Raw genomic sequence first — 112,008 nt, 5'->3', positions numbered from 1 at the left:
GGCCGCCGGTGTGAGCGGGCTGATCAAGGCGGTCCTGGCGGTGCGCGAAGGCGTGATCCCGCCGACGATCAACTGCCGTGAGCCGAACCCGGAGATCGGCTGGGAGTCCACACCGTTCTTCGTCAACACCCAGGCCTGTGGCTGGCCGGGCGAAGACGGGCCGCGCCGCGCCGGTGTCAGCGCGTTCGGCATCGGCGGCACCAACGCCCACGTCATCGTGGAGCAGCCGGCGGTACGGCAGGCGCCGCGGAAGCAACGACCCGGACCGTCCTTGATCGTACTGTCCGCCCGAGATCCGCAAGCGGCGCGCGCCTCTGCGGCCGCGCTCTCCCAGCATCTGGACACGTCGGTCGCCGCTGATGTCCCGGACATCGCGCACACACTGCAGGTCGGCCGGGCCACCACACCTTGGCGTACCGCGGTGGCCGGCAGCGATCCCCGCGCCCTGCGCGATCAGCTGCGGTCGGCCCTGCCGCGCCAGGCGGCCCGCGCTGTCACCATCGGATTCATGTTCCCGGGGCAGGGCGCCCAGCGCCCCGGCATGGCGGCAGGCCTCTACGAAGCACTGCCGCGGTTCCGGGCGGTGGTCGACGAATGCAGCGAACAGCTCACCGGGCAACTCGGCGTCGATCTAAGCACGTTGCTGCTCGACGCAAGCGAAGAACCCGGGTCCGAAGCCGCCCTGCGGAGCACCCGGCTGGCCCAGCCGGCTCTGTTCGTCACCGAATACGCGCTCGCGCGCCAGCTCACCGGCTGGGGGATCAAGCCGAGAGTGCTCATCGGCCACAGCATCGGTGAGTACACCGCCGCCTGCCTGGCTGGGGCACTCACCCTCCCGGACGCCCTCAACCTTGTCGCGGTACGCGGACGGCTCATGGACGGCGCCCCGCCCGGGAGCATGCTCGCCGTGCACACGGCCGGGGAGAAGATCGAGCCGCTGCTACCCGAAGGCGTCTGCATCGCGGCCCACAACGGCCCCGAGTCGGTCGTCGTGTCGGGAGACCGCGAGGCGGTGGCCGAGTTCGCCGAAACCGCGCTCGACCGCGGCATCTCCGCCCGGCCGTTGCGCGTGTCGCACGGATTTCACAGCGTGCTGATGGACTCGGTACTGGACGAGTTCCACGAGCACGCGTCCGCCGTACGGTATCGCCGCCCCCGCATGCGCGTGATGTCCAACCTCACGGGAGAGCCGGTCGGGGAGTACTCGGCGGAGTACTGGACCAGACATCTGCGGGAGCCGGTGCGTTTCTCCGCCGGGCTGACCCGGGTGCTGGCCATGACGCGACCGGTGCTGGTGGAAGTCGGCCCCGGACGCGCCCTGACCAGTCTCGCCATGTCACACGAGCAGGACGGAGACCTGGTGTGCCGGCCGGCGATGCCCGGCGCCCGGACCGGCACCGATCCGCACACGGAACTGCTGGCCGCCGTCGGTGCGTTGTGGACCGCGGGCGCCGACATCGACTGGACGTCCTTCAGTGGCGGCCAGGGCCGCCGAGTGCCCTTGCCCTCCTACCCGTTCCAGCGCCGTCGCCATTGGCTCGCCCCACCCACGCCGACGGTGGCCGCTCGCCCGCCTGCGTCGAACGCCCCGGCCGAGCAGGCCGAGCAGGCCGAGCAGGCCGAGCAGGCCGAGCAGGCCGAGCAGGCCGAGCAGGCCGAGCAGGCCGAGCAGGCCGAGCAGGCCGAGCAGGCGGCGCAGCCGCCGTACCGACCGGCGCCGGCCGAGGAACCGGCCACGGTCGAGTCACGGCTCCAGGCCATCTGGCAGCGGCTGCTCGGTGACCAACCGATCGCAGGTGACGCCGACTTCTTCGCCCTGGGCGGCGACTCCCTGCTCGCTGTGCGTCTCATAGCCCTGATCCGGCGCGAATTCGACGTGACGCTCAACCTCGACGCAGTACTCGAACACTCGGCCCTCGCCGCACAGGCGAGGCTCGTCCGAGCGGGCTCGGCCGAAAGCTCCAGCCCTTCCATGGCGACGCCGGAGAGGACACGAACGCCCCATGAGTTCTGAACAGCCGCTGGCAAAGATCGTGGCGTTACACGACAGCACGGTACGACCCGTAGTGATCGTCGACTTCAACGAGTTCACACCGAAGACCACACTGGCCGACGTGGCGGACCCCCTGACCGCGGAGCGCGGCCTTTACCGCATCGACGCGGTCACCGCTCCGCTCACCGACACCGAGGACATCGTCGAACTCGCCCGTGCGTGCGCACAGGAGCTGAACCGCCTCGGGGTACGTCCCGAGACGGTGATCGGCTACTGCAGCGCGGCGACGCTGAGTCTGCACCTGGCGGACCAACTCACCGGCCAGGGCTCCCCCGGACCGCGCGTCGTCTTGCTGGAGCCGACCTGGCTGACACCGGACCTGATCCGGGCCGACGCCGCGGCGATCCGCGCGACCCTCGGCGCGACCGCCCGCGAGGACTACGAAGGCGAGCTGTCCCTCCCGGAGATCATGGACTGGCTGCGCCAGGCCCTGATCACACGACTCCGCGCCGACGGGCTTCCTGAGGAAGACCTCGACATGTGCGTCGTCATGCTCAGCGACCGCTATCGCGCCTGGTTCGGATTTCTCCTGCACACCCTCGACACCCCTGTCCCGTCCGCGCTACGGCCCGACGCGGTGGTGGTCGGGAACGACGGGCTCCGATTCGCCCACCCGGACTGGCCGCGCGCCGGGGTCCGGGTGGAGGAGATGCCACTGCCGACGGGATCGCTGCTGGGTGATCCGCAGACCGCCAGGCTGCTCGGTCAGCTCATCGATCCGCCGTCAGCCGCCGCCGGGCCGCGGGAACACGGTGAACCGGCATGGGACGACGGCGCGCGCATGCCGGATCTGCTGTGGCGCGCGTTCGACCTCGCGGGAAGCGCACCGGCGGTCGCGGACGAGGCGGAGTCCATCTCGTACCGGGAACTCGCCCGGCGTGCAGGCGCTTTGGCCCAGCGGCTGCGGGACGAAGGTGTCACGTCCGATGTGACCGTTGCCGTGTGCGCCGAGCGCTCGGTCGGCCTGGCGGTCGCGATCGTGGCGGTCCTGCTCGCCGACGGCGCGTTTCTGCCTCTGGACCCGACCTGGCCGGCCGGCCGGATCGAGCATGTGCTCGGCGAGGCCGAACCGCCGGTGATCCTTGCCGACGAGCAGTACCGACCGAAACTGCCGACCCGTCGCGGTACCACGGTCCTCGGCCTGGACGGCGCTCCTGGGTCGTCGGCCGGCCAGGCAGGCGGCCGGGCTCCGGCGCAGCCAGGTACGGACAGCGATCTGGATCTCGCCTACGTGATCTACACCTCGGGATCCACCGGCCGGCCCAAGGGTGTCGGCGTTCCGCACCGCGGTCTGGTCAACCGGCTGCGCTGGATGCAGGAACGGTTCCCGATCGGCCCCGGCGACGCGGTCCTGCAGAAAACCCCGTACACCTTCGACGTGTCCGTCTGGGAGTTCGTGTGGCCGCTGACGGTGGGCGCACGGCTGGTCATGGCCAGGCCCGGCGGCCAGCGGGACCCGGAGTACCTGGCGGAGACGATCCGCAGGGAAGGCATCACGGTCGTCCATTTCGTACCGTCGATGCTTGAGGCGTTCCTGACCGAGACCGAGGCGGCTCCGTGCTCCGCACTGCGGCATGTCATCGCCAGTGGCGAGGCGCTCAGCCGCGGGTTGGCCAACCGTTTCGCCGCGTCGTACGACGCGCGGTTGCACAATCTCTACGGCCCCACCGAGGCATCGATCGATGTGACGTGGTGGACCTGCCGAACACCCGAACCCGGGCCGGGAGTTCCGATCGGCCGGCCGATCAGGGGGGTACGTGTGTCGGTACGCGACGACACCGGCCGCCCCGTCAGCGCGGGGGAAGTGGGCGAACTGTACGTCGGCGGAGTGTGTCTCGCCCGCGGGTACGTCGGTCAGCCGGAGTTGACCGCGGCGAGCTTCGTCGACGACCCCGACGCATCGGGCGAGCGCCTGTACCGTACCGGCGATCTGGTCAGCTGGTCGGACGAAGGATTCCTGGTGTTCCACGGCCGCCGGGACCACCAGATCAAACTTCGCGGGCTGAGGATCGAGCCGGGCGAGATTGAAGCGGTGGCCGCTGAACATCCTTCGGTCGGCGCGGCCGTCGCGATGGTGCGGGACGATGTGGCCGGCAGTGCGAAACTCGTGCTCTACGTCACCCCCGCACTGGACCCGGACGAAACCGCGGCGCTACGCGGCCACTTGGCCGCCATGCTGCCGGAGCTGCTGGTCCCCGCTGTGATCGTGTCACTGCCCACGTTCCCCGTCACCGCCAACGGCAAGTGTGACCGGGTGGCCCTGCCCGCCCCGGCGAACACCGGCATCGGTCGCGGTAGCACCCGCCGCCGGCCCGCTGCCGGATGAGTGACGACGATCCCAACCCGGCAGAGGCACCGCTGATGGACTTGACATCACATCTGGAAGGTATTGCCGACGACTGCCTCAACACCCCGCACCGAATACGGCACATGGGGCCGAGGTTCATCTCGACGAGCGCACGAAATGAGCAGGACGCCGTCATGTTCGATGCCGCGTGCCTGTTTCTTGACGTCAACGGGTCGTCCGATATTTTGAATGCCCTGGGCAGACAGGACGGAGCCAGATTCTTCCGGGCTCTCGCGCTGGGCGCTGCGGCGGTCACAACGGCCAATGAGGGACACGTCCGCGGGGTACAAGGAGATGCCGTACTGGCATTCTTCACCGGCCCGCACAGCGCGCTCAGGGCCGTTGACACAGCCGTACAAGTCAACCGTTACGCCTCGAACAACTTGCATCCGCGATTTCAAGCGCACTTAGGGCGCAATCAGGCTGCGACGCGAAGGAGACTGGGTTTCAGTGTCGGCTTCGGCATAGACATAGGGTCGGTCTTCGCCGTTCCTGTGGATGCCGGCGGCGTAAGAGACAGGATTTGGGCGGGGCGCTGCGTGAATACAGCAGCCAAGCTTTCCAAAGTTCCGCGGGACCAACGTCCCTTGGCGGTGACGAAGGAGGTTTTGACCTCCATCGAGGAGGAGTCGAAGGATCATCCCGGTCGGCTCCCTTCCGATTACTGGTCTCGTGCGGTAACCGTTCGCACGGGTGGAGCGCTACGAACGGTGCAGTTCGGTGGGCAACCTCTCGGCGAAGAGGAAAAGCTGCCTTTGTGAACTAGCAACTTTCACCCCTTCGGCACGGATCGGAGACGATCAGCGCCGAAGGGGTGAAACTCATGCGGTCGCCTCGTCCACGAACTGGGTGAGCGCGTCACACAACGCCGCACCGAACCGGTCGACAAGTCCGTCGGGGTAGCGGCCCGCTACCGTATTCACACCCATGCGGAGTTGGTCACCGTCGCGCTCAACCTGAATACTGGGCCCGGGGAAAGTTGTGAAAGGTGCGCTTTCCTCCAGCAGCCGGGCCCGCGCGGCCCCCAGATGGGCGCCGACCGTCGAGCCGCCCGTGTGGTGGACGTAGATGTGTGGCTTGTGCGGTGATCGACCGCCTACCGTGCCCTGATATCGCCGCACCAGCACGTTGAACGGCACCGGATTGCGATACGCGAACATGAGCTGCTCCTGCGTACGACGGACCAGTTCGAGTGCCGACACCCGCAGGCCGCCGTCCGGGTCACCGAGGCGGACGATCACGCTGTCCGAGAGCCAGCCGACCAGGTGTTCCTCGTCGACGCTCGTCCGGCCGGACTGGGAGGAGCACACCACGGCGTCCTGTCTGCCGTCGAGCGCGTGCAGCGCGTGGAAAACCAGGCCTATCACCGCGGTGTGCTGCGTGACTCCGGCGGCCAGGCAGGCGGCCTCGAACGCGGCAGCCGCAGGAGCGGGCGGGGTGAACTCGCTGAACGCGGCCGGTTGCGGCGGACGGAACTCCTCCGCGGGATCGACCGGCGCGAGATCGTCCTGTGGTGCGCTGGGGAACCCGGCCAACGCCTTGTCCCACGCCTCCAGCATGCGCGCCTCGCCGGCCCGCCACTGCGCGTCACGCGCGCCGAGTACCTGTTGCGGGGTGACGGGCAGAGACGGCAACTGCGGCCGGCGGTTCTGCAGCGCCGCCTCGTAGAACTCGGTGAGGTCACGCCACAGCAGCCCCATGGAGGTCGCGTCGCTCACCAGGTGGTCGACGGTCATGGTGAACAGGCTGCGGTCCTCGCTCAGCAGCGTGATATGCGCGGACAGCAGAGGTGAGCCGCTGAAGTCGAAGGGGGTGGCCGCCGTCTCGTGAGCCAGGGTGAGCGCGTCGGACCAGGCGTCGTCGAAGGGACGGTGGCGCAGGTCGCGGACGCCCAGGAACGCTTCGGTCTCGCTCTGTACCGGGAGCTCGGTGAGGCTGAGTTCGGCCTGGTCCGTGAGGAACGCGGTCCGCAGCCCGGCGTGCCGGGAGACGAGGCTCCGGACCGCCGATTCGAGCGCCGGGACGTCAACCGGGCCGACGAGCTCCACCGCGAGCTGGATCGCGAACGGCGGCGCGGCCTCGCCGGCCCGCAGCCGCTCGCGCACCATCGCCAGGCGGTTCTGCTGAGCGTGGGAGAGCCCTGGCACGGCCGCCGGAACGCTGTCCGCTTGCTGCCCCAGGTGTGCGGCGATCACCGCGAACTGCCGCGCGAATGTGCGGTGCTCCAGGACGTCGACAAGGCCGATCTGCGTGAAGCCCGCCTTTCGGATCCGGGCGGCCAGAACCGTCGCTTGCAGCGAGCTGCCCCCGAGCGCGAAGAAGTCCGTATCGTCCTGTGGCTCGGACCCGAGTAATTCCGCCCACTGCGCCGCGAGCCAGCTTTTGAGCTCGCCCGGCGCGACTGTCGGTTCCATGGAAATCCCCGTTGTCATGCTGTTTGGTTCCCTTCGGCAGGTGATGCGCGGCCGGCGTCGTGCGCGAGCGTAGGACAGTTCGACGGGGCCGGCAACATCGAACTCGCTTGTATGCGGGCTACTTCGGAACGTCGGCGGTCTGCGCGAGATGTCCTTCGATCAGCGCGACGTCGGCCAGGTCTTTGGCCCGGCCGAGGCTCCGCTTCCAGATGAGCGTAAGTGACAGTGACAGGAAATGTACGCCGTCGATCATTTCGCTCTCGTCGATCAGGCGGTCGGTGTCGACGTCGACCCCGAACTGGCGGATCGGATGCCAACAGTCGAATATCTCGACCGGTGCGCCCGTAAGCCCGACCCGCAGCCCGTTACCGGATGCCGCCGGTCCCGGCCGGCCGAGTTCGACGGCCCTCGCCCAGGCCGTTCCTCGGGCCACCAGGTCGAGGTCGGATATCTCCGGCTTCAGATGGTGCACTAACAGCGGTGCACTACCGGCGACGACATAGTCGCGTGGCGGGAGATCGAGGGTTGCGAGCAGGGTTCTGAGGCGGGATTCAGAGATGGCCATACGCCTATCATGCGCACTGAAAGGGCGTCGGTGTGACGCATTTGGCGGTCAGAGCCGATCCGGAGTGGTGGGAAGTGTGGAGGGGGTGGTCCTTGCGGGTTACTGTTCAGGCGGAATCTTGTCCCGGGCGTAATTAAGCGGAACCTGGCGGGTTTCCCCGGCTCAGTGCGTGGTGCCCGGCTCGCCCTGCCACGAGTGCCACAGCGCCGCGTACTCGCCCTCCGTCGCCACCAGTTCGTCGTGGGTGCCCAGTTCCGTCAGGTGGCCGGCTGCCATTACCGCCACGCGGTCCGCGTCGCGGGCTGTGTGGAGGCGGTGGGCTATGGCTATGACCGTGCGGCCCTTCAGGACCGCTGCCAGGGCGCGTTCCGTGTGGCGGGCTGTTGTGGGGTCGAGGAGGGCCGTCGCCTCGTCCAGGATCAGGGTGTGCGGGTCGGCCAGTACGACTCTGGCCAGGGCCAGTTGCTGCGACTGCGCGCCGTTGACCAGGTGTTTGCCCGCGCCCAGTTCCGTGTCCAGGCCGTCCACCAGCCGCTGGACCCAGTCCGCTCCCACCACCGCCAGCGCCGACCACAGGTCTTCGTCCGTGGCGGTCGGGGCCGCGATCAGCAGGTTGTCGCGGACCGTGTCGTGGAAGACATGGTGCTCCTGCGTCACGAGCACCACCTGGCGGCGCAGCTCGTCCGGGTCCAGGTCCGCGACGGGTACGCCACCCACCGTCACCGTGCCCCGGCCCGGCCGGTCGATGCCGACGAGCAGCCGGCCCAGGGTGGACTTCCCGGCTCCCGACGGGCCGACGACGGCGAGCCGTTCGCCGGGGCGGACCGTCAGGTCGACGCCGTGCAGCACGTCGCGGCCGCCGTCGTACGCGTAGTGGACGCCGGTCACCTCGATGCGGTCGTCCGCGGGGACCGGGCCCGTGGACGGCCGTACGCGCGGGGCCAGTCCGAGGCCTTCGACGCGTGCGAACGCGGCTCCGCTGCTCTGCAGTTGCTCCATCTGCTGCAGGATCACGTCCAGCGGCTGCGAGAGCTGCCGCAGGTACAGGGCGCAGGAGACGACCGTGCCCAGGCTGACCGCGTCGTGGTCGAGCAGCGCGCCGCCGACCAGCAGGACGGCGACCACGGGGATGACGTACGAGATGTCGATCGAGGGGAAGAGCACACTGCGCAGCCGCAGCGTCCGCAGCCGGGTCCGCAGCCACGTCCCGTTGGCCTCGCGGCCGGCCGTGATCCGGCGGTCCTGGAGGCTCAGTGCCTCGACCGTACGGGCGCCCGTGGCCGTGGTGGTGATGACCTCCGCCAAACCCGAGTCGGCCTCGCCCTGGACGAGGTAGGCGGTGCGGGCGCGGCGCAGGTACCAGCGGGCGGCGATCACGATGCCGAACAGGCCCAGCAGGCCGCACAGCCCGAGCAGCGGATCGAGGACGAGTACGGCGACGATGACGAACACCGCCTGGATCGCGGCGATCACGATCTCGGGGCCCGCGTCGCGCAGGGTGCTGCCCACCGCCACGACGTCGGTGGTGCCCCGCGATGTCAGATCGCCGGTGCCCGCCCGCTCCACCACGGCGACCGGCAGGTCGAGTGCCCGGTCGACGAACTGTTCGCGGACACGGGCCAAGGTCCGTTCGCCGAAGCGGTGGCCGACGTACCCGGCGTAACGGGTGAGGATCAGCTGGGCGAGCGCGCAGGCCACGATGGCGTACGCGTACCGGTCGACGGTGCCGACGGCGCCGTGGCCCGCGCTCACCACGTTGACGATGCGCCCGAGCAGCCACGGCGCGACGAGACCGACGGCCGCCGCAGCCGCGTTGAGGACGAGCATCAGGCTGAAGGCGGCACGCTCCTGCCCGATCAACCGCATCGCGGCGCGCCGGACGTGGCGCTGTGCCGCGACGGGCAGCGCGGTTGCGTCGCGGTCGCCGGTCATCGGCCCACCGCCTCCTCGTCCTCCTCCGCACCCCGCGACACCAACTCCCGGTATCCCGCCGTCGATGACAGCAGCTCCTGGTGCGTGCCCACGGCCGCCACCCGCCCGTCGGCCAGATAGCAGACGGCGTCCGCGTGGTCCAGGAGCAGCGGCGAGGTGCTGGTGACCACCGTCGTACGCCCGGCGCGCGTCGCGTGCAGGCGCGCGGCGAGGGCGGCTTCGGTGTGCGCGTCGACCGCCGAGGTCGGTTCGACGGCGAGCAGCACCTCGGGTTCGGCGAGCAACGCCCGTACCAGCCGCACGCGTTGGCGCTGGCCGCCGGAGAGGTTGCGGCCCTGGGCGTCGATCGCGGAGTCAAGTCCCCCGGGCAGCCCTTGGACAATGTCGTCGGCGACCGCCGTACGTACGGCCTCGGCGATGGCTTCGTCTCTCCGTTCCGACCGGCCCTCGACGACGGCGCGCAGGGTGCCCGAGAACAGATCGGCTTCGTTGTCGGCGACCAGGATCCGTTCCCGTACGTCCGTCAGGGCGACGGCGTCGAGCCGTACGCCACCCCAGGTGGCTGCCGAGCGGGCGAACCGGCCCACCCGGTCGACCACGGCGGCCGTCTCCTCGGGCCGGGCCGAGACGAGCGCGGTCATCATCCCGGGTTCGATCTCCACACCGGATTCGGGGTCGCGCAGTGTGGACGGTTCAGCGGGCGCCGCCACCCGCGCCGTCCCGGTGTCGTCCGCCGCCTCGGGGCGCAGGTTCAGGAAGTGGGTGACACGGCGGGCCGCGACCAGCCCGCGGCTGACGTCGTAACCGCCCTCGATGAAGAAGGAGACCGGCACGACGAGGACAGCCACGTAACCGTAGACCGCGACCAGATCGCCGGCGCTGATCGTCCCCTGCGCCGCCATCCGGGCGCTCAGCCACGTCACGGCGGCGAGGAACAGCGCGGGCAGGCCGACACCGAGGGCCTGGATCCAGCTCGTCACCGCCCCCACCCGGTAGCCCTCGGTGCTCAGCCGCCGCGAACCGCGCCGGTAGCGCGTCGCGTACGCGTCCTTGCCGCCGAGACCGCCGAGGACCCGCAGCCCGCCCACCATGTCGGCGACCCGGGCGGCCAGCTCGCTCTGCTGTGCGCGGTACGAGGTCTCCACCGCCCGCAGCCGGCCCAGCAGCGGTCCGATCAGCAGCACCAGTACGGGCACGCCCAGCACCACGACCACGGCGAGCAGCGGCGAGATGGTCAACAGCAGTACGGCCACGACGGCATACGAGAGCACGGCGCCGACTCCCGGCCCTGTCACGGTCAGGGTGCCGGCCATCATCGCGACATCGCCGAACCCGATGGTGACCATCTCCCCCGCCGTGACACGGCGCGGGAGGGTGGCACCGAGCCGCGTCGCGTGCTCGACCACGGTCTGCACCGTGCGCAGTGCGGCGTCCGTCCGGATCCTGGTCATGGTGCGGTGGCGCATGATCGCGAGCCAGGCGTTGAGGACGCCGACGCCGAGCAGCGCGGCCGTCCAGCCGAGCAGCGCGTCGCGCCGGCCGGGGCGCAGCCCGTCGTCGATGGCGTGGGAGAGCAGGAACGGCGGCAGGGTGAGGGCGATCATCCAGAGGCTGCCGAGTGTGGCCCCGGCGGCGATACGGCGGGGCTGGCTCGCGGCCAGCCACCAGAGATAACGCGCGGCACCGCGCCGGTCGGGCTCTCCCGGGTTCATGTAGGCGCCACTCATGGGTAACACACTAGTCAAATGCCCATGTGGACCGGGCTGCGGGTCAGCCCGAGGCGCCCGTGAAGTGTTCGCTCACGAGCGACTGCACGACCGGCAGGTCACGCGCCATCAGCGCGTCGAGGAGCGCCAGGTGCTCGGCCGCGTCGGCGACGAGATCCGCCCGGCGCGTCGCCGGTGCGCTCACCAGCGGCCACTGCGAGCGGCGGTGCAAGTCGTCGGCGATCATGACCAGCTGCTGATTGCCGGAGAGGGAGAGCAGTGCCCGGTGGAAGGCCCTGTCCCGGTCGGCGTACACGCCGCGGTCGCCGCATGCCGCCGCCGCACTCGTCTCGTCGGCCAGGGGCCGCAGCGCCGTCCAGCGCTCGGTGGGGACGGTACGAGCCAGCCGTAGCATCACCGGCACCTCCAACAGCGCCCGCACCTCGGCGAGTTGGGCCAGTTCACCGGCGCTGCGCTCGGCGATCCTGAACCCGCGGTTGGGTACGACCTCGACGGCGCCCTCGACGGCGAGCTGCTGCATGGCCTCACGCACGGGCGTGGCGGAGACACCGAACCGGTCACCCAGCGCGGGCGCGGAGTACACACCGCCGGGCGCCAGCTCGCCACTGACGAGCGCGGCACGCAGGGCGGCGAGTATCTGGCCGCGCACGGAGTGGCGGCGCACCGGCAGCGCGGCGGCCGGCTCACTGTGCGTGTGTTCGCCGCGCGCCTGCTCCGGCAGCCGGACCGACCGGACCGATTCGTACGAGGCCGATGCCGATGCCGACGCGCCGGTGGCCTCGGTGTCACGCGTACCGCTCTGCTCCACGCGGGTCCGCCTCCGGCCTGTCAGGTCCCCGCCCGGGTCAAGGGCGGCCGATGCTCCTCTGCACGATAGGCGGCCCCGGCCGCAGTTCAAACATCGATCACATCGGGTAAGGTAAGCCTTGCCTGTCAACGAACGCGATTCGGTGGTCCCCGCATGAGCCTGTCCACCCTGCTGCCCAGCTTGTCCACCTCGCCCGTCAGCGCCGCCTACACGCGGCTGACCGAGGTGTTCCCAGGGATGCGGGTGGACGAGATCGCCGAACGTGAACCGCTGCCGACCGGCGCCGGCTGGCTGGGCGCCGCCGACCTCGCGGCCGGCGGTCCCGTCCTGGACGAGTTCCTGGCGTGGGACGCGGCCCAGGTGGTGCGGGACTACGGCCAGGAGGCCCGGCCCGACGTGGTCGCCACCTTCGGTCTGCACCGCTACGCGTGGCCCGCCTGCCTGCTGATCACCGTGCCGTGGTTCCTCCAGCGGCGGGTGCCACGGCTGCCGGTCGGGGCCGTCGCCTTCCACCGGACGCAGGGCCGGATGGCGGTCAGGACCGGGGAATTCGCCTGCCTGCCCGACGACCCGGCCGCGGGGCTGCCCGGCGCCCGTGTCGTACCGGACGAGGAGGCGCTGCGCGCCGAGGTACGGGCCGCGGTCGCCGAGCATCTCGGTCCGCTTCTCGATGTCTTCGCACCCCGGATGCGCCGTGGCCCGAGGGCGCTGTGGGGCATGGCGACCGACGAGATCGTCGAAGGGCTCTGGTACGTCGGCTCGCTCGTGGACGACGAGCCGCGCGCGATGGCCGAGCTCGAACTGCTGCTGCCGGGCGGCGTACGGCCGTACGTGGGCACCCCCGGTTTCCGGGAGCTGACCGGCGGGTCGGGCGAACCACTGCCGACGCGCGACCGGGCGAGCTGCTGCCTCTACTACACACTGCGGCCGGACGACACGTGTGTCACCTGCCCGCGTACGTGTGACGCGGACCGGGTGGCGAAGCTCGCCGCCGCCGAAGCCGTCACCGAAGCCGTCACCGAGGCCGCCGCGCAGGCCTCCGCGCAGGTCTGACACACCCCGGCACACAGCCCCGCACACCCCTGACACACCCCTCGACACACCGCTCCGGAAGGCCTCGTACGGCGGAAGTTCAGCGGTGGGTCTGACGGATCGTCACCCCGCGTTCAACGCCACTCGCAAGGGTGATATTAATCAAACATGACAGCCGCATGCCGCACGGCAGTTCTAGCCGAACGCGCCTATTTGCGTAACTCGACGCCCCGTTGGCGTTCTCTTGTCCCGAAACCCTCTGTGGGACACCCTTCTTCCGCCAATATGGCGCCCGAAACGTCCTACTGCGATGCAAGGAACACCGCATGCGTCTGACCGACATATCGCTCGACTGGCTGCTTCCCGGCGGCGTGCTGCTCGTCGGAATCCTGGCGGCGGTGGCAGTGCTCGCGCGCGGCAAGCGCGCGAGTGTCAAGGCTGCGGCCGGCTCCGAGGACTCCTGGGAACGCCAGGAAGAACGCCGCAGACGGAAGGAAGCGATCTACGGCACGGCCTCCTACGCACTGCTCTTCTGCTGTGCAGCGGTGGCCGCCGCGCTCTCCTTCCACGGCCTGGTCGGCTTCGGCCAGGAAAACCTCAACCTCACCGACGGATGGGAGTACTTGGTTCCGTTCGGCCTCGACGGCGCGGCGATGTTCTGCTCCGTGCTCGCCGTGCGCGAGGCCAGCCACGGTGACGCCGCTCTCGGCTCGCGGCTGCTCGTGTGGCTGTTCGCCGGCGCTGCCGCCTGGTTCAACTGGGTGCACGCGCCTCGGGGGTTCGGCCACGCCGGCGCGCCCCAGTTCTTCGCGGGGATGTCTCTCTCGTCAGCGGTGCTGTTCGACCGTGCGCTGAAGCAGACCCGCAGGGCCGCGCTGCGCGAACAGGGCCTGGTGCCGCGCCCGTTGCCGCAGATCCGGATCGTACGGTGGCTGCGTGCGCCCCGCGAGACCTTCGGCGCCTGGTCGCTGATGCTGCTCGAAGGCGTCCGTACGCTGGACGAGGCGGTCGAAGAAGTCCGCGAGGACAAGCGTCAGCAGGAGCAGACCAGGCACCGCAGGCGCGAACAGGGGAAGCTGGACCGGGCGCAGATAAGGGCGCTCAACCGGCAGCACCGCTCCTGGCCGCGTGGTCGCGGTGGCCGTCAGGTCCCCGCACTGACCGCATCAGGTTCGGCTCCCGCAGCCGTCGGCTCATCGGAGCCTGCGCTATCGGAGCCCGAACCCCTCCCCCAGCGGGAACCGGATCCGCAGCGCTCGTGGCCGTCCCTTCAGGCGGTCAAAGGCGCTGAGACTCCACGTACCGTGGACCTCACGGCGGAGGACGACACCCAGGCACTGCCGAGGCTCGACTCCCTTGAGCGCAAGCTCAAGGACCTTGAGCAGCAGTTCGGCTGATCCTGGGTCAGACAGATCGGATCGGAGCGGGTCGGTACGGCGGAGACGCCGCACCGGCCCGCTCTGTCGTCGGCCGGCGCGTCAAGGGCGTGGCACGTTGCGCAGGTTGGAGCGGGCCATCTGCACCATGCGGCCGACTCCCCCGTCCAGCACGATCTTGCTGGCGGAGAGCGCGAAGCCGGTGACCATGTCCGCGCTGATCTTCGGCGGGATGGACAGCGCGTTCGGGTCGGTCACCACGTCGACCAGCGCGGGACCCTTGTGCTTGAAGGCGTCCTTGAGCGCGCCCTCCAGCTGCTTCGGCTTCTCGACCCGCACCCCGTACGCCCCCGCCGCGCGCGCGATGGCGGCGAAGTCCGGGTTGTGGTTGGTGGTCCCGTAGGCGGGCAGCCCCGCGACCATCATCTCCAACTCGACCATCCCCAGCGCCGAGTTGTTGAACAGGACGACCTTCACCGGCAGGTCGTGCTGGACCAGCGTCAGGAAGTCGCCCATCAGCATGGAGAATCCGCCGTCGCCCGACATCGAGACGACCTGCCGGTCCCGGTCGATGAACTGCGCGCCGATCGCCTGCGGCAGCGCGTTGGCCATCGAGCCGTGGCTGAACGAACCGATGACCCGGCGCCGTCCGTTCGGGGTGAGGTAACGCGCCGCCCACACGTTGCACATGCCGGTGTCGACGGTGAACACGGCGTCGTCGTCGGCGAGATCGTCCAGGACGGCCGCGACGTACTCCGGGTGGATCGGTGTGTGCTTCTCGACCCTGCGGGTGTACGCCTTGACCACACCCTCCAGCGCCTCGGCGTGCTTCTTCAGCATCTTGTCGAGGAACCGGCGGTCGGTCTTGGCCCGCACCCGGGGGGTGAGCCCCAGCAGCGTCTCGCGCACATCGCCCCACACCGCGAGATCCAGCTTGGAGCGGCGGCCCAGGTGCTCCGGCCTGATGTCCACCTGGGCGATCTTGACATCGTCCGGGAGGAAGGCGTTGTACGGGAAGTCCGTACCGAGCAGGATCAGCAGATCGCACTCGTGCGTCGCCTCGTACGCCGCGCCGTAACCCAGCAGACCGCTCATGCCGACGTCGAACGGGTTGTCGTACTGGATCCACTCCTTGCCGCGCAGCGCGTGCCCGACCGGGGACTTGATCCGTTCGGCGAACTCCATCACCTCGGCGTGCGCGCCCGCAGTGCCGCTGCCGCAGAACAGGGTGACCCGGTCGGCCTCGTCGATCATCCGCGCCAGCTTCTCGATCTCGGCGTCGCCCGGCCGTACGGAGGGACGCGAGGTGACCAGCGCCTGCTCCGAGGCGCGTTCGGGCGCGGGCGCCGAAGCGATGTCGCCGGGCAGCGTCACCACACTCACACCGCTCTGGCCGACAGCGTGCTGGATCGCCGTCTGGAGCACCCGTGGCATCTGCTTCGGGTTGGAGATCATCTCGCTGTAGTGGGAGCACTCCCGGAACAGCTGGTCCGGATGGGTCTCCTGGAAGTAGCTCAGCCCGATCTCGCTGGACGGGATGTGCGAGGCGAGGGCGAGGACCGGGGCCATCGAGCGGTGCGCGTCGTACAGGCCGTTGATGAGATGCAGGTTGCCGGGCCCGCAGGAGCCGGCGCAGGCGGCGAGCTTGCCGCTGATCTGCGCCTCGGCGCCGGCCGCGAAGGCCGCGGTCTCCTCGTGCCGCACCTGCACCCAGTCGAGGCCCGGGGTGCGGCGGATGGCGTCGACGACAGGGTTGAGGCTGTCGCCGACGACGCCGTACAGCCGTTGGACACCCGCTTTGACGAGGATGTCGACGAACTGCTCCGCCACGTTCTGCTTGGCCATGGGAGGCGCACCCTTCCGGTGTGAAGTCCGGTTCCGGTGTCCATCAACCCATGTCCCGCGCGGTTACGCCTCCCAGACGGCGACGGCCGTGCGGTCGTCGGCGTAGCCCTTCACCCGCAGCTGGGTGTCGGCCAGGAACTCCACGAGACCGGGCGGCTCGGCCCCGGCCCAGCGCTCGGCCAGGGCACCGGCCAGCTCCGGGCCGCCGCGCAGCGGCTCGGACAGACCCGGGCCGCACAGCAGGAGCGTGTCGCCCGGCCGGGCGACGGACGCACGGAACCGGAACGGCTCGGCCGGGGCCGGGGCCGGCTCGTCGACACGCGGCGCGGGGGCCGTCGTGATCCCGAGGTCCATGGTCAGCCGGTCCCCGTCGGGGGTCTCGGCTGGCTGCGCCCCGAAACCGACGACGGCCTCGCCCGTCACCGCTCCCGGGTCCGGGGCCGGCGGCTCCAGGTCCTGCCAGACACCGTCCCTGAGCCGGAAGAGACCGCCGGGGCCCACGCCGAAGAAGACGCGGGTCCTGCACTCGGGATCGGCGGAGAGGAGCAGGCAGCGCAGCCCCGCGGTGTACTCCTGCGGTTCGACGCCCAGTTCGGCGGCGCGTGAGCGGAGCTTGCCGAAGCTGCGGTCGGTGAGCCGGTGCAGACCGGACTTGAGATCGCCCCTGCGGCCGCTCCGTATGTCGTCGGAGAGCCGGCTGTGGCTGCGCCCGACGGCGCCGCCGATCCAGTGACACGCGTCGGCCGCCGCGCGATGCGCCCCTTCGGTCGCGCGGGCGCCGCTGGCGACGGCCACCAGCACCAGCGCACCGGCGCCGCTCCCGAAGCGCGCCGTCAGCAGCGCGTCCCTGCGCGGCTCGCCGCGGTAGCGCGCGGAGTCGCCGCGCACGGAAGCGGCGCGCAGGGTGTACGTGCCGTACCGGGCGCCGTCGAGGACGGTGTCGGCGACGAGCGCGCCGAGGTCGTCGTAGTCGGCGGGGGCGAGGGCGGTGGGCTCGGGGTCGTACGTGGGCGGCCGGTCGCCGACGTGCGCGACGCCGGGCCGTACGAGACCTCTGTCGCCGATGGCGGTGTTCTCCACGGGGCTCTCCGCCAGTCTCTCCGGTTGCGTGGACGGCTTCTGGGGCTGCTTCGCGGGCTGCTGCTCGGGCTGCCTCTCGGCGTACTCGTCCGCGTACTCGGCTCGCGGCGGGACCGGCGGCGGAGGAGGCGTGGCCGGAGGCGTAAGCGGAGGCTTAAGCGGAACCGCCGGCGGGGTGGCGGCGCGGGCCGGCAGTGGCCGCGCGTCGGACGGGTCGTACGCGACGGGCGGCTCCCACGGCGCCCGCTGCCGGGGAGGCGCGGACGCGGGTGGCCGCGCCGGCGCGGGTGCCGGGGTCGGTACGCGAGCGGGTGCCGGTACGGGAGTGGCTGCGGGCGGCGCCGGGGGTGACGGCGGCGGGACGGCCGGCTTCGCCGCGGGCGCCGCGGGCGGTGAGACCGGCGGCGCGGGGGTCGGCGGTGGCGGCGGTTCCCACCAGGCGCGCGGACGCCGGGGCCGCGGCCCCGACGGGGCGGCCGGGCCGGTCTCGGTCGGTGGTCCTGCGGCCGACGGGCGGCGGACATCCGGCTGACGGCCGACATCCGGCTGGTGGCGGACGTCCGGCTGTCGACGGGCGGCCGGCGGCCGGGCAGGACGCGGCGGCTTTTCGGTGCGCGGCGGATCGACGGCACGCGGCGGGTCCACGGCCTCCGGCGGCGGTGCGCCGGCCGGTTCAGGCGCCGCGTCGGGAACCGCTGCCGGGCCCCCGGTCGCGTCCGACAGGGCGGGCGGGTCCGCCGCTGCCACGGTGTCCGCCGCCGAATCGAAGCGGTCGTCGAGTGTGTCGTCCGTCGTTGCCGTAGGGCCGGTGTCCGGAGTGGTCTCGTCGTACAACCGGTTCCACCAGTCGTCGGTGGTCGACCTCTCCCCCTGTTGACTCATGCCCCTATTGTCGACCGCCGGAGGGACCAGAAAACGGAGCATCCGGAAAAATAACGGAGGCGGCCGTCCCGGCCGCCGCGCACGCCCCTGGAGTCCGCCGGGCGGCCCTACCCCCCACAGGAAGGACGCCCGGCAGACGTTCACAGGACAAGCAGGGCGCATCACGCGCCCGAGCACATCCACGGTCAAGCGTACCCAGGGCGTACCCAAAAGGCATATGACCGAGGTCTGTTGCTGCTGTGATGCCCCACCTTGGCAGAGTGGCGACCGGTACGGGGATGATATGCGCGGCGGGTTTACGCCGTGGCTGGTATCCGCCAGCGCGCGCCGGTGGCGGAGGGAGAGGTGCGAGGGGTGCTGGGAGCAATAGGTCTCGACGAGAGACAAGAGTCCACTTACCGCGCGCTCGTGGCGATCGGCGCCGCCGATGTCGCCGATCTCGCGCACCGGCTCGCGCTCCCCGAACCGGAAACGGAACGGGCGCTGCGCAAGCTGGAACGGCACGGGCTCGCGGCGCAGTCGTCGTCCCGTACCGGCCGCTGGGTCGCCGCGCCGCCGGGCGTCGCGCTGGGCGCGCTGCTGACCCAGCAGCGGCACGAGCTGGAGCGGGCCGAGCTGGCGGCGGCGCTGCTCGCCGAGGAGTACCGCGCCGAGGCCACCGAACCGGCCGTGCACGACCTGGTCGAGATGGTGACCGGGGCGGCTGCCGTCTCGCACCGCTTCCTCCAGTTGCAGCTGGGGGCGGGCCAGGAGGTCTGCGCCCTGGTCACCGGGCGTCCGGTCGCGGTGACGGGCGGGGACAACGAGGCCGAGGCGCAGGCCACGGACAGGGGCGTCACCTACCGGGTGGTCATCGAACGCGACGTACTGTCGGAGCCCGCCGGCATCGGGGAGCTGGTCGCGGCGCTCGGCAGGGACGAACAGGTCAGGGTGGCCGAGCGGCTGCCCACGAAGCTGGTGATAGCCGACCGGGCGCTGGCGATGGTGCCGCTGACCGGCCCGAGCGCCGAGCCCGCTGCGCTGGTCATCCATGCCAGCGGGCTGCTGGAGTCGCTGCTCAGCCTGTTCGAGGCGGTGTGGCGGGAGTCCCGCCCGCTGCGGCTGGACGGCCGGGGCGCTGCGGCGGAGGGCGAGCTGCCCGGCCCGGACGGCACCGATCTGGAGATCCTGTCGCTGCTGCTCGCCGGGATGACCGACGCCAGTGTCGCCAAACAGCTCGATCTCGGCCTGCGCACGGTGCAGCGGCGGGTGAAGGGGCTGATGGAGCTGAGCGGGGTGACGACCCGGCTGCAGCTGGGCTGGCACGCGTACGAGCGCGGCTGGGTGGCTCGCGAACTGCGGAAATGAGCTGATTCCGGCAGGCTGGGCTGATGGACGTGTGGCAGCTGGTGCTGGTCGGACTGGTCATGCTGCTCGGTCTGATCGGTGTCCTCGTCCCCGGCGTGCCCGGCCAGGCGATCGTCTGGGCGGCCGTGCTGTGGTGGGCGTTCTCGGACAAGACGGCGCTCGCCTGGGCCGTACTGGTGGGGGCCACGGTGCTGCTGCTGGTCAATCTGGCGCTGAGACCCGTCCTGCCGTCGCGGCGGACCGGCAGGACGGGTGCGCCACGGCGGGTGCTGGTGATGGGCGGGGCGATCGGCATCGTCGGGTTCTTCGTGGTGCCGGTGGTGGGCGCGGTGATCGGCTTCGTCGGGGGTGTCTACGGCGCCGAACGGGTACGGCTCGGCAGCCGCAGGAACGCCTGGGGGTCGACCCGGACGGTCATGCGCAGCGCGGGCTACTCGCTGCTGGTGGAGCTGTTCTCGTGCCTGCTGGTGGTCGGCGCCTGGCTGGGCGTACAGATCTGGGGCTGAACCGCAGCCGACCGGGGTTGACGAGTACACGACCGCGCTGATCTGACGGTCCGTCCGCCGGAGGCTGCCCGGGATCGACGCGTCGGCGTGGCGGGCGTGTGACGCTGGGCGGCATGACCGCATTCAGCGAGGCCGAGAGCGCCTATCTCAAGTCCCAGCGGCTGGGACGGCTGGCCACCGTCGACCCCAAGGGTCAGCCGCAGGCCAATCCGGTCGGCTTCTTCCCGCAGGAGGACGGCACGATCCTGGTCGGGGGATATTCGCTCGGCACCACGAAGAAATGGCGCAACCTCCAGTCGAACCCCCGGGTCGCGCTCGTCGTCGACGACATCGTGAGTCTGCGTCCGTGGACGGTGCGCGGGGTCGACATCCGGGGCGAGGCGGAGCTGTTGACGGGGCCGCACGATCTCGGCCCGCACTTCAGCGAGGAGTTGATCCGGATCCACCCGCGCAAGATCCACAGCTGGGGTCTTGACTGACGGCCGCCAGGAACTGACGGCCGCCGGGAACTGACGGCGGTCAAGGGCTGACGGCCGTCAGAGAACCGGCGCCTCGCGCAGATGGCGGGCCGCGTAGGAGCGCCAGGGGCGCCACGCCTCGGTCTCCTCCTCCGCGGCCGGCTCGCCGGCCGACGGCGGCCAGATGTCCGGGTCACCGAGCGCCCGCATCCGGATCAGTGCGGCGGTACGCGGCGTGATTCCCCCGACCGACAGCAGCGCCTTCTCCGCCTCGTCGCGGTCGGCACCGGGATCGAGGCGTACGGCGCCGTCGGCGAGCGCGGCGGCGAGCGGTCCCGCCGCCGGGTGGTCGCGCAGGGCCAGCGGCGCGGGGAACAGCCGGGTCAGCCCGCCGCACGGCTCGGGGATGTCCTCCCCGTACGTCTCGACCAGGCGCACCGCCGCCTCCTGACCGAGCAGGGCGCGCAGCGCGTACTCCTCGGGCTCCGCCGCGCCCGGCGAGCGCAGCCCCGGGCGGGCGGCGACGAGCGGCGCGAGCCTGGGGTCGGCGCCGAGTCGTTCGTCGACGGCGTACGGGTCGGCGTCGAGGTCGAGGAGCCGGCGCAGCCGCTGTACGGCGGTGGTGAGGTCGCGCAGATCGCCGAGCTGGATCCGGGCCTCCAGCCATCCGCTGCGGCCGGCCGGAGCCTGCCCGAGCCCCTGCGCATGCGTCTGCGTCTGCGTCTGCCCCAGCGCCTGCACGGGCCCCGGAACGTGGCCGCGCGCCAGGCCCCTGCCCGGTGCCGTGGCACCGCCGCCGAAGGTCCGCTCGTCCACGGAGACGACGCCGGGACCGTGCGGCAGTCGCAGGGTGCGCCGGTAGGTGCGGCGGCCCGGGGTGCCGGTGATCTCCTCGATGCCGGGGATCGCCTCACGGGCGAACAGGTCGAAGACGTCGCGTGCGCCGTACGGGCCCCGGAACGCCAGCCGGAGCGGCACCCCGGCGAGTGCGGGCGCGCGGGAGGTGCCGAGCCGGGTGCCGCTCTCGGTGCGCAGTTCGCTGGGGGTGCGGGCGTAGATCTGCCGGACCGTGTCGTTGAACTGCCGGACGCTGGCGAAACCCGCGCCGAACGCGATGTCGGTGATGGGCAGTGCGGTGGTCTGGAGCAACACCCTTGCGGTGTGCGCGCGTTGGGCGCGGGCGAGCGCGACGGGACCGGCGCCGAGTTCGGCGTTGAGCTGGCGTTGCACCTGACGGGTGCTGTAGCCGAGCCGCCCCGCGAGACCCGGTACGCCTTCGCGGTCCACGACGCCGTCGCCGATCATGCGCATGGCACGGCCGACGACGTCGGCGCGTACGTTCCACTCGGCGGACCCGGGCACGGCGTCCGGCCTGCACCGGCGGCAGGCGCGGAAGCCGTGCCCCTGGGCCGCGGCGGCGGTGCGGAAGAACCGTACGTTCTTCCGCTTCGGCGTCACGGCGGGGCAGCTGGGGCGGCAGTAGATGCCCGTCGTCTCGACGGCGAAGAAGAACACTCCGTCGAATCGGGCATCGCGGCTGGTCACCGCTTCGTACCGGGTCTCCTCGTCCGTCATGGCTCCAGTGTGCGGCAGCCGGGGCCACCGCACTCGCGGGATTCGGACACCACGGTCAGTCCCGGCCGGTCACCGGGTCCGGCCGCCGGACACGGTCACCGGATCCGGCCGCCGCGCTTGGCCTCCATGGCGGCCTTGCCCTCTGCTCCCCTCATCTTCCAGACGCGCCGGAGTTCGGCGCGGGCCCGGGCGTCCGTCTTGGCGACGATGTACTGGTTCTCCCGGATGAGTTTGCGGTAGCTCTCCAGCCGCCGGTCCTGCAGAGTGCCGTCCTCGACGGCGGCGAGTACGGCGCAGCCCGGTTCGGCGGCATGGCCGCAGTCGTGGAAGCGGCACTGCTCGGCCAGTTCCTCGATCTCGGCGAAGACCTGTCCGACGCCGGTCTCGGCGTCCCACAGCCCGACGCCACGCAGGCCAGGGGTGTCGATGAGCACCCCGCCGCCGGGCAGGACGAGCAGGTTGCGGGTCGTGGTGGTGTGCCGGCCCTTGCCGTCGACGTCGCGGATGGCCTCCACCCCCATCACGTCCTCGCCGACGAGCGCGTTGGCGAGGGTCGACTTCCCCGCGCCCGACACACCCAGCAGCACAGCGGTGCCACCGGCGAGCACGGCGGAGAGTACGTCGACGCCCTCGCCCGTCTCGGAGCTGACGACCAGCACCTGCACACCGGGCGCCGTGGTCTCGACGTCCTGGACGGTATGGGCGAGCACGGCGGGGTCGTCGACCAGGTCGGCCTTGGTGAGGACGAGCAGCGGCGTCGCACCGCTCTCCCAGGCCAGCGCGAGGAAGCGTTCGACCCGGCCGAGGTCGAGTTCGACCGCGAGGGAGACGGCTACGACCGTGTGGTCGATGTTGGCGGCGAGGATCTGCCCCTCGGAACGCTTCGACGAGGTCGAGCGTACGAAGGCGGTGCGGCGAGGCAGCAAGGTCCTCACAAACCGCGGGTCGTCACCTTCGGGGTCGACGGCGACCCAGTCCCCGGTGCACACGACCTTCATCGGATCACGGGGTACGACGAACTCGGTGTCGGCGCGTACGAGCCCTTCGGCGGTGACGACATCACACAGCCCGCGGTCGACCCGTACGACACGACCGGGCAGCAGACCCCGCTCCGCGTAGGGAACGAACTCGGTCTCCCAGTCCGCGTCCCAGCCGTACACGGCGAGAGGATGCGCAAAAGGAAGATGAGATGGAGAGAAAGACAAGGGGGAACCCTTCACAAGGATGGCCCCGGCACCGCGCTCACAGGCGCGGAAAGAAAGAGGTCAGCCGGAGACCACAGGGGTGGACTTGATGAACTTCCGGATGCGGGCAGCGCCCATCTCAACGACAGCCATCGGTCACACCTCCTCGATCACGCTCGACCAACACCGGCGGCCACAGGCCGCCTCAGAACGAGGTAACCGTAGCCGCACGCCTCGGCGGAACGCCAACTGTTTTCCGCCGAGGAGCCCGCGCGGCACAAATGATCACGCACAGCAGGCCGCAGCTCTCCAAGTCGTGAACTGCGAGCTCTCACCTGAAGTGCTGCGCTACGGGCAGAGCAATATCTATGACCGCCAGATGAGGGTTTAACACGCCTTGTGAGGAACGTTTCTACCGCAACGAGCAGAGTGGGATTGTTTGACGCACACCGACTACTGCCGCATGCTACTGTCATTCTCACTTGGAGTCTTGATTCTCGAAACTCCAAGCGCCTTCGTCGGTATTTTCAGCCACTGGAAGCATCTTTGCATTTCCGGTCATTTTTCGGGCGGGGCATCATCGCGGCGACCTGGATATCCGTGCATTGCAGGTCCCGGCGTACCGCCCCAAGGGAGATACGACATGGCGTCCGGCACCGTGACATGGTTCAACGCAGCCAAGGGTTTCGGCTTCATCGAGCAGGACGGCGGGGGCGCTGACGTATTCGCCCACTTCTCAAACATCACCGCTCAGGGCTTCAACCAGCTGCTCGAAGGCCAGAAGGTCACCTTCGACATCGCGCCGAGCCGGAAGGGCCCGACAGCCGAGAACATTGTTCCCGTCTGACGCCGACGCGCACTCCGTGACTGGGGCCCGTACCCCCTCGGTGCGGTGCACGGCCCGATCCGCGACATTTCCCGCAAAGTCTTTTACTGGGGACCAAATACCGCTCGCAGGTCCCTATGCACCCGTCAGCATCCTAAATTTCACATTTGCATGACGTCACCTATTCCTTGGTGGCCAGATTCACTAACGCATTCCATTCGGTCCGTTCTTGCGATTCCCCGAGCCGTTCGTCTTCCGGGCGTCCTCGCCCTCACCGACTGAACCGCCGCACCGCGGCATACCCCCTCCTTCCGTCCTTCTTCTGTGAGGCATCATGCGCTTCGTCATTGCCCGCTTCCCGTTCGACCTCACCAGGAGCGGCGTCCTGGAATCCATGAAGGGCATCAAGCCCGAGCACGTCACGGGGAAGTCCGTGATCATCGGCCGCCGCACCTACCCCGTGAAGCAGGTCGGGCAGGTCGTCACCGGCCAGGACCGCCGTGACTTCAGCGCCCAGGAAGTCCTCCGGGCCATGGCCCAACTCGGCTTCACCTGCCCCACTCCGTCCCAGGCTGCCACCCCCACGCGGCTCCTCAGCCCGTTCCAACAGGCTTCCGCGACGCTCGGGGTCCCTGCGACCGCCTGACCGACGGGGCGACGCGAATCGCCACCGGAACGGCGGTCAGGGTCCGGCCGAAAGCTCCGGTTTTAGCTTTCCGAGCCGTTGGCCGCCGGGTTTGCCGATTGGGCGGTGCGGTGGTGTTCGGCGTTGATGCGTTTCGCTTCTTCGAGTTGGTCTTCGAGGATGACGATGCGGCACGCGGCCTCGATCGGGGTGCCCTGGTCGACGAGTTCCCGTGCGCGGGCGGCGATGCGCAGCTGGTAGCGGGAGTAGCGGCGGTGTCCGCCCTCGGAGCGCAGGGGTGTGATGAGGCGGGCTTCGCCGATGGCGCGGAGGAAGCCCTGGGTGGTGTTGAGCATCTCGGCGGCCCGGCCCATGGTGTAGGCGGGGTAGTCGTCGTCGTCGAGACGGCCGAACGAGTCGTCTGCTGTCATCTCGCCTCTCTGTGGAACACGCTGGAGGGGCCTTGGTGCCATATGGCACCAAGGCCCCGAAGGAACTGCTACACCATCTGCCGGCCCCAGTACTGCGCCGGCCTTCTGTGTCCGCACGCCCACCCGGGAGAGGACGGGACTTGCGGGGATCGCGGTTGCTTGACCGGAGACCACCTCACTATCGATGTCCTGCGGTACCCGGACTCAACACTCCGTCCGGGCGATCCTGATGGCGCCTGGCTCCTCCGTTCTTCCCTCTGGACCAACTCACTTCGTACTGCTGGTACTGCGCACTACTCGTACTGCTGGTGACCTTGGACAAGCGTCACTCTTCGGCAGCCAGCCCCGTCGCCACTCCTGCGTCTGCTCCGGCTTGGAACCCCACTGCCGAACCTCCCGATGCGCGCGCCCGCAGCCGACGCCTTCACCAGGGTGCTGCTCACTCACCTTCACTGCTGGGTACTGCGCACTTCACCTACCGGTACCGCCATCGCGATACCACCACGGCGGCCCCTGATCACCGCGGGCCACCCGGTCCGGCCGTCAGTCCCGTCGCCGTCCTGCACCAGCCCTGGCTTCGAAACTCCACCACCGCACCGTCCTGCACACTGCAACTACCTGTCCTACTCCCGCCAGTTCGTATCTGCCGGGCCCTGCTGATCTCGGCTACGAGAGAAACCATAACCACACCACCCACCAATGTCTACTCCAGCCGACATAGATTTTTCGTCGTCCGAGGCGGAGGTAACCTGCCTCGATCTCCGTGGGACCGGGTCTGCCTGCTGAAGATCCAGGTCCGTTCGAATGTGGTCACCGCTGTCGTTCGGGGGCAGACGGCTGCCGGCGGAACCGGCGAGATCTCGTCCGGTGCGCCTTACTCCGGGGGTTGTCATGAACTACGGCCATGCCGGCGTGCAACGCCTCGCGGTCCCGGTAAGCACCCGCCGGCGCATGCCGTGAGCGTTCTGCTGCTGGCGAGCGAGGATGTGGCATGGTTCCGCGACGACCTCGCCGGTGCCCGGGGAGCTGCCTCCCGGCTGGCCGGCCGGATCGGACTGAGTGAGCAGCGGGCCGGCGAGATCGCCCTGGCGGTGTCGGAGGCCGCCTCCAACCTGGTCAAGCACGCGGTCGCCGGGGCGATCGTGCTGCGGGTGGTGCGGACCGAGCAGCACGCCGGGATCGAATTCCTGGCGGTGGACCGCGGACCGGGCATGGCGGATGTGGCCAGTGCGATGCGCGACGGCCGGTCGGCCGCCGGCACGCTGGGCATCGGACTGGGCATGGTGGCCCGGCTCGCGGACACCTTCGACCTGCACTCTGTCGCCGGGCAGGGAACGGTGATGCTGGCACGGTTCTGGCCACGACCCGGCCTCCGCCGCCACCCGGACAGCAGCGGCGAACCGGCGCAGTCCGTGGTGGAAGGAGTGACCCGGCCCATCAGCGGAGCGACCGAGTGCGGGGACGGCTGGGCTGCGCACTGGGACGCGGCCGGGTCATCGACGCCGGGGAATCCCTCGCATGATGTGGCGGCAGACCCCCCTGTCCGTGGCCCGCGCGGAACCCTGCGGGTGCTCGACAGCCCCACGGCCGGTCCCCCTTCTGGTGCGCCGAGCGCGGGGCGGGCGCTACTGGTGATGCTCTGTGACGGGCTCGGCCACGGCCCCCTGGCAGAGCTGGCCACCCGGGTCGCGATCCGCGCCTTCCGCATCAGCAGGGGGCACTCGCCCGATGAGGTCATGCGGGAGATCCACCAGGCGCTCGCCGGCACACGGGGTGCCGCGGTGGCCGTGGCACGCATCGAGCCGGATCAACGACGGGTGCTCTACTGCGGGGTGGGCAACACCGCCGGCGCGATCGTGACCACCACGTCCAAGATCAGCCTGCCGTCACTGCCGGGCATCGCCGGACACCACGTACGCACGCTGCGCACCGTCACCCACCCGCTACCGGCTGGCAGCGTGCTGGTCATGCACTCCGACGGCCTGACCGAGCGATGGAACCCCGAATCCCTTCCCGGAGTCCTCCAGCACTCCGCAGCTGTGATCGCAGGTCAACTCCTGCGCAGCGCCGGTAAATACCACGACGACGCCTCGGTCGTCGCGGCCAAGGGACTGTGGTGAGCAGGCGAAACTACCGGTACTTGCCGTATGACCGGCAATGGAGCCGCAACCGCCACTGTTCCGGCTCTCTCAGCCAAGGGCCACCTGGGCGATGACTTGTTTGCCGTTCGCCGTGAGGAAGACGCGGTAGCCGCCGCACAGGGCAGTGACGATCTCCAGCCCATGCCCGCCGACGCCCGAGGCGTCCGGCAGAGCCATGACGGCCTCGTTCACGGGCACCCCGCCGTGCCGCCCCTTCGGTTCCCAGATGGCACCGGCTGTCCGAAGAGAACCAGGCTTGGGCATAATCGCCGCATGTCGAAGAACGATGGCGCTCACGCGGCGCTACCAGTACTCGCGCCTCGCGGTGATTTCGATGCCCAGAACACCGGCCCGCTGACCGCGGAAATCCGGGAGACGGTGTCCCGGTCGCCGGGAGTTGTCCTGGATCTCAGCGACGTCACCTTCGGGGACTCCAGTTTCCTGAACCTGCTGCTGAGCGCACACCAGGAGACAGATCTGCGAATCGCGCAGGTACCCGCCGGTATCGAGCGGCTGCTGTCACTGACCGGCACCGAGAGTGTTCTGCGGATCTACGGCACGGTGGAGGAGGCCCAGGCCACTGTCCGCACCTGAGCGGCCCGGGTGCCGCCCAGATGCCCGGATTTCACCTCAGCTGGTCGTGGGCGGGGCGATGGGCGATCGGTGAAGGGAGAAGACCGTGTGGGTGCCGGTCATCTCCATGATCCTCACGAGTGCCTGCGGCAGGGGCGGTTGGAAGCTGACTCCGGGATCCGGTTGGGCGTTGAGGAACAACACCAGCACATCGACGGTCAGATGCGTCACCGCCGCCACGTCCACCACCAAGGGCTTCGCGAAGCGCCGGGCCTGGGCGATCACTCCTGAAATGTATTGCTCTACGGGGTGGCCGAGGACCCCTTGCAGCTCCAGTACGAGGTACGTCGGCGTGGCCCAGTGGCGGGCCCCGGCTTCGCCGAACCGTTCCACTTCAGGGTTCCGGAGAGGGTGGGAAGCGCCGGCCGAAGTGGGGGATGAATTCATGGGGGCCTTCCGTCGGGGAAGGTCGGATGGCCTGCCCCTCCATGCCCCTACCCCGTCCCATGGCCCTCAGCGCATCCGGGAACCGCGGATCACCGATCCGACGGCTCGGCCCGCGGGACGCGCACGGCGAGCAGAACGACGTCGTCACCCGGCTCCCCGGGACATACCTCGTCAGCGAGGTGTTCCAAAAGTGCCGGCAGCGGGATGTCCGAGTCGGCTGCTGCCAGCAGATGGGCGGCGCGATCGACAGCGGTGTTGAAGTCCTGGCCCGGGCGTTCGATGAGGCCGTCGGTGTAGAGCAGCAGCGTGGAGCCCGGTTCCAGGACGGTCTGCAGATCGTGCCGGGGGAAGGGGCCGAGGCGGTGGTGCAGCAGGATCCCGTGTTCGTCGAGCCGGCACACCGTGCCGTTCGCGAGAAGCACCAAGGGCGGCGGATGGCCGGCGTTGACCCACGTCAAAGCCCACGCGTCGCCGACGCGACGCAGATGGCCGTGCACCAGGGTGCCGGAGACTTCCACGGGCAGGGTGCGGCAGGCATCTTCCAGAGCGGACATAGCAGCGGCCGGCCCCTGGTCCCGCGTGGTGGCTGCCGCTTGGCGCAGCATGCTGCGGGTCTGCCCCATCAAGGTCGCGGCCTGTACGTCGTGGCCGGTGATGTCCCCGACGGTGACCGCCAGGTCGTCCACGAGTGAGGCGTCATTTCCCGGTCTGGGCAGGGAGAAGGCGTCGTACCAGTCACCACCGACCATGTCGGTGCTGGAGGCGGGGCGGTACAGCGCCGCCAGCTCAAGACCGGGCACGTCGGGCAACGTGGTGAGCATGGCCTGCTGGAGCTGGTGTGCGACGTCGATCCGCTCGTCGAGGAACAGTGCACGCTCCACCGCCTGCGCGGTATATCCCGCGACTGTGGTGAGCACGGAGGCTTCGGTCATGTCGATCTCGTGCGGGGTGCTCCAGCCCAGGACAAGCACCCCGAGCGGCCCCCGGGCTCCCAACAGCGGCAGACAGACCGCCGACCCCAGCCCGAGCGAGTCGAAGACACCCACAGCGGCGGGCCCGTGGACGGCCTGAAGGTGAGCACGGTCGGGGACGGTGACCATGCGCCGCTCCCGAAGAGCCCGTGCCGTGGGGAAGTCGGCATCCGCCAGCACGTACTCGTGCAGGACTTCCATGGAGGGCGCAGCCGACCGGTCCAGCAGACGGTGCAGTCCGCCATGGTTCTCGGCCAGCAGCAGGCTCACGTAGGACGGTTTGAGGTCACCACTGACCAGATCCCCCACCCGTAGGCGAACCTCCTCCAAGCCTGCGGTGTCCGTCAGATCCTCCGCCGCACGCAGCAGCAGCTCGGCGCTCGTCAGGGCCCGGCCGGCCACGGCGGCGAGTTCATCGGCACGACGCCGCAACACGGCGCCCTGTGCCGAAGCGATGCGCAGCCGCAGTTCCGCCGAACAAGCCGCTGCCAGATCCCGCAGATCCTGGACCTCACGCGACGTCCAGGCCCGTGGCACCGTGTCCACGGCACACAGCGCACCCAGAACATTGCCGTCGTCGTCGGTCAACGGCACACCTGCGTAGGCGACCACCCCGAGTTGGGGAATCGCCGTACTCGCGCACGTCGAACGCTCCTCACGGGCATCCTCCACAACGAAAGACCCCTGAGAGGACAGAACGTGACGGCAGAGGGAGTGGGACAGAGGAGTCTGCCGCCGGGTGGCCCACGGCTCGGGCAGGCCCACCATGCCGGGAAATACCTGCCGGTCCTCCTCCACCAACGACACCAGCGCCACCGGCACGCCCACCATCCGCGCGACCAACCGCGCGAACCGCTCCATGTCCGCGTCCGCCGCAGCTGAGAGTCCCGTCTCCCGTACCGCGAGCAGCCGCTCCACCCGGGACAGGGCAGCTGTGCCACTCTCGTCTTCCGTAGCCACGCGCCCCTCCTCACAGAACCCTCATGTCCTGACCGGGCCCTCCGGACAGGACGTCGTCCAAGGTCCCTTACCCCGAGAAGTCCCGATGCTGCCGACCGGTTGTCCCGCGGGGTAACAGTGCTTCGGGCAATTCCTCGGTCAGGGCCGCTTCGCGGGTTTTCTCAGGGCGCGGGGGAAGACGGCTGGTTATGGATATTCGCAGGAGGAACAACGTGACGGTCAGTGGCCCACCTGAGGGGACGGTGGTGGTGCTGGCGCACGGGTTCGGCTGCGATCAGAACATGTGGCGGCTGGCAGTGCCGGCCCTGGAAAAGCGGTACCGGGTGGTGCTGTTCGACTATGTCGGCTCCGGCGGTTCGGATCTGTCGGCCTGGGACCAGGAGCGGTACTCCTCGCTCCGGGGTTACGCCCAAGATGCCGTGGAGGTCTGCGAGGAGCTGGACCTGCGGGGAGCGGTGTTCGTCGGCCATTCGGTCAGCGCCATGGTCGGGGTGCTGGCCGCGCAGGCGGCGCCGGAGAGGCTCGGGGCGCTGGTGATGGTGGCTCCCTCGCCCCGCTACATCGATGACGACGGCTACCGGGGCGGTTTCAGCGTGCAGGACATCGATGAGCTGCTGGAGTCCTTGGAGTCGAACTATCTCGGCTGGTCCGGCGCGATGGCTCCGGTGATCATGAGCAATCCGGACCGGCCGGAGTTGGGGCAAGAACTGACGAACAGCTTTTGCGCCACCGATCCCGACATCGCCCGCGTTTTCGCCCGCACCACATTCTTGTCCGACACCCGCGAGGAGCTGAAGAGCGTGAGCGTGCCGACCCTGGTACTGGAGTGCTCCGAGGACATGATCGCGCCCCGCGAGGTCGGCGCGTATGTGCACGCCGCGATCCCCTCCTCCCGCTTGGTCACCCTTGACGCCACCGGGCACTGCCCGCAGTTGAGCGCGCCGGAGGCCACCGCCGAGGCGATCCTTGAGTTTCTGGCGGCCTTGCGTTGATGCGCCGCACCGGCGAGGAGCCGGGGGAGGGACCGGAGCCGACAGATGTCCAGGACGCCGCGGGCACGGGTGCTGCGTTCTCCGCACTGTTGGAGGACAGCGCCGAAGATCTCTACGAGTCGGCTCCCTGCGGCTACCTGTCGACGCTGATGGACGGCACCGTCGCGAAGATCAACGCGACGCTGCTGGAGTGGCTCGGGGTGGAGCGCGAGGCAGTGGTGGGCCGAGCCCGCTTCGCTGATCTCCTTTCCGTCGGCGGGAAGATGTACCACGAAACACACTTCGCGCCGCTGCTGCGTATGCAGGGCGAACTGAGCGGTGTCGCCCTGGAGATGAAGGCTGCGGACGGGCGCCGACTGCCGGTGCTGGTCTCCTCCAGGGTCAAGCGCAGCAGCCAGGGTGAGCCGCTGCTGATCCGCACCACCGTCTTCGACGCCTCCGACCGCCGCGCCTACGAGCAGGAACTCCTGCGCCGTCGTCGGGAAGCCGAGCAGGCACGCGCCGACGCCGAGCGCGCCCACGCGGAGGCGGAATCGGCCCGCCGACAGGCCGAGGCCGACCGGGAACGCCTGACCGACGCGCTCGCCGTGCTTCAGCAGTCCCTCGTGCCCTCCGCACTGCCTGCCGTGCCGGGCCTTGAGGCAGCCGCCTACTACCACACCGCCTCCCCCGACCGGCTGGGCGGTGACTTCTACGACTTGTTCCCGCTGAGCAAGGGCCGGTGGGCCTTCTTCCTCGGAGACGTGTGCGGCAAAGGCCCCCAAGCGGCCTCCCTGACCTCATTGACCCGCTACACCCTGCGCGCCGCGGCCCTCCACGATCCCGAGCCGGCAGCAGCCCTGACGACGCTGAACTCCGTCCTGCACGAGCGGTACGCCACCAGCGGCGACCCCCGCTACTGCACCGTCATCTTCGGCGTTATGGAGCCCTGCGGCGACCACGGCCACACGACTGTGCGCCTTGCGTCCGGCGGACACCCCCCGGCACTGGTGGTGCGGGCCGAGGGCCGCACCGAGTATCTGCCCACCCCCGGGGGGCTCCTCGTCGGCGTCCTGGCCGCCGCCCGGTTCAGCACCACGCAGACCACGCTAGGCCCGGGCGACACCCTCCTGCTGTACACGGACGGCCTCACCGAGGCCCGCACCGGCCCCACCCGCGAACACCTCTTCGGCGACGAAGCCCTGCAACGCTTCGCCACCGAGCACGCCCCCGCCACGCCCCAAGAGATGATTACCGCACTGACCGGGCTGCTGGAGAGCTTCGGCGGCGGCCTGGACGACGACACCGCCCTCCTCGCCCTCGGCGTCCCCGCCACCCATCCGAACGCCCACCCGGCAACGAAGCAACAAGCATGAGCCCGCTGAACATCACCCACCGCACCACCACCACCGGACCGGTTCTGCACGTGGCCGGCGAACTCGACTACGCCCAGGCCACCGCCCTGCGCGAGCACGTCGAACGCCTCGTCCTGGGCCCCGGCCAGAACCTGGTCATCGACCTGTCCGACCTGGAATTCTGCGACTCCACCGGCATCACCGCCCTCCTGGCCGCACGGCAGCACGCCCAAGCCGCCGGCGCCGACGCGGTCTTGTCCGCTGTTCCCGCCGACACCCTGCGCATCCTCGCCATCGCCGGCCTGGACCACGTCTTCACCATCCGCCCCAGCAGAGACAGCATGTGAGATTCACGCCACCTTGCCGTGCCGGGAGAACGGGGGCGCCAAGAATTGCCGGTTTCAGGCATCACGAGTCACCTGTGCCTGCTCCTGTGGGCGGGAGACTTCTGACGTGCAGCCCGGCTCGCGCGGGCCTTCTCGTCTTGCGTTTTCCTGTCCGCCGCCTTCCTGGCCATGGCCTTTTTGGCGGGCGGGTTCTTCGGTCCCGGTGCCCGGTCGGTGGGCTTCTCAGCTCGCCTGACCGGACGGCGCCGGGAGGAACGAGGAGGCTCCACTTCGTCATCCTCTTCCTCGGCCTGTTCCTCTACCTCGTCCAGTTCACCGTCCTGTTCTTCATCCTCATCGGTTTCGCTCTCCGGGAGCGAGCCGGTGCGCTGTTGAAGGGCGCCGGTCAGGGAGGAGATGCCTCGGCTGGTCGTTGCCGAGAGGGCGGCGCGGCCGGCGTCGAGGAGTTCGCCCCGCATCTGTTCGACGAGCTGCCCCACCAAGGGGTTGGCCGTGAGTTTGCCGACTCCCTGGCCGACCGCAGCCGTGGGATCCACGCCTCGGGCCGCAGCGACGGACAGAAGAGCCAGGACCAGCTTCCCCTTCTTCGTCCGGCCCGCCATGTAACCGACCGCGAGGGCCGCAGTGAGAGACGATTTGTTGCTGGTATCCATAACGATGCCTTGTCAGAGAGTGCACTCGGTGCCCCTGACGCCCTCTGTGTGACCGAGAGGAGTGGCGTCAGCGGAAGACGACGTTTCCCCACGTTCCAGATTCCTCCGCCCGGCGCAGACGCGCATCTTCGGAGAAGCGGAGCCAAGACTGGGGTCGGGTTGCGGGGGTAGGTGCACAGGTGTTCGCAGCACCTGCACTGACCGAGCAGGTATCGCACGAAGCGGACGGGATCCGTGGAGCAGATAGAAGTGGCAACACCTGGTGGTACAGCGACGGGGCCTTCGGGCGAGGCCAACATCGCCCTGGACGGCGAGCCGGGGATGATCGCGACGGCACGCCGTTTCACCGCTGACTTCTTGGCCCGGTTCCGCGACGGCCCCGGGCCGCCGCTGTCCTCCCGGTTGAGCGGTGTGGCCGAGCTGGTGGTCAGCGAGCTGGTGACGAACTCGTGCAAATATGCGCCTGGTCCCTGCCTCCTGGAGCTGAAGCTTGACGATTCGGTCCTGGAGGTCACGGTGTGGGACTCCGATTCCACGCTGCCTCTCGCATATGCGGCTGAACCTGGCCGGATCGGCCAGCACGGTATGGAGATCGTCCTTGCCCTGTGCGAGGGCTACGACGTGCAGCGCGAACCCGTCGGAAAACGCATCAGAGTCCGCATCAGCGTGAACGACAGCCAGCGGGACGACTCCGCGGAGTGCCGTTGACCTGACCGGGAAGTACTCATCATTGCCGACGCGACTCGCCGGGCACTCATTTACGGAGCGGCGGCAGCGGACCCGTCACACCGGCAGGACTTCGGCCGTGCCGTGGCGGTCCGTCCAGGTCGAGCGGTGGGCGCGGGCCGCCCCCAGGGCCCGGCGGCGGGCCTCGGCCGGGACCGGGAGGGCGCACAGGGCGTCGGCCGTGTGCAGCATGCGCGTGGCGAAGTGGTGGCCGAGCGGGGTGAGGTGTCCCGAGGCCAGGATCGTGGTGGTCGCTTCGCGGGTGGCGGTGCGCCAGCGGGCGAAGTGGGCGTGTGCGGCGGCCCGTTGTGCGGTGTGCGGATCGGCTTCGCGGCGGCGGTTCCAGAACTGGGCGACGCCCAGGTGCGCGTACGCGCCGTGGAACAGGCCGAGCAGCGGGCGCGGGTCGGGGCGCCAGGGGGCGTAGTACAGCTCGGGGGCGGCCGTGTCGAAGAGGTCGAAGAGGTGCAGCAGAGCGGCGAACTTGTTGTGCTGCATCTCGTGGGTCAGGGTCACGGCGAAGCCGGTGCCGCTGTTCGGCAGGGACATCGCGACGCAGCCGAAGGTCTCCGCGCTGCTGCCGCTGACGCTGCCGGGACCTACGCGCGTCAACGGCACCAGAACCCGGGGTCCTGCGGTCAGTTCCGCGTACGGGACGGGGTGGTCGGTTCGGAGCAGCCGGTACGCGTCGTGCGCGGTCGACCGCCAGCGGCGCAGGTCGTCGGCGCCGATGGCGCCCGGCTGCGGTACGGCGCCGGGGAAGCACGTGGGGTCGAGGGCGCCGAGGACCAGCGGGGCGCCGGTGTCGGCCCCGGTCAGGATCCGCCCGCCGTGCCAGCGGCCCCGCACCGTGTACGGGTCGGGCGGCACGGTCAGCGGCAGCGAGCCGGCTGCGCCGACGCTGACCTGTCCGTCGGCGGTCACCCGCAGTTCGGCGCTGTCGCCGGCCCTGACGCCGGGGAGGTGCGCGCGGCCGAGCGACGGCAGGGCGACCCAGGGGTCGGTCGCCGTCCACCGCACGCTGCCGGGCAGCGCGGCGCGGGCCGTGGCAGCGGCGGCTATCGCGGTCAGCCAGTGCACGGGAGGAGCCGGGGGCGTGGCGGCCAGGGGCGGGTTCGGGCCCTGCTCCCCCGCCCGCTGTACCCGGGCGAGCAGCCCGGCCAGCGCCGGGCCCGCCGAGGGGTGGGCGATGACCGCTGCCGTCGCTTCGGGGGCCGCCCGCTGGGCTGCGGCCAGCAACTCCCAGGCTTCCTGAGCCTGTTGGCCGGTCGCGCCGCTGATCTCGCGCGCCGCAGCGGTGATCGCGTGCACGCAGGCGAGCCGTCTGCTGTACTCGGCGCGGGCGAGCAGCAGCAACGCCTCGGCCCCGCCGCCGCCTTCGGCGACGGCGTCGAACAGCGGGCCCGGCATCCGATGCGGCGCCGGCGTCATGCCACCGCCCCCACGTCGGCGGCGAGCCGGCCGCGTACCCGGGTGATCAGGGCGGTGAGATCGGCGCAGTACACACTGCGGTTGGCGAACCCGGTGTCCCTGCGGTAGCGGTTGGCGTAGTGCCCGCCGCCGCACACCTGGTGCAGCGGGCAGGCCAGGCAGTCGGCGCACAGCGCGTCGGCGCCCCACTGGCGGGCCGCGACGCCGGGGTGGCGGAGCAGCGTGTCGAACGAGTGCCGCCGCAGGTCGAGTCCGGTGGCCGCGGCGCCCGCGTAGGCGGTGCGCAGGGTGTCGTCCTGGGCGAGGGCCCCGTCGGTCTCCACGACGGCGTAGCGCACCGGGCGCAGGCCGAGGGCTTCCGTCGCCGGCGTGGCGCCGAGGAGCAGCGCCATGAGGTCGTCGAGCAGCCGGATCCGGGTCTCGCTGACCGGGGCGCCGTACCACCGCTCGAAGACGGCCCACAGCCAGTCGGCGTACGGGGTACGCCCGTCGCCGGGGGTGAGGCCGGGCGGTGGGGTGTGCCAATTGCCCAGCGGCAGCAGGAAGTCGAGGGACGGCGGGCGGTGGGCGAGCAGGTCCTGGTAGACGCGTACGGGGTCGTTGCGCAGGTCGACGGTGCACAGCAGCCCGGCGAAGAGGTGCCGGTACGGCCCTTCGGAGAGCAGCCGCAGCGCTTCACGTACGCGGGTGTGGCTGCCGCGCCCGTCGGCGCCCTTGCGGTGGCGGTCCTGGGCGGCCCTGCCGCCGTCGACGCTCACCCCGACGCGGATGCCGTGTTCGGCGCACAGGTCGAGGCGGCGCTCGGTGAGCCGTACGCCGTTGGTCTGCAGGGACAGGTTCAGCCGTATGCCGTCGCCGACGGCGGCGCGCAGCACCCGGGCGGTGCGGGCGAGTGTGGTGTCGCCGGCGAGGAGCGGTTCGCCGCCGTGCAGGACGACACCGGCTTCGCGCAGGCCGTGCGCCGTGAGGTGTTCGGCGATCCTCGTGCCGGCGAGGTCGACGGTCCCGTCCGTCATGGTGCGCGGCTGGGTGCGCCAACTCTGGTCGTGGGAGCGGTACATGTAGCAGTAGTCACAGGCGAGGTCACAGCGGCTGTGGATCTTGAGGACGAAGGAGTGCAGCGGGGACGGCACCCAGCCCGCCGCTTCCCTGGCCGTCACGTCGGCGGCCGTCGGCCAGGGCAGCTCGGCCTGCCGCAGTGGCGGTCGACTCATCGGCTTCCCCCCGAAGTCGTGCGCCTGCCGTCCGTGGCCGACCAGGAGCGGGGACCGGCGGGGCGGAGCACACCATGTTCGTCCCATGTTCGTTCGGGCGCCGAACAGCGTCAACATCACGATTGAGCCAAAGGGGTTCCGAACAGGGCGAGTTGCCGGTCAGGAACGCGTTGTCCGGCCCTGCTCGCCGGGCGGGGGTGGCGGTACGCTGGAAGGGACACGCTTTCCCTGACGCGTACTCGCTGGGCGGGCCATGGCGGAGCGGCCCCGAGACACCACGGAGCGCATATGACAGCCGCAGCCAAGGGCGTCATCCCCGGCGCTGACGCCGAGTCGGCCGTACTGGACATCTCGGATCTGCCGCTCGCCGACATCGCCGCCCTGCCGGACTCGGTCCTCGGGGACGTGCTGCGCCGGGTGCGCGAGAGCTGCGCGGCGGGCGACCCGTTCGTCACGGGTCACTCCGAGAGTCTGTGAGATGCCTGTCGGCGCTTCTATACTGACATCTCTCATTGTTCCGTTATATCCATTAAGTCCACCTTCCTTGCTCCGCCGCACGGAACGGAGAGGCCATGCCCGACGCCGACCCCTTCGCACCCTCTGGTCCCTTCACCGTTTTCTTCACCACCTCGGAGAACCTCGGGCTCAGCACCACCATGCGCAACGCGGCGGACATCCTCGCCGAGGGCAACCGCAGTGTGCTGATCGTGGACGGCCGGCCGGGTGAAGCGGCGGGGCCGCCGGTACCCGAACCCACGCCGGGGACGGTGGCGTACGCGGTCCGTCCGGACGCGGACTCACTGACCGGTCTCGGCTCGGACCCGGTGGCCGCCGGTTACGACCATGTGTTCGTCGAGGCGCCGGTGCCCGACGCCCCCGGAGCCGCGGTGCCCGGCCTGCTGGCGCGGTTCGCCGACTCCGTCGTCATCTGTTTCGCGATGACCGCGTGGTCCATCGACGGCGCGGCCGCGCTCGCCGAGGACCTGTCCGCGGTGCGCGCCACCCGGCCGCTGCGGCTGCTCACCCTGGGGCTCAAGAGCGACGTCGGGTCCCGTGACCGGCTGCGGGTGGCGCGCGAACGGGTCCGGCGCAAGTTCGGGCCGCTCTCCCAGGCACGCGGCCAGGGCGAGATTCCGTTTCTCGAAATCCCGTACAACCCGCTCTACATGGACAGCAGACGGCTCGCCGTCGAGAACGAGGACGCGGGTACGGTCACCGGCCTGCGCCCGTACTACGCGCAGCTCGCCGACTGGCTGCGCGAGCGCAGGCCGCTGCCGCTCAGCGATGTCACCGTCGTGCACTCGGGACGCCATGTGCCCTGGGCCGCCTGGCTGGCGGACCGGCTGGGTGACCGGGGCATCGAGACGGAGCTGCGCAGGAGCGACATGTACGCGGGGGAACGCCCCACCCCCGGCACGGCGCTGCTGTTCCTCTCGCTGCCCGACGCCGACGACACACTGCTGGCCCAGGTCGCCGCGCTGTCCCACGCGGACGTGCGGATCGTCCTCGTCGACGAGCCGTTCTCGGACGCGGACACCGCGCACCACGAGCGGATCGATCTGCGCGGCACGACGGAGGACGAGGCCCTGCGGATCCTCTACGCGAGCCTGCGGCTCGGCCCCGTGGTGCCGCGTGACGGTACGTCAGGGGCGCGCTTCCCCCGGCTGCCCGGGGTGACCAACGTCGCCGAGCGCAACGGCGACTTCGTGGACCGTGACACGGCGCTGGCGCAGCTGGCGAGCGAGCTGCGGACGGCGGGCGAGGAGCACGCGGCGCTGGTGCTGCACGCCCCGAGCGGCTGGGGCAAGAGCGAGACCGCGCGGGAGCTGTGCCACCGCTACGGCGCCGGGTACGACGTGGTGTGGTGGGTGCGCTCCTGGGAGCGGCTGCGGGTACGGCGCGGGCTCGCCCGGCTCGCGGGCCTGCTCGGCATCGTCGCGGCCGACGGCGGGGTGGCCGAGCTGCTCGGCCGGCTGTCGGATCCCGCTTTCCCGCTGGACGGCGACAGCGACCGGGACGGGAGCTGGCTGATCGTCTACGACGGCGTGGCGGACTTCGCCGAGGTGCGCGATCTGCTCCCCGTCCCGCACGAGCGCGGGCATGTGCTGATCACCGGCCGTACGGCGCCGCCGCAGGACGGCGGAAGTCTGCGGCTGACGGGCTCGGCGCTGCCCCGGATGACGTCGGCCGAATGCCGGGCCCTGCTGCGGGAGCGGCTGCCGGAACTCGCCGCGGAGCAGGCCGAACAGGTCGGCAACGTGGTGGACTTCGTCCCGCTGGCGCTGTGGCTGGCCGCCCACTGTCTGGCCGAGCGCGCCGAGACCCACCGGCGTGACGACCACATGGGGCAGGAGGCGTCGACCCGGGCCGCGGTCGCCGATGTCGTCGAGGCGTTCCGCACGGCGAAGACCGACATCCTCGACACGGCGGAGGCGGCGCCGCCCGTCGAGGTCATGGTGCGAGTGGCGCGGCGGGTGGCGCAGAGCACGCCGGGGGCCGCCGCCTGGCGCGCGGAGAGCTCGGCGCGCATGCCGCTCGACTGGCTGCTGAACGCCGCCTCGCTGCTCACCGGGCGCGGCATGGGGCTCGAACTGCTGCGCTCCCGGCGGATTCTGTCCGAGCTGGCCCGCGACGACTCGGCGGGACCCGAGAACGGCAGCACGGTGCAGCCCCATCCGGACGACGTGCAGCTGCCCGACGAGCACATGGTGAGTGTCGCGTTGTGGTCGCTGGCCCAAGTGGGCCTGATCGACGTCGACTTCGACCGGAAGGAGCAGCCGCTGGCGCAGCACCACGCGCTGCGCGACCTGATCCGCGACGGAATGGCGCCGCAGGAGCGGCTGCATGTCGAGTCGGTCCTGCGCGGCGTCATCGCCGAGTACGTACCGCGCGCCGAGGAGGCCCTGCCGGCCGACTGGGCGCGCGAGGTGTACTCGCTGCGGCTGTGGGAGGACTCCCGGCCCCGGGTGCGCCGGTCGCTGCTGCGCCATCTCAACGCGCTGAGCCAGCGCGGGGAGAGCGCCGACCTGGACCGGCTGCTGGACATCGCCGACAAGGCACGCGCCGCCTGGGCGCCGGAGGGTGACGAGGAGACGCCGGAGTATCTGCGGCTGCTCAACCTCACCGCGCGCGCCCACCGGCTGGTCGGGGACTACGAGCAGTCGCGGCGCCAGTCCGAGCAGGCGCTGCGCGGCCACCGCAGGCTGCTGGGGCTCGTACACCCCCGTACGCTCCTGTCGGCCGACTCGCACGCGGCGACCTTGCGCGCGCTCGGCCGGTTCGACGACGCGCTGATGCAGATCCGGCCCGCCGTCGAGGGGCTGACCCTGCTGCTGGGGTGGAAGCACGAGGCGACCGTGCAGGTGGAGCACAACCTCGCGCTGACGGAGGCGCTGACCGGCCGCATCGACCAGGGGCTCGACCGGATCCTCGACCGGTTCCGTTACCGGCAGTCCATGGGCGGCAAGGACGACGCGGCCTCCTGGCGCTCGGCCGACCTGCTCGCCTACCTGTACCGGATGACGGGCAGGGACGGCGAGTCGCGGGATCTGCTGCGCCAGGAGCTGCGCCGCCACGGCGACGTGTGGGACCTGGCACGGCTCAGGACCGAGGTCGGACTCGCCGTCAGCGAGCGCCGTCTCGCGGATGGTTACCCCGCGACGAAGGACCCGAGGTACGGCTTCGAGGGGGCCCACGAGCGGGACCGGCGGGCACTGGACCTGTATGTGAGCCGCTTCGGCGCCGACCGGTTCGACACGCTGCGCTGCCGGTTCAGTTACGCGGCCGACCTGCACGCGCTCGGCAAGTTCGAGGACGCCGAGCTGCAGGCACGCCGGTGCGGTGTGGCGCTGGCCGACCGGTTCGGCCCCGGTCATCCGTACACCGCAGCCTGCCAGGTCCGACAGGGCGTGTATCTGCGCTCCCTCGGCCGGTCCGACCAGGCGGAGGAGACGGGCCGGTCGGCCCTGAACGTGCTGACGCACAAACTGGGCCATGCCCACCTCTGGGTGGCCGGGGCGGAGAACTCGCTCGCGGTCACCCTCGCGGCAGCGGGCAAGACGGACGAAGCGGTCGTCCAGGCGTACAATGCCCTCACCCGGCTGCAGCGTCTGGGGATCGGGCACCGGCCGGACGCACGGCGGGTGAAGGCCCATCACGACTGGCTGACGGGTTCAACGAGGGCCCGCACCGAGCCGCCGTCGGGATTTGACGTCGACTACGAACTACCGGGCCTGTAAAGGCGTTTGAGCTTTGCCAACCGGAAAGGGCGAGGAGACGTGGCAGTACCGGCGGAGCACGTGTCCCAGACTTTGCGAGAGCATCACTGGTCCAGCCAACTCCACGGCACAGTAACGGAGTTGGCACAGGAAACCGCCGCTGCCACGCCCGCCGTCCGGTCACTCTCGCACTACAGCGCGGGCACCCTCGACTTCGTGGTGTGCCGCGCCCGGCGGGCGCCGCTCAGCAGCACACTCCTGGAGAACGGTGACGACCTCCAGGACGAGTCGCTGGCCGGCAGCCGGCTGTTGCTGTGCACCCAGGATCTCGGCTCGCTCCTGCGCCCCCTGGGCACGGGCGAGTTGATGCGCACGGTCGTCGCCAACGCGGGCGGCGGTCTGTGGGGCGGCCGCGTCAAGCCCGGGGAGTACGTGGCGGCCGTGGCCGACGCGCCGGACGACGTACCGGCGATGGACGAGGCCATGAACGAGCTGGTCACCCGGATCCGCACGCAGGTGCACAAGCTGCCCAGCGAGATGCTGGGCGGGCCCGAGTCGGCGCCGGTCCAGGACACGCCCCTGAGTGCCCAGTTGCGGGTCGACTACGGTACGGCGGCCGAGCCGGACGGCCCGTACGAGCAGCGGCTGCGCGCGTTGTGGGGCAGCCATCTCAGCACCTCGGACCTGCAGTACGCCGCGTACTACCGGGATCGGACGCTGGTCTGCGTCGGCGATGTCTTCGACGCGCCCGACCTCGGCCCGCGCTTCATGGACGTCAGTGTGCGCACCCGGCGCACCGCCTACCGCGATCTCGCGTTCAGCCTGGGCAGCCATCTGGCCCGGCTGGCCGACGCGCTGTGCCTGGTCGCGATCCCCGGCGCCGATCAGCCGGTGGTGGAGCGTCTGGTGCTTGACGTGCAGGAGGGCGCCGTGTTCGTGACCTGGCCGTCGCCCGACGAGTTCGTCGTCGGGGTGACCCTCGACCAGACGCAGGTCCGCCCGGCGGAGGACCGGCTGACCCGGCTCGCCGCGGCCCTGCACAGGGTCACGCTGCCGCGGCAGCGCTGAGCGTCTCCCACACCTCCTCGGCCAGCACCTCGACGGAGCGGGCAGCGGTCAGCGGATGCGGCGGGCCCGGATTGCCGAGCAGATGGACGGGCAGCACCTCGACGGCGTTCTCGTACTCCCGGCAGATCCGGCGCAGTTCGTCCCACCGGTCGCCGGCGGGCGCGCCGGACCCCGGCGTCCGGTGCCAGTCCGCGACGGAGCTGCGGAAGGTCTCCGTGAGGGTCCGGGTCAGGGTGGCGCAGCCGAGCTTGCTCAGCTCCGGCTGGGTGACGGTGCGCCGCGCAGCCCGCTCCCCCGCCGCCAGTTCGCGGGTGACGGCGTCGAGGACCGAGAGCGTCTCCTGGAAGCGGCGGGCGACCGGGCCCGGCAGGCTGTCGGCCGGCGCCTCGGGTTCAGCGGGGTGCCCGGTCGCCGCCGCGGGTTCCGGCGTGCCGGTGTCCCGGGCGAGGGAGGTCATGGCCTGGCGTAATTCGGCCAGTTGGACGTTCTGCTGGGCGAGTTCGCGGCGCATCCGCTCGCCCAGCTGTTCCAGTTCCGTCGCGCGCCCGCCGTCGGCCAGCCGTCCAGCGAGCCGTTCGAGGGCGTCGTTCACCTTCCGGTCGAAGTCGGGCTGCCGGTAGACCAGCGGCGGTGATCCGACCAGCCGGCTCAGCCGGTCCTGCATGTGCTGCGGGACATGGCCGTTGACGACGATCAGCGCCTCGAAGCGGGCGGGCAGCACGGCGTTCCGCAGGCCCTGCACATAGGCGGCGACCCGCTCCGCGTCCTCGGCGCCGAGTACGGAGCGGGTGACGATGACGGCGAGCAGGGCCTTCGGCGCGGGGGCGAGCCAGTAGACCACCTCCTCGGCGGGGTCCGAGGCGTCGGGCGGCTGCGGGGACGACATCCGGGCGGGCACCGGATCGCGGGAGGCGATGCGCCACTGCCCGAGGCTCAGCGCGTCGTGCACGACGGCGGCGACCTGGTCACGGGAGACCTTCTCGTGCAGGGCGCGGACGGCTCTGAGGACGGCGGCGGGGGTCACTTCGCGTACCGCGCCGTGGGTGTCCTCGCTGAACAGCCAGGCCTGGCTGCAGGTCTTGAGGATCTCGCGCGGCAGCCCCTCGGTCTGCTCGTGCAGCGTCCGCAGGGTGTCGGCGCCGAAGAGTTCGGCGAACGGGGCCGACGCCTCGTCCTCGCCGCGGCGGCCCGCCTCGACGTAGGCGGCGACGAGCTCCCCGGTGAGTTCCCTGGTGAATCCCTCCGGCCACACCTGGAGCAACCGCTCGTGCAGACTGGGCCGCAGTTCCTGGAGCCCGGCCGCCGAGATGCAGAAGATCAGCAGGCCGCCGCGGCTGACGTAGATGTTGACCAGCCGTTCGAAGGCATCGACGAAGACGCGCCTGCTGTCCTGCGGCCAGTCGAGCACCTTCTCCAGCGCGTCCACGAGCAGTACGTAGGGACTGCCGACCCTGCCGTGCATGAAGCCCTGCACCGCCAGCGCGTCGAAGACCTGGTCGATGCCGGCGGCGGTGTCCGGCCGGCCGCTCCCCGACGGCGGCACGATGGCCTCCGTGATGCCCCGCTCGCGCAGTGCCTCGGCGGGCTCCTCGCCGTTGAGCCAGGCCCACACCAGCCGGGTGAACAGGGGGTCCTGGAGCAGGGCCAGCGCGGTGGCGAACCGGCGGTGCTCGGTGATCTCGCCCAGCTTGCCGCGCAGATCGGCGTGAATCACCTCCGGGTCGTAGCGCAGCGCCGAGACCACCTTGCCCGGGTCGAGGCTGCGGTCGCGCAGTCCGGCCGCGATCTCGTCGAGGCTGCCGAGCCGGGGGTCGCCGCCCTGCTCGCCGACGCGGTTGGCCGTCACGTACGCGTAGTAGTCCCTGACCAGCTCCTCGAAGGCGCGCCGCCCCTGCGGGGTGTCGCCGGGCCCGCGCAGCCGGTCGCGGTACATCCGGCCCATGTCCTGGGCGGGCTCGTCGACGATCCACATGGCGGGGCCGTCCGGACGCCTGCTGAGCGAGGTGTAGATCTGCCGCAGCACATGGCTCTTGCCGAGGCCGAAGCTGCCCACGACGGCGATGGCCCGGCCGCGCCTGCCGCCGGTCGGATTCTCCACCAGGTAGTCGTCCACCAGCCGGTTCAGCTGGTCGGACGTGGGCGTCGCGATGCTCGCGTTGCCCGAGTCGGCCGCCGTCACCGGCGCGTCACCGAGGTCGGCCGAGGGACCGAGCCGTACGACCGGTATCAGCGGGAAGGGGTTGCGGTGCCAGCTGTAGCCACTGCCGGTGGTCATGGAGGCACTCCTTATGATCCGGTGGACGTCTGGGGGCTGTGCCGGGTCAGGGACCTGAGGTCGGGCGCGCCGGGCTGCCAGTGCCTGCTCAGCTCGTCGGCGGTGATCGGCGTACCGGCCGCTCCGTGCCGCCGCCGTTCGGCGGCCGCGTAGAAGACCTGCCGCAGTTCCCGCACGTCGGCGGGCTGCTGGGCGTCATGAGCCGCTATCAGTCCGGCCCTGACGGCGGGCGGCAGGTCCTGGGGGCGGCTGTGGTGCGGGCCCGCGCTGAACTTCACGGTGTCCTCCGACGTCAGTTGGCCGAGCGCGAGATGGGTGACCGCGCCGTCCGGCAGTTCGCCGATGACCGCCTCCGCCGCCTCGTTCGTCTCCTGGCTCACTTCGACGAAAAGTACGATCCGGGTCCGCGCGTGGTTCAGACAGGTCTTCAGGAAGTTGGTGCGCACCCCCGCGTCCTTCCAGTCGATGTGCGGAATGACCGCGAACAGCAGCGCGTCCTGCTGGGTGAGGAGGACGCTGATCGCGCCGAACGCCTTCGCCGGCGGCTCCTCGGCTATCGCCGGGTCGATCTTGACGTCCTCGAAGTGGCGGCACAGTGTGGCGTGGATCTGGTCGCGGATGTTGCCGTTGACGACCGGCATCGCCGCGAAGTCGCCGTTCTCGTCGATGCTGATCCCCGACCCGGTGTTGCGGTATCCGCCGGTCATCGCGACGATGCGGCGCAGTGCCGGCGGACTGCCGGCGCCGGAGAGCCGCGCGATGTACTCGCCCGCCTCGTATATGCACCGGTGGATGAGGGTGGTCTTGCCCATCCCGCGCGGCCCGCTCACGACCACCAGCCGCCCCGCGCCGACGCCGGGGGTCACCAGCTCGCCGAGCCGGTCGAGGGTCTGCTGTCCGAAGCGGGCCACCTGCTCGCGCGCGTGGTCGACGTCGACCCACTGGGCCGTGTGGCCCGGTTCGTCCCACGGGACCAGCGGGTGGTCGTCGGTGGGCGGGGTTTCCAGGCCCGGCAGGCTGTGTCTGCGACCCGGCACCCGCACCCCGTACGGGTTGTCCTCGACCGGTGTCATACGCCGCTCCCGGTCGGACGGTCCCGCAGGGCGCGCCACCACCAGTACACGAAGGTCCGGCTGAGGTCCGACGCCTGCGGGAGCTGACGGTCCATCAACTGCCGTACCCGGTCCGCTTCGTGTTTTCTGCCGTCGGAGCCGAGCGGCACCCCTTCGCCGTTCTCCGGCAGGCGCTGGGACAGCGGCAGCCCGTCGGCCAGCCGCCGGGCCGCCCTGCCCCTGGCCCCGGTCCCCTCCACCTCGGCGAAGGCACCGGTCAGCGCCTCGCGGGCGGCCAGCAGCTCGGCGTGGTCGGCTTTCGGGTCGCGCTCGTACGCGGCGAGGTAGAGCCGCGCCGCCGACCGGAACGTCTGCCGGGAGGTCTCCAACCGCTTCTTGAACGACCGCCGTTCGCCGAGGCTCCGGTCCCAGAACTGCACGAGCAGGGTCAGCAGGGCGCCGAGCACCACCAGCGGCAGCTGCGCCCACTGCGTCAGGAGGCTCGCCAGCCAGCCGCCCTCGCCCTCGGGCGCGGAGCCCGGCGACTCGGAGCCGGCCGCCATGAGCGCGTCGCAGGCTCGGCCGAAGTCGTCGTCGCGCCGCTCGGCCCACGCCGTGAGCGTCATCGGGGCGGCCGGCCCGCCGGTGGGCTCGACGGCGCCGTCGGCCGTCGCACCGGGCTTCAGCAGGCCCAGCCGTACCGCGGCCGAAGCGAGCCCCGCACGGTGGGAGTCGTCCAGGCAGTAGACCAGCCGCACATCGCGCTCCTTGCCGCCGTCGTCGGCGGCGGCAGTGGCGGCGGCCGGCGCGGTGACCGCCGTCAACAGGAGTCCCACGATCATGGCCCGGCGCAGCGGCGCCGCCCGCCGGCTGCGCCTTTCCCGCTGTCTCATGCGCGCCCTCCCCGTCCGGCCGCTCCGGTGTGCCGGTCCTTCCCGTCTCGCGTGGCTGTCCTGTCCCGCCGTACCGGCCGTGCTCAGGTCAGGGAGTCCGGCCAGCCGGCCGGCTGGGGTTCGGCGGGTGCGGGGGGCCGTTCGTCGCCGGTCCTGCGGCGGCGGGCGCGCGGGCCGGACCCCCACAGCCGGGGCGGGTGCGCGAGCAGCAGCCGCGAGCCGCCGTAGAGCAGGTTGACGGTGACCACGGCGGGGCCGACGACGGCGACCGTGCCGGGGAAGTCACGTTCCAGGGTGAGCGCGATGAGGACGGCCGTGATGCCGTTCTGCTGGGCGAGACCGAGCGCGATCCGGTCCCGCCGGTCGAGACCGCGTACGAACAGCGGCATGACGAGCAGCGCCACCACCGCCTGGGCGGCGAAGGCGGACACCCCGAGCAGTAGTCCCGGCCACAGCCGGACGCCCTGCGCCAGGAAGAGCCCGAGGGCGAGGAAAGCGGCGAGGAAGGCGCCCGTGACGGCCCGGCCGAGGATCTTGTCGAACGCCGCCGTGCGGACGACGAGCCCGGCGACGGCCACGGCCAGCATCAGCATGTTCCCCGCGGCGACCAGCAGCATCGCCACCACCAGCAGCCCGGCGAGCAGGAGTCCGGCGCCCCGGCCCCGGGGCGCGGCGGCCAGGGCCGGGGCGGCTTTCCGCCCGGCCCACCACAGCAGCAGGACGACCGCGAGCAGGGCCGCGTTCAGCGCGAGCCCGGTCGCGTAGCCGCGCGTACCGCCGCCGGTCACGGCGGGCACGCCCGTACGGCCCGACGCCGTGTAGGCGTAGCCCGCCGCGTACAGCGTCAGCAGGACGGTCATCGGGTCGTCGAACGACGCCCAGGCGGTCAGCAGCGAACGGGCCCGGTCGGACATCTGGCCGCTGCGGCCGAGGGCGGCGACGGAGAGCGGGTCGATCTGGGCCACCGCGATCCCGAGGACCAGGTACTCGGGCCGGCCGAGGGCCAGCACCATGACGCCGGCGATGAGCGCCGCCTTGAGGACGACGCCGAGGGTCACGGCCGCCAGCACACCGGCCAGGTCGGCGCGGAGCGCCTTGATGTCGATGCCGTAGGTGCTGCCGTAGAGCCCGACGGCGAGCAGGAAACCGGCGCAGAACACGTACCCGGTCGTGCCGACCAGCGCCGTGGGGTCCAGTAGGAGACCGAGGGCGACGCCCAGGACCAGCGCGGCCGCCCCGCCGAGCACGACGGGCGGCACGGGACCCGGCAGCGAGAAGGACCGGGCACGTTCGGATGTCGCCAATGCCCCTCCCCCTCCCCCGGCGTGCGCGCACGCGCGCGACTGAATCGTATGGGGACGGAGCACCGGCGGAAAGCAGAACTCCCGCCGTTCACCCGGAGGTTGGCGCTTTATGGCCCGTATCGACCTGATTGTGTCCGAGGGTGAGCGCGGGGCATCGCCGCCGGAGCGGGTCCCTCTGTCACGATGCCCGGCACCGGGGGCCGCCGAACCTTCAGGCGGCGACCGCGAGTCGCACGGTGATGCGCTTGCCGACGAGTTCGCGCCGTACGTCGAACCCGTCGCACAGCGAGAGGATGATCTCCATTCCGTGCTGGCCCACCCGGCCGGGGTCGGCGGCGCGGGCGAGCGGCAGCGTGGAGTTGCTGTCCCAGACGGTGATCTCGACCATGTCGTCGGCGAGTTCGAGGTCCAGCAGGCAGGGGCCGACGGCGTACTTGCGCGCGTTGGTCACCAGCTCGCTCACCACGAGCTGCGCGGTGCCGATGAGCCGGCCGGAGAGGGCTTCGCCGTAGCCGGTGCGGACCTGGGCGAGGAAATCCGCGGTGAAATGACGCGCCTCGGCGATCATCCCCGGTTCGCCGTCGAACGCGATGCCACCCTTCGGCGACTGGTTCGCGGCTGCCGCCCCGCGTGTGCTGTTCAATGCAGTCCGCTCCATGGCTGCTCCCCCCAGAGACCCGCGCGGTCGGCGTGGGTAGTTTTTGCGACCACCGGCCGGATACCCCGTTACGGCCGGGCTAGGCACCGGCCCCCGGATCAGTTGAGGGCGCCCGCGCCGAGGAGGCCGAAGAGCAGCAGCCCGATCACGATGCGGTAGATCACGAAGGCGTTGAAGGAGTGCTTGGCCACGAACTTCAGCAGCCAGGCGATCGACGCGTAGGCGACGACGAACGACACGAGGGTGCCCACGACCAGCGGCCCGGCTCCGGTGCCGGTGCCGAGCGCGTCCTTCAGCTCGTAGATACCGGCGCCGGTGAGGGCAGGGATGCCGAGGAAGAAGGAGAGCCGGGTGGCCGCCACCCGGTCGAGGTCGAGGATGAGCGCGGTGGACATGGTCGCGCCGGACCGCGAGAAGCCGGGGAAGAGCAGGGCGAGGATCTGCGAACTGCCCACCAGCATCGCGTCCTTGAAGGTCGTGTCGGCTTCACCGCGCCGGTGCCTGCCCATCTGGTCGGCGGCCCACATCACCCCGCTGCCGACGATCAGCGAGGCCGCCACCACCCAAAGCGACGCCAGCGGCCCCTCGATCAGCGGTTTGGCCGCCAGGCCGACGATGACGATCGGGATCGTCGCGTAGATGACCCACCAGGCGAACTTGTAGTCGTGGTTCTGCCGCTCGTCCTGGTGCGCGAGGCCCCGGAACCAGGCGCCGACGATCCGCACGATGTCCTTGAAGAAGTAGACGAGCACGGCCGCGATGGCGCCCACCTGGATGACGGCGGAGAAGCCGACGACCGAGTCGTCGTCGACCGGGATGCCCATCAGCCCTTCGGTGATCTTCAGATGGCCCGTGGACGAGACCGGCAGGAACTCCGTCACCCCCTCGACGGCTCCGAGAATCACGGCCTGGCCGATACTGATCACGCTCATCGGGTCTCTTTCCGGACAGCAGATGGTCTACCGCACTGTAGACGATCGCCGCGACCGGATCATGCCGGGGTGAGCCGGTCCAGCAGAGCCAGCGCTTCCCGTACGGTGCCGCGCTCGGCCCGGGTCCAGCGCTCCTGGATCTCTCCGGCCAGCCAGTCGGCACGCGCCTGCGCCTGCCCCTGGACGAGTGCGCCGCCCGCCTCGCTCAGGCTGATCAGCTGCCTGCGGTCGTCGCCCGGGTCGGGGTCGCGCCGGAGCAGCCCGTGCCGGTCGAGCGCGGCCAGCGTGGCGGCCATGGACTGCGGGCGGACCCGCTCGACCGCCGCGAGATCACCTGCGGACGCGGCGCCGCCCGCCAGCCTGCCGAGCACGGAGGTCTGCGCGGGGGTGAGATCGTGGGCACCGGTGACCTCCTGGAGCCGGCCGCGCAGCCGGCTGAGGACCACCCGCAGTTCGTGTGCGGTGAGCGAGGACCGCTCGGTGATGTCCTCGGGCGTCTCGTCCATGCGGTCACCCTAAGCTGACGGATCGGGCCGAAGGGTCCAAGCCGAACGAGGGAGCGGATGTGCGGCGCATCGAGGTGGCGCAGCGGCGCGCGAGACTGGCGGTCCGGCACCGGCTGGCCGGTGCGGCGCGTGCGGACGATCCGGTGGAGGTGGCCCGCGATCTGGTGGCCCTGCACAGCACCGACCCGTCGTCGGTCCATGTCGCGGCCTGGGTACGGATGAACGACGGCGCCGCCGGTGCCGTGGAGCGCGCGCTGTACGAGGACCGTTCGCTGATCCGGCTGCTGGGGATGCGCCGTACCGTCTTCGTCACCTCGCTCGACGTGGCCCCGGTGCTGCAGGCCGCCTGCTCCCGTACGGTCGCCGCGCGCGAGCGGCGCAAGCTGCTGGGTTATCTGGCCGAATCGGGCGTGGCCGACGACGAGGCCGGGGTGCTGAGCTGGCTCGCCGGTGCGGAGGACGCCGCGCTGCGGGCGCTCACCGCGCGCGGCGAGGCGACCGCGGCCGAACTGGCCGGTGACGATCCCCGGTTGAGCACGCAGATCGTGCTGTCGCGCGGCAAGAGCTACGAGGGCCGGCAGAACGTCGCGAGCAGGCTGTTGCTGCTGCTCGCCGCCGAAGGACGGGTGGTACGCGGCCGGCCGCGCGGCTCCTGGACCTCGCACCAGTACCGCTGGGCGCCGCTGACCGACTGGTTCCCCGGCGGGCTCGCCGAGTGGGACGCCGAGGACGCCGAGGCGGCACTGGCCGAGCGCTGGCTACGGGCCTTCGGCCCCGCGACCGCCGAGGATCTGAGCTGGTGGGCGGGGTGGACGAAGACACAGACCCGGCGGGCGCTGACCCGGCTCGCACCGGTGGAGGTGGAGCTGGGCGACGGCGGCGGTACGGGGCTGCTGCTCGCCGACGACCTGGCGGACACCCCGGAGCCCGAGCCGTGGGCCGCGCTGCTGCCCGCGCTGGACTCGACCCCGATGGGGTGGCACGAGCGCGGCTGGTTCCTCGGCGCGCACGGGCCCCGGCTGTTCGACCGGGCGGGCAACATCGGGCCCTCGGTGTGGTGGAACGGCCGGATCGTCGGCGGCTGGGCGCAGGACGGCGCGGGCACGATCGTCTGCCGCTTCCTTGAGGACGTCGGGGCGGACGCCGAGGCCGCCGTGCGGGCGGAGGCGGACCGGCTGGCGCCGCTGCTGGCCGGCGTACGGCTCAGCCCGCGCACCCGTGGCCGTACCTGGCTGGAGGACGAACTGGCCGCCGGATAGAGCCGGGGGGCAGGGGGCGCTCAGGCGGGGCTCAGGCGGGGATGGCCGCTTCGACCAGCGTCGCCGCCATGGCGCGCGCGTCGGCGGCGACACCCACCGGGTCGTGGTCCAGCCGGGCGGCGACGGTCGCGCCGTCGGAGACGAGCGTCAGGTTGCGGGCGAGCCGGTCGGGGTCGGCGGCGCCCGCCTCACGGGCCAGCTCGGTGAGGAGCCGGCGGCGGTCCTGCCGGAAGGAGTCGGTGGCCTCCACGACCGGGCTGCCGGGGGTGGCCTCAGCGCTCGCGTTCGCGAAGTGGCAGCCGTTGAAGGCGGGGGCGACGAACGTCTCGGCCAGCAGGTCGAACACGCCGACCAGCCGCTCGCGCGGGGTGTCGTAGTCGGCGGCGAGCCGGGTCGTCATCCGCTGCGCCCAGCGCGCGTGGCGCCGTTCGAGATAGGCGCGGATCAGTTCGTCCTTGCTGCCGAAGGTGTTGTAGAGGCTCGCCTTGGCCACGCCCGCCTGGGCGATGACCCGGTCGATACCGACCGTGCGGACACCTTCTCCGTAGAACAGCTCCTCCGCCGCATCGAGCAGCCGCTCGCGCGCCGTCGTTCGATCCGCAGACTTCGTCGCCATGCGCCAACGGTACTAGACAGGTCTGTATGGTGGCAATCGCCGGGCGCGCCGCCGGGCAGCGGGCCGACGGCCGAAAGGGAGAATCGCGGAGTGACCGAATCCTCAGCGGGCGCCGACCACTCGGGTACGACAGCGGGCGGCGCCGACGCGCACACGCCGTTCCGTTCCTTCCTTCGTACGGAGACGGGCAGCGCGGCCGTACTGCTCGCGGCCGTCGTCGCCGCCCTCGTCTGGGCCAACATCAGCCTCGCGTCGTACGAGACCGTGTGGCGGACGGATCTGGCGCTGCGCCTCGGCTCGTACGGCGTCACGCTGGAGCTGCGCGAGTGGGTCAACAGCGGTCTGATGGCGGTGTTCTTCTTCGTCGTCGGCCTGGAGGCGCGCCGCGAGTTCGACATGGGCGAGCTGCGTGAGCGGCGCCGGGTCGCGCTCCCCTTCGTGGCGGGGATCTGCGGGATGCTGCTGCCGGTCGGGATCTTCCTCGCCTTCAACGCCGGGCACGGCACGACGCACGGCTGGGGCGCGGCGATGTCCACGGACACCGCGTTCGCGCTGGGCATGCTGGCCCTCCTCGGCAAGCGACTGCCGGCCGCCGTACGGATGTTCGTGCTGTCGGTCGCCGTCGTGGACGACTTCGTGGCGCTCGTCGTCATCGGGGTCGCCTACAGCGACCACATCGTCCTGCCGGGGCTGCTGGTGTCCGTCGGCGCGCTGGCCGTCGTCCTGGTGATCACCCTCGCGGGGCTGCGGCGCGGCGGGGCGTACGCGCTGCTCGCGGTGGTCGCCTGGGTGGCCATGCTGGAGTCGGGGGTCGACCCGATCGTGGTCGGTCTGGCGATGGGGCTGCTCACCTACGCGTATCCGGCGGCCCGCAGCGATCTGGAGCGGGCCAGCGGTCTCTTCCGGCTGTTCCGCGAGCAGCCGACCCCGGAGCTGGAGCGCTCGGCGCGGCTGGGGCTCGCCTCGGCGATCTCGCCGAACGAACGGCTCCAGCGGATGTACCACCCGTGGAGCAGCTATGTGATCGTGCCGCTGTTCGCGCTCGCCAACGCGGGCATCCGGATCACCGGGAGCGAGCTGGCGAACGCGTTCACCTCCCCGATCACGCTGGGCATCCTGTGCGGCTTCGTCGTCGGCAAGCCGGTCGCCATCTTCGGGGCGTCCTGGCTGGCCACCCGGGTCAGCGGCGGCCGGCTGCGGCCGCCGGTCGGCTGGGGCGCGACGCTGGCGGGCGGCGCGAGCGCCGGTGTCGGATTCACCGTCTCGCTGCTGATCGCGACGCTGGCCTTCAGGGGCGACCAGCTGGAGGAGGCGAAGATCGGCACGCTCAGCGGGCTGATCGGCGCGTTCGCCGTCACCTGGGCGGTGACCGCGGTGATCGGGCGGCTGCCCAAGCACCGGCGCAACCGCGCGCTGCTCGGGACGACGGAGCTGATCGTCGACCTCGCGGTGCCCGTCGACCCGGAGCGCGACAAGGTGCGCGGGCCGATGGAGGCGCCGGTCACGGTGGTCGAGTACGGCGACTTCGAATGCCCTTACTGCGGCCAGGCGGAGCCGATCGTCCGCGAGCTGCTGGCCGACTTCGGGGACGTCCGCTACGTGTGGCGGCATCTGCCGCTCACCGATGTCCATCCGCAGGCGCAGCTCGCCGCCGAGGCGTCGGAGGCGGCGGCCGAGCAGAACGCCTTCTGGGAGATGCACGACCTGCTGCTGGACCACCAGGACGCGCTGCGGGCGCCGGATCTGCACCGGTACGCGGCGGATCTCGGGCTCGACATGGAGCGGTTCCGGCGCGACATACGGCACAGGCGCGGCGCGGCACGGATCGCCGAGGACGTGGAGTCGGCAGATCTGAGCGGGGTGTCGGGGACGCCGTCGTTCTTCATCAACGGCCGCCGGCACCGGGGCGCCTACGACATCGGCCATCTCTCGGCCGCGGTGCGCGAGGCGCGGCAGCGGGCGGCGCTGGTGCCGCCGTCCTGACGGTCCTCGCACCGGTCCTTCCGGGCAGGGACAACGGCGTGGGCCCGGCGGACGGTCGTGCCGTCCGCCGGGCCCGTGGCGCGGTCTGCTGGTGCTGCGGTTACGGGTGGTGCTGTGCGGTCAGTGCCTGAAGGCGTCCTTGCCCTTCTCCTTCGCCTGCCGCATGTCACCCTTCGCCGCCTCGGCGCGGCCTTCGGCCGTCATGCGCTCGTTGCCCACCGCGCGGCCGACTGTCTCCTTGGTCTTGCCCTTGATCTGCTCGACCTTGGCCTCGGTCTTCTGGTTCTTCTTCGCGGTCACAACAATCACGTCCTGACGTACTCGAAATCGGTGGACACCCTTCGCATGGCCGCGATCCGGAGGGCCAAACATCGGTTTTTCGGCCGGACCGATCAGCCGAGCCGGGTCAGGTCGGGCCGCAGCCGGTGCCAGACCGGCTGCCGGACGACCCGGCCCGAGGTCCAGCCGGAGATGGTGATCTCGGCGACGAGCCGGGGCTCGACCCAGTGCGGGGCCGGTACGTCCACGGGGTTGGCGAAGGGCGAGCCGCCGCGCGGGATCACGCCCAGATAGCGCGCCAGGTCGTGCCGTTCCCGCTCGGACATGCCGGACCCGACAGCGCCCACGTACCGCAGCCCTTCGGGCTCCGCGAGGCCCACCAGCACCGCTCCCGGCAGCCCGGCGAGCCCGCCGCGGCCCTCGGCCCAGCCGCCGATGATCACATCGACGGTCAGCAGATGCTTGGTCTTGCGCCAGTCGGGTGAGCGCAGCCCCGGGGTGTAGCGGGACGAGAGCCGTTTCGCCACGACGCCCTCGAAACCGCCGCGCAGGGTGGCGTCCCAGGCCTCCTGGCCGTGCCCCTCGATGTAGCCGGGGGCGGACCAGTTGGGGCCCGAGACGCCGAGGGCGGCCAGGGCCGCCCGGCGCTCCCGGTAGGTCCTGCCCAGCAGGGAGGTGCCGTCCAGCCACATCAGGTCGAACAGGACGAGATGGACGGGGTACTCGACAGCCAGGCGCGCGGCCCTGCGCGGGTTGGTCACGCCCATCCGGCGCTGGAGCAGCCCGAAGTCCGGCCGCCCCTTGGCGTCCAGCACCACGACCTCACCGTCGAGGACCGCGGCCCTGCCGCCGAGCTGCGCGCCGAGGGAGGCCAGTTCGGGGTAGCGGGGTGTCGCGTCGTTGCCCGCGCGGGTGGTCAGCCGTACGGCTGCGTCGGACGCGACCTCGACGACGCACCGCACGCCGTCCCACTTGACCTCGTACGCCCAGAGCGCGCTCCCGTCGGGGGCGCGCTCGTCGTCGGCCGGGAGCGGTCCTGGGACCGCCAGCATCGGCCTGATCAGTGCCGGGTCGGCGGCGCTTCGGTCGGACGTGGCCATGCTTTCGATGATCGGGGCAGTTCGCCCTTGCCGCCTCGCGAGCGCAGCGCGTACTGGAGCTTGCCCTCCGAGGAGCGCATCGAGCGCAGCGCGAGCATCAGGACCCCGATGTCGTCCAGGTACACGGGGTCGGGCACCAGGTCGGTGGGGAGTACGAGATAGATCATCGCCGCCCAGAACACCCAGCGGTTCTGGACCGGCAGTCCTGAGGCGCGCAGCCGGCGCCTGGTCCGCACCAGGCGGACCGCCAGGACGATCGCGAAGCCGACGGTGACTGCCACCACGACGGCGGCGACGGCAATGAGGATCTGGAGCTCACGGCTCATGGTGATCTCCTCCTTCGGGGTCGGCCTCCGGTACCGGATACCCCCGGCGCGGCGCGCCACCCGGGTCCCGGCCACTGATTGTCCGTCAGCGGCCGTGCCCGCGGCGGGGCGTGACGAGCGTAGCGAGGGGCGGCGCGCCCCGCCGGGTCCTGACTCCCGGCGGGGCGCGCCGCCCCTGCTGTCCTTGCCGTACCCGCGGCCGCCTTGCCCGCGGCCGCCGCCTTGCGGCCGGGTCAGGCCGCCGCGCCCGCCTTCAGCTGCCGCGCGATGCGCACGACGCGGTCGGCCTGGACGCGGGCCGCGTCACGGGTCTCGTCGTTGACCGGGTTGTTGCCCTGGGCGTCGATGTGCGAGGTGCCGTACGGGTTGCCGTCGGCGAACTTCACCGGGTCCGTGTAGCCGGGGGCCACGACGATGCCGCCGAAGTGGTGGAAGGAGTTGTAGAGCGCGAGCAGCGTGGACTCCTGGCCGCCGTGCCGGGTCGCGGAGGAGACGAAGCCCGAGTAGACCTTGTCGGCCAGCTTGCCCTGCGCCCACAGCCCGCCGAGCGTGTCGATGAACTGCTTGAGCTGGGAGGAGATGTTGCCGAAACGGGTGGGGCTGCCGAAGATCACGGCGTCCGCCCACTCGATGTCCTCGGGGGTCGCGACGGCGATGTCGGCGCTCGCCGCGTGGTTCGCGGCCCAGGCCGGGTTCGAGTCGATGGCGGCCTGCGGGGCCAGCTCGGCGACCCGGCGTACCCGCACCTCGGCGCCGGCCTTCTCGGCGGTCTCTGCCAGCACCTTGGCCACTTCGGTGTTGGTTCCGGTGGCCGAGTAGTAGACGACGGCGAGCTTTACGGGGTCACTCATGGTGGGGCCTTTCCGCGCCGGATACGCGCATGACGACATGCGCACGGCGATGACGTGCCGATATGTTGGTTTAACGGTAAACCACTTTCCCCCGGCCGTCGCCGTGAGCACCCTCACGCCCCGCGGCGGAATGCGCACCGGTTCCGCCGCGTCGACGCGCGACTGTCGAGATCCAGCCATGATCCACTCGGGCGCAATTCGGTAACACGGCGCACAAACGGACCGCCGCCACCCCTGCGGCGCCGTACTGCCGGGCCCATACACCCATTCCCGACCGCGCCGAGTCAGGATCCGGACACCCTCGGTGAGCCGTGTGTGATTGCGACGCCCCGGCCGCATGGCCGAATCGCGCGGGGACCCAACGCGCGTGCTGGGCAGGGGTGTCGGCGTCCACCGGGAGGTCACTTTCCCGCCGCCGGGCACTTTGCAGCAATTCACTGGCCCGTCACGCGTTCACCACCCGTCGCTGTCAACACGGCCACCCTCGGCGCGACTTGGGATCTACGCGCGCTGACTCCCGCCGTAGGTCCGGAAGTCGGCCTTGCCATCGAAGCAACCGGACCCAAGGATTCAGTCCGTGCGATTGACAGGTTCACGGCCAAAACCGAATGGCCGCGAACGATCGCACCACTGCGGCCCGCCCACCCGTCGGACCGCGCGTTTCCCCCACTGATGGAGGATGTTGTGACCTTCAAGCGCTTTACCCCCCTCGACACGCTCTCCAGACGAGTCCGGCTCATCGCAGTCGCATCCGGCCTGGTGACCGCTGTCGCGCTTGCGGCCCCGACCGCCATGGCCCAGACCGCTCCCTCGGCAAGCGCCTCGACGCTGGCCGCGACGAGCAGCGCCGTCAGCGCCTCCGCCGCCCCCGGTACGGCCTGGTACACGGACGCGAAGACCGGCAAGGTCGTCGTCACCGTCGACAGCACCGTCTCCGACGCGGCCATCGCGAAGATCAAGAGCTCCGTCCCCAGCACCTCGCAGCTCACCGTCAAGCACACCGCCGGCAAGTTCAGCAAGCTGCTGGCCGGCGGCGCGGCCATCTACACCGGCGGCGGCCGCTGCTCGCTCGGCTTCAACGTCCGCAGCGGCAGCACGTACTACGCCCTGACGGCGGGCCACTGCACCAACATCGGCTCGACCTGGTACAGCAACTCGTCGCAGAGCACGGTGCTCGGCAGCACCGCGGGCTCCAGCTTCCCCGGCAACGACTACGGCATCATCCGGCTCAGCCAGGCTGCGCCGAACGACGGCCGTGTCACCCTCTACAACGGCTCCTACCAGGACATCACGTCGGCGGGCAACGCCTCCGTGGGTCAGCGCGTGACCCGCAGCGGCTCGACCTCGGGCGTGCACACCGGCACGGTCCAGGCCACGAACGCCAGCGTCCGCTACGCCGAGGGCACCGTCTCCGGCCTCATCCAGACCAACGTCTGCGCCGAGCCCGGCGACAGCGGCGGTCCGCTCTTCGCCGGCAGCGTGGCGCTGGGCACCACCTCCGGCGGCAGCGGCAACTGCTCCTCCGGCGGCACCACGTTCTTCCAGCCGGTGACCGAGGCCCTCAGCGTGTACGGGGTCAGCGTCTACTAGTACCCCTCCCGGCAAGCTTTGCCCTGTCGCGGGCAAACATTGCCGGTCACGGCACTAGTCGCCGCTGAGCAGTCAGGCAGCATCCGCTCCACCCATCACCACTGATACCGGCGGGCCGCGTCCTCGGACGCGGCCCGCCGCGTCGCCGCTCCGGCCGTCAGCCCACAGCGGGCGCCGGGAGCGTCACCTCGAACCGGCAGCCGCCCGCCACGTTGCGGACGGCTGCGCGGCCCGCGTGGGCCTCCACGATGCCCCGGACGATCGCGAGCCCCAGGCCGGCGCCGCCCGGCGGCGTACGGGCCTCGGTACCCCGCCAGCCGGTGTCGAAGACCCGGGCCAGGTCCTCGGCCGGGATACCGCCGCAGCCGTCGGTGACGGAGAGCACGACGGAACCGGCGCGCAGCTCGGCCGCGACGGCGACCGTGCCGTCGGCCGGGGTCCGGTGGATGGCGTTGATCAGCAGATTGGCGAGGACCCGCGTCATCTCCTTGCCGTCCACCTCGATCGGGACGGCCTCGACATCGGCGCCGACCAGCCGTACCCCGTGCTCCCTGGCCACCGGATCGGCGCCCGCCAGCGCCTCCCCCACCAGGTCGTACGCCGACATCCGGGTCGGCGTGAGGGCGAGCGAACCCGCGTGGATACGGGAGAGTTCGAAGAGATCGCCGACCATCGAGTCGAGCCGGGCCACCTCGGCGCTGATCTGCCGGAAGTACCGGGCCTGGTCCGGCACCACACCGTCCTCCAGCGCCTCCGACATGGCGCGGAGCCCGGCCAGCGGGGTGCGCAGGTCGTGCGAGATCCAGGCGACCAGCTCGCGCCGCGAGGTCTCCAGGGCCCGCTCACGCTCCCGCGAGACGGCGAGCTTCGCGCTGGTCGCCGCCAGCTCCCTGCTCAGCTCGGTGAGTTCGGCCGTGGCCGGGCCGCCGGGCGCGTCGAAGCTGCCGCCGTCGCCGAACGACCGGGCGGCGAGGGCCAGATCGCGGCTGCGGGCGACGACCCAGCGGCCCAGCAGCAGCGCGGTGGCGAGCGAGACCGCGGCCGCCATCGCTGTGACCGTGGTGACGACCGACAGGTCGTGCCTGGACAGGAACATCGCCTGGGCGACGCCCAGCGTCCCGGCGAGCATCGCGGTGACGGCGACGGCGGCGACCACGGTCAGCCCGACGGTGACCGAGCGGTCCCGCAGCAGCCGCAGCGCGACCGCTCCGACCAGGCCTGCGGCGGCTGCGCCGGCGAAGGCGATCAGCACGATGGCGAGCATGGGGGGCACGGTCAGCTCCTGTCGGTGGGCTGCTCGGTGCGCTGCTCGGCGGACTGCCCCGCGCGCTGCTCGAAGGGCTCCCCGGCCGGCTGCTCGGGCGGTGCGTCGAAGCGGTAGCCGACCCCCCAGACCGTCCGGATCAGCCGGGGCCTCGCCGGATCGTCCTCGATCTTGCCGCGCAGCCGCCGCACATGGACGGTGACCGTCGACAGATCGCCGAACTCCCAGCCCCACACGTCGTGCATCAGCTGCTCCCTGGCGATGGCGAGCCCCGGGTGCGTCATCAGGTGCGCGAGCAGTTCGAACTCGCGCAGGGTCAGCGCCAGCGGGCTGCCGTCCTTGGTGGCGCTGCGGGCCGCGGGGTCGAGGGTCAGCCCGCCGGAGCGCAGCTCGGGCCCGGCGGCGCCGCCCTGCCGGGCGTGGGTGCCGCGGCGCAGCACCGACTCGACGCGCAGCACGAGTTCGCGCGGACTGAAGGGCTTGGTGACGTAGTCGTCGGCCCCTATCTCCAGACCGAGGATGCGGTCGTCCTCGTCGCCGCGCGCGGTCAGCATGATGACGGGCACGGCGGCGCTCGCCCGCAGCCGCCGGCACACCTCAAGACCGTCCATGCCGGGCAGCATCAGATCGAGGACGACCAGCGCGGGCGGGTTCCCCGCCGCCAGCCGCAGCGCCTCGGGCCCGTCGGCGGCCCGGTCGACGGCGAAGCCGGCCCGTTCCAGATAGCCGGTGACGACCTCGGAGACGGTCGGGTCGTCGTCGACGACCAGGATGGTGTGCATACGCGCAAGTCTCCTCGGGCGGTGGCCGGTGCACCGCCGTTCACCTCTTACGAAACCATGACGGAGGGCCCGGCCACGAACCAGCGGCCACGAACCGGCGGCCACGACGTCCGATTCGTACAAGACCCGTCCGCGCCCCGCTGCCTACGGTGGGGGCATGACTCCACGACTTGATGTGATCGGCCTGGTCGTCTCCGACATGGCGGCCTCCCTCGCGTTCTACCGCAGGCTCGGCGTCGAGGTGCCCGCCGACGCGGACACCGCGCCCCACGCGGAGGCGGTGCTGCCCGGCGGGGTGCGGCTGCTGTGGGACACGGAGGACGTCGTACGCTCCTTCGACCCCGGCTGGACGGCGCCCCGCGAGGGTGAGCGGCTCTCGCTGGCCTTCTCCTGCGACAGCCCCGCCGACGTGGACTCGATCTACGCGGATCTGACCGGCGCCGGGTACCGGGGCCATCTGAAGCCGTGGGACGCGGTCTGGGGGCAGCGTTACGCGACGGTGCTCGACCCGGACGGCTGCTCGGTCTCGCTGTACGCCAGCGCCGCGTAGGCGCCGAGTGTGAGCCCGGCCAGCTCGCGCGTCTCCCGTGCGAGATGCGCCTGGTCGGTGCAGCCCGCGTCCAGCGCGGCCTGCGCGTAGGGCGTCCCGGCCCGTACGAGCGCCAGGGCGCGCTGCAGGCGCAGGATACGGGCGAGCGTCTTGGGGCCGTACCCGAAGGCGTCCAGCGAGCGGCGGTGCAGCTGGCGGGCGCCGAGGCCGACCGCTTCGGCGGTCGCCGCGACCGTACGGCCCGCGTCGAGGCCCTCGACCACGGCCCGCAGCAGCGGGTCGGGCGGCCCGCTCCCGGCGGCCCTGCGCGCGGCGACGGCCTCCAGGACGGCCGCGGGGTCGGCGGCGGCGGCGAGCCGCTCCACACTCTCGCGCGCCCCGGCGGCGGGCCACAGGTCTGCGAGGTCCACCCGCCGGTCGCGCAGTTCGTGCGCCGGTACGCCGAGGACGGCGGGCGCCGTGCCCGGCGCGAAGCGCACGCCGGTGAAGCGGGAGCCGCCGAGCCCGTCGCCGGTGTGCGCGTGGGTGTCGGGCCCCGCGACGAGCAGCCTGCCGTCGGCCCACAGCAGGTCCATGCAGCCGTCGGGGAGCACCGGATAGGGCGCCGTGGCCGCACGGTCCGGCACGGTCTTCGTCCAGACGACGGCGCCCTCCAGCAGCCGCGACGTCCACTCCCGGTACATACCGATCAGGCTAACGCCGTCGCTCAGTGCTTGTGGTTCTTGTGCCGTGGGGCGTGCAGCCGGGACCGTACCCGGGACTTCACGTCGTCCGGCGGCAGGAAGCGCGACCAGCGTTCCGGGAACTCCGACGGCATGTCGGGGTCGGCGCCGGCCTCCTCGTCGGCCGGGGGGCCAGCGGCGGCGGCGCGGGCCATCAACTCGGCGGCGTGGGCGGCCCGCAGACGTTCGTTGGACGCGCGGGCGGCGGCCGTGGCGAGGGACGGCCAGACCCGGTCGATGGCCGCGTTGACTGCGGCGCCGACCAGGACGGCGAAGGCGGAGATACCGATCCACAACAGCACGGCGATGGGCGCGGCCAGCGAGCCGTAGATCGTCGGGCCCTCCACCGTGCTGGTGAGGTAGATCCGCAGCAGGAAGCTGCCGAGCACCCAGATGGCGAGCGCGACCAGCGCACCCGGGACGTCCTCCAGCCACGCGGAACGGGCCGGCACCGACACGTGGTAGAGCGTGGTGAGGAAGGCGATGGACAGCAGGCTGACCACGGGCCAGTAGAGGATGCTGACGACTTCCGTGCCGCCGGGCACGAACTCGACCACCCTGTCGGGTCCCACGACGGCGAGCGGCAGCACCACCGAGCCGATGACCAGGGCGGCGAGGTAGAGCAGGAAGGCGAGCAGCCGGGTCGCCACGATGCCGCGCCTGCCGTCGAGCCCGTACATCACGGTGATCGTGTCGACGAAGACGTTGACCGCGCGCGACCCCGACCACAGGGCGATGGCGAAGCCGATGGAGATGACATCGGGCCGGCCGCCGTGGTTGATGTCCGCCAGCAGCGGTTTGGCGATCTGGTTCACGCCGCGGTCGGAGAGGACCGTGCCGACCGCCGAGAGGATGCTCTTCTCCAGCGAGGCGACCGTCGTGGTGTTGGTCCAGTCGTCCACGTACCCCAACAGGCCGATCATGCCGAGGAGCAGCGGCGGCAGCGAGAGCAGCGTGAAGAACGCCGCCTCGGCGGCGAGCCCCAGGATGCGGTACTCCATGCAGGAGTTGACCGTGTCCTTCAGCAGCAGCCACGCCATCTTCCGCTTCGAGACGTTGCGGTAGAGCACTCGGGCCCGGTGGAGCCGCCCCGATGGCCGCTCGGGTGTTTCTTTTGCTGCCTGCACATCCTTACCGTAGCCGTATGGCAGCCACCACTCACACAGTGACCAACCAGGTCCCGCCCCTGGTGGGGTACGACGTATTCGCCGCCGACCGGGCGCTGGCCGAGGCCGTCGGGCGCCATCTCGCGCCGGACCTCCTCGACACGGCCGAGGAGGAGCTGACGACGCTCGGTCTCGCCGCGGGATCGGCGCAGGCGCAGCAGTGGGCGACGCAGGCCAACGAGAACCCGCCGAAGCTGCGCACCCACGACAGGTACGGCAACAGAATCGACGAGGTCGACTTCCATCCGGCCTGGCACCGGCTGCTCGGGCACGCGGTGACCGCCGGTCTGACGGACGCCTGGAGCAGGCCGGGCGGCCATCTGCGGCGCGCGGCCGGGTTCCTCGTCTGGTCGCAGGCCGAGGCCGGCCACGGCTGCCCGGTGTCGATGACGCACGCGGCCGTGCCGGCGCTGCGCACCGATCCCGCGCTCGCGGCGGAGTGGGAGCCGAAGCTCCTCTCGCACAGCTACGAGCCCGACCTGCTGCCCGCCGGGCAGAAGCCGGGGGTGCTCTTCGGGATGGGCATGACGGAGAAGCAGGGCGGCAGCGACGTACGGGCCAACACGACGGCCGCCCGGCCGCTGGACGCGGCGGGCGAGTATCTGCTCACCGGGCACAAGTGGTTCTGTTCCGCGCCGATGTCCGACGGGTTCCTGGTGCTGGCGCAGGCACCGGAGGGGCTGACCTGTTTCCTGCTGCCGCGGGTGCTGCCCGACGGGGAGCGCAACACGTTCCGGATCCAGCGGCTCAAGGACAAGCTGGGCAACCGCTCGAACGCGTCGGGCGAGGTCGAGTTCGACGACACGTGGGCGCGCCGGGTCGGCGACGAGGGGCGCGGGGTGCGCACCATCATCGAGATGGTGGCGGCGACCCGGCTCGACTGCGTGCTCGGGGGCGCGGCGCTGATGCGGCAGGCCGTGGCGCAGGCGGTGCACCACGCGACGTACCGCACCGCGTTCGGGGGCGAGTTGGTCGACAAGCCGCTGATGCGCAACGTCCTGGCCGATCTGGCGCTGGAGTCGGAGGCGGCGACGACGCTCGCGATGCGGCTCGCCTCGGCGTACGACCGGTCGTACGGCTCGACGGGCAGCGTCGAGGCCGGGCAGGAGCGGGCGTTCCTGCGGCTGGCCGTGCCGATCGCCAAGTACTGGGTGACGAAGCGAACGACGCCGCTGGTCGCGGAGGCCCTGGAGTGTCTGGGCGGCAACGGCTACGTGGAGGAGTCCGGCATGCCGCGGCTGCTGCGCGAGGCGCCGCTCAACTCGATCTGGGAGGGCTCGGGCAATGTGCAGGCGCTCGACGTGCTGCGGGCGTTGCAGCGTGAACCGGATGCGGTGAACGCGTTCCTGACGGAGGTGGGCAAGGCGCGCGGCGCCGACCACCGTCTCGACGGGGCGATCAAGGACCTGCTGACGGAACTGGCCGACCTGAACGGGATCGAGACAAGGGCGCGCAGGCTGGTGGAGCGGATGGCGCTGGTACTCCAGGGGTCGCTGCTGGTGCGCTGGGCGCCGCCGCAGGTGGCCGACGCGTTCTGCGCCTCACGGCTCGGCGGGGACTGGGGCGCGGCCTTCGGCACCCTGCCGTACGGGCTCGATCTGGCCCCGGTGGTGGAGCGGGCGCGGCCCGTCGCGCCGTGACGCGGGGCGCCGGAGCATGACGTACGACGTCAGAGGTGGTGCTGCGCCGACACGGCACCACCTCCGACTTGTTGTCACCTTCGTGCACATGTCCCTGGTCCGCCAGGGTTGCAAGGCGTTGCAGGAATTGGCCAACTGACCCTCCGTCCGGATTTCGGAGCGGCACGATGGGCATATGGTGCCGCGCCGACCGTGAGGACCGGGAGCCCGATGAAGGACGTACCGCTCGACCTGTCCCGGCTGACCGCCCTGGACAGTGCCCAGGCCACCCGTCTGCTCCATCAGACCCGGGACGCGGCGCTCGCCGGTGAGCGTCCCGCCGTCGCGCCACGACCGCTGATCGACGCGTCGTGGCAGCGGATGTCACGGCTCGGGGTCAGCCCGCAGCAGTCCCTCGGCGGGGTTCCGCTGGAGCGTGAGGAGCTGGAGCACCGCAGGCGTACGTCGGAGCTGGGCGAGCTGATGCGCACGCTCAGCGCCGAACTCACCACCCTGGTCGACGTGGCGCAGCAGATCATGGTCGTCTCGGACGACGCGGGCCGGGTGCTGTGGCGCGAGGGCAGCCTCGGTGTGCTGCGCAGGGCCAGCGGCATCCGGCTTGAGGAGGGCACCACGTGGTCGGAGGGCGCCACGGGGACCAACGCGATCGGTACGGCGCTGGCGATCCGCCGGCCCGTACAGGTCCACTCGGGCGAGCATTTCGTGCGGACGCTGCACTCGTGGACCTGTGCGGCGGCCCCGGTGCACGACCCGCGGGACGGGCGGCTGCTCGGGGTGGTCGACGTGAGCGGTCCCGCGACCGGTTTCCATCCGACGACGCTGGGTCTGGTGACGTCGGTCGCGCGGCTCGCGGAGAGCGAGATGCGCGAAGGGCACCGGCGCGCCGTCGAGCGGCTGCGGTCGGTGGCCGCGCCGATCCTGTGCCGGGTGGGCGGCCGGGCCATGGCCGTCGACCGGCACGGCTGGACGGCGGCGGTCACCGGTATGCCGCCGACGGACCGGGTGCCGCTGCCGAAGTCGCTGCGGGCCGGCCGGATCTGGCATCCGGCGTTCGGGACGTGCACGGTCGAAGCGCTGCCCGGCGGCTGGCTGTTGCGGATCGACGAGGGACCGGGGCCCGGCGAAACGGCGCAGCCGAGCCGGGTGGTCCTGGACCTGAGCCGGCCGCACAGCTGGACGGTCGCGGTGTCCGGGCCCGCCGGCAGCTGGACGCAGGAGCTGACTCCGCGCCATGCCGAGCTGCTGTACGTCCTGGCCACGCGCCGCGAGGGACGCACGGCAGCGGAGCTGGCGTCGGACGTGTTCGGCGACCCGACCCGCACGGTGACGGTGCGGGCCGAGATGTCACGGGTGCGGCGCCATCTCTCGGGGGTGCTGGCGCACCGCCCGTACCGGTTCAGCGACGAGGTCGAGGTGGAGGTGGTGCCGCCCTGCGACCCCGCGGGGCTGCTGCCGCACTCGACGGCCCCGGCCGTGCTGGGCGCGCGGCTGCGCGGGGGCGCGTGACGGGAGCGCGGTCCGGCGTGGTTCGCTGGCTCGTATGAGCATCTCTGTGACCACGTGGTCCCTGGAACAGACCTCGCCCGCCGATCTGCGGCCCGCCGCGTCGCCCGGCGGCGATGTCCGGATCGTCAGGTCCGAGGTGCCGTCGCCCGAGTTCAGCCGCTTCCTCTACACGGCGGTCGGCGGGGACGTCCGGTGGACCGACCGGCTCCCGCTGAGCCGGGCGCGATGGGCGCAGGAGCTGTCCCGGCCGGGGGTGGAGACCTGGGTCGCGTACGAACGGGGCACCCCGGCCGGCTATGTGGAGCTGGCGGCGCAGGACGACGCGGCGGTGGAGATCGTCTACTTCGGGCTGCTCCCGGCCTTCCGCGGCCGGCGCATCGGCGGCCACCTGCTGTCGTACGGGACGGCGCGCGCCTGGGATCTCGCCGAGCGGTGGCCCGGCCGGAAGCCGACGGAGCGGGTCTGGCTGCACACCTGCTCGAAGGACGGCCCGTACGCGCGGGAGAACTATCTGCGGCGCGGTTTCACGCTGTTCGACACCAGCGTCGCGGAGGAACCGGACGTGGCGACTCCGGGTCCCTGGCCGGGCGCGTGAGCCTCCCGGGAACCACGGTGATCGGCGGGTAAACTCGGTCGTCACGTGACAGCCGACACATCGTCTCGCAAGATGGGACAGAGTTGTCCATATGCCGGACAATGGTGGACTGCCCGGAGACCCGCGTGACACGCTTCCGTCATGTCGAGAGCTGGAATTGCCTTGGTGAGTCGGCGGCACGTCGATCTCGGCCGCATGTCCAGCGCCATCTGTCGAGTGAGCTGAGAGTCCAGCACCTCCACAGTCCCCGACCCCTTGCCCCTATCGCGCACTGTTTGCGCCCCGCGCGAGTGTGCCGCTCAGAGCCGCCCTCCCGCAGTCTCGAAGGACGTATCCGCCATGGCCGCCACCCCGGAAAAGCCGACGCCCGCAGCCCCGCGCCGCAAAGTGAGCCGTCACCGCGGCGAGGGCCAGTGGGCCATGGGGCACTTCACTCCGCTCAACGCCAACGAGCAGACGAAGAAGGACGACGACGGTCTCAACGTACGGACACGTATTGAGACGATCTACTCCAAGGCCGGGTTCGACTCGATCGACGGCGCCGACCTGCGCGGCCGGATGCGCTGGTGGGGTCTGTACACCCAGCGCAAGCCCGGGATCGACGGCGGCAAGACCGCGATCCTGGAGCCGGAGGAGCTGGACGACAAGTACTTCATGCTGCGGGTCAGGATCGACGGCGGCCGGCTGACCGCGGAACAGCTGCGCACGATCGGCGGGATCTCCGCCGAGTTCGGCCGCGACACCGCCGACATCACCGACCGGCAGAACATCCAGCTGCACTGGATCCGGATCGAGGACGTGCCGGAGATCTGGCGCCGGCTCGAAGCCGTCGGGCTGAAGACCACCGAAGCCTGCGGCGACACGCCCCGGGTGGTCCTCGGCTCGCCCGTCGCCGGCGTGGCAGCCGACGAGATCATCGACGGCAGCTGGGTCATCGACGAGATCAACGAGCGCTTCATCGGCTCCAAGGAGTTCTCGAACCTGCCGCGCAAGTTCAAGACGGCGGTCTCCGGATCGCCGCTGCTGGACGTGGCGCACGAGATCAACGACATCGCCTTCGTCGGCGTCGACCACCCCGAGCACGGCCCCGGCTTCGACCTGTGGGTCGGCGGCGGCCTGTCCACCAACCCCAAGCTCGGCGTACGGCTCGGCGCCTGGATCCCCGAGCGCGAGGCGCCCGACGTCTGGGCCGGGGTGATCGGGATCTTCCGCGACTACGGCTACCGCAGGCTGCGTACCCGCGCCCGGCTGAAGTTCCTCGTCGCCGACTGGGGCCCGGAGAAGTTCCGCCAGGTCCTGGAGGACGAGTACCTGAAGCGCACGCTCGTCGACGGCCCGGCGCCGCCGCTGCCCGTGCACCGGTGGCGTGACCACGTCGGGGTGCACCGCCAGACCGACGGCCGCTTCTACGTCGGCTTCGCGCCGCGCGTCGGCCGGGTCGACGGGCCCACCCTGACCAAGATCGCCGACCTCGCGGCGGCGCACGGCTCGGACCGGCTGCGGACCACCGTCGAGCAGAAGATGATCGTGCTCGACGTGGCCGAGGACCAGGTCGATTCGCTGGTCGCCGGGCTGGAGGCGCTGGACCTGCGGGTCAACCCCTCGCCCTTCCGGCGCGGCACCATGGCCTGCACCGGCATCGAGTTCTGCAAGCTGGCGATCGTCGAGACGAAGCAGCGCGGCGCCGATCTCATCGACGAACTGGAGCGCAGGCTGCCCGAGTTCGACGAGCCGATCACCATCAACGTCAACGGCTGCCCCAACGCCTGCGCCCGGATCCAGGTCGCCGACATCGGTCTCAAGGGCCAGCTGGTCCTGGACGACAACGGCGACCAGGTCGAGGGCTTCCAGGTCCACCTCGGCGGCGCCCTGGGCCTCGACGCCGGCTTCGGCCGCAAGGTCCGTGGTCTGAAGGTCACTTCGGCCGAGCTGCCCGACTACGTCGAGCGGGTGCTGGGCCGCTACCAGAAGGAGCGCGAGGACGGCGAGCGCTTCGCCACCTGGGCGGCCCGCGCCTCCGCCGAGGCGCTGTCATGAGCGAGCGCGCCGCCCCGTTCTACTGCCCGTACTGCGGCGACGAGGACCTGCGTCCCAGCGAGCAGGGACACGGGTCATGGGAATGCGCGGCATGCAACCGGGCCTTCCAGTTGAAGTTCCTCGGGCTGCTCGCCCAGGGACTGCGACGGAGTGACGGAGGGGAAGAGATATGACCGCACCGACGGAGACCGACGATCTGAAGGGCCTCGCCGAACAGGCGGGGCGTGATCTGGAGAACGCCACAGCGCTGGAGATCCTCACCTGGGCGGCCGACACCTTCGGCGGCCGGTTCTGTGTGACGTCGTCCATGGAGGACGCGGTCGTCGCCCACCTCGCCTCCCGCGCCAGGCCCGGCGTCGATGTCGTCTTCCTCGACACCGGTTACCACTTCCCCGAGACCATCGGCACCCGGGACGCCGTCGACGCCGTGATGGACGTCAACCTCATCACGCTCACCCCCCGGCAGAGCGTCGCCGAACAGGACGCCGAGTACGGCCCGAAGCTGCACGACCGCGACCCCGACCTGTGCTGCGCGCTGCGCAAGGTCAAGCCCCTCGAAGAGGGCCTGGCCGGCTACGCGGCCTGGGCCACGGGACTGCGCCGCGACGAGTCGCCGACCCGCGCCAACACCCCGGTGGTCAGCTGGGACGAGAAGCGGCAGAAGGTGAAGATCGCCCCGATCGCCCGCTGGACGCAGGACGACGTCGACAGCTACGTCGAGGAGCACGGCGTCCTCACCAACCCGCTCCTCACGGACGGTTACGCCTCCGTCGGCTGCGCCCCCTGCACGCGCAGGGTCCTGGCAGGCGAGGACCCCAGGGCGGGCCGCTGGGCCGGCCGGTCGAAGACCGAGTGCGGAATCCACGGATGAGCCAGGAGGGGCAGTTGAGCGGCACGGACCAGGGCGCGACCGTCTGGCTCACCGGTCTGCCGAGCGCCGGCAAGACCACCATCGCGAACGAACTCGCGGGACGGCTGCGCGGCGAGGGCCACCGGGTCGAGGTGCTCGACGGCGACGAGATCCGCGAATTCCTCTCCGCGGGCCTCGGCTTCAGCCGCGAGGACCGGCACACCAACGTGCAGCGGATCGGCTTCGTCGCCCAACTCCTCGCCGCCAACGGGGTGAAGGCGCTGGTGCCGGTGATCGCCCCGTACACGGACAGCCGCGACGCCGTACGCAAACGGCACGAGGCCCGCTCCGCGGCCTATCTGGAGGTGCATGTGGCCACGCCGGTCGAGGTGTGCTCCGTACGCGACGTGAAGGGCCTGTACGCCAAGCAGGCGGCCGGCGAGATCTCCGGCCTCACCGGGGTCGACGACCCGTACGAGGCGCCGGAATCGCCGGACCTGCGGATCGAGTCGCACACCCAGACCGTGGCGCAGTCCGCGGCGGCCCTGCACGCGCTGCTGACCGAGAGGGGACTCGCATGAGGCCGACCGTCGCGACCGTGGGCGAGGGCACCGACGCCCCGTACGCGCTGAGCCATCTGGACGCCCTGGAGTCCGAGGCGGTGCACATCTTCCGCGAGGTGGCGGGCGAGTTCGAGCGGCCGGTGATCCTCTTCTCCGGCGGCAAGGACTCCATCGTCATGCTGCATCTGGCGCTCAAGGCGTTCACGCCCGCGCCGGTGCCGTTCTCGCTGCTGCACGTGGACACCGGGCACAACTTCCCCGAGGTGCTGGCCTACCGCGACCGTACGGTCGCCGAGCACGGGCTGCGGCTGCATGTCGCCTCCGTACAGGACTACATCGACGCGGGAACGCTGCGCGAGCGCCCCGACGGCACCCGCAACCCGCTGCAGACCGTGCCGCTGACGGAGAAGATCCAGGCCGAGCGGTTCGACGCGGTCTTCGGCGGCGGCCGGCGCGACGAGGAGAAGGCCCGCGCCAAGGAGCGGGTGTTCTCGCTGCGCGACGAGTTCTCCCAGTGGGACCCGCGCCGCCAGCGGCCCGAGCTGTGGCAGCTCTACAACGGCCGGCACGCGGCGGGCGAGCATGTCCGGGTCTTCCCGATCTCCAACTGGACCGAGCTGGACGTGTGGCAGTACATCGCACGGGAGGGCATCGAACTCCCCGAGATCTACTTCGCGCACGAGCGTGAGGTGTTCAGCCGCTCCGGCATGTGGCTGACGGCGGGCGACTGGGGCGGCCCGAAGGACGGCGAGACCGTCGAGCTGCGCCAGGTGCGCTACCGCACGGTGGGCGACATGTCCTGCACGGGCGCCGTCGACTCGGACGCCACCACGCTCGACGCGGTGATCGCCGAGATCGCCGCCTCCCGGCTCACCGAGCGCGGCGCCACCCGCGCCGACGACAAGATGTCCGAGGCCGCGATGGAAGACCGCAAGCGCGAGGGGTACTTCTAACCATGACGAGTACGGGTACGGAGAAGTACGCCGAGCAGCTGGCCACCACCACACTGCTGCGCTTCGCCACGGCGGGCTCCGTCGACGACGGCAAGTCCACCCTGGTGGGCCGGCTGCTGCACGACTCCAAGTCGGTGCTCACCGACCAGCTGGAGGCCGTCGCGCACGCCTCGCGCAACCGCGGCCAGGAGACGCCCGACCTGGCGCTGCTCACCGACGGGCTGCGGGCCGAGCGCGAACAGGGCATCACGATCGACGTGGCGTACCGCTACTTCGCCACGCCCCGGCGGCGGTTCATCCTCGCCGACACCCCGGGCCATGTGCAGTACACCCGCAACATGGTGACCGGCGCCTCCACCGCCGAACTGGCCGTGGTCCTGGTCGACGCGCGCAACGGCGTGGTCGAGCAGACCCGCCGCCACGCGGCCGTGGCCGCGCTGCTGCGGGTGCCGCACGTGGTGCTCGCGGTCAACAAGATGGACCTGGTCGCGTACGCGGAGCCGGTGTTCGCCGCGATAGCCGAGGAGTTCACCGCGTACGCGGCCTCGCTGGGCGTCCCGGAGATCACCGCGATCCCGATCTCGGCGCTCGCCGGCGACAACGTGGTCGAGCCGTCCGCGCACATGGACTGGTACGGCGGCCCCACGGTCCTGGAGCACCTGGAGACCGTGCCGGTCAGCCACGACCTGGCCGACTGCCCCGCGCGCTTCCCCGTCCAGTACGTGATCCGCCCGCAGTCCGCCGAACACCCCGACTACCGCGGCTACGCGGGGCAGATCGCCTCCGGCGTGCTGCGCGTGGGCGACGCGGTGACGGTGCTGCCCTCAGGCCGTACCAGCACCGTCGAGGGCATCGACGCGCTCGGCGAGTCCGTCACGGTCGCCTGGGCCCCGCAGTCGGTGACGGTCCGGCTGGCCGACGACATCGACGTGTCGCGCGGCGATCTGATCGCCCCGACCGCCAGCGCCCCCGGCACCACGCAGGACGTCGAGGCGACGGTGTGCCATGTCGCCGACCGGCCCCTGACGGTGGGCCAGCGGGTGCTGCTCAAGCACACCACCCGTACGGTCAAGGCGATCGTCAAGGACATCCCCTCGCGGCTCACCCTGGACGACCTCTCCCAGCACCCGGCGCCCGGCCGGCTCGTCGCCAACGACATCGGCCGGGTCACGATCCGTACCGCCGAACCGCTCGCGCTCGACGCCTACGCGGACTCGCGCCGTACCGGATCGTTCCTGCTCATCGACCCGGCGGACGGTACGACGCTGACGGCCGGCATGGCCGGCGCCGCGTTCGCCGCCGAGAGCGCCGTGGCGCTCCCCGCCCAGGACGACGAGGGATGGGACTTCTGATGGCCATCGACGTGTACGCGACATTCGCGAAGGAGGGCGGCCGCGTGGGAAGCGGCACGCTCGGCGCGGGGACGGGCGGAGTCTCGCGATGTGCGCGATGACGTACGCGCACCGCTCGCGCGCCCTCAGAAGCTGTCGTCTTACCCCGGCCGGGGCCCGAGGGGCCTGGCACCTCCGCCTCCGGCGTTGTCGTCAGTCGCCGACGCTCCGCGTCGACTCCCTCCTCCGCCTTGGATCCGAAGGCACCAGGCCCCTCGACCTGATCCCAACCGGCGCAAGACAACAGCTTCTCACCCCCCGCACCCTCCGCACGCTCCACCCGTACCGCCGAAGACCTGCCGACTTCCCGGTCTCGCCACCGCCCCGCGCAGCGGCGTAAGTTCCGGGCCAACGAGAGGAACCCCTCCCGTGCCTGCCACCCGTCCCACCTCGCACCGCCGCCTCGCCGTCGCGGCCGCACTGCCGCTGGTCGCCCTGGTCCTCGCGTCCTGCGGCTACGGCTCCGACTCGGACTCCGACAAGGACGCGTCGGCGAAGCCCGCCGCCTCCTCCGGAGCGAAGAAGCTCTCCGCCGACTCCGTGAAGATCGGCTACTTCCCCAACCTCACGCACGCCACCGCGCTCGTCGGTATCGAGCAGGGCATCTTCCAGAAGGAGCTCGGTGCCACGAAGGTGGCGCCCGCCACCTTCAACGCCGGGCCCTCCGAGATCGAGGCGCTCAACGCGGGCAGTGTCGACATCGGCTTCATCGGCCCCTCCCCCGCCGTGAACGGCTACACGGCGACCAAGGGCCAGAGCCTGCGGATCATCGGCGGTTCGGCCTCCGGCGGCGTCGAACTCGTCGTCAACCCGAAGAAGATCAAGTCCCTGAAGGACGTCAAGGGCAAGAAGATCGCCACCCCGCAGCTGGGCAACACCCAGGACGTGGCGTTCCTCAACTGGATATCGGACCAGGGCTGGAAGGTCGACGCCCAGTCCGGCAAGGGCGACGTCTCCGTCGTCCGCACGGACAACAAGATCACCCCGGACGCATACAAGTCCGGTTCGATCGACGGCGCCTGGGTGCCCGAGCCGACCGCGTCCAAGCTGGTCGCGGCGGGCGGCAAGATCCTGCTCGACGAGCGTGACCTGTGGCCGGACAAGAAGTTCGTGATCACGAACATCATCGTGAAGCAGTCGTTCCTCAAGGAACACCCGGACGTGGTCGAGGCCGTGCTGCGCGGTTCGGTGAACACCAACAAGTGGATCAACGCCAACCCGGACGCGGCGAAGGCGTCGGCCAACGCGGCGCTGAAGAAGCTGTCCGGCGCCGAGCTGCCCGCCGACGTCATCGACCCGGCGTGGAAGACCATCCAGTTCACCGACGACCCGCTGGCCTCCACGCTGCAGGCCGAGGCCGACCACGCCGTCAAGGCGGGGCTGCTCAAGAAGCCCGACCTGGCGGGCATCTACGACCTGGCGCCGCTCAACAAGATCCTCCAGGCGGCGGGCCAGCCCGCGGTCGACGACGCGGGTCTCGGCGCCAAGTAACCGGCGCGGACCACAGCCCTCTTCCCGTTATCCGCACCGTTCCCAGGAGGTGACGACCTATGGCATCGACCCTCGCCAAGGCCGCCGACAGCGTCCCGGTGGTGGACCACGCCGCCCGGATCGCGCACGTCTCGAAGTCCTTCGCGACGCCCGCGGGGCAGCAGCTCGTCCTCGACGACATCACCCTCGATGTCGCCCCCGGCGAGTTCGTCACCCTCCTGGGGGCTTCGGGCTGTGGCAAGTCCACCCTGCTCAACCTGGTCGCCGGGCTCGACCGGCCGTCCGCGGGGTCCATCGAGACCCCCGGCGGCCGGCCGGCCCTGATGTTCCAGGAGCACGCCCTCTTCCCGTGGCTCACCGCGGGCAAGAACATCGAACTGACCCTGCGGATGCGCGGGGTGGCCAAGCAGGAGCGCCGCGCCGAGGCGGAGCGGCTGCTCGAACTCGTCCGGCTGCCCGGCGCCCACGGCAAGCGGGTGCACGAGCTGTCCGGCGGGATGCGCCAGCGGGTCGCGCTGGCCCGCGCGCTGGCGCAGGACAGCAGGCTGCTGCTGATGGACGAGCCGTTCGCCGCGCTCGACGCCATCACCAGGGACGTCCTGCACGACGAACTGACCAGGATCTGGCGCGAGACGGACGTGTCGGTCCTCTTCGTCACCCACAACGTCCGTGAGGCGGTCCGGCTCGCCGAGCGGGTCGTCCTGCTGTCGTCGCGGCCCGGCCGGGTCGCGCACGAGTGGACCGTCGACATACCGCAGCCGCGCCGTATCGAGGACGCCGCGGTCGCCGAGCTGTCCGTCGAGATCACCGAAGAACTTCGTGGGGAGATCCGCCGCCATGGCCAGCACTGAGACGACTCCGCCGAAGGACACCGCGGAGGCGGCGGACGCGGGCGCCGCGCGGGAGCGGGCCGGGGACCTGGCGGGTCTCGAAGCCGGTCTCGACGCGCTGGACGCCGTACAGACCGGCCGGCCGCCGCTGCGCCAGACCCTGGTGACGAAGGTGCTGCCGCCGGCCACCGCGGTCGTGCTGGTGCTGGTGGTGTGGCAGGTCCTGGTGTGGGCCAAGGTCACCGACGACTACAAGCTGCCGCCGCCGTCCGACGTGTGGGACCAGCTGTCCGAGGCGTGGAAGCAGGGCACCCTGCTGGACTACATCTGGACCAGCGTCTCGCGCGGCCTGCTGGGCTTCCTGCTCGCCCTGGTCATCGGCACCCCGCTGGGACTGCTGGTCGCCCGGGTGAAGTTCGTACGGGCCGCGATCGGCCCGATCCTGTCCGGACTCCAGTCGCTGCCGTCCGTCGCGTGGGTGCCGCCCGCCGTGATCTGGCTCGGTCTGAACGACTCCATGATGTACGCCGTGATCCTCCTCGGCGCCGTCCCCTCCATCGCCAACGGGCTCGTCTCGGGCGTCGACCAGGTCCCGCCGCTGTATCTGCGGGCCGGCCGCACCATCGGCGCGACCGGACTGCGCGGCACCTGGCACATCGTGATGCCGGCCGCACTGCCCGGCTATCTGGCGGGCCTCAAGCAGGGCTGGGCGTTCTCCTGGCGGTCCCTGATGGCCGCCGAGATCATCGCGTCGTCGCCCGATCTCGGCGTGGGGCTCGGCCAGTTGCTGGAGAACGGCAGGACCAACAGCAGCATGTCGATGGTCTTCCTCGCGATCTTCCTGATCCTGATCGTCGGCATCGCCATCGACCTGCTGATCTTCAGCCCGCTGGAGCGCTACGTCCTGCGCAGCCGCGGCCTCCTCGTGAAAAACTGAGCCTGGTGCACCCTCCTGTTCTGATGATCGTCGCGCACGGCAGCCGCGACCCGCGGCATGCCGCGACCGTGCACGCCCTGGGCGGGCGGCTGCGCTCGCTGCGCCCCGGGCTGCGGGTCGAGACGGCCTTCCTGGAGTTCGGGACGCCGTCGGTGCCCGAGCTGCTGGACCGGCTGGCGCTGGAGGGCGTACGGGACGTGACCGCGCAGCCGCTGCTGCTGACGCGCGCCTTCCACGCGAAGACCGACCTCCCCGCCGTGCTGCGCACCGCGTCCGCGCGCCATCCGCTGCTGCGGATCAGGCAGGCCGCCGTGCTCGGTCCCTCGCCGCTGCTGACCCGGGCGCTGGAGCGGCGGCTCTACGAGGCCGGTCTCACCCCCGCGGACAAGCCCACCACCGGGGTCGTGCTGGCCTCGGCCGGCTCCTCCGACCCGGAGGCCGTCGCGGTGATCGCCGGCATCGCGCGGGAGTGGCGGCGCGGCGGCTGGTGCGCCGTGCGGCCCGCGTACGCGTCGGCTTCGGCGCCGCGTACCGAGGACGCGGTGCGCGAGCTGCGCGCGGCGGGGGTGCGGCGGATCGCCGTCGCCCCGTATGTGATCGCCCCTGGTTTCCTGCCGGACCGTATCGCCGCCGGCGCGCGGGCGGGCGGCGCGGACGTGCTGGCCGAGGTGCTGGGCCCGGCCCCTGAGGTGGCGCGGCTGCTGCTGCGGCGCTACGACGAGGCGACGGCGGCGGCCCTGGCGCCGGCCGGGGTCGGCGCCGGGCTCACGGCCTGAGCGTGCCGGTGCGGGTCCGCTTCAGCTCGAAGAAGTCGGGCTGATCGGCGAGGAGCCGGACGCTGTCGAAGATCCTGGCGGCTTCGGCGCCGCGCGGGGCCTCGTTGAAGACCGGGCCGAACCAGACGTTCCCGTCGATGTGGATCGTGGGCGTCCCCACGTAGCCCCCGGCGGCCGGGTCCTGGCCCGCCTCGTGGCTGCGGCGTACGGCGTCGTCGTACGCCGGGTCGGCTGCGGCGTCGGCGAGGGAGGCGGGCAGGCCGAGTTCGGCGAGCGAGTCGGCGACGACGGCGTCGAACTTCCCCGCGTACTCGTCCTCGCGCTGATGGATCCGGCTGCCGAAGGCGGTGTACAGATCGCGCAGGACGGCGTCGCCGTGCTGTTCGGCCGCGGCGACGGCGACCCGGACGGGGCCGACGGAGCGGTCGACCAGGTCGCGGTACCAGTCGGGGAGTTCGTTGCCGACGTTGTGCAGGTACAGGCTCATCACGTGGAAGCGGAGGTCGACGGGGCGCTCCCGCTCGACCTCCAGCATCCAGCGGGAGGTGATCCAGGCGAAGGGGCAGGCGGGGGCGAAGTAGAAGTCGACGGCCGCCGGTGTCTCCGGTGTCGCTGGGGTGCTCATGGTACCGAGATTAGCGACCGGCCGGCCCCGGACCACGGGCCATTCCCGTCCCGGTCCACTGGGCCATTCGCATGGGTCAGGCGGGCCAGGTCAGGGCGTCCAGCGCGGGTCACGGCCGCTGGCCGCGAGTGCCCGGTCGAAGGTCCCCGCGGTCGCCGGGAGCTCCACGGGGTCGGCGAAGCCGTCGTACTTCCGGTACATCTCGGCGTTCTCCGTGACGGTGCCGAGGATGAACGCGGCGGTCTCCTCGGAGAGCCGGAACTCCTGACCGGTGGCGCGTGCCAGCTCCCAGCCGTGCAGGGCCAGTTCCAGCGTCATGAGCGCGGCGACGGCCGGCGCGGGCATCGCCCCGGGTCCCTCCCCGATCTCGCCCTCCCAGACGGCGGGATCGGCCCAGGCGGCGACGGCGCGGTCCAGCGCCGTCACGTACTGCTCGGCCCAGTCGGCGTCGGCTGCGAAGTCGCGGGTGGTCATCTCCTCGGGCAGCTCGGTGCGCAGGGCGCGGTGTTCGAGGCCGTGGGAGGTGTAGGGCACCAGGTGGTTGATCAGGGCCCTGAGGTCCCACTCCGCGCTGGGGGTGGGCGCCGCCAGCTGTCCGGCGGGTACGTGACGTGCGATGCGGGCGGCCTCGGCGGCGCACTCCCGCAGAGGCGGATATCCGGTGTTCATGCGCCCACCGTAGGCAGCGCTCCGGCCGGGGGTCTTGAAGAAAGGCGACAGCGCGTGGCGCCGGTCAGCCCGCGGCGTCGAGGAGCGCGGCCACCTCGGCGAGCGTCATCGAACCGGCCGGGCGGTGCCCGTCGGCGAAGCTGTCGGCGAGGCGCTGCAAGGTCTCGTTCACCGGCGTGGGCACGCCGTGCAGCCGCCCCAGCAGGACGATCTCGCCGTTGAGGTAGTCGGACTCGATGGATCCGGTGCCACGGCTCAGGCTCTGCCACGACGAACCGCCGCCGCGCGGCGCTCCCGGCAGCGGCACGACGTCCACCCGGTCGGCGCGCAGCTCCTCCTGCTCCGCCTCGTCGGCGTACGCGATGCCGGCGGCGTCGAGAACCGCAGTCCCCTCGGCCCTGGCCCGGTCGACGAGGACGCGCGCCTCGGGGCTGACCAGCGGTCCGGCGACCGCCTCGGCGGCGTTGGCGAGATTGGCGAGCAGCTTGGCGTACTTCCACCGCATGACATCGGGGACGACCGGCGCGAGCAGGGTGGACTTCTCCAGGTCGGCGGCGATCCGCCGGAGCGTGTCGTCGGCGCCGGCGGGGTAGCGGCCGAGGTTCAGGATGCCGGTGTACGGGGTGCAGGGGGCGGCGACCACACCCGGCTCGACGAGGGACGACGGGAGCCATACGCACATGCCGTACACCCGGCGGAACCGGCGCAGGGCCAGCCGCTCGCCCTCGACCCCGTTCTGCGCGCAGATCAGCGGAAGCGACTCCCCCGCCGTGCTGTCCCCGACGGCCCGCAGCGACCAGGCGTCCAGCGCGGCGACGCTGTCCTGGGTCTTGACGGCCAGCAGCAGCACGTCGTCCGGGCGCAGCTCGATCTCGTCGGGGCCGCCCACGACGGGCAGCGCGTGCGTCCTGGTCCCGTCGGGCGTGACGAGCCGCAGCCCGTGCTCCCGCAGCGCGTCCCGGTGGGCGCCGCGTGCCACGAGCACGACATCGTGCCCGGCCTGGGCGAGCCGGCCGCCGATACTGCCGCCGACCGCCCCCGCCCCGATGACGATGTAGCGCATCTCGACTCCAGAGGATCAATGAAAATCCAGCATATGCCGCTCCCGTGAGAGAGAGTTGAGCCGGCTGACGGGCCACCGCGCACCGGGGATCAGGAGGAGGGGCCGATGGATCAGATCGACACCAGCACGCCGCATTCGGCACGGGTCTGGAATTACTGGCTCGGCGGCAAGGACAACTACGAGGTCGACCGCGAACTGGGGGCGAAACTGGCCGAGTCGCTGCCCGAGATCATCGACATCGCACGCGCCTCCCGGCAGTTCCAGGCGCGGGCGGTGCGGTATCTGGCCGGGGTGGCGGGGGTACGCCAGTTCCTGGACGTCGGTACGGGTCTGCCGACCGCCAACGCGACGCACGAGGTCGCCCAGGCGGTCGAGCCGTCGGCCCGGGTGGTCTACGTCGACAACGACCCGATCGTGCTGGCGCACGCCCGCGCGCTGCTGACCAGCCGGCCCGAGGGCGCGACCGACTATGTGCACGCCGATCTGACGGATGCCGCGGCCGTGCTGCGGGAGGCGGCCCGGACGCTGGATCTGGCGCAGCCGGTCGCGGTGATGGTGCTCTCGACGCTGGGACACGTGGCCGACGCGGGTGAGGCGGCGGCGCTGCTGCGCGGCTATCTGGACCCGCTGCCGTCCGGCAGCTATCTGATGCTGTGCGACACGATCGCCACACCGGAGACGCTGGCCGGCTCGGACGAGTACGCCGAGGGCGGCGCCGTGCCGTACGTGTCGCGCCCGCAGGAGGTGCTGGGCTCGTTCGCCGACGGGCTGGATCTCGTGGAGCCCGGCTTCGGCTCGATCAGCCTGTGGCGCCCCGACGAGCCGTTCACCGGTACGCCGGTCAACCAGTGGGGCTTCGTCGCGGCCAAGCCGTAAGCCCTGCCGCATGGCAGACCGGTGTCGCCGGGTCCGTACGGCCCACGGAGGGACCGTACGGACCCGGCGACCGGTCGTTCAGGAGGTCGCGGGGGCCCCGGTGACCGCGAGGACCCACTGGTCCAGCTCCGGACGCCAGTAGCGGGCCACGTTCAACCGGGTCGGCTTCGGCTCGCCGGGCAGCTGGAACCTGAGCGAGCTCCAGAGCGCGTTGCGGTCCACGCCGCTGACCAGCCGCGCCGCCTCGTCGCGCGGTATCGCCACCACCAGCTCCTTGGGACGCGAGCTCATCCGGCCGGCCTTGTGGAACACCACGGCCTGCTCGGTCACGGTGACGAAGTAGTACTTCACGAAGAGCTGGGCTATCAGGCCGAAAGCGTTCGTCAGCCACGGGCTGGGGCCTGTGATGGTGTGGATCGTGGCGATCGGGCGGTCGCCCGGGTTGATCTGCGCTATCGCCTGCGCGACCTGTTCTTGCATCGTAGACTTCCGGATGGCCATGTGTGCCCCGTTCCTTGGTGGTTGAGCGGCTTGAATTGTTCGGTCAGCGCCGCAGCGTACCGCTCGGTGCGGTACCGGCACGGCCCGGGTCCACGCGGTGCGCGGGCTGTCGGGCGGCGCGGGTAGCATCGGACGTGTGCGACGGTGCCGGGCACCGTCGCCGGCCGATTCGGAGCGGCCGCCGGGTGCACCCCCCTGGCAAGCCGCTCCACCACCCCCGTGTTGTGCCCCCACCCCCGGCACCGGCCCTTCCGCCGGGACGATTCCCGGCGGGTCCGTCGTCGACGATGAGGAGCACCCACGTATGACCAGCCGTCCGGCCACTGTGGTGGAAGCGGTCGACATCGATGTCGTCCGACAGGGAAATCTGCTGCTGGACTCGGTCTCGATGACCGTGCGCAGCGGCGAGCACTGGGCACTGCTGGGCGCCAACGGCGCGGGCAAGAGCACCCTGCTGGGAATGCTCGGGGCGGTGACGCACCCGACCCGTGGCACGGTCGAGGTGCTGGGCGAGCGGCTCGGCCGGGTCGATCTGCGCGATCTGCGGACGCTGCTCGGCCATGTCAACCCGCGCCATCCGCTGCGCTCGCCGCTGCGGGTCCACGATGTCGTGCTGACCGGTCTGACGAACTCCGTCGAGCCGGTGCCCCGCTGGGTCCCGGAGCCGGCCGAGCGGGCGCGGGCGACGCGGCTGCTGGCCATGCTGGGGATGGCGGGCAAGGAGGACGCGCGCTGGCCGACGCTCTCGCAGGGCGAGCGTGGGCGCACCCTCATCGCCCGCGCGCTGATGCCCCGGCCCCGGCTGTTGCTGCTGGACGAGCCGGCGACCGGCCTGGATCTCGCGGCCCGTGAGCAGTTGCTGACCAGTCTGGACACCCTGCGGCTGGAACACCCGGAGCTGGCGACGGTGCTGGTCACCCACCATCTGGAGGAGCTGCCCGGCTCCACGACGCACGCGATGCTGCTGCGTGCCGGGCAGTGTGTCGCCTCCGGCCCCGCCGACGAGGTGCTGACCACGGACCGGGTGAGCAAGTGCTTCGACCATCCGGTGCGGATCGCCCGTACGGACGGGCGGTGGACGGCGCGGGCCGAACGGGCTGTGCCCGCGGGCCGGATCAGTCCCCCGGAGTCTCCTCCGGAGTGAACTCGGTGCCCTGGTGGAAGTAGAGCAGCCAGTCGTGCCCGGTCAGCCGCCACAGGGAACTGCGGTGTGCGCGGCGCCCGTTGACGTTCGCGTCGAAGGTCACCAGGACGACACCGGGGCTGAGTTCGACCGCCTTCATCCGGGACACGGTGGGCGGGGCCGCCGCCGAGCCCCTGGCTCTGAGTTCGGTGATCAGCGTCTCCCGGTTCCAGGCCCTGCCGGACGAACCGAACGACCTGAAGTCGGGGTGGAGCAGTTCGCCGAGCCGGGTGGGGGACGTGAAGACCGCCGGGTCGAGGAAGCGCAGTTCGGACTCGATGACGGCGGAGGCGGCGGCGGTGGAGGCAGGGGTGGTGGAGGCAGGGGTGGATGCGGGGGTGGATGCGGGGTCAGCCACGGGTCAGCTCCACCAGCTTGGCGACGGTGTTCCAGTTGCGGCTGGTCGCGACGAGGCCCTTGAACAGGGCGGGCCTGGCGAGCGCTTCGGCGAGCTTGGAGCGGCCGACGCCGTTCGGGGCGTACAGGTACAGCGCCCGGTCGCCGAGCCGGAACTCCTCGGGGAGGAAGGCGGCCTGGTCGAGCGAGGCGACCCGGTCGGGGCCCACGGGGGCGGAGAAGTACGTGACGTGCAGCTGTTTCCCCTCCAGTTCAGCGGCGGGGAAGGGGCACGCGTCGGCGACGGCGCGCAGATAGCCGCCGCTGCGCACGAGGCAGTCGACGGCGAAGCCGAACCGGGTCTCGACGGCGGACTCCAGCTCGGCGCGCAGGGCCTCCTCGTCGTCCGATTCGCTGGTGAAGACGGCGTTGCCGCTCTGCAGATGCGTGACGACATCGCTGTGCCCCAGCTCCGCGACGAGGTCGCGGAGGTCGGGCATCGGCACTCTTCGGTGCCCGCTCACATTGATACCGCGCAACAGCGCCGCGTACGTCGTGGTCATGGGGCCCACGATAGGACGGGCGCAGCGCCCGGAGGGCCAGGCACGAGCGATCGGACGCGGGGCGGCCGACGGCGGGCCGGCCGGCCGCCGGTAAGGCGGCGGGCCGCCCCGCGTCAGGTCACTCGACTATCTTCAGCAGTTTGTTGGCGGTGCCTTCCGTCGCGTCGGTGATGGCGTCCGGGGTGGCGCCGTCGGTGAGCGCGGTCGCCACCTCGGCCGGTGTCGCTTCCGGGTGGTCGGCGAGATAGAGGGCCGCGGCGCCCGTGACGTGCGGCGTCGCCATGGAGGTGCCGGACATGGTGGTCGTGGCGTCGTCACCGGTGTTGTAGTCGGAGACGATGTTGCCGCCCGGGGCGTAGATGTCCACGAGCGGACCGAAGTTGGAGAAGTACGACTGCTGGTCGTTCTGGTCGGACGAGGCGACGGTGATGGCCTCGGGCACCCGGGCGGGCGAGCTGACGTCGGCGTCCTGCGTGTCGTTGCCCGCGGCGACGGCGAAGGTCACCCCGGAGGCGATGGCGCCCTGGACGGAGGCGTCGATGGCGGGGTCGGCGCCGCCGCCGAGGCTCATGTTGGCGACGGACGGGCCCTGGTGGTTCTGGGCGACCCAGTCGACGCCCGCGACGACCTGTTCCGTGGTGCCGTAGCCGGTGTCGTCGAGGACGCGCACGGCGACGATGTTCGCCTTCTTGGCGACGCCGAACTGGGCGCCGGCGATGGTGCCCGCCACATGCGTGCCGTGGCCGTAGCCGTCGTCGGCGATGTTGTCGCCGTCGATGGCGTCGTAGCCGTAGGACGCGCGCCCTTCGAAGTCCTGATGGGTGATCCGGACGCCCGTGTCGATGACGTAGGCCGTGACGCCCGCGCCCGCCGTGTCCGGGTAGGTGTAGGCGTTGTCACCGGTGGTCGCCGTCTGGTCGACCCGGTCGAGGCCCCAGGACGGCGGTACTTCCTGGGTGTCGGTGACATGGAACGTCTTGTTCTGGACGACCTTGGCGACGGCCGGGTCGGCTGCGAGCCGCTTGGCCTCGGTCGCGGTGAGCCCGCTCGCCGAGAAGCCGTCGACCGCGGTGGTGTAGTTGCGCCGCAGCTGACCGCCGTACTCCTTGGCGAGATCCTTCTTGTCGGCCTTGTGGTCCAGCGTGACGATGTAGCTGCCGGAGATCGCGTCCGGGGCGCCGGCCCCGTACACGACGCCTTCGGAGGTCGCCGCACCCGCCTGTGGGGAGGTGAGTGCGGTGAGCCCGGCCGCCGCCGCCACAGCGGTGACGGCTGCGGCGAGTCTGATCCGGTTGGCCGGCTTGCCCGTGGTCCTGGGGGTCATGAAGGTCATGAAGAGGGGACTCCTCGTCATCAAGTGGGGGGATGCCCGCCGGCCGGGAGGACTCCGGCGAACTGACAGGAAACCCTGGCCGATTGACGCGCTCAGATCAAGACCTCACCAGGGACAATTCCCGTCGCGGACCGGCGGATTCCCGCTGGATGTAAGGGACTTGCAGCGGTCCTGTGAGGGACGGGTCAGGCCGGGCCGGGGCGGGGAGAACACCACGTCCCCGGGAGCGGGTGGTGCGGGTGCGAGACTCTGCGGAGTTCGTACGAGGACCGGAAGCAAGTGGGCGAGTGATGGACGAAGCACAGGCGCGGCACATCCTGACGGCGACAGGGCTGCCGGAGGGCGCGGAGCTGCTGGCGTTGGGCGAGAACGCCGTCTTCGCGGCCGGTGAACTGGTCGTCAAGGTCGGCAGGGACGCGAAGTGGGACCCGGGGCTGCTGGACCGGGCCGAGCGGGAGGTCGCGCTCGCCTCCTGGCTCGCCGGGCACGGCGTCCCCGCCGTACGGGCCGCCGAGCCGCACGCGCGGTCGGTGGAAGGTCATCCGGTGACGCTCTGGCACCGGCTGGCCGATGCCGTACGCCCTGCCGAGGCCGCCGATCTGGCCTCGCTGCTCCGGCTCGTGCACGCCCTGCCCGCCCCTGCCGCCTTCACGCTCCCCCGCAGGGAACTGCTCGGCGGCGTCGAGCGGTGGCTGCGGATCGCCGGCGAAGCGATCGACCCGGCGGACGCCGACTACTTGCGGGAGCGCAGGGACGGCTTCGCCGCCGCCGCCGCGGCGCTGACGCCCCAGCTGCCCCCCGGGCCGATCCACGGCGACGCCCTGCCCCGCAACGTCCACATCGGCCCGGACGGGCCCGTACTGGTCGACCTGGAGACGTTCTCCTCGGATCTGCGCGAACACGACCTCGTCGTCATGGCGCTGTCCAGGGACCGGTACGCGCTGCCCGCCGAGCAGTACGACGCGTTCACCTCCGGCTACGGCTGGGACGTGCGCGACTGGGACGGCTGCGCCGTCCTGCGCGGCGCCCGGGAGACGGCCAGCTGCGCCTGGGTGGCGCAGCACGCGCCGACCAACCCGAAGGCGCTCGCCGAATTCCGCCGCCGGGTCGCCTCGCTGCGCGACGACGACCCCGAGGTCCGCTGGTACCCGTTCTGACCGGACGGCGGGACGGCGGGACGGGAACGAGCGGCTGACGCGGGTTCAGGGCCGGGTCGGCACCGGCTCGCGCAGCGGCCAGTCCGCGTCCACCACCGCGTCCGCGTTGCCCTTCTTGCGCAGGAACTGCTGGAAGTCCTTCGCCCACTCCGCGTACCAGGCGATCTGACGCTCGTGCAGCTCGGCCGTGCTGAGCGCGGCGACCACCCCGTGCCGCCCCGCTATCGCCGTCGCCACCCGGACGGCCGCCAGCGCGTCGGACCGGGCGTCGTGCGCGGTGTCCAGCACCACCCCGTACTCCCCGCAGACCGCCTCCAGCGTCCGCTTGCCGCGCCGGTAGCGGTCGACGGCGCGGTCGATCGTGTACGGATCGATCACCGGCCCGACCGGGCCCAGCGGCGGCAGCCCGTGCCGGCGCAACTCGGCGGCGAGCAGGGTCAGATCGAACGACGCGTTGTACGCGACGACCGGCACCCCGCGGGCCCAGTAACCGGCGAGGAGCTGACCGATCTCGCCGGCCACCTCCGCCGCCGGACGCCCCTCCGCCGCGGCCCGCTCGCTGCTGATGCCGTGCACCGCCGACGCCTGGGCGGGAATGCTGATGCCCGGATCGGCCAGCCACGTCCGCTCGCTGATCACCTCGCCGCCCCGCACCTCGACGACGGCGGCCGTCACGATGCGCGCCTCCAGCGGCTCGGTGCCGGTCGTCTCCAGATCGAAACCGACCAGCGGCTCCCCGTGCCAAGTCATCCCGGACCTCCCTGACGTGCATGCCTCATGGTGCGGTGCTGCGTTCCCCGTTGATGGCCAACCCTGCCACGCGCCACTGACAACACCGGGTCAGGAGACCGGCCGGGAGTCCGTCCAGATCGATTCGAACTCCTCGCGGTACGTCTGGAAGAGGCCGTGCTCGGTGTCCTTGTCCGTCCGTACGACCTCACGCCGGCCGCCGCGCAGCACCAGCACGGGCGCCTCCATGCCACGGGCCTTGCGCAGGTACGACTGGACGACGGCGAGCCCGCCGGGGCCGTCGCCGTCGACCAGATAGGCCGTGAAGCGCGGGGTCTCGTCGAAGACATGGATCTCGAAGGCGCCCGGGTCGCGCAGACTGGCGCGCACCCGGCGCATATGAAGGATGTTCATCTCCACCGACCGGCTCAGCTCACCCTTCTTCAGACCCAGCTCCCGCTCGCGCCGTTTGACCGCGCTGCTCGCCGGGTTGAGGAAGAGCAGCCGTATCCGGCAACCCGATTCGGCCAGCCTGATCAGCCGGCGGCCCGAGAAGTTCTGCACGAGAAGGTTCAGGCCTATCCCGATGGCGTCGACCCGGCGCGCGCCGCCGAACAGGTCCTCCGCCGGGATCTGACGCTGGAGCCTGACCCGGTCGGGATGGACGGAGACCACGTCCGCGTACCGGTCACCGACCAGGTCCTCCACGGCGTCGACGGGCAGCCGGTCGACCGACGGCACCCCGCTGCCGCCGCCGAGGATCTCCAGCAGCCGGGCGGACGCCCGCTCGGCCTGGGCGAGGACGGTCACGGAGAGCGCGCGGTTGCGCGAGACGACGTTGCGCGCGACCTCCAGCTCGTCGAGCGCCAGCTCCACGTCGCGGCGGTCGTCGAAGTACGGCTCGAAGCACGGCCAGTGCTGGACCATCAGCTCCCGGAGCTGAGGGAGGGTGAGGAAGCTCAGGACGTTGTCGTCGGCCGGGTCGAGGAGATAGCCCTTGCGCCGGGAGACCTCCCGGACGGCGACGGCCCGCTGGACCCACTCCTGCCCGGCGGGGCCCGCCGCGGCGACGACCCACTCCTCGCCGTGCACCGGTTCGTAGATGGGGCGCAGTACGGCGGCCACAACGGCGCGCAGGCGCTGTTCGACGAGATTCAGCCAGATGTAGGCGCGCCCGGCCCGTTGCGCGCGCGTCCGGACCTCGGTCCAGGCCTCCGCGCCCCAGTCCAGTTCCGCCCCGATCTCCATCGGTTGCGCGAGGGAGACCGCTCCGGGCGGGATGTCGCCGGACTCCCCCTCGTGACCTGCGTCACCGGGGGGTAGTTCCAGCCCTCCCGAGCTCACCCGCGCACCGCCTTCCCTCCCCTTCAACGATCAAGGAAGGGTACTCCGCGGACGGTACGCGTGGCAGCCGGATGCACAGCTCCTTTCCCAACTCCCCCAATCGGAAAGGTGGTTCCCTGTGGCGAGATCGACCGGAGTGAGATGGTTCATAGTGATTACGCCCGGTGCGCCACCGGGCACGCCCCCCGGGTGACCGCCCCCGCGGTGCCCCCGAGCGCGGGTCCGTTGAACGGGCGACGGCGCGTAGCGTGAGGTTGACTTCGCCAGAATCTCCCCGGTTCTTCGGCAGAATCTCCCGGGTTCCTAGGTGGTTTCGCTTCTTTCGGGGAAGATCTGACGCAAGTGACCCGCAGCACCCGGATCAGAAATGGAAGAGTCTTATCTATGCAGGTCTGGCCGGGACAGACATATCCCCTGGGCGCCACGTACGACGGCGCCGGCACCAACTTCGCGGTCTACTCAGAGGCCGCCGACCGGATCGAGTTGTGCCTGCTGCACGACGACGGTTCAGAAACGGCGGTGGAACTGCGCGAGACCGACGCCTTCGTTCGCCATGCCTATCTGCCCGGCATCATGCCGGGCCAGCGGTACGGCTTCCGGGTGCACGGCCCGTACGCGCCGGAGCACGGCCACCGCTGCAACTCGGCGAAGCTGCTCCTCGACCCCTACGCCCGTGCGATCAGCGGCTCCGTCGAGTGGGGTGAGTCGGTCTACGGCTACCACTTCGGCAAGCCGGACTCGCGCAACGACATGGACTCCGCCCCGCACACGATGTCGTCCGTCGTCGTCAATCCGTACTTCGACTGGGGCGACGACCGGCTGCCGCGGACCGAGTACCACAAGACGGTGCTGTACGAGGCCCATGTCAAGGGCCTGACCATGCTCCACCCGGAGCTGCCCGAGGAACTGCGCGGCACGTACGCCGGTCTCGCGCACCCCGCGGTGATCGAACACCTCACCGAGCTGGGGGTGACGGCGCTGGAGCTGATGCCGGTCCACCAGTTCGTCAACGACCACCGGCTGGTGGACGCGGGCCTCGCCAACTACTGGGGCTACAACACCATCGGCTTCTTCGCGCCGCACAACACGTACGCCTCGTGGGGCGACCGCGGCGAGCAGGTGCTGGAGTTCAAGCAGGCGGTCAAGGCGCTGCACCAGGCGGGTATCGAGGTCATCCTCGACGTGGTCTACAACCACACCGCCGAGGGCAACCACCTCGGCCCGACGCTGTCCTTCCGCGGCCTGGACAACGCGCAGTACTACCGGCTCAGCGAGGACGCCCGTTACTACACGGACACCACCGGCACCGGTAACTCGCTGCTGATGCGCAGTCCGCACGTACTGCAGCTGATCATGGACTCGCTGCGGTACTGGGTGACGGAGATGCATGTCGACGGCTTCCGCTTCGACCTCGCCGCCACCCTGGCCCGCCAGTTCCACGAGGTGGACCGGCTGTCGTCGTTCTTCGACCTGGTCCAGCAGGACCCGGTGGTCAGCCAGGTGAAGCTGATCGCCGAGCCGTGGGACGTCGGCGAGGGCGGCTACCAGGTGGGCAACTTCCCGCCGCTGTGGACCGAGTGGAACGGCAAGTACCGCGACACGGTCCGCGACCTGTGGCGCGGTGAGCCGCGCACTCTGGCCGAGTTCGCCGGGCGGCTCACCGGCTCGTCCGACCTGTACCAGGACGACGGGCGCCGGCCGCTGGCCTCCATCAACTTCACCACCTGCCACGACGGCTTCACACTCAACGACCTGGTCTCGTACAACGACAAGCACAACGAGGCCAACGGCGAGGGCAACAGGGACGGGGAGAGCCACAACCGCTCGTGGAACTGCGGCGCGGAGGGCGAGACCGACGACCCCGAGATCGTGGAGCTGCGCAAGCGTCAGATGCGTAACTTCATCGCGACGCTGATGCTGTCGCAGGGTGTGCCGATGCTCAGCCACGGCGACGAGTTCTCCCGTACCCAGGGCGGCAACAACAACGCGTACTGCCAGGACAACGAGGTGTCCTGGGTCCGCTGGCCCGAGCCGGGCGCCAAGGCGGGCAGCGCGGCCGAGGACGACATGCTGGCGTTCACCCGCTCCATGGTGTGGCTGCGCCGCGACCACCCGGTGTTCCGGCGGCGCAGGTTCTTCCACGGGCGCCCGGTGGAGGGCACCCACGACGAGCTGTCGGACATCTCCTGGTTCACCCCCGAGGGTGAGGAGATGACGCAGCAGGACTGGCAGGCCGCGCACGCCAAGGCGATGACGGTCTTCCTCAACGGGCACGCCATCTCGGAGCCGGGGCCGCGCGGCGAGCGGATCTCGGACGACTCGTTCCTGCTGATGTTCAACGCGAGCAGCGAGGAGCTGGAGTTCGTGGTGCCCGTCAACCACGGTCTGCAGTGGCAGGTCGTGGTGGACACCGCCCATCCCGAGGACGTACCGCCGGGGGCGGGTCCGAAGGTCGACGGCGGCGCGCACGTCACCATGATCGGCCGGAGCATGACGGTGCTGATGCGCCCCGCATGACCCGCCGTCCGGCAGCCGGTCCGTCCGTCCAGCACCGGCGGCGCGAAACGCGTTTGCCGCGCCGCGCCGCCGGTGCTGGAGTGGCCGCATGGAACACAGTGCGGTACTGACCGCTTTCGACCGGCAGATGCGACAGGACGCGACGGCCGAGGGCCCGGGAGTGCGGGTCGAGCGGACCGGCGGGGTGGTACGGCAGGCCGGCGCCGCGCACGACTGGAACGGTGTCCTCTGGTCGGACCCAGCCCTGGACGGCGCCGCGGCCGACGCGGCGATCGTCGCGCAGATCGAGCGGTTCGCCCCCCTCGGTTACGAGTTCGAGTGGAAGCTCTACGGCCACGACCGGCCCGCCGATCTCGCCGAGCGGCTGCTGGCCGCCGGTTTCGTGCCTGAGGACACCGAGACGGTGCTGGTCGCCGAGGTCGGGAAGCTGTCCACCCGGGCCACGCTCCCGGCGGGCGTACGGCTGCGTCCGGTGACCGACGCCGCCGGGATGGAGCTGCTGTCCGGCGTCCATGAGCAGGCGTTCGGCATGACGGGCACCGCCTACCGGGAGCGGCTGCTGACGCAGCTCGCCGAAGCCCCCGAGACCGTGTCGGCGGTCGTCGCGACGGCCGGTGACACCCCGGTGAGCGCGGCCCGGATGGAGCTGCCCCCGGGCAAGGAGTTCGCCGGGCTGTGGGGCGGTGGCACCCTGGAGGCCTGGCGGGGCAAAGGGATCTACCGGGCCCTGGTCGCCCACCGGGCGGAGATCGCCGCCGCGCGCGGTTACCGTTATCTCCAGGTCGATGCCCTGGAGACCAGCCGCCCGATCCTGGAACGGCTGGGCTTCACCGCCCTGACCACGACCACGCCGTACGTGTACAAGCCGGTACAGACACCCTGACAGCGCCCTGCCCGTCCGCCCGTCCGCATGAGTCAATGACACACGAAGCCCGAAGCGGGGTACGAACGTCCGTATGACGCCCACCGCGACCTACCGGCTCCAGCTCCAGCCGGACTTCACCTTCCGGGCCGCCGAGAAGGTGGTGCCGTACCTCGCAGCGCTCGGGGTCTCGCACCTCCATCTGTCCCCCGTGCTCGAAGCCGTCCCCGGCTCGACGCACGGCTACGACGTCGTCGACCACTCCCGGGTACGGGACGAGCTGGGCGGCGAGGACGGGCTGCGGCAGCTGGCCCGCCGGGCCCGCGAGTACGGCCTCGGCCTCGTCCTCGACATCGTCCCCAACCACATGGCGGCGGCGCCGTCCCACAACAAGGCGCTGTGGGAGGTGCTGCGCGAGGGCGCGGACTCCCCGTACGCCGGCTGGTTCGACATCGACAGGTCGACGGGTGACGGGAAGATGCTGCTGCCCGTGCTGCCGGGGCCGCTCGGCGGTGAACTCGCCGCCATGCGGGTCGAGGACGGCGTCCTGCACCACGGCGAGCAGCGGTTCCCGCTCGCGCCCGGTACCGAGGAGCTGGCGCTGCCCGAGCTGCTGGACGCGCAGCACTACCGGCTGTGCTGGTGGCGGCTGGCCCGCACGGAGCTGAACTACCGCCGGTTCTTCACCATCTCGGAGCTGATCGGGCTGCGCGTCGAGGACCCCGAGGTCTTCGAGGCGACCCACGCCAAGATCCTGGAGCTGGTGCGGGACGGTGTGGTCGAAGGGCTGCGCATCGACCATCCGGACGGGCTCGCCGACCCCGAGCAGTATCTGCGCCGGCTGGGCGAGGCCACCGGCGGCGCCTGCTGGACCGTGGTCGAGAAGATCCTCACCGGTGACGAGGTGCTGCCCGCCACCTGGCCGGTGGCCGGCACGACCGGCTACGACGCGCTGCGCAAGATCGACGGCCTGTTCACCGACCCGGTCGGCGCCGCCGCGCTGGAGCACCGGTACCGGGAGGTGGCGGCGCCCGCGCCCGACCGGGGCGGCCACTGGGAGCCGACGGTGCGCCGCGCCGCGTACAAGGTGGTCGTCCATGAACTGGCCGCCGAGACCGAGGTGCTGGTGCGGGCCGCCGAGCGGATCTGCGCCGCCGACCCGGCCCTGCGCGACCACGCGCCCTGGGCGCTGCGCACCGCCGTTCGCGAGCTGCTGGTACGGGTCCCCGTCTACCGCCCGTACGTGACGGCGACGGGCCCCGGCGGGCCGCTCACCGAGGCGTCGGCCGCCACGATCCCGGCGCAGGCCGTGCGCGAGGCGAAGGCGGCCTTCGTGGTGGAGCAGGAGGCGGCGGCCGTCGACGTGGTGCGCGACCTGGCCCTCGGCAGGCTCGGTACCGGACCCGACCATGTGACGTTCTGCGCGCGGTTCGCCCAGACCGCCTCGGCGCTGCGCGCCAAGTCCGTCGAGGACACGGCGTTCTACCGGTTCGTGCCGCTGATCTCGGCCAACGAGGTGGGCGGCGACCCGGGTACGCCCGCCGTCAGCCCGGCGGAGTTCCACGCGTACTGCGGCAGGCTCGCGCGCGACTGGCCCGCCACCGGTACGGTCCTGACGACCCATGACACCAAGCGGAGCGCGGACGTACGGGCCGGGATCGCGGTGCTGTCGCAGTGCCCGAAGTGGTGGGACGACCTGCTGGAGCAGGTGTCAGGGGTACCGGCGCCCGATCCGCAGGTGGCCTGGCAGGCCTGGCAGACGGCGGTCGGCTTCACCCCGGCCGGCGACTCCGTGGACGTCGACGCGTCGCTGGCCGGCGCGCCGGACGGCAGCCGGATGGGGCCCGCGCTGCTGAAGTCCGTACGGGAGTCGGGGCTGCGCACGAGCTGGACCGAGGGTGACCCGGGCTACGAGCAGGCGGTCACCGATTTCGTCGACGCGGGCCCGGCGGGCGCCGCGCGCCGCACGGTCGCGCACTTCACCCGCGCGCTGTCCCCGTACGTGCGGGCAGGGGCGCTGGGCGCCGCGCTGGTGCAGCTGACGATGCCGGGCGTGCCCGACCTCTACCAGGGCACCGAGCGGGAGTACTTCGCGCTGGTCGACCCGGACAACCGGGCCAGGTTCCGGCCGGGACCGCCGGACGAGAAGACGGTGGTGACGACGGCGGCGCTGAAGGTGCGCAGGGAACGCCCGGACGCGTTCGGCGAGTCGGGCACGTACACCCCGCTGGAGGCCTCGGGCCCGGCCGCCGCGCACTGTCTGGCGTTCAGCAGGTCGGGCGAGGTGGTCACGGCCGTGACCAGGCTGCCGCTGCGGCTGGCGGAGACGGGCGGCTGGACGGGCACGGAGCTGGTCCTGCCGGCCGGCCGGTGGGTCGATCTGCTCTCCCCCGAGCGGGAGTTCGAGGGCGGCCCCGACCACCCGGTGCCGCTGGCCGAGCTGTTGGCCGAGCGCCCGGTGGCACTGCTCGCGGTGGCGGCTTCCTGATGGCCGGCCGGCGGAGCAAGGACCAGCGCAGGCAGGACGACGAGACGCTCGAACAGTGGCTGCGCCGCCGGGTCGCGGAGGGGACCGGGATCCCGATCGATCCGCGGATGACGCTCGACCTGTACGACCGCATGGTGGCGCTGGAAGCACGGGTGGCCGAGCTCGAGGCGCGGCTCCCCGACGACCGGCCGGGCGACTCCTAGCCAGGGCGGTGCAGGAGGTCGACGAAGGCGGCTGCGGCGCCGGTGAGTTCCACCCGGGAGAACGCGGTGACCGGGCGGCGCCACTCCGGGTCGACCTGGAGGATCACGCAGTCCTCCCCCACCGCGCCCCGCACCACGTGCGAGGGCGCGGTGGCGATACCGACACCGGCAGCCGCCATCCGTACCGCCGTGGACGAGTGCTCGGTCCAGACGGCGGTGCGCGGGGCGAAACCGGCCTTACCGCAGGCCCAGTCGAGGAATCTGCGGCCCTCGACCACCGGTTCCATCGCGCACCGCACCCAGGTGCGGTCGGACAGCTCGGCCAGGGCCACCGTCGTGCGGCCCGCGAGCCGGTCGTCGAAGGGCACGACCAGCACGATCTCCTCGATCCCGACGTGGACGACCGGGCCCTGCCAGTCGCGGGGCGGCGGTCCCACCGCCAGGTCGGCGATACCGCGCTCGACCCGTTCCTCCAGCGCCTCGGACGTCGCGTACTCGTGCAGGAACAGCGCGACCCGCGGACGGAGCCTGCGCCAGCGGGCGAAGACCTCGGGCAGGATCCCGACGGCCACGCCGTGCATCGCGGCGACATGCAGCTCACCGCCCTCGGCGCCGGCGGCGGCCCGCGCGGCGCGCTGGGCCTGCGCCGCGCTGCGTACGGCCAGTTCGGCGTGGGGCAGGAAGGCGCGGCCCATCGGGGTGAGCCGGACACCGCGCGGCAGCCGCTCCAGGAGCGGGCCGCCGACGGTCCGCTCCAGGGCCTTGATCTGGTGCGAGAGCGCGGGCTGGGTGACATGGAGCAGCTCGGCGGCCCGGGTGAAGGACGACTCCTCGACGACGGTCAGGAAGTACTCCATCTGTCGCAGACTCATGGCCGCCGCCTCCCGCGCTTTCCGCGCCTCCCGCGCCGAGCCATAAACACCCTGCATCGGCTCCACAAGATTATTGCCTTGGACGCATGACCAGGAAGGGGCCGAGGCTGGCCGCATGACTACCGATGTGATCGTGATCGGCGGCGGCACCGGCGGGTACTCCACCGCGTTGCGCGCCGCGGCGCTGGGCCTCGACGTCGTCCTGGCGGAGCGGGACAAGATCGGCGGCACCTGTCTGCACCGCGGCTGCGTCCCCAGCAAGGCGATGCTGCACGCGGCGGAACTGGTCGACGGGATCGCCGAGGCCCGGGAGCGGTGGGGGGTGAGGTCGACGCTCGACTCGGTGGACTGGCCGGCGCTCGTCGCCACCCGGGTCGACATCGTCGCCCGTAACCACCGGGGCGTGGAGAGCCATCTCGCCCACGCGGGGGTACGGGTGGTGCGGGGCAGCGCCCGGCTGACCGGGCCGCGCGGTGTGTACGTCGAGGGGGCCGGGGAGCTGACGGCGCGCCGGGGGATCGTGCTGGCGACCGGATCGAGACCGCGCACGCTGCCGGGGCTCACCCCCGACGGCCGGACGGTCGTCACCAGCGACGACGCGCTCTTCGCGCCGGGGCTGCCCGCTTCGGTCCTGGTGCTGGGCGGCGGTGCGATCGGGGTGGAGTACGCCTCGTTCCATCGCTCCATGGGCGCGGCCGTGACGCTCGTGGAGGCCGCCGACCGGCTCGTACCGCTGGAGGACGCGGACGTGAGCCGGCACCTGACACGCGGTCTGAAGAAGCGCGGCATCCGGGTGCTGACGGGCGCCCGGCTGGACGACGCGTCGGTGGCGGCCGGGTCGGTACGGGCCGTGGTGCGCGCGGCGCGCGGGGAGAGCCGTACGGTCGAGGCGGAGCGGCTGCTGGTCGCCGTCGGGCGCGCACCGGTCACCGAAGGACTCGACCTGGCGGCGGCCGGGCTCACCACCGACGAGCGCGGCCATGTCGTCCCGGCGGACTGGACGCGGCTGGAGACGGCCGTGCCCGGCATCCACGTGGTCGGCGATCTGCTGCCGCCCCCGTCCCTGGGCCTGGCCCACGCGTCGTTCGCCGAGGGCCTGTTGGTCGCGGAGACCCTGGCGGGGGTCGCCTCGCAGCCGGTCGACTACGCGACGGTGCCGAGGGTGACGTACTCCAGCCCGCAGACGGCGGCGGTCGGACTGACCGAGGAGGAGGCCCGCAACCGGGGCCACGAGGTGCGGGTGAACACGATGCCGCTGACCGCGGTCGCCAAGGGCATGGTGCACGGCCGGGGCGGCGTGGTGAAGGTCGTGGCCGAACGGGACGGCCGGGTCCTCGGGGTACATCTGGTCGGCCCGCACGTCTCGGAGATGATCGCCGAGAGCCAGCTGATCGTCGGCTGGGACGCCGAACCGTCCGACGTGGCCCGCCACATCCACCCGCACCCGACACTGTCGGAGGCGGTCGGGGAAACGTTCCTGACCCTGGCTGGCCGCGGCCTGCACCAGCAGTGACCGGGCCGGACAGGGCCTAGTCGGTCGCGATACGGAAGCTCATCTGCCCGAAGCTCACCATGTCGCCGTCGCGCACCACGGCCGTCGCCGTCACCCGGCGGCCGTTGACGACGGTCCCGTTGGTGGAGCTGAGGTCACGGAGGATCCACTGGTCGCCGCGCATGACCAGCTCGGCGTGGAGCCTGGACACGGTGTCGTCGCTCAGCCGCAGCCCGTTGACCGGGTCGCGGCCGATCCGCAGCGGGTAGGGGCTCGGCTGCGGCAGCAGCAGCTTCGGCAGCCGCTCCACCTGCCAGGCCCTGCGCAGCCGCTGCGAGAAGGCGGAGACCCGCCCCACGGCCCCGAACAACCGCCGGGACCAGGCCCCTTCGGTCTCCAGGTCGGCGGTGAGTATCTTCAGCTCGTCCGCCCTGCGCGCGGCGAGCACGAGATCCATCCGGCGCAGAAAGGTGTCGTGCGACAGCCTCCCCTGCGCCGCCCCTTCCCTGAGCAACGCCAGCACCCGGTCCCGCTCGGCGTCGGAGAGCCGCGCGGGATACGTGGGGGACTCGAAGGAAGACGTCACACCGTGATTGTCGGGCCGCCGACACCGAGGTGTCCAGACGCCCCGGTTCATGACCGCCTCGAAATACGCGAGCCGGCCTCGGCACCGGCCGCCCGGTGAGCCGGTTACCTGAACTTTCAACGGGCTATCAATATGACCTGGGACTGATCCCACTACCGGATGCCGGGCCCGTGAGCGTCGTATTGGGGGAACGTCTTGCCAATTCGGGGTGATGACGGGGCTCCCGGCGGTCTGGCTTGCCACCATGTGGGAACGGTGTGTGGTGAAGCCGATGACAGAAAAAGGGGGACCGTCCGTGCAGTTCGAGGTGTGGGCACCGAAGGCGCAGGACCAGGTCGTACTGCGTCTTGAGGACGCCGACCGGCCGATGGAGCGCGATCCGGAGCGGGAGGGCTGGTGGCTGGCGCAGGCGCCGGCGACCGACGGGAGCCGGTACGGCTTCGCGCTGGACGGCGGTCTGGTGCTTCCCGACCCGCGCTCGCGCCGCCAGCCGGACGGGCCCGACGGTACGAGCGCCGTCGTCGACCAGGCCGCGTACGCGTGGCAGGTCGAGTGGGCGGGGCGGCCGCTGCCCGGCGCCGTGCTGTACGAGCTGCACATCGGCACGTTCACCCGTGAGGGCACCCTGGACGCGGCGGCCGAACAGCTCGCGCCGCTGGCCGAACTGGGCATCACGCATGTCGAGTTGATGCCGCTCTGCCCGTTCCCCGGCTCGCACGGCTGGGGGTACGAGGGAGTGTCGCTGTGGGCGGTGCACGAGCCGTACGGCGGCCCCGAGGCGCTGAAGCGCTTTGTCGACACGGCGCACGGCCTGGGCATCGGCGTGGTGCTGGACGTCGTACACAACCACCTCGGTCCGGCCGGCAACTACCTGCCCCAGTTCGGCCCGTACTTCACCGACACGCACCACACCCCGTGGGGCGCCGCGGTCAACCTGGACGCGCCGGGCTCCGACGAGGTGCGGGCCTATCTGCTGGAGAGCGCCCTGGCCTGGCTGCGGGACTACCGGCTCGACGGGCTGCGGCTCGACGCCGTGCACGCCCTCGCCGACGGCCGCGCGCTGACCTTCCTCGAAGAGCTGTCCACGGCGGTCGACGCGCTCGCGGCCGGCGTCGGACGGCCGCTGTTCCTCATCGCCGAGTCGGACCTGGCCGACCCGCGCACCACGACCCCGCGCACCGAGGGCGGCCTCGGGCTGCACGCGCAGTGGAACGACGACTTCCACCACGCCCTGCACACCGCCCTGACCGGCGAATCCCAGGGCTACTACGCCGACTTCGCCCGCGCACCGCTCGCCGCCGTCGCCAAGACGCTGAGCCGGGCGTTCTTCCACGACGGTACGTACTCGACGTTCCGCGGCAGAGTCCACGGCCGGCCGGTGGACCGTACGAGAACCCCCGCGCACCGCTTCCTCGGCTACGCCCAGACCCATGACCAGATCGGCAACCGCGCGCTGGGCGACCGGCTCTCCGCCACCCTCTCCCCCGGGCTGCTCGCCTGCGCCGCCGTGCTCGTCCTGACGGGCCCGCACACCCCGATGCTGTTCATGGGCGAGGAGTGGGGCGCCGCCACCCCCTGGCAGTTCTTCACCGACCACCCCGACCCGGTGCTCGCCGAGGCCGTACGCACCGGCAGGCGCAGGGAGTTCGCCGCGCACGGCTGGGCGGAGGAGGACATCCCCGACCCGCAGGACCCCGCCACCCGCGAGCGGTCCTGTCTGGACCGTACGGAGATCGAGAAGGAGCCGCACGCCCGGCTGCTGGCCTGGCACCGTGAGCTGATCGCCCTGCGGCACGGCCAGCCGGACCTCGCCGACCCCGACCTGGCCACGGTGAAGGTGGCTTTCGACGAGGCGGCGCGCTGGCTGGCGTACCGCAGGGGCGATCTGCGGATCGCGGTGAACCTGTCCGACCGGAGCGCCGAGATCCCGCTGGGCGGCGGCGGCCGGGTGCTGGCCGCCTGGGAGCCGGTACGGGCGCCGGGCGCCGACGGGGTGCTGCGGCTGCCGCCGGAGTCCTGCGTGGTCCTGACCGACAGCTGACCGCGCGCCGCCCCGGTCAGTGCACGATCGCCATCTCGCGCGGGGTGTTGTTGAGGCGGCGGCCACCGGTCTCGGTGACCGTCACGATGTCCTCGATCCGGACCCCGAACCGGCCGGGCAGATAGACGCCGGGCTCGACCGAGAAGCACATGCCCGGCACCATGGGCTGCTCCTCCCCCTCGATCATGTACGGCGGCTCGTGCGTGGTGATGCCGATGCCGTGTCCTGTGCGGTGGATGAAGTACTCGCCGTAGCCGGCGGCTTCGATCACCGCGCGGGCCGCGCGGTCGACCTCCTGGCAGGCGACGCCCGGCCTGACGGCCTCGAAGCCGGCCTGCTGCGCCTCGCGCACGAGGGTGTGCACGCGCCGCTCCTCGTCGGTCGGCTCGCCGACGTGGACGGTGCGGGTGGTGTCGGACCCGTAGCCGTGCTTCAGCCCGCCGAAGTCCAGGACGACCATGTCGCCGTCGGTGATGACCCGGTCGCCCGCGTCGTGGTGCGGGTCGGCGGCGCCGGGGCCCGAGCCCACGACGGTGAAGTCGACCTGCGAGTGGCCGAAGCGCAGCAGCAGCGCCGCGAGGTCGGCGGCGATGTCCGTCTCCTTGCGCCCGGCGAAGGGGACCTTCAGGATCTCGCCGTACGCGGCGTCGGCCGCGGCGCCCGCCGCCGCGGCCCTCGCCAGCTCACGCGCGTCCTTCACCGCGCGCAGCATCGGCAGCGCCTCGGTCAGCGCGGTGTACGAGACGCCGGGCAGCGCCGCGCGCAGGCGCAGCAGGTGCAGGGCCCAGGCGTTGTCGCTGATGCCGAAGCGGCCCGCCGGGTCGAGCAGCGGCGCCGTCGCGGCGTACGGGTCCTGCGCGTCGGTCCAGTCCCGCAGGGTGAGCGCGGGCGCGCCGGGCGCCCTGGCCGCGTCCGGCGCCTCCAGCGCGGGCACCACCAGGACCGGATCGCCGTCGGCGGGCACGACGAGCATGGTCATCCGCTCGGTGGTCAGTGACGCGTGGTACCCGGTGAGATACGTCAGGTCGGGGCCCGGCGCGACCAGCACACCGGCCAGCCCTGCCTCGGCGGCCGAGCGGGCCGTACGGGCCATCCGGTCGCGGTAGTCGTCGGCGGTGAACGGCGCGGGTGCGGCCTCTGCGGCGGTGTCGCGCGCGGGCTCTGGTGTGGTCGGCATGGGGTCATCGTGCCTGGTGGGACGGCCCGGACGAAAGGGTTCACGCCGAGCGGGGAGGCTCACGCCGACGCGAAGGGGTTCACGCCGGTGGCGGTTCGCGCTCCACCAGCCGCTCCAGCAGCTCCTGGAACTCGTCGCCGACGACGATCCGCAGCCCCTCGCCGTCCTCGTCCTCGTCGCTGAGCTGGGTGAGTGTGCCGCCCCGCCACCAGTAGACGTACGGGCTGATCGCGCCGGGGGTGTCCGCGTACCCGGACGCGGCGAACGACGCCATCGCGTTCAGCGAAGGGATCATGGTCGTGTCCCGGATGACATGGAACGCGAGCTGGTGCCGGAACGGCATCGCGACCAGCGCCCCGTCCGCCGTGAGGTGCTGTCCGGTCACCTGCCGTACGACGGACTCCAGCGCGAGGACCCGGCTGGCCGTGTAGAACGAGTCGCCGAGGACCACCTCGAACCGCATCCCGCCCGAGTCCTTGACGGTCTCACGCCCCTCGACCGGCAGGTCCTGGAGGTTGCGCATCGCGCGGTCGCGCAGCTGCTGGACCTGGCCCAGCGGCTCCAGCGCCTCGTCGGTGAGCATCATGACGCTCTCCGGCAGATCCAGGGCCAGCACCTCGTACAGCCCGGGGGCGACCGAGCGCGCGTACGCGAAGGTCTGCGGGTCGAGGCCGTCACCGCTGATCACCCGGGGGTAGAGCTGCGCCCTGATCTGCTCGGGCGGCAGGGTGTCGAGCGCCGAAGGGCCGTCCATGGTGCGCAGCACCATCCCGGCGTGCTGCCTGGCCAGCTCGCCCCAGACGCGCGGACCCCGGTGGTCGTTGTGGCAGACGGCGGCGAGATTGGCGAGCCCGAACTGGCGGCCCGCGCTGTCGCTGACCATGTCCGCGTAGACCGTCAGCTCAAGGCCCTGCTCGGCGAAGGCCTCGCGGACCTGGGAGCGGAACCACGCGCCCTCGTCGACGGAGAAGAAGGAGAACGCGGGGTCACGGGGCGCGTCGCGTCCGTCGCGTTTCGGCCCTCGTCGGAACAACCGCACACCATCCGCCTCCACCCGTACATCTCCGGCCGGTCGGCCGGTCAGCCGGACCCTGCCCGGCCCCGGACCGCTTCAGCCGCGTCCGCCCGCCCCTGTGATCGTCCGATCGTCGCCCTTCCGATGCTAACGGTCCTGACCGACAACGAGGTCGGCACGGTCCTTGCCCGCCAGCACCAGACGCGCGTTGACCTCGTCGGACTCCCGCACCCAGCGCTCGGCGTACGCCCGCTCCTTGCCGAAGCGCACATGGCGCTCGACGAGCCGGCGCACCCGTACCTCCGGGTCCGGGTCCAGGAACCACACCTCGTCGATGAGCGCGCGCACCGCCGTCCAGGGCCCTGCGGGGCCGTCGTCCAGCAGCAGGTAGTTGCCCTCGGTGACGACGAGCGGGATGTCGGGGTGGACGGCGACACTGCCCGCGACCGCCTCTTCGAGGGACCGGTCGAACGCAGGCGCGTAGACCACGGTGCCCTGCTCGGGGACGCGCAGCCGGCCGAGCAGCGCCGCGTAGCCCGCGGGGTCGAAGGTGTCGGGGGCGCCCTTGCGCCCGGCCCGCCCCAGCCGGACCAGCTCCGCCTGGGCGAGGTGGAAGCCGTCCATCGGTACGAGGACGGCGAGGCCGTCGAGCCGGTCGACGATCCGCTCGGCGAGCGTGGACTTGCCCGCGCCCGGCGCGCCCGCGATACCGAGGACATGGCGGGCGCCCGGAACGGCGAGCTTGCGGGCGCGGGCGGCGAGCGCCGCGATCTGCTGCTCATCCATAGGCGGCATTGTTCCATCGCGGCTCTCCGGTGCGGCGGCGGGCGCCCGCGAACCCCGCCCGCGACGCGGCCGACGGCGCCGCGCGAACACTCCTTCCTACCGCCGCCCGTATCGCCCGGGAGGCGGCCCTGAGGGGGGCGTCAGGTCGATAGGGTTCGGCCATGACGGACCCCGCCCTGGACGCGCTCACGCCACAACTGGCGCAACTCCACTACGCCTCGGCCCCGCAGGACACCGACGGGTCGGCGCCGCGGTTCACCGCCGTCACGCCCGGCACAGCACAGGCGGTCCTCGACGAGGCAGGACAGCTGCTCGGGTACGAGCCGCCGCGCGACGCGCCGCCGCACCCGACGACCGCCGAACTCGCGGCGTTTCCGCTGGCGTTCAGTCACAGCCTGCTCTCCGACGGCAGCCGGCTGCTGGCCCGTACGGTGTGCACGGGCGTCGACCACAGCGGACGGTGGTCGTCCTTCCACGCACACGGCGTGCTGTTCCCGCCGGACCCGTACGGCACGGCGACGGACACCAGTGTCCTGCCGGTCGCGGGGTGGGACTCGCCGTTGTGGGCGACCGGAACGCCGGACGGCGGGGTGCCGTTGCCGCTGACCGGTGTCGCCGGACCCGGTGTCTTCGGACCTGCCGCCTTCGGACCTGCCGCCTTCGGCCGGGACGCGCAGGTACGGTTCGCGGCGGCGCGGGCCGCACAACTCCCCGTCTTCTTCGCCGCGTTGCGGGCACTGCACACCACGGATCCGGGGCGGCGGATCGGACTGGTCGAGCGGGACAGCGCGGATGCCGCCCGGTGGATCGCGCTCGCCAGCACCGTACTTCCGCGCGCGGAGGCGCTGCGGCTGACCTTCACCACGTACACCCGGCGGCCACGCCTCGCACCGCAGCAGATCGTCGGGGTCCTGCCGGACGACGCGCCGTCCCTCAGCGAGCCGGGGCAGACCTTCCGGATCGTGGACCGCGCGACCGCCCCTGGCAGCGCACAGGAACCGGTCACGGACGTATGGGCGCTGACAGCGGCGCGGGTCTGGCTGGCCAGGGCGCCCGAACTCTTCACCGAGGCGGTCGCGTTGCCCGCCGGCGCCTTCTCGGCCGGTGCGCTCGCCGCCGTCGCGCTCTGCGCCGACATCGGGCTCGGCCCCGAGGCACGCACCGAAGCCGCCGTCTGGGCACGCGCGCACGCGCGCGACCTCGACGACAAGCGGCTGCGTCAGGTCGTCGAAGCGCTCTGCGCACCCTCCGAGGACCGTACGGCGGCCGAATCCGCCGCCCTGTCGGCGCTGTTCGGGACACTGGACAGCCAGGCGCCGTCGGCCACGACCACCCTGCTCGGGGCGCTGGTGCTGACCCTGGCGGTGCGGATGCCGGACGCGGGGCACGAGCTGCCCGCGCTCCAACTCATGGCGCTGCCGTCCGAGTTGCGAAGCCGCCTCGCCGTCGAGCTGGCGCCGGAGCTGCGCGGCGGTATCACCCGCGACTCGGCGGGCAGCGGACCTGACACCGCCCGGCCGTTGGGACTGCTGCGCGCCGCCGGCGTGCTCGGTGTGGACTGCGCCGACCTGCTGCCCGCGCTGGCCCGGCGGCTCGCACGGGCGCTGCTCGCCGACCCGGAGGCCGCCTGGACACCGTCCCTGCGCGCCATGGTCGACGATCACTTCGAGCTGCGGACGGCGCTGCTCAGCGCCCTCGACGCGCTCGCGGCGGAGGACCCGTCCGCAGCCGCGCGGCTGCTGGCCCGCACCCCGCTCGACCTGACGGGGGTGCAGGCGCTGCCGCAGCTGCGGATGTGCGCGGGGGCGCCGTGGCTGCCGATACCCGGCGGTGACCGGGTCACCGCCCTGCACGCCGCGCTGCGCGCCTCCGGTGTGTCTCCGCTGGCCGATCCGCTGGTGCTGCGCACGGCCGTACGGCTGGTCTGGGACGGCGGCGCGCCCGCCGCGGGCGAGGCACGGCAGATGCTCGGTGAGACGGGCTCCGACGCGCATCGCGCGGCCGGCACCTGGCGGGCCCTGGTCAGTGCGGCGCTCGAATGTTCGGCGGACGACGCCGACGCGCCCGATCTGGCGCACGAGCTGCTGCGCAGCTTTCCCGACCAGCTGGAGCCGAGGGTGCGCGGCGCGCTGCAACTCCTGCAGTTCGCCAGGGAACTGGAGCGGGGCCGGGCGCAACCGCCGTGGACGCAGCGGACACTTACGCTGAAGGCGGCGGCCGAGCCGGTCGAACCGGGCGTCGTCGACCTCGTGTTCGGGATCCTCGCCCGCCATCTGCTCTCCGAGCACCGGCCGGAGGGCGAGCTGTACGCGCTGATCCACTGCGACGAACCGGAGCTGCTGGCCGCCTACGGCGCCGCTGCGCGCGCCGACCGGGTACGGGAGCGGCTGGGCGCGGCGCCCGGTTACGTCGCCGACTGTTTCGTCGCGTGGAGTTCGCTGCCCGGGGCCAACCGCCCCTGGGACAAAACCCGTTCGGCGCTGCTCGACAAGGTGCTGCGGCCCGTGGTCCGGGCGCTGCCCGCCGAGGATGTCGCCTCGGTCGAGCACGCTCTTGAGCGGGCCGGGGCCCACCGGGCCGAGGAGTTCCGGCTGTGGAACCGCCCCGGCGCCTTCGGCCGGCTGGGCCGCCGGTTCGGCAGCCTGGGGCGCCGGCCGGCCGGCTGATGTCCCGGCCGGCCTGCTGGGTCAGCTCTCGTCGGGCGTCAGCCGCAGCGAGATGCTGTTGATGCAGTACCGCTGGTCGGTCGGGGTGGGGTAGCCCTCACCCTCGAACACGTGGCCGAGATGGGAACCGCAGCGTGAGCAGCGCACCTCGACGCGCTTCATGCCCATCGAACGGTCCTCGATCAGCTCGACGGCTTCGGTGTCCTTCGGGTCGTAGAAGGACGGCCAGCCGCAGTGCGACTCGAATTTCGTGTCCGAGCGGAACAGCTCGGCCCCACAGGCGCGACAGGAGTAGACGCCGGTGGTCTTGGTGTCGGTGTACTCGCCGACGAAAGCGGGTTCCGTGGCCGCCTTGCGGAGTACCGCGTACTCCGCGTCGGACAGCTCGGCGCGCCACTGCTCGTCGGGTTTGTCGATGTCGTACGCCATGAGTTCTCCCTCAGGGTCTGGCCGGACCTCAGTCGGTCAGGCGGGCCAGGATGACGGGACCGAGGTCCGTGACGTCACCCGCGCCCATGGTGAGAACGAGATCGCCCGCCCTCACCATTCCCGCGACGGTCTCCGGCACGGCGTTCTTGTCCGACAGGGCCGTGACCTGGGCTCCGGCGGCGCGGGCAGCGTCGATGATCAGGGCGCTGGTGATGCCGGGAATCGGGTCCTCGCGCGCCGGGTAGATGTCGAGCACCACGGAGGCGTCGGCGAGGGCGAGGGCCTGGCCCATTTCCGTGCCCAGCTCCTGGGTGCGGGAGAACAGGTGCGGCTGGAAGACCACCAGGATGCGGGAGCCGTCAGGGACGGCGGCGCGCATCGCTTCGAGGTCGGCTGTCATCTCCGTCGGGTGGTGCGCGTACGAGTCGATCACCTGGACGCCGGCCGCCTCGCCCTTGAGCTGGAGGCGGCGCTTGACGCCGGTGTACGTGCCGATCGCCGACGCCAGATTGTGCGCGGGGACGCCGAGGGCGACACCGGCGGCGAGCGCGGCGACGGCGTTGTCGGCGTAGTGCCGGCCGGGGACCGAGACGGTGAAGGTCAGGAAGCGGCCGTCGAGGACGACGGTGACCTCGCTGGTCAGCCCGCGTGCGGTGACCTTGTGGACCCGTACGTCCGCGTTCTCGGCGGCGCCGTAGGTGACGACCTTGAGCGTGGACAGGTCACGGACCCGGGAGGCCAGCTCGACCGCGCCCGGCTGGTCGGCGGAGATCACCAGGGTGCCGCCGGGGACGACCTTGCCGACGAAGGTCTCGAAGGACTCGTAGATCTCGTCCATCGACGCGTAGTTCGCGTGGTGGTCCAGCTCCACGTTGAGGACGATCGCGACCTCGGGGTCGTACTTCTGGAAGCTGCGGTCGCTCTCGTCGGCCTCGGCGACGAAGATGTCGCCGGCGCCGTGCTGGGCGTTGGTGCCGGGCCCGGTGAGGTCGCCGCCGATCGCGTACGACGGGTCGAGCCCCAGCTCGGTCAGGGCGACGGCCAGCATGGAGGTGGTGGTGGTCTTGCCGTGCGTGCCGGCGACGGCGATCGACCTGCGGCCCCGCATCAGCGAGGCCAGCGCGTCGGAGCGGTGCACGACGGGGATCGACAGCTCGGCGGCGCGTGCCAGCTCCGGGTTGTCGGCGCGGATGGCGCTGGAGACGACCACGCACGAGGCGTCGTCGGCGAGATGCGCGGCCGCGTGTCCGACATGGACGGTGGCTCCCTGCGCGCGCAGCGCCTCCGCCGTCTCCGACTCCTTCGCGTCACTGCCGGCGACCTTGGCGCCGCGCTGGGCCAGGATCTTCGCGATCCCGGACATCCCGGCGCCGCCGATACCGATGAAGTGCGGCCGTTCCATGGCGTCGGGGATGCCGGTTTCGGGTGCCATTCGCGTTTCTCCCAGGGCAGGCGTGCGTGACGTGTTCGTGCGGTCACCCAGCCTATTCGCTGTGCGCGAAGAGCTTGAGCACCGGGACGCCGACCTTGTGGCGGGCGCGGGATGCCCAGTCGCGGTGGAAGAACTCCTCCACGTAGTGCGGCTCGGTCAGCACGATCACCTCGTCGGCGCCCGCCTCGTCCACGACGGCCTTGAGGCCGTCCAGCGGGTGCTCCTCGACCACCCGTCCGGTGGCCTGGGAGCCCTGCGCGCGCAGCGCGGCCAGCGAGTGTTCGAGCGCCAGTTCCGCGGGTCGTCTCGCGTCCGCCCCCTCCGGCACGTCACCTTCCTGGGACGCCTCCTTCAGCTCCCCGAAGGCGACGTCGTCGATGGCGCGCAGCAGTACGTCGGCCTGGTCACCGCGCGGCTGCATGAGCACGACGAAGGAGATGGTCTCGTCGCCGTGCAGGGTCGTGACGAACTCCACGTCCTCGGGCGACAGAGGCTTCTCGATCATCAATACGCTTGTGAACACGACAGCGCCCTTCGTCCGTCCTCATGGGCCGGTGCGGCCCACTGCTGAAACCATCCTTCCCCGTGCCCGCACGGGGTCTGCGTGTACATGATCCTGCCCATCCGGAGCTAACCGGAACAGCGGATTCCGCTCCTCCTCAGCTCCGACGGTATCGGGTGAAGAGGAACCCCTCCTCCTCCAGGAGCGCCGCGAGGGCGAAGCGCTCCGGTACGGCGAGTGCGGGTCCCCCCGCGATGCGCTGCGCGTACCCCGAAGTCAGCGTGGGAGACATGGTCAGACACAGTTCGTCCAGCACCCCCGCGGCGACGAACTGGCCCAGCAGCCTCGGTCCGCCCTCGGTCAGCAGCCGCCGCAGACCCCGCGCGGCGAGCGCCTGGACGGCGCGGGCCGGCTCCACGCCGGGGCCTTCCCCCGCGATCACCACCTCGGCGCCCGCCTTCTCCGCCTCCCGCACCCGCTCGGGCGGCGCCGCGGCGCCGGTGAGCACCAGGGTCGGTACGAGCGGCGCCGTGAACAGCGGCAGCGAGAAGTCGAGAGCCAGCCCTGCCGTGACGATCGCGATGGCCGGCGCCGGCCCCTGTCCCGCCGCCTCCCGGCGCGCCGCGAAGGCGTCCCGGGCGCGGGCCGGCCGGTAGCCCTCCTGGCGAACCGTTTCCGCGCCGACCACCACCACATCGGCCAGGGCGCGCAGCACGCCGAAGATCCGCATGTCGGCGGCGGACGAGATGGTCTGCGAGCGGCCGTCGTGCTGGGCCGCGCCGTCCAGCGTGGAGACCATGTTGGCCCGCAGCCAGTGGCCCGCGCCGTCCAGGTCCCGCGGATAGGCGTACGCGTCCGCCAGCTCGTCGAGCGTCCAGTCACCGGCGGTGCCGGAGCCGGTCCGGCCGGAGGCTGCCTGATCGGAGGCCGGCCGATCGGAAGCTGCGGAGGCTGTCTCATCGGTCACAGGGAACAGGCGTCGCATGCGAAGCAGTCTGGCACGGCGCATAAGCTTGTGAGTTGTGTCGTCCTCCCCCGCCGCCCCCGGCCAGCACCCGATAGCCCGCGCGGCCCCCATCTCCCTGTGCGCACGCGAGCCGCGGGTCCCCGCCGAACGGCTCGTCGCCGAGATGGTCCCGCCGCCGCGCTTCGGCTCCGTACGGTTCGACACGTACGTACCGGACCCGAAGCAGCCCAGCCAGACCGAGGCCGTCACCGTACTGAGCGCCTTCGCCGCGGGCCTGGACCGGCCGGGACCCGGTTCCGCGGCCGGTGGGGGCGGCGGGATGCGCCGCTGGTTCGGCCGGAAGCCCTCGGCCCCCGCCGGGCCCCGGGGGATCTATCTGGACGGCGGCTACGGCGTCGGCAAGACCCATCTGCTCGCCTCGCTGTGGCACGCCACCCCCGCGCCCGCCGAGCTGAAGGGCTTCGGCACGTTCGTGGAGCTGACCAACCTGGTCGGCGCGCTGGGCTTCCAGCAGACCGTACGGACGCTCGGCGGCCACCGGCTGCTGTGCATCGACGAGTTCGAGCTGGACGACCCCGGCGACACCGTGCTCGTCTCGACTCTGCTCGGCAAGCTGGTCGACTCGGGGGTGGCGCTCGCCGCGACCTCCAACACCCTGCCGGGCAAGCTCGGTGAGGGCCGGTTCGCCTCCGCCGACTTCCTCCGCGAGATCCAGGGGCTCGGCGCGCACTTCAGACCGCTGCGGATCGACGGCGACGACTACCGCCACCGGGGTCTGCCCGAGGCACCCGAGCCGTTCACCGAGGAGCAGGTGACCAGGACGGCGCACGCCACCGAGGGCGCCAGCCTGGACGACTTCCCCGCGCTGCTCGGCCATCTCGCCTCGGTCCACCCCAGTCGCTACGGCGCGCTGACGGAGGGTCTGCGGGTCGCCTGCCTCACCGGCGTGGGCCCGGTGCCCGACCAGTCGACGGCGCTACGGCTCGTCGTACTCGCCGACCGGTTGTACGACCGCGAGGTGCCGGTGCTGGCCTCCGGCGTGCCCTTCGACCGGCTTTTCAGCGACGAGATGCTGAACGGCGGCTACCGGAAGAAGTACTTCCGGGCGATCTCCCGGCTGACAGCACTGGCGCGTGACGCCAAGGGGCTGCTGGCCGAGTAGGTTCGGAGCCGCGCCGAGTAGGTTCGGTGCCGTAACGACGTGCGATCACCTCGCACACCTCATCAGAAGGGTTCCATCATGGCTACCACGCGCACGGCACACACCGTCTGGGAGGGCGACCTCGCCCAGGGCAAGGGCCTTGTCACCTTCGACTCCTCCGGCATCGCCGAGCAGCCGGTTTCCTGGGCCTCACGCGCCGAGCAGGCCAACGGCAAGACCAGCCCGGAGGAGCTGATCGCCGCCGCTCACTCCAGCTGCTTCTCGATGGCCCTCTCGAACGGTCTCACCAAGGCCGGCACCCCGCCGACCAAGCTGACCACCAGCGCCGATGTCACCCTCGTGCCCGGTACCGGCATCACCGGCATCCACATCACGGTGCAGGGTGAGGTCGCGGGCCTGGACGAGGCGGACTTCGTCAAGGCCGCCGAGGACGCGAAGGCGAACTGCCCCGTGAGCCAGGCGCTGTCGGGCACCAGCATCACGCTGAGCGCCTCGCTCGCCTGACCCTCCCTCCCCGCCGGGGTCGTCCGGCACGACCGGTGACCACGGCAGGACCGGCTGACCCGCATGCCGCGCACATGCGGGTCACGCCGGTCGCGTTCCGCCGTGATCCGGCGCACCCTCGATACAACTGATCCGAAGGGGTGCCCGGTGAGCAAGAAGGACGCGAAGAAGGACGACGCGAAGAAGGCCAAGAAGGCCGAGAAGGCGCACAAGCCGTCCGAGCGCCGCGCGCGGGACGAGCCGGCCCTGCGTGACCTGCTGCGCGTCCCGCCCGGCGAGCCGGCCGTACTCGCCTCGTACGATCCGCGGGCGACGCCCGGCGGCCCGGAGGACAAGGCCGCGGGACGCGCGGCCATGACCCGGATGGCCGAAGACCTCACCGCGCTCCAGGACCGGCTCTACGCGGCCAGCACGGCGGGCGACCGGCGCCGGCTGCTGCTCGTCCTCCAGGGCATGGACACCAGCGGCAAGGGCGGCACCCTCAAGCATGTGATCGGGCTGTTCAACCCGGCGGGCTGCCGGATCAGGGCCTTCAAGGCGCCGACCGCCGAGGAGCGCAGCCACCCGTTCCTGTGGCGGATCAAGCGGGCGCTGCCCGAGCCGGGCGAGATCGGCATCTTCGACCGCTCGCACTACGAGGACGTGCTGATCGCCAAGGTGCGCGAGCTGGCGCCGCGCCGGGACATCGGCCGCAGGTACGGCCAGATCAACCGGTTCGAGCAGTCGCTCGCCGACGACGGCGTGACGGTCGTGAAGGTCTTCCTGCACATCAGCTACGAGGAGCAGCGCGACCGGCTGCTCGCGCGCATCGACAACCCGGACAAGCACTGGAAGTTCACCCCGGACGACATCGAGGACCGGTCGCTGTGGCCGGCGTACCACGACGCGTACGAGACGGCCCTGACCCGCTGCACCTCGGCGCAGACCCCCTGGTACGTGGTGCCGGCCGACCGGAAGTGGTACCGCAACTGGGCCATCAGCAAGCTGCTGTTGGAGCATCTCCAGGCGCTGGACCCGCAGTACCCGAAGGGCGACTTCGACGTGGCGGCGAGCCGCGAGCGGCTGCTGTCGATGGACTGAGCACGGGCTCGGGGGCGAGGGTCGGGGGCGGCCCTGGGGACGGGCCCGGGAACGGGCGCGGGAACGGGCGCGGGACACGCGGCATGCTCGACACGAACGCCATGCGCCCGATCCGCGTAGATCATCATATATTTTCCGTGAGTGACCAGATACGTACGCACGCTCGCCACGGCCACCGCCCTGAGTGCTGCCCTGGGCGCCGCCCTGACCGGCTGCGGCGCGCAGCAGCCGCCGGTCCTCCACTCCCCGGCAGCGGCCGTCCTGCGCCCGGCCACGGTCAAGGGGCCGCCGACCATGGCGCCGGGCCGTGGCGGGCTGACCCCGGTCTTCAAGCGCGGCCTCGGCACGGCGGGCCGGACCGTCGCGCTCACCTTCGACGCCGACATGGCGCCGGACGACGGCGAGCGCGCCGCGGACGGCGAGCGGTTCGACAACCCCGAGCTGATCGCGCTGCTGCGCCGGCTCGAAGTGCCGTCGACGATCTTCATGACGGGCCGCTGGGCCGAGGAGTACCCGGCGCAGGCGGACTCCATCGGCGACGACCCGCTCTTCGAGGTCGCCAACCACTCGTACAGCCACCGGGCGTTCACACGTCACTGCTACGGGCTGCCTGAGCTGCGGGGCGACGAGCGGTCGGCCGACGTCGAGCACGCCTTCGCCGCGTTCCACGCGGCCGGCGTGCACCATGTCATGCCGTACTTCCGCTTCCCCGGCGGCTGTTACGACCGGTCGGCGCTGCGGGCGATCGGCCCGGCGAAGGTGACGGCGGTGCAGTGGGACGTCGCGGGCGGCGACGTCCTCGCCACGAACGCGGACGCGGTCGCCCGGCAGGTGGTCGACGGGGTCGCGCCGGGCTCGCTGGTGGTCCTGCACTGCTCACGCAGCGCGGCGCCGGTGACGGAGGAGGCGGTGGAGCAGATCGTGCCCCGGCTGCGCGAGCGCGGCTACCGCTTCGTCAAGGTCTCTCAGCTGATGAAGCGCTGACGGGCCGGACAGGGTCTAGCCGGAACAGGCCTGGCGCTGGGCTTCCTGCCATGTGCAGACAGGGCAGAGCGTGGCGCCCTTCACCGAGTTGGGATGCTCGGTCGGCTCCCGGCACAGCACGCATTCCGCGTACCCGACGTCTTCAGCTACCTCTGGCATGCGGCCAAGCTTACGACCCGGGTCCGACGGGCGGCTCAGCCCCGGCGGACGCCGAGCGTGCAGACGACCGCGCCCACCGCCGCCGCGACCAGGACGGCTGCCGCCGCCGGCAGCACGGGGGTGGGGATCACTCCCGTCCGTGACCCCGTCACCAGCGCGCTGACCGCGTACTTCGCCGGCGATCCGCTCGACACCAGCGCCAGCAGGGCGACGAGCGAGGTCGCCGCGATCGACCAGCCGCGGGCGCGCAGCAGCGGCCGGTTGCACAGGGCGCCGGTCGCGGCGCCGAGCAGCAGACAGACGAGCGCGACGAGCAGCCCGGCGGCCCCCGCGGGCAGCAGCGGCACCGCCACGGTGTGGTCCTCGTTGTCCGGCGCGCTGATCACCGTCACGACCGCCGTGCCCACGACGCCGAGCGCGGCGGCGCAGACCGCGCCGGCCAGCAGCGCGGCGAGATGGACGCGGGCGGGTCCGGTGGCGGCGGCCGTCACCGCGCGGGCCGCCGCCGGTTCCTGGGTGACGCAGACCCGCACCAGCCAGGCGGTGACGGGCAGCAGCGCCGCCGCTGCCCAGCCGAGCGAGCCGAGGACGGGCTGCCCTGACTGCACGCCGACGGCGAGGAAGATCCCGTACAGCAGGACGGGCGGCAGCCAGCGCTGGGAGCGCAGCAGCAGGGCGATCTGGTAGCGCAGCAGGGCCGTCATGACGTGCTCCGCCTTTCCGCCGTGGGCCCGGCGGCGACCCGCGCGTCGGCGACGGCGCTCTCGGTACCGCCCGCTCCGGCGGTCCGTACCTCCTGGACGTGCCACGGCGGACGCGCCGTCAGCAGGGCGCGCAGCAGCGCGTCGGAGTGCACGGCGGGGACGGTGAGCAGGACCGCGCCCGCCGGGCCCGCCTCCTGGCGGGGCGCCCCCGGCAGTCCTTCGGGCGGCGCGGCGCCCGGCGGGCCGCTCGCCACGATCCGTACGTCCGGTCCGCGCTCCCCCGGCCCCGCCCCGGTCGCCTCCGTGGCCGGACGGCGCAGCAGGCCGCCGTCGGCCACCGCGTACACCTCGTCGGCGACGCCGCTGAGCCGGGCCGGGTCGTGGTCGACGAAGACCACCGTGCTGCCCGCGGCGACCCGCTCGGCGACGGCACGGTCCAGTTCGCCACGGGCCGCCGCGTCGAGTCCCGTCCACGCCTCGTCGAGCACCAGCAACTCGGGCTCGGCGAGCAGCGCCTGGGCGACGGCGACCTTCTGGCTCGTCCCCTTGGACAGTTCGGCCATGGGGGTACGGGCGTGCCCGGCGGCGCCGAACCGGTCGAGCCATTCGACGGCGCGCCCCGCGGCGGGCCCGGCGGCCAGACCGTGGATCCGGCCCAGGTGGGTCAGATATCCGGCCGCCGTGAACGGCAGCGCGACCGGGAAGCGTTCCGGCACGTAGGCCGTGCGGGGCCGGCCGGTGACGCTCCCCTCCGTGGGGGTGTCGACACCGGCCAGCAGCCGCAGCAGGGTCGACTTGCCGCCGCCGTTGACACCCTCGACCCTGACCAGGGCGTGCGCGGGCAGCTCCAGATCGATCCCGCGCAGCACCCACGGTCCGCCGAGCCCGTAACGGCGGCCCACCCGCTGCAGCATCATCGACGGATCAGTTCGCCGAGGCCTTCACCGGCGTGACCTCGCTGGGCCTGACGATCACGAACCCCTCGCCCTGGAGCATCAGTTGAACGGCCTCGCCGGAGCCGCCGCGGATCATCGAGCCGATGGACTGGGAGCGGTGCAGCGAGGTGTTCAGCTGCGCGCTCCAGCCGACGACGGCGTCGGTGTCGACGTAGACCGGCGCCTGCGCGGTCACCGGGATCACGATCGGGTTGCCGTCGCAGATGACGGCGAGCTTCCCGTAGCCGGTGAAGAGACTGTTGAAAAGGCCGCCCCCGGTCATGCCGGCGCCCTTCACCGTC

The 112,008-nt window shown here is 71.7% G+C and carries 105 protein-coding genes (2 of these 105 running past the window's edge); 51 read left to right on the top strand and 54 right to left on the bottom strand.

The window, feature by feature from the left end; translation table 11 throughout:
- The 3 genes in view from OHS57_RS30070 to OHS57_RS30060 are tightly spaced (each overlapping or abutting the next) and all read left to right on the top strand, a layout consistent with a single transcriptional unit that may run on beyond the window.
- A protein-coding gene (locus OHS57_RS30070; RefSeq protein WP_328583913.1) for a type I polyketide synthase crosses the window boundary here: on the top strand, window positions 1-2,014 show its 3' portion. It extends 1,091 nt beyond the left edge of the window; 2,014 of the gene's 3,105 nt are visible here — the last part of the coding sequence; its start codon lies off the left edge, out of view; it ends in the stop codon at window positions 2,012-2,014.
- Window positions 2,004-4,379 carry an amino acid adenylation domain-containing protein gene (locus OHS57_RS30065; protein ID WP_328583912.1) on the top strand — a complete coding sequence of 792 codons (2,376 nt, stop codon included), beginning with the start codon at window positions 2,004-2,006 and terminating at the stop codon, window positions 4,377-4,379. Before OHS57_RS30070 ends, OHS57_RS30065 begins: the two co-directional genes overlap by 11 nt.
- On the top strand, window positions 4,376-5,161 hold the full coding sequence (locus OHS57_RS30060; protein WP_328583911.1) for a hypothetical protein: 786 nt from the start codon (window positions 4,376-4,378) through the stop codon (window positions 5,159-5,161). The genes OHS57_RS30065 and OHS57_RS30060 overlap by 4 nt, the downstream gene beginning before the upstream one ends.
- 60 nt (window positions 5,162-5,221) lie before the next feature.
- On the opposite strand, the gene OHS57_RS30055 is transcribed toward OHS57_RS30060, so the two are convergent.
- The 5 genes from OHS57_RS30055 to OHS57_RS30035 all read right to left on the bottom strand — a co-directional run bounded on the left by OHS57_RS30055 (window position 5,222) and on the right by OHS57_RS30035 (window position 11,846).
- Window positions 5,222-6,814, bottom strand: coding sequence for a condensation domain-containing protein (locus tag OHS57_RS30055; RefSeq protein ID WP_328583910.1), 1,593 nt, complete (start codon window positions 6,812-6,814; stop codon window positions 5,222-5,224).
- A 118-nt stretch (window positions 6,815-6,932) separates the two neighbouring features.
- Window positions 6,933-7,379 (bottom strand): hypothetical protein, encoded by a 447-nt coding sequence (locus OHS57_RS30050; RefSeq protein WP_328583909.1) that lies wholly within the window; start codon window positions 7,377-7,379, stop codon window positions 6,933-6,935.
- 162 nt (window positions 7,380-7,541) lie between these two features.
- A complete protein-coding gene (locus tag OHS57_RS30045; RefSeq protein ID WP_328583908.1) occupies window positions 7,542-9,311 on the bottom strand; it encodes an ABC transporter ATP-binding protein in 1,770 nt (589 codons plus the stop codon).
- Window positions 9,308-11,038, bottom strand: coding sequence for an ABC transporter ATP-binding protein (locus tag OHS57_RS30040; RefSeq protein ID WP_328583907.1), 1,731 nt, complete (start codon window positions 11,036-11,038; stop codon window positions 9,308-9,310). The genes OHS57_RS30045 and OHS57_RS30040 overlap by 4 nt, the downstream gene beginning before the upstream one ends.
- Before the next feature lie 43 nt (window positions 11,039-11,081).
- Window positions 11,082-11,846, bottom strand: a complete 765-nt coding sequence (locus tag OHS57_RS30035; protein ID WP_328583906.1) for a GntR family transcriptional regulator — start codon at window positions 11,844-11,846, stop codon at window positions 11,082-11,084.
- 153 nt (window positions 11,847-11,999) lie between these two features.
- On the opposite strand from OHS57_RS30035, the gene OHS57_RS30030 reads away from it, so the two are divergent.
- Together OHS57_RS30030 and OHS57_RS30025 are read left to right on the top strand one after the other, a co-directional pair.
- On the top strand, window positions 12,000-12,899 hold the full coding sequence (locus OHS57_RS30030; protein ID WP_328583905.1) for a (2Fe-2S)-binding protein: 900 nt from the start codon (window positions 12,000-12,002) through the stop codon (window positions 12,897-12,899).
- Window positions 12,900-13,204: 305 nt separating this feature from the next.
- Complete coding sequence (locus OHS57_RS30025) at window positions 13,205-14,275, top strand: DUF2637 domain-containing protein (protein ID WP_041992299.1); 1,071 nt, start codon at window positions 13,205-13,207, stop codon at window positions 14,273-14,275.
- A gap of 81 nt (window positions 14,276-14,356) precedes the next feature.
- Here OHS57_RS30025 and OHS57_RS30020 read toward each other — a convergent pair whose 3' ends face one another.
- A complete protein-coding gene (locus OHS57_RS30020; RefSeq protein WP_328583904.1) occupies window positions 14,357-16,099 on the bottom strand; it encodes a pyruvate dehydrogenase in 1,743 nt (580 codons plus the stop codon).
- 63 nt (window positions 16,100-16,162) lie between these two features.
- Window positions 16,163-18,061: a protein phosphatase 2C domain-containing protein gene (locus OHS57_RS30015; RefSeq protein WP_328583903.1), complete on the bottom strand. Its 1,899-nt coding sequence runs from the start codon at window positions 18,059-18,061 to the stop codon at window positions 16,163-16,165.
- Window positions 18,062-18,415: 354 nt separating this feature from the next.
- Here OHS57_RS30015 and OHS57_RS30010 point away from each other — a divergent pair, with 354 nt between their 5' ends.
- From OHS57_RS30010 to OHS57_RS30000, 3 genes are all read left to right on the top strand, one after another.
- Window positions 18,416-19,408: a helix-turn-helix domain-containing protein gene (locus tag OHS57_RS30010; RefSeq protein WP_328583902.1), complete on the top strand. Its 993-nt coding sequence runs from the start codon at window positions 18,416-18,418 to the stop codon at window positions 19,406-19,408.
- Between the two features lie 23 nt (window positions 19,409-19,431).
- The gene (locus OHS57_RS30005) at window positions 19,432-19,914 is read left to right on the top strand and encodes a DUF456 domain-containing protein (protein WP_041992287.1); all 483 of its coding nucleotides are present in this window, start codon (window positions 19,432-19,434) and stop codon (window positions 19,912-19,914) included.
- A gap of 113 nt (window positions 19,915-20,027) precedes the next feature.
- Window positions 20,028-20,393: a PPOX class F420-dependent oxidoreductase gene (locus OHS57_RS30000; RefSeq protein WP_328583901.1), complete on the top strand. Its 366-nt coding sequence runs from the start codon at window positions 20,028-20,030 to the stop codon at window positions 20,391-20,393.
- 57 nt (window positions 20,394-20,450) lie between these two features.
- Here the strand turns inward: OHS57_RS30000 and OHS57_RS29995 are convergent, their stop codons facing one another.
- Window positions 20,451-21,947, bottom strand: a complete 1,497-nt coding sequence (locus OHS57_RS29995) for a DNA-3-methyladenine glycosylase 2 family protein (RefSeq protein ID WP_328583900.1) — start codon at window positions 21,945-21,947, stop codon at window positions 20,451-20,453.
- A 95-nt stretch (window positions 21,948-22,042) separates the two neighbouring features.
- On the bottom strand, window positions 22,043-23,107 hold the full coding sequence (rsgA, locus tag OHS57_RS29990; protein WP_443042991.1) for a ribosome small subunit-dependent GTPase A: 1,065 nt from the start codon (window positions 23,105-23,107) through the stop codon (window positions 22,043-22,045).
- Between the two features lie 667 nt (window positions 23,108-23,774).
- Between rsgA and OHS57_RS29985 the strand changes: the two genes are divergently transcribed.
- Window positions 23,775-23,978 carry a cold-shock protein gene (locus OHS57_RS29985; RefSeq protein WP_041992278.1) on the top strand — a complete coding sequence of 68 codons (204 nt, stop codon included), beginning with the start codon at window positions 23,775-23,777 and terminating at the stop codon, window positions 23,976-23,978.
- A gap of 313 nt (window positions 23,979-24,291) precedes the next feature.
- A complete protein-coding gene (locus tag OHS57_RS29980) occupies window positions 24,292-24,603 on the top strand; it encodes an SCO5918 family protein (RefSeq protein WP_328583898.1) in 312 nt (103 codons plus the stop codon).
- A gap of 62 nt (window positions 24,604-24,665) precedes the next feature.
- Here OHS57_RS29980 and OHS57_RS29975 read toward each other — a convergent pair whose 3' ends face one another.
- The gene (locus tag OHS57_RS29975; protein ID WP_328583897.1) at window positions 24,666-25,013 is read right to left on the bottom strand and encodes a helix-turn-helix domain-containing protein; all 348 of its coding nucleotides are present in this window, start codon (window positions 25,011-25,013) and stop codon (window positions 24,666-24,668) included.
- Window positions 25,014-25,969: 956 nt separating this feature from the next.
- Between OHS57_RS29975 and OHS57_RS29970 the strand changes: the two genes are divergently transcribed.
- The gene (locus OHS57_RS29970) at window positions 25,970-27,133 is read left to right on the top strand and encodes an ATP-binding SpoIIE family protein phosphatase (protein WP_328583896.1); all 1,164 of its coding nucleotides are present in this window, start codon (window positions 25,970-25,972) and stop codon (window positions 27,131-27,133) included.
- 69 nt (window positions 27,134-27,202) lie between these two features.
- On the opposite strand, the gene OHS57_RS29965 is transcribed toward OHS57_RS29970, so the two are convergent.
- A complete protein-coding gene (locus tag OHS57_RS29965; RefSeq protein ID WP_328583895.1) occupies window positions 27,203-27,346 on the bottom strand; it encodes a hypothetical protein in 144 nt (47 codons plus the stop codon).
- 81 nt (window positions 27,347-27,427) lie between these two features.
- Between OHS57_RS29965 and OHS57_RS29960 the strand changes: the two genes are divergently transcribed.
- Complete coding sequence (locus OHS57_RS29960; RefSeq protein WP_041992265.1) at window positions 27,428-27,748, top strand: STAS domain-containing protein; 321 nt, start codon at window positions 27,428-27,430, stop codon at window positions 27,746-27,748.
- Window positions 27,749-27,784: 36 nt separating this feature from the next.
- Here the strand turns inward: OHS57_RS29960 and OHS57_RS29955 are convergent, their stop codons facing one another.
- Together OHS57_RS29955 and OHS57_RS29950 are read right to left on the bottom strand one after the other, a co-directional pair.
- A complete protein-coding gene (locus tag OHS57_RS29955; protein WP_157874381.1) occupies window positions 27,785-28,012 on the bottom strand; it encodes a hypothetical protein in 228 nt (75 codons plus the stop codon).
- A gap of 251 nt (window positions 28,013-28,263) precedes the next feature.
- The gene (locus OHS57_RS29950) at window positions 28,264-30,105 is read right to left on the bottom strand and encodes a GAF domain-containing SpoIIE family protein phosphatase (protein WP_328583894.1); all 1,842 of its coding nucleotides are present in this window, start codon (window positions 30,103-30,105) and stop codon (window positions 28,264-28,266) included.
- A gap of 188 nt (window positions 30,106-30,293) precedes the next feature.
- Between OHS57_RS29950 and OHS57_RS29945 the strand changes: the two genes are divergently transcribed.
- The 3 genes from OHS57_RS29945 to OHS57_RS29935 are packed head-to-tail and all read left to right on the top strand — an operon-like array spanning window position 30,294 to window position 32,778.
- Window positions 30,294-31,097, top strand: a complete 804-nt coding sequence (locus OHS57_RS29945; protein WP_041992259.1) for an alpha/beta fold hydrolase — start codon at window positions 30,294-30,296, stop codon at window positions 31,095-31,097.
- Window positions 31,097-32,452 carry a PP2C family protein-serine/threonine phosphatase gene (locus tag OHS57_RS29940; protein ID WP_328583893.1) on the top strand — a complete coding sequence of 452 codons (1,356 nt, stop codon included), beginning with the start codon at window positions 31,097-31,099 and terminating at the stop codon, window positions 32,450-32,452. Before OHS57_RS29945 ends, OHS57_RS29940 begins: the two co-directional genes overlap by 1 nt.
- Window positions 32,449-32,778, top strand: a complete 330-nt coding sequence (locus OHS57_RS29935) for an STAS domain-containing protein (protein ID WP_328583892.1) — start codon at window positions 32,449-32,451, stop codon at window positions 32,776-32,778. The genes OHS57_RS29940 and OHS57_RS29935 overlap by 4 nt, the downstream gene beginning before the upstream one ends.
- A 68-nt stretch (window positions 32,779-32,846) precedes the next feature.
- Here the strand turns inward: OHS57_RS29935 and OHS57_RS29930 are convergent, their stop codons facing one another.
- Complete coding sequence (locus OHS57_RS29930; protein ID WP_328583891.1) at window positions 32,847-33,431, bottom strand: hypothetical protein; 585 nt, start codon at window positions 33,429-33,431, stop codon at window positions 32,847-32,849.
- 234 nt (window positions 33,432-33,665) lie between these two features.
- Between OHS57_RS29930 and OHS57_RS29925 the strand changes: the two genes are divergently transcribed.
- Entirely contained in the window at window positions 33,666-34,139 is a 474-nt protein-coding gene (locus tag OHS57_RS29925; protein WP_328583890.1) for an ATP-binding protein, read from the top strand.
- Between the two features lie 75 nt (window positions 34,140-34,214).
- On the opposite strand, the gene OHS57_RS29920 is transcribed toward OHS57_RS29925, so the two are convergent.
- The gene (locus OHS57_RS29920) at window positions 34,215-35,588 is read right to left on the bottom strand and encodes an aKG-HExxH-type peptide beta-hydroxylase (RefSeq protein WP_328583889.1); all 1,374 of its coding nucleotides are present in this window, start codon (window positions 35,586-35,588) and stop codon (window positions 34,215-34,217) included.
- Window positions 35,585-36,802, bottom strand: a complete 1,218-nt coding sequence (locus OHS57_RS29915) for an FxsB family cyclophane-forming radical SAM/SPASM peptide maturase (RefSeq protein ID WP_328583888.1) — start codon at window positions 36,800-36,802, stop codon at window positions 35,585-35,587. The genes OHS57_RS29920 and OHS57_RS29915 overlap by 4 nt, the downstream gene beginning before the upstream one ends.
- 288 nt (window positions 36,803-37,090) lie before the next feature.
- On the opposite strand from OHS57_RS29915, the gene fxsA reads away from it, so the two are divergent.
- The 3 genes from fxsA (at window position 37,091) to OHS57_RS29900 (ending at window position 42,087) form a co-directional block, all read left to right on the top strand.
- Window positions 37,091-37,279, top strand: a complete 189-nt coding sequence (gene fxsA / locus OHS57_RS29910; protein ID WP_041992244.1) for an FxSxx-COOH cyclophane-containing RiPP peptide — start codon at window positions 37,091-37,093, stop codon at window positions 37,277-37,279.
- A 95-nt stretch (window positions 37,280-37,374) separates the two neighbouring features.
- On the top strand, window positions 37,375-41,040 hold the full coding sequence (gene fxsT, locus OHS57_RS29905) for an FxSxx-COOH system tetratricopeptide repeat protein (RefSeq protein ID WP_328583887.1): 3,666 nt from the start codon (window positions 37,375-37,377) through the stop codon (window positions 41,038-41,040).
- A gap of 120 nt (window positions 41,041-41,160) precedes the next feature.
- A complete protein-coding gene (locus OHS57_RS29900; RefSeq protein ID WP_328583886.1) occupies window positions 41,161-42,087 on the top strand; it encodes a hypothetical protein in 927 nt (308 codons plus the stop codon).
- On the opposite strand, the gene OHS57_RS29895 is transcribed toward OHS57_RS29900, so the two are convergent.
- The 7 genes from OHS57_RS29895 to OHS57_RS29865 all read right to left on the bottom strand — a co-directional run bounded on the left by OHS57_RS29895 (window position 42,065) and on the right by OHS57_RS29865 (window position 49,707).
- On the bottom strand, window positions 42,065-44,362 hold the full coding sequence (locus OHS57_RS29895) for a hypothetical protein (RefSeq protein WP_328583885.1): 2,298 nt from the start codon (window positions 44,360-44,362) through the stop codon (window positions 42,065-42,067). The genes OHS57_RS29900 and OHS57_RS29895 overlap by 23 nt on opposite strands.
- 11 nt (window positions 44,363-44,373) lie before the next feature.
- Window positions 44,374-45,435, bottom strand: coding sequence for an ATP-binding protein (locus OHS57_RS29890; RefSeq protein WP_041992232.1), 1,062 nt, complete (start codon window positions 45,433-45,435; stop codon window positions 44,374-44,376).
- Window positions 45,432-46,307 carry a hypothetical protein gene (locus OHS57_RS29885; RefSeq protein ID WP_328583884.1) on the bottom strand — a complete coding sequence of 292 codons (876 nt, stop codon included), beginning with the start codon at window positions 46,305-46,307 and terminating at the stop codon, window positions 45,432-45,434. The genes OHS57_RS29890 and OHS57_RS29885 overlap by 4 nt, the downstream gene beginning before the upstream one ends.
- An 83-nt stretch (window positions 46,308-46,390) precedes the next feature.
- Window positions 46,391-47,611, bottom strand: a complete 1,221-nt coding sequence (locus OHS57_RS29880; RefSeq protein WP_328583883.1) for a hypothetical protein — start codon at window positions 47,609-47,611, stop codon at window positions 46,391-46,393.
- Window positions 47,612-47,822: 211 nt separating this feature from the next.
- The gene (locus tag OHS57_RS29875) at window positions 47,823-48,254 is read right to left on the bottom strand and encodes an ATP-binding protein (RefSeq protein WP_328583882.1); all 432 of its coding nucleotides are present in this window, start codon (window positions 48,252-48,254) and stop codon (window positions 47,823-47,825) included.
- A 113-nt stretch (window positions 48,255-48,367) separates the two neighbouring features.
- Window positions 48,368-49,201: an undecaprenyl-diphosphate phosphatase gene (locus OHS57_RS29870; RefSeq protein ID WP_041992225.1), complete on the bottom strand. Its 834-nt coding sequence runs from the start codon at window positions 49,199-49,201 to the stop codon at window positions 48,368-48,370.
- A 59-nt stretch (window positions 49,202-49,260) separates the two neighbouring features.
- Complete coding sequence (locus OHS57_RS29865; protein ID WP_328583881.1) at window positions 49,261-49,707, bottom strand: MarR family winged helix-turn-helix transcriptional regulator; 447 nt, start codon at window positions 49,705-49,707, stop codon at window positions 49,261-49,263.
- Window positions 49,708-49,775: 68 nt separating this feature from the next.
- On the opposite strand from OHS57_RS29865, the gene OHS57_RS29860 reads away from it, so the two are divergent.
- Window positions 49,776-50,966, top strand: a complete 1,191-nt coding sequence (locus OHS57_RS29860) for a winged helix DNA-binding domain-containing protein (protein ID WP_328585202.1) — start codon at window positions 49,776-49,778, stop codon at window positions 50,964-50,966.
- 31 nt (window positions 50,967-50,997) lie between these two features.
- Here OHS57_RS29860 and OHS57_RS29855 read toward each other — a convergent pair whose 3' ends face one another.
- Window positions 50,998-51,582: a TetR/AcrR family transcriptional regulator gene (locus OHS57_RS29855; RefSeq protein WP_328583880.1), complete on the bottom strand. Its 585-nt coding sequence runs from the start codon at window positions 51,580-51,582 to the stop codon at window positions 50,998-51,000.
- Window positions 51,583-51,672: 90 nt separating this feature from the next.
- Here OHS57_RS29855 and nhaA point away from each other — a divergent pair, with 90 nt between their 5' ends.
- A complete protein-coding gene (gene nhaA / locus OHS57_RS29850; RefSeq protein ID WP_328583879.1) occupies window positions 51,673-53,565 on the top strand; it encodes a Na+/H+ antiporter NhaA in 1,893 nt (630 codons plus the stop codon).
- Between the two features lie 120 nt (window positions 53,566-53,685).
- Here nhaA and OHS57_RS29845 read toward each other — a convergent pair whose 3' ends face one another.
- The 4 genes from OHS57_RS29845 to wrbA form a co-directional block, all read right to left on the bottom strand.
- A complete protein-coding gene (locus OHS57_RS29845) occupies window positions 53,686-53,865 on the bottom strand; it encodes a CsbD family protein (RefSeq protein WP_041992209.1) in 180 nt (59 codons plus the stop codon).
- A gap of 92 nt (window positions 53,866-53,957) precedes the next feature.
- Window positions 53,958-54,944, bottom strand: a complete 987-nt coding sequence (gene ligD / locus OHS57_RS29840) for a non-homologous end-joining DNA ligase (protein WP_328583878.1) — start codon at window positions 54,942-54,944, stop codon at window positions 53,958-53,960.
- Window positions 54,905-55,270: a YkvA family protein gene (locus OHS57_RS29835; protein WP_041997015.1), complete on the bottom strand. Its 366-nt coding sequence runs from the start codon at window positions 55,268-55,270 to the stop codon at window positions 54,905-54,907. The genes ligD and OHS57_RS29835 overlap by 40 nt, the downstream gene beginning before the upstream one ends.
- A 233-nt stretch (window positions 55,271-55,503) precedes the next feature.
- On the bottom strand, window positions 55,504-56,121 hold the full coding sequence (gene wrbA, locus OHS57_RS29830; RefSeq protein ID WP_041992203.1) for an NAD(P)H:quinone oxidoreductase: 618 nt from the start codon (window positions 56,119-56,121) through the stop codon (window positions 55,504-55,506).
- A 684-nt stretch (window positions 56,122-56,805) separates the two neighbouring features.
- Between wrbA and OHS57_RS29825 the strand changes: the two genes are divergently transcribed.
- Window positions 56,806-57,711 (top strand): S1 family peptidase, encoded by a 906-nt coding sequence (locus tag OHS57_RS29825; protein WP_107070123.1) that lies wholly within the window; start codon window positions 56,806-56,808, stop codon window positions 57,709-57,711.
- Between the two features lie 157 nt (window positions 57,712-57,868).
- Here the strand turns inward: OHS57_RS29825 and OHS57_RS29820 are convergent, their stop codons facing one another.
- Both OHS57_RS29820 and OHS57_RS29815 read right to left on the bottom strand, forming a co-directional pair.
- Window positions 57,869-58,975, bottom strand: coding sequence for a sensor histidine kinase (locus OHS57_RS29820; protein WP_443043107.1), 1,107 nt, complete (start codon window positions 58,973-58,975; stop codon window positions 57,869-57,871).
- Between the two features lie 11 nt (window positions 58,976-58,986).
- Complete coding sequence (locus OHS57_RS29815; RefSeq protein WP_328583876.1) at window positions 58,987-59,757, bottom strand: response regulator transcription factor; 771 nt, start codon at window positions 59,755-59,757, stop codon at window positions 58,987-58,989.
- Window positions 59,758-59,914: 157 nt separating this feature from the next.
- Here OHS57_RS29815 and OHS57_RS29810 point away from each other — a divergent pair, with 157 nt between their 5' ends.
- Window positions 59,915-60,307, top strand: coding sequence for a VOC family protein (locus OHS57_RS29810; protein ID WP_328583875.1), 393 nt, complete (start codon window positions 59,915-59,917; stop codon window positions 60,305-60,307).
- On the opposite strand, the gene OHS57_RS29805 is transcribed toward OHS57_RS29810, so the two are convergent.
- Both OHS57_RS29805 and OHS57_RS29800 read right to left on the bottom strand, forming a co-directional pair.
- Window positions 60,247-60,990: a DUF6597 domain-containing transcriptional factor gene (locus OHS57_RS29805; RefSeq protein ID WP_328583874.1), complete on the bottom strand. Its 744-nt coding sequence runs from the start codon at window positions 60,988-60,990 to the stop codon at window positions 60,247-60,249. The genes OHS57_RS29810 and OHS57_RS29805 overlap by 61 nt on opposite strands.
- 23 nt (window positions 60,991-61,013) lie before the next feature.
- A complete protein-coding gene (locus tag OHS57_RS29800; RefSeq protein ID WP_078863752.1) occupies window positions 61,014-62,156 on the bottom strand; it encodes a YihY/virulence factor BrkB family protein in 1,143 nt (380 codons plus the stop codon).
- A 17-nt stretch (window positions 62,157-62,173) separates the two neighbouring features.
- Here OHS57_RS29800 and OHS57_RS29795 point away from each other — a divergent pair, with 17 nt between their 5' ends.
- The 14 genes from OHS57_RS29795 (at window position 62,174) to OHS57_RS29735 (ending at window position 75,764) form a co-directional block, all read left to right on the top strand.
- On the top strand, window positions 62,174-63,835 hold the full coding sequence (locus OHS57_RS29795) for an acyl-CoA dehydrogenase family protein (RefSeq protein ID WP_328583873.1): 1,662 nt from the start codon (window positions 62,174-62,176) through the stop codon (window positions 63,833-63,835).
- Window positions 63,836-64,045: 210 nt separating this feature from the next.
- On the top strand, window positions 64,046-65,341 hold the full coding sequence (locus OHS57_RS29790; protein ID WP_328583872.1) for a GAF domain-containing protein: 1,296 nt from the start codon (window positions 64,046-64,048) through the stop codon (window positions 65,339-65,341).
- Window positions 65,342-65,375: 34 nt separating this feature from the next.
- Complete coding sequence (locus OHS57_RS29785) at window positions 65,376-65,936, top strand: GNAT family N-acetyltransferase (RefSeq protein ID WP_041992178.1); 561 nt, start codon at window positions 65,376-65,378, stop codon at window positions 65,934-65,936.
- A gap of 141 nt (window positions 65,937-66,077) precedes the next feature.
- On the top strand, window positions 66,078-66,161 hold the full coding sequence (locus OHS57_RS37810; protein ID WP_443043106.1) for a putative leader peptide: 84 nt from the start codon (window positions 66,078-66,080) through the stop codon (window positions 66,159-66,161).
- A gap of 114 nt (window positions 66,162-66,275) precedes the next feature.
- Window positions 66,276-67,973, top strand: a complete 1,698-nt coding sequence (locus OHS57_RS29780) for a nitrite/sulfite reductase (protein WP_328583871.1) — start codon at window positions 66,276-66,278, stop codon at window positions 67,971-67,973.
- A complete protein-coding gene (locus OHS57_RS29775; protein WP_198533330.1) occupies window positions 67,970-68,146 on the top strand; it encodes a hypothetical protein in 177 nt (58 codons plus the stop codon). Before OHS57_RS29780 ends, OHS57_RS29775 begins: the two co-directional genes overlap by 4 nt.
- Window positions 68,143-68,844 (top strand): phosphoadenylyl-sulfate reductase, encoded by a 702-nt coding sequence (locus tag OHS57_RS29770; protein ID WP_041992171.1) that lies wholly within the window; start codon window positions 68,143-68,145, stop codon window positions 68,842-68,844. Before OHS57_RS29775 ends, OHS57_RS29770 begins: the two co-directional genes overlap by 4 nt.
- A 14-nt stretch (window positions 68,845-68,858) precedes the next feature.
- Window positions 68,859-69,404: an adenylyl-sulfate kinase gene (cysC, locus tag OHS57_RS29765; RefSeq protein WP_328585201.1), complete on the top strand. Its 546-nt coding sequence runs from the start codon at window positions 68,859-68,861 to the stop codon at window positions 69,402-69,404.
- Window positions 69,401-70,339, top strand: coding sequence for a sulfate adenylyltransferase subunit CysD (gene cysD / locus OHS57_RS29760; RefSeq protein WP_041992168.1), 939 nt, complete (start codon window positions 69,401-69,403; stop codon window positions 70,337-70,339). Before cysC ends, cysD begins: the two co-directional genes overlap by 4 nt.
- 2 nt (window positions 70,340-70,341) lie before the next feature.
- Window positions 70,342-71,691 carry a sulfate adenylyltransferase subunit 1 gene (locus OHS57_RS29755; RefSeq protein WP_328583870.1) on the top strand — a complete coding sequence of 450 codons (1,350 nt, stop codon included), beginning with the start codon at window positions 70,342-70,344 and terminating at the stop codon, window positions 71,689-71,691.
- Between the two features lie 408 nt (window positions 71,692-72,099).
- Window positions 72,100-73,221, top strand: coding sequence for an ABC transporter substrate-binding protein (locus OHS57_RS29750; RefSeq protein ID WP_328583869.1), 1,122 nt, complete (start codon window positions 72,100-72,102; stop codon window positions 73,219-73,221).
- Window positions 73,222-73,280: 59 nt separating this feature from the next.
- Window positions 73,281-74,072, top strand: a complete 792-nt coding sequence (locus OHS57_RS29745; RefSeq protein WP_328583868.1) for an ABC transporter ATP-binding protein — start codon at window positions 73,281-73,283, stop codon at window positions 74,070-74,072.
- Window positions 74,059-74,988 carry an ABC transporter permease gene (locus OHS57_RS29740; RefSeq protein ID WP_041992158.1) on the top strand — a complete coding sequence of 310 codons (930 nt, stop codon included), beginning with the start codon at window positions 74,059-74,061 and terminating at the stop codon, window positions 74,986-74,988. The genes OHS57_RS29745 and OHS57_RS29740 overlap by 14 nt, the downstream gene beginning before the upstream one ends.
- Before the next feature lie 23 nt (window positions 74,989-75,011).
- Window positions 75,012-75,764 carry a sirohydrochlorin chelatase gene (locus tag OHS57_RS29735; RefSeq protein WP_328585200.1) on the top strand — a complete coding sequence of 251 codons (753 nt, stop codon included), beginning with the start codon at window positions 75,012-75,014 and terminating at the stop codon, window positions 75,762-75,764.
- Here OHS57_RS29735 and OHS57_RS29730 read toward each other — a convergent pair.
- The 3 genes from OHS57_RS29730 to OHS57_RS29720 form a co-directional block, all read right to left on the bottom strand.
- Window positions 75,754-76,389, bottom strand: a complete 636-nt coding sequence (locus OHS57_RS29730) for a mycothiol-dependent nitroreductase Rv2466c family protein (protein ID WP_328583867.1) — start codon at window positions 76,387-76,389, stop codon at window positions 75,754-75,756. The genes OHS57_RS29735 and OHS57_RS29730 overlap by 11 nt on opposite strands.
- A 90-nt stretch (window positions 76,390-76,479) precedes the next feature.
- Window positions 76,480-77,058 (bottom strand): TIGR03086 family metal-binding protein, encoded by a 579-nt coding sequence (locus OHS57_RS29725; protein WP_328583866.1) that lies wholly within the window; start codon window positions 77,056-77,058, stop codon window positions 76,480-76,482.
- 64 nt (window positions 77,059-77,122) lie between these two features.
- Window positions 77,123-78,121: a ketopantoate reductase family protein gene (locus tag OHS57_RS29720; RefSeq protein WP_328583865.1), complete on the bottom strand. Its 999-nt coding sequence runs from the start codon at window positions 78,119-78,121 to the stop codon at window positions 77,123-77,125.
- A 105-nt stretch (window positions 78,122-78,226) separates the two neighbouring features.
- Here OHS57_RS29720 and OHS57_RS29715 point away from each other — a divergent pair, with 105 nt between their 5' ends.
- Entirely contained in the window at window positions 78,227-78,997 is a 771-nt protein-coding gene (locus OHS57_RS29715; protein ID WP_328583864.1) for an SAM-dependent methyltransferase, read from the top strand.
- A gap of 78 nt (window positions 78,998-79,075) precedes the next feature.
- Here the strand turns inward: OHS57_RS29715 and OHS57_RS29710 are convergent, their stop codons facing one another.
- Window positions 79,076-79,477 (bottom strand): hypothetical protein, encoded by a 402-nt coding sequence (locus tag OHS57_RS29710; RefSeq protein ID WP_328583863.1) that lies wholly within the window; start codon window positions 79,475-79,477, stop codon window positions 79,076-79,078.
- A gap of 325 nt (window positions 79,478-79,802) precedes the next feature.
- Between OHS57_RS29710 and OHS57_RS29705 the strand changes: the two genes are divergently transcribed.
- On the top strand, window positions 79,803-80,642 hold the full coding sequence (locus tag OHS57_RS29705) for an ABC transporter ATP-binding protein (RefSeq protein WP_328583862.1): 840 nt from the start codon (window positions 79,803-79,805) through the stop codon (window positions 80,640-80,642).
- Here the strand turns inward: OHS57_RS29705 and OHS57_RS29700 are convergent.
- The 3 genes from OHS57_RS29700 to OHS57_RS29690 form a co-directional block, all read right to left on the bottom strand.
- The gene (locus OHS57_RS29700) at window positions 80,614-81,039 is read right to left on the bottom strand and encodes a nuclear transport factor 2 family protein (RefSeq protein WP_328583861.1); all 426 of its coding nucleotides are present in this window, start codon (window positions 81,037-81,039) and stop codon (window positions 80,614-80,616) included. The two genes, OHS57_RS29705 and OHS57_RS29700, sit on opposite strands and share 29 nt — an antisense overlap.
- Window positions 81,032-81,580, bottom strand: a complete 549-nt coding sequence (locus OHS57_RS29695) for a DUF1697 domain-containing protein (protein WP_328583860.1) — start codon at window positions 81,578-81,580, stop codon at window positions 81,032-81,034. The genes OHS57_RS29700 and OHS57_RS29695 overlap by 8 nt, the downstream gene beginning before the upstream one ends.
- 118 nt (window positions 81,581-81,698) lie before the next feature.
- Window positions 81,699-82,904, bottom strand: coding sequence for a S8 family peptidase (locus OHS57_RS29690; RefSeq protein ID WP_328585199.1), 1,206 nt, complete (start codon window positions 82,902-82,904; stop codon window positions 81,699-81,701).
- 299 nt (window positions 82,905-83,203) lie between these two features.
- Between OHS57_RS29690 and OHS57_RS29685 the strand changes: the two genes are divergently transcribed.
- Window positions 83,204-84,070, top strand: coding sequence for a phosphotransferase enzyme family protein (locus OHS57_RS29685; protein WP_041992130.1), 867 nt, complete (start codon window positions 83,204-83,206; stop codon window positions 84,068-84,070).
- Window positions 84,071-84,115: 45 nt separating this feature from the next.
- On the opposite strand, the gene OHS57_RS29680 is transcribed toward OHS57_RS29685, so the two are convergent.
- Both OHS57_RS29680 and OHS57_RS29675 read right to left on the bottom strand, forming a co-directional pair.
- The gene (locus OHS57_RS29680) at window positions 84,116-84,820 is read right to left on the bottom strand and encodes a 3'-5' exonuclease (protein ID WP_041992128.1); all 705 of its coding nucleotides are present in this window, start codon (window positions 84,818-84,820) and stop codon (window positions 84,116-84,118) included.
- Between the two features lie 90 nt (window positions 84,821-84,910).
- Complete coding sequence (locus OHS57_RS29675; RefSeq protein WP_078863750.1) at window positions 84,911-86,143, bottom strand: SAV2148 family HEPN domain-containing protein; 1,233 nt, start codon at window positions 86,141-86,143, stop codon at window positions 84,911-84,913.
- A 384-nt stretch (window positions 86,144-86,527) separates the two neighbouring features.
- On the opposite strand from OHS57_RS29675, the gene glgX reads away from it, so the two are divergent.
- The 4 genes from glgX (at window position 86,528) to OHS57_RS29655 (ending at window position 92,213) form a co-directional block, all read left to right on the top strand.
- Window positions 86,528-88,660: a glycogen debranching protein GlgX gene (gene glgX / locus OHS57_RS29670; protein WP_041992123.1), complete on the top strand. Its 2,133-nt coding sequence runs from the start codon at window positions 86,528-86,530 to the stop codon at window positions 88,658-88,660.
- Window positions 88,661-88,748: 88 nt separating this feature from the next.
- Entirely contained in the window at window positions 88,749-89,543 is a 795-nt protein-coding gene (locus OHS57_RS29665; protein ID WP_041992120.1) for a GNAT family N-acetyltransferase, read from the top strand.
- Window positions 89,544-89,616: 73 nt separating this feature from the next.
- Entirely contained in the window at window positions 89,617-92,010 is a 2,394-nt protein-coding gene (gene treY / locus OHS57_RS29660) for a malto-oligosyltrehalose synthase (RefSeq protein ID WP_328583859.1), read from the top strand.
- Window positions 92,010-92,213, top strand: coding sequence for a hypothetical protein (locus OHS57_RS29655; protein ID WP_328583858.1), 204 nt, complete (start codon window positions 92,010-92,012; stop codon window positions 92,211-92,213). The genes treY and OHS57_RS29655 overlap by 1 nt, the downstream gene beginning before the upstream one ends.
- Here OHS57_RS29655 and OHS57_RS29650 read toward each other — a convergent pair.
- Window positions 92,210-93,085 (bottom strand): LysR family transcriptional regulator, encoded by an 876-nt coding sequence (locus OHS57_RS29650; RefSeq protein WP_041992112.1) that lies wholly within the window; start codon window positions 93,083-93,085, stop codon window positions 92,210-92,212. The two genes, OHS57_RS29655 and OHS57_RS29650, sit on opposite strands and share 4 nt — an antisense overlap.
- A gap of 115 nt (window positions 93,086-93,200) precedes the next feature.
- On the opposite strand from OHS57_RS29650, the gene lpdA reads away from it, so the two are divergent.
- On the top strand, window positions 93,201-94,598 hold the full coding sequence (gene lpdA, locus OHS57_RS29645; RefSeq protein WP_328583857.1) for a dihydrolipoyl dehydrogenase: 1,398 nt from the start codon (window positions 93,201-93,203) through the stop codon (window positions 94,596-94,598).
- A 16-nt stretch (window positions 94,599-94,614) separates the two neighbouring features.
- Here the strand turns inward: lpdA and OHS57_RS29640 are convergent, their stop codons facing one another.
- The gene (locus OHS57_RS29640) at window positions 94,615-95,163 is read right to left on the bottom strand and encodes a DUF1707 and FHA domain-containing protein (RefSeq protein WP_041992108.1); all 549 of its coding nucleotides are present in this window, start codon (window positions 95,161-95,163) and stop codon (window positions 94,615-94,617) included.
- Between the two features lie 295 nt (window positions 95,164-95,458).
- On the opposite strand from OHS57_RS29640, the gene treZ reads away from it, so the two are divergent.
- On the top strand, window positions 95,459-97,204 hold the full coding sequence (treZ, locus tag OHS57_RS29635) for a malto-oligosyltrehalose trehalohydrolase (protein WP_328585198.1): 1,746 nt from the start codon (window positions 95,459-95,461) through the stop codon (window positions 97,202-97,204).
- Between the two features lie 16 nt (window positions 97,205-97,220).
- Here treZ and OHS57_RS29630 read toward each other — a convergent pair whose 3' ends face one another.
- From OHS57_RS29630 to OHS57_RS29620, 3 genes are all read right to left on the bottom strand, one after another.
- Entirely contained in the window at window positions 97,221-98,381 is a 1,161-nt protein-coding gene (locus tag OHS57_RS29630) for an aminopeptidase P family protein (protein ID WP_328583856.1), read from the bottom strand.
- Window positions 98,382-98,460: 79 nt separating this feature from the next.
- On the bottom strand, window positions 98,461-99,420 hold the full coding sequence (locus OHS57_RS29625; RefSeq protein WP_328583855.1) for a hypothetical protein: 960 nt from the start codon (window positions 99,418-99,420) through the stop codon (window positions 98,461-98,463).
- Window positions 99,421-99,543: 123 nt separating this feature from the next.
- Complete coding sequence (locus OHS57_RS29620; protein ID WP_443042989.1) at window positions 99,544-100,191, bottom strand: nucleoside/nucleotide kinase family protein; 648 nt, start codon at window positions 100,189-100,191, stop codon at window positions 99,544-99,546.
- A gap of 152 nt (window positions 100,192-100,343) precedes the next feature.
- Between OHS57_RS29620 and OHS57_RS29615 the strand changes: the two genes are divergently transcribed.
- Window positions 100,344-102,848, top strand: coding sequence for a GTPase-associated protein 1-related protein (locus OHS57_RS29615; RefSeq protein ID WP_328583853.1), 2,505 nt, complete (start codon window positions 100,344-100,346; stop codon window positions 102,846-102,848).
- A 21-nt stretch (window positions 102,849-102,869) separates the two neighbouring features.
- On the opposite strand, the gene msrB is transcribed toward OHS57_RS29615, so the two are convergent.
- The 4 genes from msrB to OHS57_RS29595 all read right to left on the bottom strand — a co-directional run bounded on the left by msrB (window position 102,870) and on the right by OHS57_RS29595 (window position 106,196).
- Window positions 102,870-103,277 carry a peptide-methionine (R)-S-oxide reductase MsrB gene (gene msrB, locus OHS57_RS29610; protein ID WP_041992095.1) on the bottom strand — a complete coding sequence of 136 codons (408 nt, stop codon included), beginning with the start codon at window positions 103,275-103,277 and terminating at the stop codon, window positions 102,870-102,872.
- 28 nt (window positions 103,278-103,305) lie between these two features.
- The gene (gene murC / locus OHS57_RS29605; RefSeq protein ID WP_041992093.1) at window positions 103,306-104,709 is read right to left on the bottom strand and encodes a UDP-N-acetylmuramate--L-alanine ligase; all 1,404 of its coding nucleotides are present in this window, start codon (window positions 104,707-104,709) and stop codon (window positions 103,306-103,308) included.
- A 52-nt stretch (window positions 104,710-104,761) separates the two neighbouring features.
- Window positions 104,762-105,214, bottom strand: coding sequence for an indole-3-glycerol phosphate synthase (locus OHS57_RS29600; protein WP_328583852.1), 453 nt, complete (start codon window positions 105,212-105,214; stop codon window positions 104,762-104,764).
- Between the two features lie 154 nt (window positions 105,215-105,368).
- Window positions 105,369-106,196: a pyrimidine reductase family protein gene (locus tag OHS57_RS29595; RefSeq protein ID WP_328583851.1), complete on the bottom strand. Its 828-nt coding sequence runs from the start codon at window positions 106,194-106,196 to the stop codon at window positions 105,369-105,371.
- Between the two features lie 37 nt (window positions 106,197-106,233).
- Here OHS57_RS29595 and zapE point away from each other — a divergent pair, with 37 nt between their 5' ends.
- The 4 genes from zapE to OHS57_RS29575 all read left to right on the top strand — a co-directional run bounded on the left by zapE (window position 106,234) and on the right by OHS57_RS29575 (window position 109,908).
- On the top strand, window positions 106,234-107,340 hold the full coding sequence (zapE, locus tag OHS57_RS29590; protein WP_328583850.1) for a cell division protein ZapE: 1,107 nt from the start codon (window positions 106,234-106,236) through the stop codon (window positions 107,338-107,340).
- Window positions 107,341-107,418: 78 nt separating this feature from the next.
- Complete coding sequence (locus tag OHS57_RS29585) at window positions 107,419-107,844, top strand: OsmC family protein (protein WP_041992085.1); 426 nt, start codon at window positions 107,419-107,421, stop codon at window positions 107,842-107,844.
- A gap of 147 nt (window positions 107,845-107,991) precedes the next feature.
- Window positions 107,992-108,924, top strand: a complete 933-nt coding sequence (locus OHS57_RS29580; protein ID WP_443042988.1) for a PPK2 family polyphosphate kinase — start codon at window positions 107,992-107,994, stop codon at window positions 108,922-108,924.
- Window positions 108,925-109,065: 141 nt separating this feature from the next.
- The gene (locus OHS57_RS29575; RefSeq protein WP_041992080.1) at window positions 109,066-109,908 is read left to right on the top strand and encodes a polysaccharide deacetylase family protein; all 843 of its coding nucleotides are present in this window, start codon (window positions 109,066-109,068) and stop codon (window positions 109,906-109,908) included.
- A gap of 15 nt (window positions 109,909-109,923) precedes the next feature.
- Here OHS57_RS29575 and OHS57_RS29570 read toward each other — a convergent pair whose 3' ends face one another.
- The 4 genes in view from OHS57_RS29570 to OHS57_RS29555 are tightly spaced (at most 35 nt apart) and all read right to left on the bottom strand, a layout consistent with a single transcriptional unit that may run on beyond the window.
- A complete protein-coding gene (locus tag OHS57_RS29570; RefSeq protein ID WP_328583849.1) occupies window positions 109,924-110,067 on the bottom strand; it encodes a hypothetical protein in 144 nt (47 codons plus the stop codon).
- Between the two features lie 35 nt (window positions 110,068-110,102).
- Window positions 110,103-110,771, bottom strand: coding sequence for an ABC transporter (locus tag OHS57_RS29565; RefSeq protein WP_328583848.1), 669 nt, complete (start codon window positions 110,769-110,771; stop codon window positions 110,103-110,105).
- Window positions 110,768-111,688 carry an ABC transporter ATP-binding protein gene (locus tag OHS57_RS29560; RefSeq protein ID WP_328583847.1) on the bottom strand — a complete coding sequence of 307 codons (921 nt, stop codon included), beginning with the start codon at window positions 111,686-111,688 and terminating at the stop codon, window positions 110,768-110,770. The genes OHS57_RS29565 and OHS57_RS29560 overlap by 4 nt, the downstream gene beginning before the upstream one ends.
- A 7-nt stretch (window positions 111,689-111,695) precedes the next feature.
- A protein-coding gene (locus OHS57_RS29555; RefSeq protein WP_328583846.1) for an AIM24 family protein crosses the window boundary here: on the bottom strand, window positions 111,696-112,008 show its end. Its footprint extends 365 nt past the window's final position; only the last 313 of its 678 coding nucleotides appear in the window; its start codon lies beyond the right edge, outside the window; the stop codon is at window positions 111,696-111,698.

The organism is Streptomyces sp. NBC_00370 (genome assembly GCF_036084755.1).
Taxonomy (GTDB): domain Bacteria; phylum Actinomycetota; class Actinomycetes; order Streptomycetales; family Streptomycetaceae; genus Streptomyces.
Note: the sequence above shows the minus strand (reverse complement) of the source record. Positions and strands in the feature narration are given on the sequence as shown.

What these genes read in the sequence shown, in the direction of transcription:
- OHS57_RS29615 (WP_328583853.1), top strand. Translation starts at nt 100,344, where the DNA reads ATGACGGACCCCGCCCTGGACGCGCTCACGCCACAACTGGCGCAACTC.
- OHS57_RS29820 (WP_443043107.1), bottom strand. Translation starts at nt 58,975, where the DNA reads ATGCTCGCCATCGTGCTGATCGCCTTCGCCGGCGCAGCCGCCGCAGGC.
- OHS57_RS29695 (WP_328583860.1), bottom strand. Translation starts at nt 81,580, where the DNA reads ATGACCACGACGTACGCGGCGCTGTTGCGCGGTATCAATGTGAGCGGG.
- OHS57_RS29655 (WP_328583858.1), top strand. Translation starts at nt 92,010, where the DNA reads ATGGCCGGCCGGCGGAGCAAGGACCAGCGCAGGCAGGACGACGAGACG.
- OHS57_RS29630 (WP_328583856.1), bottom strand. Translation starts at nt 98,381, where the DNA reads ATGCCGACCACACCAGAGCCCGCGCGCGACACCGCCGCAGAGGCCGCA.
- OHS57_RS29975 (WP_328583897.1), bottom strand. Translation starts at nt 25,013, where the DNA reads ATGACAGCAGACGACTCGTTCGGCCGTCTCGACGACGACGACTACCCC.
- OHS57_RS29945 (WP_041992259.1), top strand. Translation starts at nt 30,294, where the DNA reads ATGGATATTCGCAGGAGGAACAACGTGACGGTCAGTGGCCCACCTGAG.
- OHS57_RS29740 (WP_041992158.1), top strand. Translation starts at nt 74,059, where the DNA reads ATGGCCAGCACTGAGACGACTCCGCCGAAGGACACCGCGGAGGCGGCG.
- OHS57_RS29705 (WP_328583862.1), top strand. Translation starts at nt 79,803, where the DNA reads ATGACCAGCCGTCCGGCCACTGTGGTGGAAGCGGTCGACATCGATGTC.
- glgX (WP_041992123.1), top strand. Translation starts at nt 86,528, where the DNA reads ATGCAGGTCTGGCCGGGACAGACATATCCCCTGGGCGCCACGTACGAC.
- OHS57_RS29985 (WP_041992278.1), top strand. Translation starts at nt 23,775, where the DNA reads ATGGCGTCCGGCACCGTGACATGGTTCAACGCAGCCAAGGGTTTCGGC.
- OHS57_RS30020 (WP_328583904.1), bottom strand. Translation starts at nt 16,099, where the DNA reads ATGGCCAAGCAGAACGTGGCGGAGCAGTTCGTCGACATCCTCGTCAAA.
- OHS57_RS29815 (WP_328583876.1), bottom strand. Translation starts at nt 59,757, where the DNA reads ATGCACACCATCCTGGTCGTCGACGACGACCCGACCGTCTCCGAGGTC.
- OHS57_RS30060 (WP_328583911.1), top strand. Translation starts at nt 4,376, where the DNA reads ATGAGTGACGACGATCCCAACCCGGCAGAGGCACCGCTGATGGACTTG.
- OHS57_RS29690 (WP_328585199.1), bottom strand. Translation starts at nt 82,904, where the DNA reads ATGACCCCCAGGACCACGGGCAAGCCGGCCAACCGGATCAGACTCGCC.
- OHS57_RS29780 (WP_328583871.1), top strand. Translation starts at nt 66,276, where the DNA reads ATGGCCGCCACCCCGGAAAAGCCGACGCCCGCAGCCCCGCGCCGCAAA.
- OHS57_RS29960 (WP_041992265.1), top strand. Translation starts at nt 27,428, where the DNA reads ATGTCGAAGAACGATGGCGCTCACGCGGCGCTACCAGTACTCGCGCCT.
- ligD (WP_328583878.1), bottom strand. Translation starts at nt 54,944, where the DNA reads ATGGCCACGTCCGACCGAAGCGCCGCCGACCCGGCACTGATCAGGCCG.
- OHS57_RS29940 (WP_328583893.1), top strand. Translation starts at nt 31,097, where the DNA reads ATGCGCCGCACCGGCGAGGAGCCGGGGGAGGGACCGGAGCCGACAGAT.
- OHS57_RS29565 (WP_328583848.1), bottom strand. Translation starts at nt 110,771, where the DNA reads ATGACGGCCCTGCTGCGCTACCAGATCGCCCTGCTGCTGCGCTCCCAG.
- OHS57_RS29805 (WP_328583874.1), bottom strand. Translation starts at nt 60,990, where the DNA reads ATGTACCGGGAGTGGACGTCGCGGCTGCTGGAGGGCGCCGTCGTCTGG.
- OHS57_RS29585 (WP_041992085.1), top strand. Translation starts at nt 107,419, where the DNA reads ATGGCTACCACGCGCACGGCACACACCGTCTGGGAGGGCGACCTCGCC.
- OHS57_RS30050 (WP_328583909.1), bottom strand. Translation starts at nt 7,379, where the DNA reads ATGGCCATCTCTGAATCCCGCCTCAGAACCCTGCTCGCAACCCTCGAT.
- OHS57_RS29560 (WP_328583847.1), bottom strand. Translation starts at nt 111,688, where the DNA reads ATGATGCTGCAGCGGGTGGGCCGCCGTTACGGGCTCGGCGGACCGTGG.
- OHS57_RS29890 (WP_041992232.1), bottom strand. Translation starts at nt 45,435, where the DNA reads ATGACACCGGTCGAGGACAACCCGTACGGGGTGCGGGTGCCGGGTCGC.
- OHS57_RS30005 (WP_041992287.1), top strand. Translation starts at nt 19,432, where the DNA reads ATGGACGTGTGGCAGCTGGTGCTGGTCGGACTGGTCATGCTGCTCGGT.
- OHS57_RS30055 (WP_328583910.1), bottom strand. Translation starts at nt 6,814, where the DNA reads ATGGAACCGACAGTCGCGCCGGGCGAGCTCAAAAGCTGGCTCGCGGCG.
- OHS57_RS30030 (WP_328583905.1), top strand. Translation starts at nt 12,000, where the DNA reads ATGAGCCTGTCCACCCTGCTGCCCAGCTTGTCCACCTCGCCCGTCAGC.
- OHS57_RS29570 (WP_328583849.1), bottom strand. Translation starts at nt 110,067, where the DNA reads ATGCCAGAGGTAGCTGAAGACGTCGGGTACGCGGAATGCGTGCTGTGC.
- OHS57_RS29930 (WP_328583891.1), bottom strand. Translation starts at nt 33,431, where the DNA reads ATGGATACCAGCAACAAATCGTCTCTCACTGCGGCCCTCGCGGTCGGT.
- OHS57_RS29835 (WP_041997015.1), bottom strand. Translation starts at nt 55,270, where the DNA reads ATGAGCCGTGAGCTCCAGATCCTCATTGCCGTCGCCGCCGTCGTGGTG.
- wrbA (WP_041992203.1), bottom strand. Translation starts at nt 56,121, where the DNA reads ATGAGTGACCCCGTAAAGCTCGCCGTCGTCTACTACTCGGCCACCGGA.
- OHS57_RS29885 (WP_328583884.1), bottom strand. Translation starts at nt 46,307, where the DNA reads ATGAGACAGCGGGAAAGGCGCAGCCGGCGGGCGGCGCCGCTGCGCCGG.
- OHS57_RS29995 (WP_328583900.1), bottom strand. Translation starts at nt 21,947, where the DNA reads ATGACGGACGAGGAGACCCGGTACGAAGCGGTGACCAGCCGCGATGCC.
- OHS57_RS29650 (WP_041992112.1), bottom strand. Translation starts at nt 93,085, where the DNA reads ATGAGTCTGCGACAGATGGAGTACTTCCTGACCGTCGTCGAGGAGTCG.
- OHS57_RS29680 (WP_041992128.1), bottom strand. Translation starts at nt 84,820, where the DNA reads ATGACTTGGCACGGGGAGCCGCTGGTCGGTTTCGATCTGGAGACGACC.
- OHS57_RS29665 (WP_041992120.1), top strand. Translation starts at nt 88,749, where the DNA reads ATGGAACACAGTGCGGTACTGACCGCTTTCGACCGGCAGATGCGACAG.
- OHS57_RS29785 (WP_041992178.1), top strand. Translation starts at nt 65,376, where the DNA reads ATGAGCATCTCTGTGACCACGTGGTCCCTGGAACAGACCTCGCCCGCC.
- OHS57_RS29595 (WP_328583851.1), bottom strand. Translation starts at nt 106,196, where the DNA reads ATGCGACGCCTGTTCCCTGTGACCGATGAGACAGCCTCCGCAGCTTCC.
- OHS57_RS29620 (WP_443042989.1), bottom strand. Translation starts at nt 100,191, where the DNA reads ATGCCGCCTATGGATGAGCAGCAGATCGCGGCGCTCGCCGCCCGCGCC.
- OHS57_RS29755 (WP_328583870.1), top strand. Translation starts at nt 70,342, where the DNA reads ATGACGAGTACGGGTACGGAGAAGTACGCCGAGCAGCTGGCCACCACC.
- OHS57_RS30040 (WP_328583907.1), bottom strand. Translation starts at nt 11,038, where the DNA reads ATGAGTGGCGCCTACATGAACCCGGGAGAGCCCGACCGGCGCGGTGCC.
- OHS57_RS30025 (WP_041992299.1), top strand. Translation starts at nt 13,205, where the DNA reads ATGCGTCTGACCGACATATCGCTCGACTGGCTGCTTCCCGGCGGCGTG.
- fxsT (WP_328583887.1), top strand. Translation starts at nt 37,375, where the DNA reads ATGCCCGACGCCGACCCCTTCGCACCCTCTGGTCCCTTCACCGTTTTC.
- OHS57_RS29790 (WP_328583872.1), top strand. Translation starts at nt 64,046, where the DNA reads ATGAAGGACGTACCGCTCGACCTGTCCCGGCTGACCGCCCTGGACAGT.
- OHS57_RS29600 (WP_328583852.1), bottom strand. Translation starts at nt 105,214, where the DNA reads ATGATCGAGAAGCCTCTGTCGCCCGAGGACGTGGAGTTCGTCACGACC.
- OHS57_RS29735 (WP_328585200.1), top strand. Translation starts at nt 75,012, where the DNA reads ATGATCGTCGCGCACGGCAGCCGCGACCCGCGGCATGCCGCGACCGTG.
- lpdA (WP_328583857.1), top strand. Translation starts at nt 93,201, where the DNA reads ATGACTACCGATGTGATCGTGATCGGCGGCGGCACCGGCGGGTACTCC.
- OHS57_RS29795 (WP_328583873.1), top strand. Translation starts at nt 62,174, where the DNA reads ATGGCAGCCACCACTCACACAGTGACCAACCAGGTCCCGCCCCTGGTG.
- OHS57_RS29980 (WP_328583898.1), top strand. Translation starts at nt 24,292, where the DNA reads ATGCGCTTCGTCATTGCCCGCTTCCCGTTCGACCTCACCAGGAGCGGC.
- OHS57_RS29710 (WP_328583863.1), bottom strand. Translation starts at nt 79,477, where the DNA reads ATGCAAGAACAGGTCGCGCAGGCGATAGCGCAGATCAACCCGGGCGAC.
- OHS57_RS29775 (WP_198533330.1), top strand. Translation starts at nt 67,970, where the DNA reads ATGAGCGAGCGCGCCGCCCCGTTCTACTGCCCGTACTGCGGCGACGAG.
- OHS57_RS29730 (WP_328583867.1), bottom strand. Translation starts at nt 76,389, where the DNA reads ATGAGCACCCCAGCGACACCGGAGACACCGGCGGCCGTCGACTTCTAC.
- OHS57_RS30045 (WP_328583908.1), bottom strand. Translation starts at nt 9,311, where the DNA reads ATGACCGGCGACCGCGACGCAACCGCGCTGCCCGTCGCGGCACAGCGC.
- fxsA (WP_041992244.1), top strand. Translation starts at nt 37,091, where the DNA reads ATGACAGCCGCAGCCAAGGGCGTCATCCCCGGCGCTGACGCCGAGTCG.
- treY (WP_328583859.1), top strand. Translation starts at nt 89,617, where the DNA reads ATGACGCCCACCGCGACCTACCGGCTCCAGCTCCAGCCGGACTTCACC.
- OHS57_RS29895 (WP_328583885.1), bottom strand. Translation starts at nt 44,362, where the DNA reads ATGACCACCGGCAGTGGCTACAGCTGGCACCGCAACCCCTTCCCGCTG.
- OHS57_RS29865 (WP_328583881.1), bottom strand. Translation starts at nt 49,707, where the DNA reads ATGGACGAGACGCCCGAGGACATCACCGAGCGGTCCTCGCTCACCGCA.
- OHS57_RS29770 (WP_041992171.1), top strand. Translation starts at nt 68,143, where the DNA reads ATGACCGCACCGACGGAGACCGACGATCTGAAGGGCCTCGCCGAACAG.
- OHS57_RS30065 (WP_328583912.1), top strand. Translation starts at nt 2,004, where the DNA reads ATGAGTTCTGAACAGCCGCTGGCAAAGATCGTGGCGTTACACGACAGC.
- OHS57_RS29715 (WP_328583864.1), top strand. Translation starts at nt 78,227, where the DNA reads ATGGATCAGATCGACACCAGCACGCCGCATTCGGCACGGGTCTGGAAT.
- OHS57_RS29810 (WP_328583875.1), top strand. Translation starts at nt 59,915, where the DNA reads ATGACTCCACGACTTGATGTGATCGGCCTGGTCGTCTCCGACATGGCG.
- cysD (WP_041992168.1), top strand. Translation starts at nt 69,401, where the DNA reads ATGAGGCCGACCGTCGCGACCGTGGGCGAGGGCACCGACGCCCCGTAC.
- OHS57_RS30015 (WP_328583903.1), bottom strand. Translation starts at nt 18,061, where the DNA reads ATGAGTCAACAGGGGGAGAGGTCGACCACCGACGACTGGTGGAACCGG.
- msrB (WP_041992095.1), bottom strand. Translation starts at nt 103,277, where the DNA reads ATGGCGTACGACATCGACAAACCCGACGAGCAGTGGCGCGCCGAGCTG.
- murC (WP_041992093.1), bottom strand. Translation starts at nt 104,709, where the DNA reads ATGGCACCCGAAACCGGCATCCCCGACGCCATGGAACGGCCGCACTTC.
- OHS57_RS29870 (WP_041992225.1), bottom strand. Translation starts at nt 49,201, where the DNA reads ATGAGCGTGATCAGTATCGGCCAGGCCGTGATTCTCGGAGCCGTCGAG.
- OHS57_RS29685 (WP_041992130.1), top strand. Translation starts at nt 83,204, where the DNA reads ATGGACGAAGCACAGGCGCGGCACATCCTGACGGCGACAGGGCTGCCG.
- OHS57_RS29935 (WP_328583892.1), top strand. Translation starts at nt 32,449, where the DNA reads ATGAGCCCGCTGAACATCACCCACCGCACCACCACCACCGGACCGGTT.
- OHS57_RS29720 (WP_328583865.1), bottom strand. Translation starts at nt 78,121, where the DNA reads ATGCGCTACATCGTCATCGGGGCGGGGGCGGTCGGCGGCAGTATCGGC.
- OHS57_RS37810 (WP_443043106.1), top strand. Translation starts at nt 66,078, where the DNA reads ATGTCGAGAGCTGGAATTGCCTTGGTGAGTCGGCGGCACGTCGATCTC.
- OHS57_RS29745 (WP_328583868.1), top strand. Translation starts at nt 73,281, where the DNA reads ATGGCATCGACCCTCGCCAAGGCCGCCGACAGCGTCCCGGTGGTGGAC.
- OHS57_RS29855 (WP_328583880.1), bottom strand. Translation starts at nt 51,582, where the DNA reads ATGGCGACGAAGTCTGCGGATCGAACGACGGCGCGCGAGCGGCTGCTC.
- OHS57_RS30000 (WP_328583901.1), top strand. Translation starts at nt 20,028, where the DNA reads ATGACCGCATTCAGCGAGGCCGAGAGCGCCTATCTCAAGTCCCAGCGG.
- OHS57_RS29915 (WP_328583888.1), bottom strand. Translation starts at nt 36,802, where the DNA reads ATGAGTCGACCGCCACTGCGGCAGGCCGAGCTGCCCTGGCCGACGGCC.
- OHS57_RS29920 (WP_328583889.1), bottom strand. Translation starts at nt 35,588, where the DNA reads ATGACGCCGGCGCCGCATCGGATGCCGGGCCCGCTGTTCGACGCCGTC.
- OHS57_RS29725 (WP_328583866.1), bottom strand. Translation starts at nt 77,058, where the DNA reads ATGAACACCGGATATCCGCCTCTGCGGGAGTGCGCCGCCGAGGCCGCC.